Genomic DNA, 87,628 nt, shown 5'->3' on the forward strand with positions numbered 1-87,628 from the left:
TACAGGTTACCAGGTGTCTAAGCCTATTTTTATAGGATATACTTTTGATCAAACAACAAGTGGGTTACAATCTTATAGTAAAGGGAGCCATGAAATATTCTTACGTTACGAGTTTTTCAATAGGTATCGCACAAACAACAAAACTAAATATTTTTAAAAACTTAAGCTTAATTGAAGTTAGGTGTCCCGATTTGAGAAGACATTTGTGTTATTGTTTTTTTAGTTAGAATATAGTGATTCTAGATTCCAACTACGTGTTTATTCTCAAAGGTACGTTGTGGCTACTCAACGTGAAAAAAAGTAGCAAATTTTTCAACCAATGCTTGGTTTTTTTATTCAAAGGTTAATACCAACAAGCCTTTGTTTGAGAGTTGTTGCTGCTCAACTTAAAAAAAGCAGTTTTTATCTATATCAATTTTTGTTACGATTTCTCGCGCATATAAATTTCTAGTAAAACAGGGTAAAATCATATTAAATTTCCATGTCTTTAAATGACCCGGGGTTATTATTAGAAACGGTGTTTTTACTCATCGTTAATTAAAAGTAACAATAAAATAGAAAAGTATTTCAAACAACTATTCTATTATTTAGGCAATGCCTGAAGGTTTTTCTCTCTTAGTTGTTGCTGCTCAACTTTAAAAAAGCAGCTTTTTTTATGGCCTATTAAAAGCAATCTCTACCCATTAATTATGTTTATGTGAATTTAATCTATAAATAGATGTTATTCAGTGTGATTTGTTTTTTTAGAGGTTTTAAATAGTGTTGTAAAACAGGTGTGTTTTGTAAAGAAGACTTATTAAGTATAGGTGTGTATGACTTGTTTTTTTCAAGTTTATTTAAAGTGTAACTACTTAATTGGTTTTGCAAATAAATCGGGGTGATAATTAACCTATGGTGATAAATTACAAACAAAAAAGAATTTTACCACAGTTTACTTAACCAGACTTTTAGTTATTTTTTTTAGATATTTATAAAAAATGACAAAAAGTAATTTATTTAAAATACTGTATTTCTGGTGTTTATTTTTTATAGAATCAGTAAAATTTGGTTGTTTTAATTATTAAAAAATCTTTTGATATACTCATCTCTTAAATCTAAGGCCTCAAGACGGTTTTTTACTTGAAGCTTCAGGTAAATTCTCGTGGTATGTTGTTTAATGGTGGCAGGAGCTATGAAAAGTTTGTTTGCCAGATCTTTATTGCTTAACTCTCTCCAAATCTCTAATAGTATTTGTGTTTCTCTATGTGTGAGGTTAAACTCTAATTTAGCTACTGTAATGCAATCCGAAAGTCTAAAGTCAGTGCTTGGATTTGCAACAAGTGAATAATGTGTTTGACCATTTTTTTTAAGCAGCTTTTTATCTAGTATAGTGGTTTTTTCGTACCGATAATTATTGTGTATCCCTGTAATAAATTCAAAAGTAGAAAAACCAATTTTGTATTTGATATACAGTTGATTTAAATAACTAATAAGAATCACGATTGTGTTTGTTAGTATGGCCCAAATTAAAACGGCGTGTTTGTAATTTATACGATAATCCATAGCAATGTAAATAAGCAAAGTTGTGTTAATAGCCAATAGAGCTACCACGCTGAACATAATGCTTTTATAATAGCTATTTGGGGAGTTCGAATTGTAGACAAGGGAAAAAAGATAAAAAAAGTTTAGAAGATTTAATAAAATTATTCCTTTAAATAGGTAATAAATTGGCAAGAGAATAAAACAATAACATAAAGCGTAAACCAAACATAGGATTGGGATAGATAAGTTAAAGACAAGGGCAAAAGAGCTTGTTTTATCGCCTTTTGTGATATTAAATATATAGCAAGTTGCCATAAGGGAGTAAATTGGAATTACAAGGATTAAAAAATGGGAGCTTAGCCAGGTACTCTTTGTAATTTGATAACTTAAAGTAGGGTTAAAATAAAGTACTAAACATCCCGTTAAACAAAACAAAGCTGTAAATAAAAGATAGTGTGATTTGGCTTTGGAAAAATAGTAAACTCCACTGTTGCATATAAACCCTAAAAAAGGAATTATAAAAAAAGAAAGATGCTTGAATTTATGTTGCATCACAACAGATAAATTGCTTTTTTTATATTGTATTTCTACGGGTATTTTTTGCAGTACCTGTTTTCTTAAATGAATATAGTACTCCTGATGTTCAGGAGTAAAGTTATACTGGGGAAATAAACAATTTTTATAGGCATGGGGATTATTTAAATTATTAGAAAGCTTAATTAATTTAGAGTTATTTATCACATAAAGATCATAATCAAGTAATAATGGATTTGCTATTTGTAAAGAAACAGGTTTGTATAATTCACCTTTAGTAAAATATCCCTTAAGCCAACTATGTCCCTTTTTACCTGTGGCTAAATACAAAGAATTTGTTGCATTAACTTTCTCAAAGTGTAGGTTTTCTATTGTGTTTTTTGGTAATTCTAAAGATGTATTTATAGTTAAACTATGAACATTTACAGGTAAAAAAAACAATAGACACAAAAAGACATTAAAATTAAACAACTTGATCAATGTAAGTAGTGTTAGATTCTGATTAAACATACGCAATAAATGTTATTTATTGAAATAAACTTATGATATTTAGGCAGATAGAGGTTTTTTTATATTAATATGGAAGTTTAAGGAGTAATAGTTGGGTTTTTACCCGTGTATTGTTAATATCTATTTATTTATAGTAATTAGATGTAATATAGATGAATTTATCATTGTTTTTTTAGTTTTAAGTAGTAATAAATCACCAGTGAAATTCATCATAATAACTATTAATAATCTTATTGTGCACACACAAAATTTAATAAAGCAATTGGTTTTTTAGTAAAATACTTTTAATTAGTCGTATATTTAATAACAAGGACAAAACTTAATTTAGTATTGGCTTAAAGTAGCTAGTGATTATAAATAAAATAGTGTTTTGGCAAACCAAGCAAACCGTTTTGTTTTTGTTACCTTTGTAATAAATTAAAAAGTATTATTTTTTATGAACGAACAAACATCTTTTGGATTAGTTACTACCCTTGAAGTGAAGGGCGCTATTTCAGCTAAAGGGAGTTGTTGGAGTAATCAAGGTCTTTTATTGGCAAATTATGTATATAATCAAGCTGATTTAAAGTCAGACTATACCCTTACTTATACGTATTTGGATGAGTTGGGAAATACAACTAACATAGTGGATGATCAAGCTAGTTTACCATGTCTGTTTCTTAGTCCTTGTCAAGAAAATTATGTTTCTGTTGTAAGAAATGATCAAGATAAAGAATATGCTTTATGCAAACCTGTAACGGGTAGTAATCAAATTGGTCTTAAAACAAGTAAAGATTATAAAGGAAGGTTTGTTGGAACTCTGCAAGATGCCTCTTTGTTTTATGAGGTAGATTTATGGAAGCAAACCAAGGCCGATACCCTGCGAGTTATACAGTTTCAAGATAAGGTTATTAGCAAAGAAAATAAAATACCTATTGCACTTCCCAAGGATAATAAGGTTTGGGTTGATAAGGATCAAATTCATTTAATTACCGAGATTGAACAAGGTTGGCTGCATAGAGAAATTGATAAAAATGGAAAAGAATTACGACGAAGAATTTTAGAGTTTGATTTTCCTTTTGTTCACGAGGCACTTCACTTATCCTTTGATAGTAATTCCTATTTGTTGTGTGAGGAAAACGGACAGATTGGTATTGTGGAAATCGATTCACAGGGCAACGGAATGTACGGAGATTTATTTGATATAAAAGATGAGTTTTTCGGTACCTGGCATCCACAAAAGATAGATGAAAAAACAACAGCTGTACAATTTACCACGGAGTATGGTAATGGCTGGTTAGTCATTAGAGAGGACCAACTTGTAGAGATTTTTTATAACAAGAATAAGTCTGGATATAAGAACTTACTTACTAAAGAGACCTTGAGTATTGATAATAATGATTTGGTACTCTCAAGTATTAGTGCAATGGATAAAGGGAGGTTTGCTATTGTATTTTATCCAAGGGTTGCCAGAAAACAGACTTATAATAAAATTTTTGTTTTACAAAGAAGCATTTAGTATTTAGATAAGTAAAAAGTATTTTACTACTTTGATATACGATAATCGTATTTTAAGCGTTATTTGGTAAATAGTTATGTAATTAAAACACCTATTGTCAATGAGAAAAATAGTAGTCTTGAGTATTGCTTGTTTTCTTGGTTTAACAGCTTGCCAAAAGCAAACCAAACAAAGCAATCAAACCAGTCAAGAAAACCATATGATAGCCAATAATCAGCAAAGCACCATAATTCCGTATCAAGAGTTAAAGAATTATTTTGTTTTAAATACGGTAGATAATAAACAAGTAGAAAGTAAAAAGATTACCACACAAAAGGAATTTGATGATTATTTTTCTGTGGCCAGAACCATGTCTGAGGAGTCAATTCCTACCTCGGTTGACTTTAATAAATCTTTTGTATTAGCTATTATAGGTCAGCCTACAAATAGTGAAACAAGAATTAATATAATTAGTTTAAAGCAGAGAAATCAATGTTTAGAATTGATTTTCGATATAGATTCAAGTCAGCAAAACACTAGCTATACAATGCATCCCTTTACAGCAATTCTAGTGGATAAAAAATACGATATGGACGTTAAGTTTATTGCAGAATAAACCAATGTTTTTAAAACAAAGAGCCGCCAAATATTTGGCGGCTCTTTGTTTTAAAGTTGTTTTACTATGAATTAGTCGCAGCGTTTACAACAAAAAAAATGCAATTACCCTAAAGACTTTTAATCAACAATATATTCATGTATTTTGTAATAAAGTAAGTTTGTTTTTAAGTGAACATTTGGGTTGATATATTCTCCTATAAAAGATTTTTTTTTCTTATCACCTTGGAAATATCCTATTTAATACAAGAAAATAAGTTTTTATAGTAAGTGCATCTTATTTTAATAATTTAATCATGATTTGTTAAAGTTAGAGGGAATATCTATGTAGAAATAAGGCTTAAATTAGAGATAATCAATGTGTTATTATTATGGAGGTTAGTTATCTTATTTTTGCTGTAAATCCGCAAAATCCACAAGAATTTATTGAAGAACTACATAACAAGTTCCCGTTTTCGGTTATTAAATTTTTGTCTTTGAATAATAGAAAATTATTAGTACTTTTTAATAATATAAACTTCTTGTTAAAATACCGAATATGTTGCGAGCAAAAAGCTTATCAGATGGAAGATACTGTAATGGAGTTTGCCAGGAAGTATCCCTATTTAAAGCTTATGTATGTCTATTTTCTGGGAAATCAAAGTGTAGGGTATTACGAGGGGTTTGTTTTGAAAAATAAAACAAAATTAGCCGAGGCTGGAGGGTTAAATGACTCTTATAAGGTGTTGTTAAAGCAAATTATTCCTTTTCAAGGAAATTATTTTGAGGCCTTTACCCCGGAATTTATAGAAATGACAATTAAACATATGGATAAAAGAATTAAGGTGGTTCAAGGAGATATTACCAAGTTAGAGGTAGATGTGATTGTGAATGCCGCAAACCCCAAATTAATTCCTGGTGGGGGAGTAGATGGGGCAATTCATCAGGCTGCCGGTAGACAAGTTTATTTAGATGCTTTAAGGTTATTAAAGGATATAAAAAGTCTTCCAACTGGGTATGTAATGCCTACTATAGCTGGAAATTTAAATGCTAAGGCCATTTTTCATGCAGTAGGTCCTTTATGGCAATCTGGAGACTTTAATGAAGTACAACTTTTACAACAGTGTTATTACCGGGCACTGGAATTAGCATGTGCTAAAGGTTATAAAACAATAGCTTTTCCAAATATTTCTACTGGCGTATATGGTTTTCCTAAACAATTGGCTTGTGAAATAGCCATGGATACCGTAAAAAGGTTTTTAGATCAATACCAGTGTATAGAACAAGTAATTTTTGTTTGCTATGATTTTCAGAACTATGCCCTTTACAAGGACTTAATTAACCATTAGATTTAATTGGGATATGGTGTAAAACAAATAAATAAAACGTCATATTATTGCGATTATCATAAAAAACACTAGTGGCACAAAAATCAGCAGCTAGTAGTATTTCTACTTAATTGAAAAACGTGTATTTTTACTGTGATTAAGGTTTTTATAGTTGAAAAGCCATAGAATAAAACCTTTTTATATTATTTAAAATAATAAACAATGGTAAAGTACGATGATTATGTATGGCATTATAAAGGAGAATTTCCAATAGATTTGCATCCACAAAGAGCGGCAACCCATATAGGTGTATATTTTTGTTGGTGTGTGAATAATAATTTAATTTCAGAGGTTGTTTTAAATAAACATGATAAGGAATTACAAGATATTAAAAAAAAGCGTTTAACAGGTGCGCAATTTCTACTGTATCATTATCATGGTAAGCTTACCAATACGCTATTAAATCAAACAGGTAATGCTTTTACGAGAGACTACTATGAAGAGGAAGGAGATTTTTCTAAGCATATCACTGATTATTTTCATGACTATCAACAGAATTATAACTTAGGTCATGGTCAAGATATTTATCACGTACTAGATACCTGGGAAAATTATTACTTGATGGAGGATGTTTTAGATCATCGATACAAGCAATGGAAAAACTTCGTTAAGTTATAAGTCAAATTAGGAATTCTAGTTTAATTTTAAAAAAACTATGAATTTAAAAAGTAAAAGTGCTTTAATTTATAAAAGGGATATTTTGATTCCCTTGTCTTTGGTGGCTCTAATGTGGTTGATTTATTTTTTTCAATCCACCGGACTGATAAAGGGCTGTAATGGGGTGGTATCTTGGAGTCTCTCTGGATTAAAAGGAATTGTGTTTAGCCCGTTTTTACATGGAAACTTTAATCACCTATGGAGTAACACGATAGGGATTTTACCTCTTTTGTTGCTAACTTTTATTTTTTATCGAAAATATGCTCTTAAGATTTTAATCTATGGGGGAGTTTTAAGTGGTTTACTATTATGGCTAATGCCTAGTTTAACTTATCTTAAAACAGGTGTTGTGACCTGTCATATTGGTGCAAGTGGAATTATATATATGCTAATATCCTTTTTGTTTTTTGCTGGTTGGTTTTTTAGAAAGTTTTTACCTCTTGTTTTATCCATAGTAGTGGGCTTGATTTATTATACTGTTTTAATGGGTGTTTTTCCCCATGATGCCCTGGCGGATAATATTTCCTGGCAAGCACATCTAGCTGGAATTATCGCAGGATTTATATTGGCTAAATCACTGAGTAAAGCGCCCTGAAAAGGATAAGGTTTATATAGAAAGAGGTTTTTTTATAAGTGTAATTACCTGTAAAAGAGTGTGTTTTTTAGTTTTATTTAAGTAAAATGCTTATATTTATTTAACCATTCTTAGATTGTCTTTGTTTTTAAACAAAAGAAAAATTAAAAGACAAGGAAGATTGATAAAAATATTGAAATTTTAAAAATTTAAGTCTTAACCAGCGCCCTATTTACCTATGGTGGTATTGCAATAAAAATTACTAAATATGAATTTTGTCTACTTAGCATTTGGTGAGAATCTTATCACTTATAAACAAGTATGCTTCTCGATTTATACTGTTTTAAATATTAAACAAGAACAAGATAAGATAGTAGTGGTTACCGATCACAAAGCTTATTTTGATCACATAAGAGAATTTGTTGAATTTATAGATTTAACGCCAGAGCTAATAAATCAGTGGCAAAAGGGAAATAATGGCTTTTTTAGAATTAAAATTAAGGCAATAGAGGCGGCTTCTATCAAATACCCCTTAGATGATTTACTATATTTAGATGCAGATACTTTTATTTTTAAAGACCTAACCCAAATACGTAGTGAATTGGCCTTAGGGCAGAACTTTATGCATCTAAAAGAATTAAAATTATCTGCCTTTGTAACCCAAAGCCAAAAAGAAATGTGGGAAGCTTTAAAGGATAAAGAATTCGATGGGGTTTATATTGATGATAATTCCTATATGTGGAATGCTGGAGCTGTGGCCTTAAGTAAAGACAGTCTTACTTATTTACAACAAGTAGTTAGGGTTAACGATCAGATGTGTCAACATTTAACTAAACGTTACTTTGTCGAGCAATTTGCCTTTTCGGTGGTTTTAGCCAACATGGGAGTAATTAAACCGTTGGATTCCTATATAGGGCACTATTGGGGCAATAAACCCAAGTGGAATCAAGTTATAAACGATTTTATGATTCGATGTTATTTGGAAAATTATAGTGTTGCTCAAACCCTATTACAAGTTAGTAATATGAACTTGGAAGACTATCCAATCCGTGGTTATAAGGCTAATGTTTAAAAAAAGGGTTGAGATTCTTAAATAATATCGGTTAGGCGAATTATTCTATTTTTCTTAAATTCAAAAATACTTTTTCCATCTAAGTTTATCTCCTGTCCTTTTCGAAGGCCATTGGGTAGGTCTATTTTTAAAATAGCTTTAAAAGCTATATTTACAATGTAATTTTGATTGGAATCCATATCAATGGATTTAATGGTTTGTTGTCTACTTGAGAAATACTCTTGAGACATCTGTGCCTGTTTTTCAAAGGCTGACTTACCAAGTAAATTGATAACAGTACGATTGTCTTGAATGTCTTTAAATTCGATTTGCTCATCTAAGCACGCTAGCATCTGGGCAATGTCAAATTGATTATAGCCCTGAATATATTCTCTAATTATTTGTTCTTTATTTTTCATCGTTTTAGAATTTAGTGGTTGTAAATATTTGAATTGATAAATCGGATAAAATATTTGTTTGTCGATATATAATAATGAACTAGGTTTGTTTCAAATAATTGATGCTAGGTTTTGTCTATGCAATTTAGATAAAAACTTAATTATTAACTAGATAATAATGTTAAATTTCGATGTCTTAAATAAAAAAAGAATGTTAGATATAGTAGTTTTTGCCAGGGGTATAAAATTCTGAATTTACCGTAAAATACAAAAAGGTAAGTATAACATTAAAAAAGGCGTACTCTTTGGTAAAGTGTCAATTTAAAGTGATCCCAGCCCTATTCTTTTAAATTTAAAATCTTTAAAATAGAGCGTTATTTTCTTTTATTGTTATGGTTTGTAAAGATTGATTAGTTCTGTTTTAATCCATTCATGAAAATTTGCAAGTCGTTATTTCTCAACTGTCTTTGTAATTCATTAAATTTTAATTCTGCCGCATTTATTTCATAAATATCCTGTTCTTCTAAAATATTATTTACAAACTTAAACTTAGTTGTGACAATTAGACCTTTTATGTTTTCAACATAATAAAGGGTTTCGACAGTATTGGTTCCATCCATTTTTAATCCTTTATTGATAGGGTCTCCATATAAAGAAATAAAATGCTCTTTCGATTTACCTAGATCATTTGAATTTGTAAAAAAACTATTTTTTTGAATTTTAAGATGATCATTTCTCAAGGAGCAAGAAAGTAATAGTGTGGACATTACTACAAGCAGTAAATATTTCATGTAAATTTATTTTAAGAAATAAACTTACATAAAATTCCTGTCGTTTTTAAATAAAAAGAAAAATAAACAAAAATTTTAATAAGTAATGAAGTCAATCAAAGCTTAGGATATGGTGAAATATGTTGTAATTACCTGGTATTAAAAAAAAGCGTGAAGATTTATAAACGCTATTTAAAGAAAGCTAATATTAATTCATATTTATTTTTTTGTTGATTTAATTAAGATTAAATGATGTTTTTTATTTGTAAACACTTAGTAATTAAGTGATTGTGTTCTTTTTTTGAAATATTTTGAAAAAAATTTGTTTTTAAAATTAAATTCAACGTATATTTGCACTCTCGAAAAAAGAAATTATATCTTTAAATTTTTTGAGGTTTTTATCTTATTTAAAATGGTCCAATAGCTCAGCTGGATAGAGCAACTGCCTTCTAAGCAGTAGGTCTCAGGTTCGAATCCTGATTGGATCACAATAACGTTTTGCAGAACGTTGATTGCTAGTTAATTAGGTAGTTTGTGTATGAAATTTGCACGACATTTGTCCGAATGTTGTTTGTATTATTTAATGTAAATTAATGCAAAATAATACGAAACTAATAAATTAGCTATTTAAACTTATAAAAAAAGACCACTAATTTAGTGGTCTTTTTTTGTTTACTTCCTTTCGATTTTAAAATCACAACGTAATGCTTTCATGAAAATTTTCTAAGGTATCACGAGATAGAGATCTTTTGCCATTTTCATATAGGCTTATTTGGGATCAAGAACAAAACTTGGGGAGAAATCGATAAAATAATACCTTTGCCTTATGATGGATAGCAAAGAAATACTAAAATTAATCCTACCAGAGTACTTAGTAGAGCATTTCAATATTACTAAAGTAGAAGAGTTAAATACCAGGTTAGATATTTATTTCGAAGAGAAAAATGATTACCCTAGTCAGTTTACCGATAGAGTATTGATTTCTAAAGGATTCTATCCTATGGCTACCATCGAAGACTTCCCTTTGCGTGGTAAGTCTGTTAAGTTACATATTCAACGCCGTGGTTGGACAGAAAAACAGTTTAGTAGCCATAGTAAAAGGTACTAAATCTGAAACAGTTATCGAGCACCTTTTAAGGCTGCCAAAGCGTTTAAGAGATAAAGTTACAGAGATAACTTTAGATATGGCAGGTTCTATGAAGCTCATAGCTAGAAAGTGTTTTAAAAAAGCTGTACAGGTGGTTGATCGTTTTCATGTTCAAAAGCTTGTTAGTGAGGCTGTTCAAAATATTAGACTTAAGTACCGTTGGCAGGAGTTGGAGATTCAAAACAATGCTATTATACAAGCTAGGTTAGAGAAGAAAGTCCATGTACCTGAAATACTAAGTAATGGCGATTCGCTAAGACAATTATTAGCTAGATCCCGGCATTTACTTTTTAAAAGTCCTAATAATTGGACTTTAGATCAGCAAGAAATCGCAGAAATTCTCTTTGAGCTATACCCAGAAATAAAACAAGCGTATAACTTAACTAATTTCCTTCGAGCTATTTATAATCAAAAAGTAGCCAAAGAAGTAGCTATGACTAAATTAGCACATTGGTTTAATTTAGTTGAGAAAACGGGTTTGAAGCAATTCCAGGTGGTTGTCAAAACTTTTACCCAGCATTACGCGGATATTTTAAACTAATTTAATAACAGAAGTACGAATGCTTCTGCAGAATCCTTCAACTCTAAAATTAAGTACTTCCGTATGATGTATAGAGGAGTAAGAAATCGCGAGTTTTTTCTATTTAGATTAAGTAAACTTTTTGCTTAGTCCCCAACTTTTGCACTTGATCCGTTTTGAGATTGTCCTATTTTGAGATTGATCTTAAAAAGCATCAAACTTAAAGAGCATAAAAAAACAGTAGTGAGCTAAAGTCTACTACTGTTAAATATTGTAATTTTAAATATCTAATTTGTTAGTACTGTATTCTAACATACAAATAGCATTTAAACTTCACATAAAATGCTTAACTAACTATTAATATTTTTTGAAATATTATTGTGATCCAATCAGGATTCGAACCTGAGACCTACTGCTTAGAAGGCAGTTGCTCTATCCAGCTGAGCTATTGGACCGGTCTTTGTGATAATAGATAAAATGCCTTGTATCTCTTATACAGTGGTGCAAATATATTGTTTTTTTTAAGCACGAAGCAAGAAAAAAGTTTGTTTTTTTATTGATAAAAAACAAGTACTTGATAGGTAATACCTTATCATTTAAATAAGGTTGCAAGGGAAGTAAAGAAGGATAGAATGTGACAATGAATTTGGCTTTGTTAATTGTAGGTATAGATTTTAAATCAGCAATTGAAATGCAGAAAATTGCAGAGATAAATAAAAACTTTGATTTAAAAAATAAAGTACTATATTTGCACTCGCATTGCAAAAGTAATGTACTGGAGAAATGGCAGAGTGGTCGAATGCGGCGGTCTTGAAAACCGTTGACTGTCACAGGTCCGGGGGTTCGAATCCCTCTTTCTCCGCGAAATTATAAATAGTAACTTTTCAAAAGTTAGTAAAAAAGCACAAAACCTATGATTCACAATGAGTTATAGGTTTTTTCTTTTTTAGGGGGTATCGCATTTTATTCAAAAGTGCACCTAAAAAGGTTACAGATTCGGTGCACAAAAAAACATTCAAGTGATGCGCACCTTTCAACTGAGTAAACCTAGACGCCAAAGGGTGCCAGAGAGTTTTAGACTGTGATTTTGGAACGTTTTAATTCGACATTTATTAATATTAAAACAGTTGAATTATGTTAGAAAAACAGTTGTCAATTAATTTCTTTCTCAAACCAAGCAGAGAGAAAAGTGATTTAAGAGGTGTTTACCTAAGAATCACAGTAGATGGTATTCGCAAAGAAACTTCCCTTAGTCACAAATGGGATATCAAAAAATGGAACCAAAAAGCAGGTCGTGCTAATAGTGCTAAAGAAGATGCTAAAACGCTAAACTACCTATTAGATACAATTGTATCAAAGATTACCAAGTACAAATTAGAACTCTTAAGTAATGAAGAGCCTATTACTGCTTCTGTACTTATGGATTATATCCAAGGTAAGGGAACAAGTAAAGCTAAAGTTTTAGAAGAATTCCAAAAGCATAATGATGAAGTTTTTAAGTTAGTACCTAAAGAGTACGCTATAGGAACACATGAAAGATATGTAACAGCAAGATCACATGTAGCCGAGTATATTCGTTATGTCTATGGTAAAGAAGATATCGAGTTCAGAGAACTCAATTATGAGTTTGTACTTGGCTATGAACATTATTTAAAGACCGTTAGAGCGTGTTCAAACAATACTGCTATAAAGTATATCTCAAACTTTAAGAAGATTGTTCTACGAGCAGTTGCTAAGGGAATTATTCCTTCGAATCCATTTGTGCAATACAAACCTAAAAAGACTAAGCTCAATAAAAAACCATTAAGCAAAGAAGAGCTATCAATTTTAGAAAACAAAGAATTTACCAATGAGAGATTAGCTACTGTAAGAGATGTCTTTGTTTTTCAATGTTACACGGGACTTGCCTATATTGATGTATTTCAGCTAAAGAAAAGCGATATTACAAAAGATGAAGAAGGTAATTTGTGGATTAGAATCAATAGACAAAAAACAGATGCAAATATTACAATTCCTCTGCTTCCCAAAGCTATTGAAATAATGGAAAAACATAAAGATCATCCTGCTTGTATTGGTAAAGATATTGTACTACCTGTTCGCTCAAATCAAAAGATGAATGAGTATTTAAAAGAGATTGCTTCACTTTGTGAGATAAGCGAATTAAACACCCATAAAGCAAGGAGAACTTTTGGAAGTACAGTAACACTTGGTAATGGTGTACCTATTCACGTAGTAAAAGAAATGTTAGGTCATCACTCTGTTAAGCAAACTGAGGAATACGCTCTAACAGAAGAAGAGTCTATTAAAACTGAAATGCAGATATTAAAAGATAAGCTTGAAGGAAAAGCAAATAAACAAAGTGATAATTACACAGATTTAATAGAGAGTTTAAAAAAGCTAAATCCTGATAAATTAGCTCAGCTAACTACCTTTATTAATCAGTTAAATGGATAACAAAAACTCCCTTGAATTCTCTACAATTTCTAATAATTCAACTGTCGTATTTGTAGTAAGGAATTCGAGGGAGTTAATTTTTCAACCTTTTTAATGAGTAGAAGTTAACTTCTACTCATTAAAAAGGTTCATAATATCTTTTCTGTTGTAGTAATACGAACCAAGTATTTTGCGACACTGCAATTTACCACTGATGCGTAGTGTTTGTAGTGAAGCTGGAGAGATACTGAGTAATTGTCTTGCTACTTTTGCCTTTACCCATTCAAGAGAGGTTTCCTTGTTTTGTTTAACTAATAATTCTTTTAACTCTCCAATGATTGTTTAAGCAAACAATCTTAAATCTTCTTTTGTGACTTGATTTTCCATAATAGTTGTTTTTTAGATTAAACAACTAAGGTAAAGTAGTTACTAAAAGTTTTATATCCTTTTGAACATTGATGTACTCTTTGGCTATAATAAATAAATTATTCAACTGTACTAAGAGCTTTGATTTAAAAGTAATATTCTATTTTAAATACTATCTTTATAAGATATAGATCACTTATAATAAAGCTATTCATAATGCGTAGAATTATTTTTTTCTCTAAAGACGATTTGGCGTCGTATTCAATGTTAAATCAAATAGATGAATTCTTCAAAAATAAATCTTATCAATCATCAGAAACAACGATTAATGATTTACTCGAAAAACAACATATCATACTTTATATGGACAACGATTTTGTTCATGATACGTGGACTAATGAAGAAATAATTGATTATAAGAAACTAACTAAAACTTTCAAAGAAGAAATTAGTTTGTATTTTCGATCATTAACTACAGAAAAAATATCGGCTTTCTACAATAAAATAAGATTCGATTATTATTCAACATTCTGGCTTCTACTAAATAAAACTGGGGTTTACAAAATGTTTTCAAATGAGGATTTAACTGAGTTATTAAAAAAAAATAGAACATCATTGAGAGATGTCTTATATTGTAAGAATATTGTTACTCATTTTGATTCAGAAATTAGTTCACATATCATACAGAACTCCAAAAATGCAGAAATTTTGTTAGATTACTATGAAGCACATCATGATAGAGTCCCAAAAGAAATGTTTTTTCCTAAGTCATTAACATTAGATAAACGAGAAGCAATTATATGTAATTATCTGGATAATGAAGATGCAAATTTAAACTATGTAAGATTAATCAAGTCAAGTAAAGATTCGGATCATCTTAAATTCTCTGATAAGATTAAATTTAAAGCAAAAAGAATTTCAAAAAAACTTAATGACGATATTCGCGATAGTGATTACTCAATCAATATACGAAAAGGTGTTTCATTATCAGAAGATCAGGAAGAGATAAAGAAAGTAATATTTAAAAATAACGTAAAGATTATTTCTTATAGTAAAAAGAGACTGTTAGAAAATAGTGATAGAATTATTCTTTTTAAGAATTTTAAAACGGTTTTTGAATTGCTAGATAAGCAAGGAGGTATAAATTTATTAGCTAGGAAGCGTGAAATTGATACGTTTGAGTCTGCTATAGGTATCAATTCTAAAAATGATTACTTTTTATCTCATCCATTTTATGAAAAAAGAATGAACTCTTTATTATCATTTGAAGTTTACAAAATAGCACTTGATACAATAAATATTAGTTTTGAAAATTTGATAGAAAATTACGTAAACAACTACTTAAACCAAACATTTAATATCAATTACTTTAAGTTACATCTTCCTAGTTCAACATCAACTTATCTTGAAAAAATTAGGTTAATAGTACCTGAATTTGAATCAGTTCTTGAACAATATAAATTGTATGTAGAAGACGATATTATAGATTATGAACTCTTACAAGTAAGTACTAAAACCTCGAAGTTTAATACAATACCATCAATACTTGAAAATAAGTATATTTATCCAAAAGGAGAAGAATACAATAAACTTATTCATATTTTCTTTAGTACGAATAGTTATTTGTTTAATTATGAAAAGCATAAGGATAAATATCAAAGTTTATTTCATCTATTAGTAGACCCAAATTATGCGTTGACTAGGGATGATTTTAATACTACTCAAAATGAATACTTACAACACTTTATTGATTCAAATTACATTCGAGAATCGAAGAAAGGTAATATAGAAATTATTGATTTAGAGTTTTTTTATATTCTTTTTCTTTTTAGTACTTATGACGTCATAAGTTATTGGCACTTACCTATAAGTATTAGAAAAAAGATAGTCTTATTAGATACAAAAGGAATGGTGAAATTTTCGAATAAGTTGCTGACAACAGCAGAGCAAGAATATTTTGATTTTTATTTAAACAATCGTTTCAGTAATGGTTTGTGGTTAAGGAATAAATATGTTCATGCAACTAATAGCCATGATGAAGAGATTCAAAAGGATGATTATCGCACACTCCTTGTACTTATGGTACTTTTGATTTTAAAAATTGAAGATGATTTAAGTCTTGCATGTAAGATATTAAAAGAAAATACATTAAATATAATGGATAAATAAAAAACAAGAGAGGAGTTAGACCTCTCTTGTGCTTGTAATTAATTTTAATTCAACTTGTAATTGAGTAATTAGTTCTAATAATACTTCTGTTTTTTCTGTATCAAAATTAATAAGTCGTTGATGTAGGACTCTATAGTAATCTAATAAAGAAAAAAACTTGGTACCGAATTTATCAAATAAGTATTGATACTTAATTATGTCATTATTCACATTTACGCAAAGCAACCATAAAGAGTAGCTAGATAAGTAATTAGGTAAGTATGATAAATGAGCTAATATATATGTCCTACAAAATGACATAAAATAAAGTGACAGTAGATAAGGAATACTTTGCTTGCATTCTTGGTTCTTTTTTAGTTTCTGTAGATTCTTAAGTAGTTCTTTAGCTGTATTATTTGTAACTGAATTATAGTAGTATAGATCAGTATATAAGGATTCGTGAGGGACTAACCAATGTAGTGATGCATTATATTGACTAGATGAATAAATCTTATTCTCATTTTTTATGATGTCAGCAAAGAAATCTTGTGAGCTGTATAATTCAGTTTGAATCCATATTTTAGTATGAGCTATAATAACAAAGTTCGTTTGCTTATTAAGCTTATCTTGTAAACTTGATTCCAAATTCTTAATCTGTTCGTTTGCAAACTTATCACCTATGACAAGAAGATAATAAATAGTTTGGTTACCAAGAATTAACGTCTTGTATAGATAAATTTCTTCTATACGCTGATTTTGATTTAAGCATCTTTCAATGATGATATCATTAAAAGTATTTTGCTTATTTAGTTCTAAATTTACCTCTGTAATCGTAGGAATGGCTGTTGGGTGTTTGATTAAATGTTTTAAAGACTTAAAGCGGTCTTGAATAAAACTATGAAGAGTGTTTTCAACATTATTAAAAGCCTCAAAGCACTCATGGTAATAAACTTCTCTATCCTCTTCGATTGCTTCTTTTACTCTGCTTATTAAAGCTATAAGGTAATATTCCTCTTCATTTCTTTTAAGAAATAAACCTTCAATCTCTGGATTAAACTTACTGATTGCTTTTATTCGTTGGTGCAGATTATTGATTGAGCTGATATGTCCTACATATAGTTCTTCTAAATATTGTAAGTGTAATTCTAATATACGCTCGTAAACGAGAAATACACTTAAAATAGCGTCTAAAGACTTGTACTTATTAATCTCTGAACTTAAAAGATCATAAGCTTGGAAATATCTCTCTTTATAAATACTGTACTGATTCTTAAACTCTTTGAAACTTCTTGTAGCGAGTTTAGTAAAATCAATTCCTTCTTGTTGATAAACAAGATGCTTTTCTTGGTAGATAAGCTCTATTAATGGGTAACCACGCTTAAACTTGTATTTCAAAGAGTCATAATCAAATAACAATACTATAATACCGTAGTTCTTAAATAGTTTTTTAATTCCTTTGCGATTGGCAATAATGTCAATATCACTTCTGTTATTTAGATGTATAAGTAAATAGGAAGTCATCTCTATAGTATTACTACAATAGTAAATCTCTAATACAGAAGGAAACTCTGCAATAATCTCTTTAAGTTGATTATTTAAAAAGTCGTTGATAGGTAAAATAGTTGTTTTCATAATTATTGAGTTTTTTTGATTTCATTAAAATTCTATAGAACTCTTAGAGTAAACTATTCTATCAAGAAGTATAATATTCTCATTATGGAATATTTTACAAGATAATTTTATAACTTTACCTTTCAATCTTTTTAAATCATTGGCTTTATCTTTGAGCCTTCTTAACTCAGCTATTAATTATGGAACATAAAATACATCAAGGAAGAAATGTAAAGCGTTTTAGAGAAATGCTTGGAATCAAACAAGAAGTTCTTGCTTTTGATTTAGGGGAAGATTGGAATCAAAAAAAGATATCTGTTTTAGAACAGAAAGAAGTAATTGATAATTCACTACTACAGCAAATATCAAAGGTGCTTAAAATACCTGTTGAAGCGATTGAGAACTTTGATGAACAACAAGCTATTAATATTATTTCAAGTACATTTAATGATACTCAGGGATTGATAAATTATAATCCTGTATTTAATAATAACACAATTGATAAAATAGTTCAGCTTCACGAAGAAAAAATAGCTTTATATGAGCGTATGCTCAAAGAGAAAGAAGAAATGATGACTCGTTTAGAGAAATTGATTCAAACTAAATAGATATAAGTTTCTATATATAACAGAAAAAAGGTAGAATTACTATGGATGGTATTCTACCTTTTTCTGTCTATTAAGATTATTCATCCCTCTGATATAATAACCAACATGCCTCTATTAATCTATTTATACTAATAAAAGAGGTATTAACTTCTATTGATGGTGGTTCTATAAAGTCACCAAGTGCAAACTGTGTTATTTCAAATAAATCAGTTTCCAACTTAATTACAGATTGTTTTCCAAAAACATTTTCAAATACTAAATAGGGGTTTAAGTACTCCTCTTGTGATAATGCCCCTAAGAATGTCATTAATTTGGAAACTTCTGATTTGTCTATTGGATTTATCGAATAGTATTTTTTTGAGTTGCTTAGTATCTTATAACTACTTCGTATTATCGAACGTAGTAAAGAATAGATTAAAAAAACTATATGAGGTGTTTTCTGTAGATAAATTTCACTTTTATGAGAGTGATTCATTAATTCAGATAGATGCAATTTTAACTCAGGAGGGTGAACTACATCAAATAAGCAGTAGAACATATAATAAGGATTCTTGATTGGTTCTCCATACCACATATGGGCTTCTAAAGAAAATTTTACTTTTTTCATAATTCATGTCTTTTATGGTTTGTTTAAAAGTATCATGCTTGATATCAGTAAACTATTCACTTTAAAAGATAAATTATCTTCTATAAAAGTATTGCTACTTTAAAAATATAAGACACATTAAAACATAGAAAATCAGAACTAAAAGAAAAGAATTATTAGGTTTTATTTTTATTAATAATTGTACAAAGTTAGGCAATGCCTAGCGGTTCGCTTACAAGAAATTCCCCCATAAATGCTTGACTAAAGTCTTCGCTTTATTGCGTTGCTTCTTGTGCTCGCTAAGCCATTACCAATTGTGGCTCCATAATTAATTTAAAAATTTAATAGTATGGAAACTACAGTTTTAAACACAGAATGGCTTATCGCCTCAGAAGTAGAATTGATTTACAAATCAAAAATAAAGGCTTCACAGAGACCTCAGATTACATCTTCTTACAGTGCCTATCAAATAGCATTAAAAGCTTGGGATAGTAATAAGATTGAATTATTAGAACAGTTTAAAGTACTTATGCTTTCAAATAACAACAAAGTACTTGGAGTATTAGAAGCTTCCTCAGGAGGAATAACAGGTACAATAGTAGATTTAAGAATCATCTTCTCTGCCTTACTAAAGGCTAATGCTACAGCATTTTTGATTGTACATAACCATCCATCAGGCAAATTAGCTCCAAGTGATGCTGATAGACAAATTACAAGAAAGATTAAAGAAGCAAGCAAAATACTTGATATTACTCTTTTAGATCATTTAATTATAACAGCAGAGAGTTACTATTCTTTTGCAGACGAAGGCATCTTATAAGGTGCTTTTTAAGATAATTCAATATAGATTTATTTGAATTTCTCTTTCACTTTAAATAAGTATGATAACTGATTTCCTTCAGTTTTTAATTCACATTCCATTAAAGAAACTCTGTTTTCTTTAAATCTAAAAAGTAAATCTGATAGTTTCTTTAATCTAAATTTCGCTACATTTTCTACTAACTCTGCCCCAAGTTGTATACTTGTCTCGAATACATTATTGCTGGTTTTTAGTTTATGAATTTTTATAGCTTGCTCGTATTTATATTTTAAATATCTATATTCTTCTTCTATCTCATTAATATTATTATTTGATTTAGAAATATTTGTTATCCAATTTCTCAGACCCCAAATAGAATTATAAATATCAGGATCTTTTTTAAAATCAAATATTTGCTCCCATGCCAAGTTTTCTACATTTATAACTGGGAAATCTTCCAAGATAAGATTATATGTTTCTATTTTTATATTTGTAATATTTTCAACTTCATAAAAGGAAGCACCTGATGGGATGACAGTGTATTTGGATTTATTGCTACAGGTAGAAATAATTCTTGTTTTTAAGTCATGGCATAAATTACATAATTCAATAAATTCATGAACATTTGAATGTCCACTATTATCTAATTTAGATTGAATAATTGGAGTTATTTGTTTATAAATATTGTTCTTTTGCTTCGTATCAATTAACTGTTTGTAGTCGTAAATAATTTTATTATTTTCAATTAAATACTCAAGATTTTGATTTCGAAATTCTAATTCTTTAGTTTTGTTTTTTGTATAATAAATATCCCAATTCCCATAGTTTTCTTTTACATTATCATTAATGAAAATCAAGCCCTGATATATAATGAAATCATTCAGAGATATAAGTCCTTTTTTTTCAAGTAGTGAAGCTTGATTATCAAATAATTGCTGTTCGATTACTTCTTTCCATTCAAGTAATCCAACTATAAAGATTTTATCAAAAAACAGTAGCTCTTGTTTTATATTATTTAAACTATCAATAGAATTTATATTTTTTACTCCAATTAGTTCATTCATATTAAATTAATTAAAATATTACTTGTGATATTCTACTACATATTTAGATTGCTATGATAAAGATTATGAATGATATCAGTAAAACTATTTCTATCACAAATTTCTAATACATATTCTAAATTCTCTGTTGTAACATGTTTGAGTAATAGTTCTTTCTTTAGCTCCTCTGAAAGCTTTGAGAAATGAATTCCCCACACTAGTTTTGTTTTATCTTTGCAACTAAAATTTGTATCAAAGTTAAGTTTTAATCCAATTAGTTCAGATAATCGCTCATTTAAATCTTTTTTCTTTAATCGCTGATTAGCCCATTTAGTTATTGCTTTATTAGGGAATGGATAACGTAATAATCTGTTTTGAATATGTTCTGAGATTTCATAGTTTTCTATTAACCAATTAATATTTTCTTGAGAAATAACTTTATCTTTAATAGTAACACTTAAGCTCCAAGAAATTTTGTCATTAACTGTACTAATTAATGATTTAAATATATAAAACAACTTGTCACCAGTTGTGCTATCAACTTGAATATTTTCACATTGACAGCGTATTAATTTTATAAATGTGATTTTTTGAAAACGTTGTTTATGTTTCATTTTTCCAATCGCGACATCAAGAATATTGTTTAAAATACGCTGATCGGGACTTGCATATCTAAGTAGTTCTTTGTTTTTAATAATACTTTTATAATCTTGAAATATTTCAACAGGGATATCATTAGAAAAATGCTGATAATAAGTTTTTTCAAGTAGTATAAATTGTTCAGACGTTAATTTCATATTTGATATTTTGTTTTAAAGTATTACTAACTAATTTATAAAAATATAAATGAATTATGATTATATAAATGTAGTATAATTAAAAAATAGGTTTGTTCTTTTCATTAAAACTTTTAGTTATCTGCTGTTCAAATTCATTGAAATGATGCTCTAATAAATTATATAAATAAGCATAGATAGTTAGTTTATCATCTGCGATAACCTGAACAATACGAGAAAGTATTTTGTGGTGCTCAGGATCAATGTAAACTGATTTACCATGACGTGCTATACTTTTTACATCTTTAAAAAAGAGCTCTTCATACTCCGTGATATCATATTCTTTAGTAAGTGGGGGGGGCTTTTTTTACACGCTTTTGTTTTTTAGGTTCCTCTTTAGTTTCTTCTTGCTCATCTCTTATACCAGGAGCATTCAGTTCAGCCTCTGTAAATCCCTTAAGTCTTACGCCGTCAACCATTAGTGCCATCATTGCTTCTTCGTCAATTCTAGGTTTCTTTTTAAATCCTTCGTTCATAATTTTTAGCTTTTTTTGCAGTTTATAGTTCTGTCTACTTATGTAGGTAGTTAAATGTTAAGCTGTCCTTTTAGTTGCAATTCCAATGTTTCAGACATTAAACTGTGTAAAGATTTTATCAACAGTCTATTTGTGTGTTTAATCGTTGGGAGCTATATAAAATCATAGCTACGATATTGCGTTTGTCCAACCAAAACATTGATTAGACAAATAACTAGAGATATAGACAAAGAATGAATAAAAGGTATTTAAGTGGCATACTTGGCGTTAACTAATAGGGGTTTAAATAGTATTCACATTATAAAAAACATATTGTAAATATGTTGAAAAAGTTACCGCAAAGGTAACAGCAAGTTATGTTTTGAGGCACTCGAAATTACATTCGTGCCATCAAAACGACTTGCTCTTGCAGAGGGCTGGAAAACTACTCCGAAGTCGTCAGTTTTTTGTTGAAATAATAGATAGACTCAAAATATTGAGGGGTTTACGGATTTCCGTAATAGAATTAGAAAAAGTTTTAATATGTTTGAACATAAAATTAATGTTGTATAATTGTTTAGCTATCCGTAGCTTAGGTGCAATCCAAAAAAGTAAAGTCTTAAAATATGACCGATTTCTCTGCTAAGGAACCCTCATTAGGATATATTTATCAAATTAAATATGCATTACTACTTCTTTTAAAAAATAGTCGAACTTTAGAAAAGCCCATTTTAAAAATTGAATGTTTAGATGACATTGATATAACAGATATAAATACAACTAACCTCTATCAAACAAAACTTCATATTAAAAGTAAAGCAAACTTGACCGATTCTAGTGTTGACTTTTGGAAAACAATTAGAATATGGTCACAGTATATATATGATGGTACAATTGATATTGATCAGACAGTTTTAAATTTAATAACAACTGAAAATATTCCACCAACTAGTATCCTTTATAAATTAAAAGAAAATGTACTTAATGATGCTGAATTAGTGGATATAGTTAAGAAATTGGACTTAATAGCTGTTTCCTCTACTAATGATTCAACAAAAAAAGGTAGAGAAGAATATCAAAAATTATGTATTGAAAGTAAAAAAAAGTTAATCCAACGTATTAGAATTTTCGATAATTCTGTTGATATATCTGATATCGATGCAAAAATAAAGAAAGAGCTTATTCATTCTTGTTATCCTAATCAGTTAGATGCCTTTCTTGAATTACTTGATGGATGGTGGTTAGGTAAAGCAATTAAAAATTTAATGGGAGAAATAGACTCTATAAAATCTGAAGAATTGCAAATTAAAATATCAAGTATAAGAGATTCGTTTCAATCCGATAATTTACCAAATCATTTTCCTGAACAAATGGAAATATCTGATGAAGATGTAAATAATTTTAAAGAAAAAAACCTTTTAAAACAATTGGAACTTATTTCAATTGGATTAAATTCAAGAACTGTTAAACGCGCAATAAGCGATTTTAGAAGAGCGTTTGAACAAAGGTCAAAATGGTTAAGATTACAACTTCTAAACCCAGAAGAGGAAGAAGAATATGATAAAAGACTAAAAGATTATTGGAAAAATATTTTTGATTTAATGAGCGATGAAGCAGATGGCAAAGTAGATGATGAATTAAAAAAACTTGGAAAAGAATTTTATTTAACACAGTTTGCTAGTAGTTGTCCGCAAATTAAAATTAGAGAAAAATTTAATGAAGATTATTTAACTAGAGGTAGCTATCAAATTTTATCAGACGAAAAAAAAATTGGTTGGCATCCAAACTTTGAAAAAGAATTATGAGAACAAATTGGACAGATAGAAATACTATTGTAGCAAATTTATTTAATCCTGCATTCTGTGGAGAGATTATTAGAGTAGTTGCAATGGAATACAATAAACATACTAATACTAAATTTCCATTTGCATTTTCTTTTATCGTTTTACCTATTTTGTTACATAAAGAAACTCGAGACAAATTACCAAGAAGTGTAAGAACATACTTCTTTGTCTGGGTAGAAAATAATGACTATTTATTTTTTGATTTTTCTGATAGATCTAAGAGTATGGTTAAGTATACAAAAGAAGCAATAAGTTTTTTATTAGCCTACAATAGAATATCTATTAACAAAAAAGGTGAGATAGAAACAGATATGAATAAAGTAAAAAAATTTAGAGATGAAGAATATGAAGAATATAATGACATTTTGAAAAAAGCACAATTATTAGGTAAGTGGCTTTCTTTTACTAGTGATGTAAAATCTATCTATTCATTTCTTAGAATAACTCCTTAATTATGCAAATAAATAAAGTAATCCTATATAGTCTAAAAGGTGAAAAAAGAATTTTGCCATTTAATTTAGGTAAAGTAAATATTATTACAGGTGAATCAAAATCTGGAAAATCAGCATTAATTGAAATAATAAATTATTGTTTAGCCTCTTCAGGATGTGACATACCAGAAGGAATTATAAGAGATACTGTATCATATTTTTCTGTAATTATAACTTTTGAAGATGATGAATCGGTTTTCATTGCGAGAGAAAATCCAAATATTAAAGGTATACTTGCATCTACTACTGTTCAATTAATTCGTAATATTGGTGATGTAATTCCAGAGTTTAATGATATAAACTCAAATTTAAATGTTGAGACTCTAAAAGAGTTTTTAACTAGAAAAACTGGTATTTCTGAAAATCTTCATAAACCAGACTCTTTAACAAGAGAGCCATTAAAAGCAAATTTCAAACATTCTCGATTTTATAGCTATCAACCTCAATATTTAGTAGCTGATCCATATCAACTGTTTTATAACCAAAATAAAGAATTTGTTCCTCAATCTATTAAGGATACACTTCCATATTTTTTAGGGGCTGTTAATGAAGATTCTCTTTTAATTGAAAGTGAGATAACTCAGCTAAAAAAACAACTAAATAGGTTAAATAGAGAACAAAGAGAAGCTGAGAAAATAAAATTAGAAGGAATAAGTCAAGCATATTCGTTAATTGATGAAGCAAAAGAGATAGGTATTCTAGAAAAATCTATTTCTCCCAAAAGTCAATCTGAAGCATATCAATATTTGAATCAGGCTTCCAAATGGGAATACCAACCTTTGGAAGCTAAAGGTGAAAATTCAGCTTTAAAAGATTTAATTGATAGAAGAGGTGAATTAAAAATTGAATTAGGAAAAATTTCTGACAATAGAAAAGCAGCGATGGATTATTTAAAAAATTCATTTGGATATTCAAAAGAAGCTAAACAACAAGAAATTCGATTACAATCTATAAAATTGTATTCCGAAAATTCTAAATTCAATCCAGACATTTGTCCATTATGTGATAGTACTTTGGAAATCGCAATTCCTACAATTGTGAATATAAATCAATCCTTAGAAAATATAAGGAATGACTTGAAGTTTACAAAGGCAGAAAATCCTAGGATTCAAGCATACATTGAATCTGTTGAAAGTAGTTATCACAAAATAGAAAGTGAGCTAAAAAAAATAGAAAAAAGTATTACAGCATTATACATTGAAGATGAAAAAGCAAAAACACTAAGAGATTTAAATATAAGAAGAGGCAAGGTAATTGGCCGTATTAGTTTATTTCTTGAGAGTATTGATACGGATATTGAAGATGAAAGCATAACATCTAAAATAAATGACTTGAGATTTAGAATAAATGAACTAGAAAATAAAGTCGATAGTGATAATGAAAAAGATAAATTACTGTCAATTTTAAATAAAATAAATCTACAAATGAGTAAATGGGTTGAAAATCTTGATGTCGAATATCAAGATTCACCAATAAGATTTGATTTATCTAAGTTAACGATGTTTATTGATACCGATAATAAACCAATTGCACTTCCTCAAATTGGAAGTGGAGCTAATTGGGTTGCATATCATTTATTAATAACATTAGCTCTTCATAAACATTTTATACAAAATAATAGACCTGTACCCCGTTTTATTATTTTTGACCAACCGACACAAGTTTATTATCCACCAGAAAAAACTAATGATTTAGTTGATGTTAGTGCTGATGAACTAGCTGTAAATAAAATGTTCGATTTCATTTTTGATGTAGTAGAATCACTATCTCCTAATCTTCAGGTTATTATTACAGATCACGCATATTTACAAAATGACAGATTTAAGAAATCTGTAAACGAAATTTGGAGATATGGATTAAAACTTATACCTGAAGAATGGGAAAAACTGAATTAATAAAACTAGAATAATATCTAACATCATATTGCCGAAAAAGACAGGGAGAATTAAAGTTGAAATTTTGTTTTTCTATCTCTAATAAAGCTAAGTATGCAGATTTTTTAGCAATTATTATCAAACAAATACTTTGGCTTACTTTGCACGACATTAAAACTATTGCTTTTAATTTTAGTCAAGTGTACCAAGTCTCGAAACATTAACTACAAATCAAAACCAATCTGAAGTCAATAATAATGGAAAAAAATTATTTCCTCTTAGAGGACAAAAAAAAAGAAATTGAATCTAAATTTCTAATCAAGAATGGTTGGTTAAAAATATATGAAAACGACTCAAAAGATTTAGATAACACTACTGGAATATATTGCTGTCTAATATCAAACGATAAAGTTGAAAAATATAATGATGACTATAACTGGCCACTTTCTTTGGGAAGTGAAGGAAAACCATCTGTATATGGAGATTACTCATATAAGTCTAATGATGAAGAAGGATTGGAACCTTTTTTATTCTATAAAAGTTTTTCATTGCAAGATTCATCAGTAAATTACATAGACGTTGCAGAAGAATTTGTTCTATACTTTAAACTTTATGAAAAAGGTAATGATAAACAAAACCGCATATTTTATTACGTAAATGAATATGGAGAATTAGATGAAGTCATAATAATTGAACCAAACTTGATTAAGGTTAAAATCAAATATATAAAGGAATATATTACTATAAGAGATATGAATTTTGTCGTTTCATATGACTTTATGAGGTTACTAAAACACATACCTTCAGATTGGAATATTAAACACAAAGACGAATTAATTGAGGAAAATAATCTTATTTACAATCATTTAATTAGAAGCGTTTCTGGTAAAACTCAAAGTTGGATAATGGGAAAAGTTTTCATTAAACCAAATAATACGAAAAAATCACACTTTGACCTTGAAGAATCAAAAAATGAAAGTTTCATAATTGGCATTGATGATGAAGGAGAATTAATTTATGAAGACTGTGGAGAAACGGATGGAAACCATTTTAAAGTTACTTATTTTAAAAAAGAGGTTTTAAATAAATATTATAATGAACCTAATAAATATCAAGTTGATGGTTTTAGCGTTAGTTCGAAATTTTTTAGATTAAAAATAGATAATAATGTAGATGAATATATTCCTGTTTTTCTTACTAATTTAAGAATGCTTCCAGAAATGGAGCAATTTCATTGGAAACAATATAATATTGCTCCAAAAGATGGAATGAATATTAGTCGAACTTATTATAGAACAATGATAGAAGGTCAATGCGTAAAACAGCCTGAAGCGATTGATTTATTTTTCAAATCAAAATACAAAAGTTTTAATGAAAAATGGAAGAAAAAGTTTGGTTGGGAATTGTATAAACCATTATCTAAAACGGACGGCCATCTATTTATAGCATTGCATAAAATTACATCTAACAATGTCAAAGCATTTTGTGAACAAACTTTAACTATTGTAAAATTAACTATTGACAGATTAAATGAAAAAGAATTAGCAAAAGATTTGAATTTAGATTCAAAAATCCGAGGTATTGGAAAATTTGAGTCTTTTTTAAAATCAAAAGGAATGAACGTACCTGATATGTTTGAGTTTTTACGAAATCTTCAAAATTTAAGATCTGGACTAATTGCTCATACATTCAGTGAAACAAATAAAGATTGTAAAAAAGCACTTGATTATTTCGGAATTGAAAGTGATAATTATACCAAAGTTTTAGAGGGGATTTTTGTTAAATCAATATATACATTAAATACATTAGAAAAATATTTTGAATTGAATGAATAAGAATCTAATAATTAGTTGTCGTTTGACAACTAATACCACATTTTTAGTGAATGTATGTTTAGATCTAACAAGAAATTATATCTTTAACCTAAAATAATCAATTCAGAACTTCGTAACCTCCTCAAGTGCTAGCGTAGGGATGATGCTAGTAACCTTATAAATATCTTATAAATTGAATACTGAAGAAAAATTGAACTCAGAAAATAAAATTATTAAAACTCATTGTTATAATTGTAATAATGAAACAAATCAAGATATTTTGTTTAATGATATAGAAATTAGTCCAAGAGAAATTGTTTTAAGAAATGAAGAAGGTGATGATGCAAAATCAATATGGGAAATTGTAGGTAATTTATGGTATTTAACCAAATGTAAAGGTTGTGACAAAATTAATTTTAAACATATTTTGAGAAGCGCTCAGCCATTTGAAAAAACTGATCAAATATTTTATTTTCCAAGGAAGCCAATAAGAAATACTCCTAATTGGATTGTAAATATTCCAATCAAATATATTGATATTTTGAGAGAAGTTTACATTGCTGTAAATGAACATTTATTTACATTAGCTTTAACAGGAATTAGAACTTTATTAGATATTTATATCGTAGAAAAAATTGGAGATATAGGAAATTTTAAACAAAAAATAAATAAACTTGTTGAAAATAGTATTATAACCAAATCTAAAGCTAAAGTATTAGAAACAGCAATTGATGCTGGAAATGCTTCTGCTCACAGGGGTTATAAACCCGACCAAAAAATATTATTTCAAGTCCTAAATATTGTAGAAAATTTACTGGAATCTGAAATTGTTGATAGAAGCCTTAATGAAATAAAAGAAAATACTCCTCAAAGAAAGTAAAAGACTTCTATCTAATAACTCTTACTAAACTTTTTTCTTGCTAGTGAAGATAGAGATTAAAGCCTGTTTAACAGAATATCAGAAATTTTTCTAAGTAATAATATAAAATATTTTAATTATAACTTTAAGTAGGTATGACATAAACTATGTCAGTTCTAATTTAGATTTATGAAATTTAAAATATTTACCCGTTTGAGCGCCTAGAGACGATGAATAAATTTATTGTTTATCTTTACATAAGAATCAAACGATTCTAATCATAGTTTAAAACTTTCCGAATAAGGTGCTCACAACAATTTAAAAAAGTGAACATCCCTATTTATAAAGCATACAGAGTAAAAGAGGGTATCCCTCTTTCTCCGCAATAAATACTGATACTTAATCAGTTAAAGCACAAACACCCAATTTTACACCTAAAAATGTAAAGTTGGGTGTTTTTTATTTTAGGTTACAAAAAATCTAATGGACTTGGTGTCGATTTCTTATCTATATCTGTAATATGAGTGTAAATCATGGTTGTTCTAATATCACTATGTCCTAATAATTCTTGTACAACCCGAATGTCAATTCCGCTTTTTATTAAATGTGTGGCGTACGAATGACGCAAAGTATGCACACTGCCTTTTGTTGCAATATTGGCTTTTTTCATTGACTTTTTCAAAACTAACTGAACACTTCTTTCGCTGTATTGCTCATCATTAGTTCCTTCGAATAAAAATATTTTGGGTTTATATTCAATATAATATTCTCGAAACAAACTTAATACCTTATCAGGTAAAGCTACTAGCCTATCTTTATTCCCTTTGCTTTGTTGTATTAACAGTAAATTACTGTCGGATTTTACATCGGTTAGTTTAAGATTTATTAACTCACTTAAGCGTAATCCACAACTGTAAATAGTGGTAAGAATTGCTTTATGCTTTAAATTTTCTGTAGCATTTAATATTTTTCTTACTTCTTCTTGAGAAAAGAAAGTAGGCAGTTGGGTTGATTTTCGTTTAGGATATAAATAATTCAATTCTATCGTTTGAGTATTGACCAACTTATAAATCTTCTTAATTGCCCCAACTAAAGAGCGTTGATAAGATGCACTAATATTGTCTTGAAATACTTTTTCATTAATAAAACCCTCTATTTCAGCAATAGGTATTTCGTTGAGCGTACAATATTTATTCATATACTCTAAGAATATTTGTGCAAAACCACAATACGATTTTATCGTATTATTGGCATAGCGTTGCACTTGCAATCGGTCATGTAAAGTTTTTAATATTGTTTCGCTATCCATACTTAAATAAATCTAATTGAACCTATTTTGTTTCGCTATCCACAAAAAACAATTTACTAAGTATCTAATTTACAAAAAAATAATTATATTAGTAACAGATTTTACGAAATGCGCATATAGGTGTTATTTCACGAAACACAATATCTTTTATTTCGTGAAACCCGATGTTACCTGTAATATTTAACAGAATATGGCTACAATAACAAATCAGATGGTTGAAAAATCATTTGAAATAGGAAAACAAATATTTGAGAAGAAAATAACTAGACTTGATGGAATTTCAATCTTAGAAAAAATGGGTATGAAAGAAAGTTCTGCTCATGATTATATTTACTTCTATTCTAATCTAATCCAAGGAAAATTATTTACCAGAACAACAAATGTTTACGCTACAGAATATTTTCTAGAAAAAATTTTAGAAGAAAATGGTTTATCAGGTTTAAAAAATGCACTATTATCTTTGTCTCAACATTTTGACTACTATGAAGATTTAACAGGTAGTCCTATAAAAAGTAGACGTGAAATTTACAATAACTTTTATGAGATTATAAAGAATGATTTTGAAGAGATAAAATATGCTGACGAAGTTGAATCAGATATAAAATATTCTGAAGGTAAAACTAAACAAATTTTAGTAAATAGTTTCGAACGCAATGCGGTTGCCAGAAGAAAATGCATTGAATATTACGGATTAAATTGTCAAGTTTGTAATTTCAATTTTGAAAATGTTTTTGGTCCAATTGGTAAAGACTTTATTCATGTTCATCACGTTGTTGATATTTCAACAATCGGAAAAGAATATTCTGTAGACCCAATTAAAGATTTAGTACCTGTTTGTCCCAACTGTCACAATATGTTACACAGAAAAAAACCAGCATACACTATTGATGAACTAAAACAAATACTACAGGTAACATAGGTTTGACGCAATGTCGGGTTAAGGGAGAAATTGAAAGTTTCGGCTTTCTATTCCGCAAAAAGCCAATTATATTGACTTTTTTCTTAAATTTATTCAATTAATTGGCTTTTGCTTACCGTGTCGCTAAATTGAAACTTTTCGCTTCAATTTCCGCCACTGACGCCAAGCCCAGAAACGTCAGGCAGTGAAAAAAGTCTTTTTCTGTAAAGAAAGATCCATTAGGATGGTTAAAAACTTAACTATAAGGTTTTTTAGAAGTACCTGTTTTTATGCGCACAATAATCGACTTGAAAAATAAAGTGTCTTATTGAAGCGTTTATGAAGTCGATTTTCTGGTGATAAAGTACCGTATGGGTACTTTGGTGTCCAACTTTGCAGTTTTTGCATCAGTTGCTCAAAGCCTAAGATATTGCAAGTCCGTTTCATGTTGTAAACTAACATGATCAAAGCCAATTCTCCATTGACTTTCTCTAAACCCCGAAGGTTTGTGTAATACAAGTTCCATTGTCGCTTGATGGTGCCAAAGATGTGCTCGTTGATCTCTTGTCGCTGACGATATAATGCTGGATTAGATTCGTAATTTTCTTTGTTTTTTTCTACATATGCGGCATATTCACTGCGTTCTATCTCCCTTCGACCATCATGACGACCTGTACATAAGTGTTGCACTGAGCAACTTTGACAAGCTCCTGTTCGGTATTTCTTAAACTGATAACTAACATCATTATCACGCTTTTTGCGGTGTAATCTACTTGTAGTATGCAAGGTTTGTCCTGCTGGGCAGGTATAAGTATCTGATGCCTCGTCATATACAAAGTGCTGAACCATATAATTTGGCTGAGTGCCTTTGGTATTGCTGTTGACCAGCTCTTGACGGGCTACAATTGTATCTATAGCGGCTTGTTGGCAAGCTTGTAATTCTTTTCCGGTGTGGTAACCTTTATCTGCTAAGACCGTTAATTCTTTTGCTTCTATATTATCTTTTGCTTCTTTGCTGATAGCATACAAGGCATTTTTATCATTGCGATTAATGGTGTGTGTAGCCACTACCAATTTATGTTCCTGATCTACGGCTGCCTGTACATTATAACCCACTTCTACCACAACTCCTCTTACTAATAAGGCTCTGGCATCAGGATCTGTTGTACTTACTTGTGGTTCTTGGCCTTGAGTCAGCTGATCTTGTAAGGTTTCGTATTTTATCTTGTGTTGCTGTAATCGAGCTAGTTTTTCTTGCACATCACCAAGGCTTATCGCTTCATCTTCACAGGCATCGGTCCGCTCAAACTCTTCTAATAATGCCTTGCTTTTTTGTTCTATGTAATCCAAATGACGTTGGATCTTTTTAGGGTTGTAATTATTCTTCTTGCTGTTGTTGCCTCTAATTTTGGTGCCATCTACAGCAATTACTTTTCCGCCTACTAATCCTGCTTCTTCCATAAAGGAAACAAATAATTTAAATAGATTTTGTAGTGCTGCCGCATTGATTTTACGAAAGTCAGCAATGGAATGATAATTGGGACGAAGCCCTTGCAACAACCATTGTAGTTCTATATTTCGGATGGCTTCACGCTCAAGCTTTCTGCTACTGCGAATGCCATTGAGGTAAGCGTAAAGATAGAGTTTGAGAAATAAAGCATCACTAAAAGATGACCGACCTTCTTTCTTTTTATCCGAGGAAGTTAAAGAGCGAACGCCTAGTTGCTGAAGATCTAATTTATCTACAAAAGCATCTATAAAACGAACTTCATTATCTGTAGCAATTGTAGCTTCTAAACTAGAAGATGTAAGTTGGTGTCTGTCTAAACCATTGATAATTGGCATAAAACATTGCGTTATTAATACCCTATGAATTTAAGAAATAATAACTATATTTGAAATAGTTTGTGTACTTTTTTCACAAACTGACGTTAGCTGCAAGTGAAAAAAAAAAGAAACTGCAACATTGAAACCTAATTATAAAATTTGAAAAAACGGATAGAAAATATTGGCTCATTGATTGAAGGTTGGTGCAAGAAAAAATTAGTTTTTGCCCACGCTCTTCTGCCCTTAGGGACAGTTGGGAAAGCCCACGCACATTGCACACATTTGCAAATCACACAAGCCAGCCCACAGACCAAAATTTGCAAAAGAGTGCAATTTTTACCTGCGCTCAAAAAGAGTCGCATATGAGAGATTTTGAAGTTTGGAAATCATATATAGATGCTTTAGATATATTGACTAATCAGTATTCAGAGCCCTTCGATATTAAGGTATTGGAGGCTAAAAATGATTCGTCTGTTGTTTGTAGATATATTGATACCAATCAGAAGGGTAAAATATTTGAAGGGTTATTAAAGGTTTTTCCAAGTTTAAAGAAAGAGAATGTTAATTATCAGGATAACCACCTTTTATATCCATCATCCGAGGCAATAAATAATTCTGAAATAGAGGATTTGAAATCCTTTGCCGATTCAAATCATTTTGAGTTTTCATCAAAGCCAGCTTTCTCTGGAACTTTCAAATACAATAAGACACCTTTATTAGATTTTTTAAAGGAACATGTCGTAAAGGAAGAGGCTCAACCACAAGAGAAGTCTTTAGCCCATCACCTTAGAAGAGTTTATCCAAGCTCCACATATAAGGAGAAAAACAATGGGAAAATTGTGGTATTGGATGAAACCTATCTTAAAAGGAAAACACTAGAGGAATGGGGCGATAACTATTCTGTTGAATACTTATTTTCTGTTAAAGGAATTTCAACACCAATCCAAATTTCGCTTGCTTCCGATAAGGTTTTAGGTATCACTCATTCCAAGAAAAGAAACAAGATTAATGTCAGGCTACATGAGAAAATTAGTGAAGCTGAAATTGGAGAAATTAGAAAAAAGCTAATTGAAATATTAAATAATGAAATTGGTAGGGTTCCAGAAATAAGTCTCAATACTGTTTTTACCCAAACTAATTTTAGTAATCAGCCTAGAACAAAAAAAGTACCGGTAAAACAAAACTTGGGTAAAACTCAATTTTTAACTCTTGACGAGTTGAAACTTATTGATTCAGAATTGGAAACGAATCAGGAAGTTTTCAGAGAAGATATTCTAGGTGCAATTTCTAAAATTGATGTTAGCGAAAGCTTTATAAATAAGCAATTTGATATTGCAGTAAAGTATCTAAAGGAACATATTGGATTAGATCCTTTCAAGGTAGAAGGTTTCTTTAAGCAAATCCATTTAAAGGATGTATTTCTTAAAAAGGAAGTGTTTGAAGCTTTTCAGGAAAACACCTTCTATTCAAATTCATTTCATCTCGTATCTTATACAATTACTCCGGATGAATTTGACAAATTTGAACGGATTAGAAAACAAAGAAAGATCTATTACAAATCAGAGGACAGACATAATCTTGAAGGTGTAATATTACCAAACCCAGATAACAATGTTTTCATCCAAACATTTTCTGCATCCATTTCATTAAGTGACTTGCAATTTGAAATCTTCTTTTTTCTTAATACCCTCAAACGATATTTTGGAAAAGAACATATACAGATTGTTCATGAGCACATTTTTAGAATTGATAAACAAAGGTTCTTTGAACATATTAAAGAAGTTATTCCTTATGAAGAATTTCAGATAAGTTCAGATGCAGAGACTATTTCATTCGATTTTAAAACGAAGGAGGAACTAGATGAAAAACTACAAAAGTTGGACACCTATGATTCTTTGAACTATTTAGGCTTTAGAGACGATCACAAATACAAAGTAACTTTTGGCAATATAACTCCTTTGTTCCAAGTCAAGGAAAAATTGGATAAGCTGAACTTTACCAAAACATTTCTCAATGAATCAGGTAATCAGCTAAAGGTTTATGGGTTGATGTCGGATATTAGTTTACTACCTATTGTTAGAGCTAATATTGAGAATACTGCCGGTAATTTTACCCAAGACAACATGCAATTGAATTGGGATGCTTTTGATAAAGGATTAATAAAATACTACTTCCAGTTTGATGAAGAAAGCTACAAGGAAGAAGTACATAAAAAGTTGGACAATCTTAAAGGTGAGCCATTAACCCTTGTTGATTCAAGGGAGACTTTGGGCGTTTTAAAATCCATTTCTTATCCCAACTTAACACTTCTAGTGGAAGACAAAAGCCTTCTAGAAGAAGGTACTTATCTAACAGTAAAAAGTGCCTTAAAGGGTGAAAAAGATAAAGTGAAGCGGTTAAGAGATGCCGTTGAGAAAATTTATTCTGATTCTGGTAATTCAATTTGTAATAAGAACCTGAAACAAGCTCTGATTGATTCATCCTCATTAGAATCATTTATTGATGGAGATATTACCCGTACTAGCGAATACCAAGACTTATATCAAAAGGTAAATAATGACCTATTAAGCCCTTATGTCAATGAAAGGCAAAAAGAAGCAATAGTAAAATGCTTATTAAGTGACGATCTATTTATCGTACAGGGACCACCGGGAACAGGCAAGTCAACAGCTATTGCAGAATTGATTTGGCAACATTTAGTAAATAATGATAGCGATAAACGATATAGAATATTAGTTACTTCTGAAACCAATTTAGCAGTAGATAATGCATTGGATAAACTTAGAAGCAAGTCGCACCTGTTAATGAAGCCAATACGATTTGGTAGCGAGGAAAAACTTGATGATGAAGGAAGAAGGTTTTCATTGGAAGCTATTAACTACTGGAAAAAAAATGAATGGGAAGCCAATGATTCTTTGATTTTAGATGAGTGGGTTGATTTAATAAACAGCAGATGTACAAACCAAAGCAATGATACGTTTATTGCACTTTGGAAAGAGCACTTGTCTGAGAAAGGTCAATTACTTAGAGAGAATGTTTATTCTTCTTATGTGAAAAACTGTAATGTAATTGGAGCTACATGTAGTTCAATAGGGAAAATAAACTCAGAAGGAAAGTTTACTCGGTTTTTTCAAGACTACTCCAATGTTTTTTATCCCGATGAATTTGAGAGATTTAAGTCCTCTCCAAGCAAGTCATCTGCTAGTACTCTTAAAAGCAAAGAGATTGAATTTGAATTAGCCATTCAGGATGAGGCTTCTAAGGCTTCTCCGCCCGAACTGGCACTTCCTTTCACTTTCGGGAAAAAAGCTGTGATCATAGGAGATCATAGGCAATTACCTCCAATGGTTGACACTAACGAGTTTATTGAAAGCTTGGTTTATCTAAAAGACAAAAGTAAGGACGATAAGCAAGTCAAGAAAATCACTGAGCTTATTCGCTTTATTAAGCAGCATAGAGAAAGTTTTGAGCATTCACACTTTGAAAAACTCTTTACAAATATTGATGCTAATCTCAAATCAACATTCGATACTCAGTATAGAATGCACCCTGCTATTAATGAGACTATCAAACAATTCTATAAAGGTGATTTCGAGGATGGAAAAGATTTGGAATGTGGACTTCCATTGGATTCTGTAGATGATCCGAATCTCAACAACCCTATGTCCAGATATCATGGTATTACCAAGAAAAAGGATACACATGTAATGTGGTTTGATGTACAAACTCCGGAAATTAAAAAAGGGACAAGTAGAATCAATCCTGGAGAAGTTAAAGCAATTGAATGGATAATTAATATTATAACGTCCAATGAAAATTATTCCACATTCATCAATCATTGGAAAGATAATGAGAAGGATCAAAAGGAATTAGGTGTAATTACTTTTTATGGAGCACAAGCCGGGCTAATAAAGAAAAATGTTCCTGAAGGTATTGACGTTAGAGTGTCTCCTGTTGATAGATTTCAAGGAATGGAGAGAAATATCGTCATAGTATCTCTTGTAAGAAGTAACAATATCGCTGAATCAGAAAATGAAATAGCAGACTTTGAGATGTATCCTGAAAATGGGTACGCACAGAATGAAAGTCTTGGTTTTGCTGAATCTCCTAATAGATTAAATGTTGCCCTTTCGAGAGCTAAACGTTTATTAATCGTGGTTGGAAATTCTAAACATTTCAGTAAAAAAGAAATCTATAAGAATGTTTTTGAAACAATAAAGAATCATCCTCAAGGAGAAGTTTGGGGCTTTGATGGTCAAAAACCTATTAAAATTTAGTATGCAAAGTATATCTATTATAGAGCCAATAAAAATTAGACTAAAGGGGTATAAAACTCTTTTTAGACGTGCTTTGCCTTTGGAAAAACACGAGAAGGCAATACTAGGATTGATTAACCAAAATAATGGTAGTTATGGGTTTATTGAGCTAGGAGCTGTTTTAGGGTTTGCTGTTGAAGATAATACTGATCTTCACATACGAAAAGATGTTGCTGAAATACAACTGTTTGAATCATACCTTGAAGATCTAAAATCCAGTCATTTAATCGAATACAACAGCCAAGGTATTCAATTAACTTTTTGGGGAGAGAAAGCAATAACAGACGACTTAAAATATTCATTTTACTCAGGGAACATTCAAATTCCGGAGTTTTTTGATATTGAGCTCTCGAACGAAGCATCCAACTTCACATTTATAGAAATTGGTGTTGAAGTTAGATTAACAAATGAGCAGAATCTAGATAAAGCTTGGGACTTAACCGAATTAGAAACTCCAGACCATAATCTCGTTAACCAATTTCACCTGAATAGATTAAACAAAAATGATGAGATAATATTTGATAGTATTGAGCCACTTTCAAACTTAGGGTTGATTCAGACAGATTTAGAGTTTACCGAAAGTAACAGTTCTATTGATGTATTGTATGAGTCCAAGCTTCATGAACAGCTATCAAAAGAAATTAATAAAACTCCGAACAATTTAAAAGCGGATTACCTCAAACTAAAAATCTATTGCAAGAGGTTGGTTGAATCCAAAGAGGATTTTTTAATTGAAGATTTAACTGATTTTGTCTCAATTATTGTCTGGAGTGATGTACTTGAAAGACCAAATGTTTTATGGGATAATAGCTCTATTGATTTGCTTGAAAAATTTGAGGTCAATTGGAACTTAATAAGTTCAAAGGCTCCTATCTCCATAATTCAAAATGTAATAAATGACTATATTGATAAGTTTGATTGGCTTGAATTAACCAATCGTCTGAATCTTGAATTTATACTTGCAAATATTGATAAGTATCCTTGGGATGTAGATGTTTTAACAGATAGAGTAACATTAGATGATTTTAAAGACCATGTTTCCAGTATTGTAAAGTTGCCAGGTATTGACCTTTACAAATTCTATAAACAAGTCGACAAGGACTTCATAAAGCAGAATTTTAATCAACTACCAAACATTACAAGTTACATATCAACTAATGATTCAAGTGAACTTCTTGAATACCTTTTAGAATATTCGGATGCTCCATGGAACCATATATTGGTTTCTCAGAAATTAAGCTTGACTGATATTGAAGCGAATTTTTCAGCTCTTAAACAGAATTTGAATTTTGAGATTTTAATTGAACGTTTCATTTCAGATAGCTATGATTGTAATGCTGACACTTTTGAAGAAGCAATCTCTTTAGCATCGTTTTCTGATGATAATAAGATCCTTAATAGATTTTCAAAATGTGATCTTAGCCTAACGAAACTGCAAATACTAGACAACCACGAGCTAATATATTGGGGGAATGATGTTGCTCCCGGTTTCGAGTTAAATCCTTTTCAAAACTGGTCAATAGACACCGTAAGAACATTCGAGGAAAGATGGGGATATAGCGAGGCGATAAGATATTTGAGCGGTAATATATCCGATTCGAAGATAATAGAAGAATTAAAGTTTGAATGGGACTTTGCAGCAATTTCCAAAAATAGTCGATTAGTAAACCAAGAAAACTTCTTCGAGGAGAATAAAAATAGATTAGATGTTAATTCAGCGATTCATGTATTTGATAAGAATACACTTAAATCAAATTTAAGAAGTCTTTTTCCGCTAGATCAGGAAAGCAAGCTTGAAGACCTGTCACTTGTAATTTCAAAGCTATTTAATTTTGATGATATAATAGAAACAAATGTGGTGCTTGAAGATTTATACCTTGGTATTTCAAATGAAATTGATTGGAAACAAATTTGGTCAAAAACACCGAAATCTTTTGTTAAAGAGAATATTGAAGAGATATTTAATCTTGTAGAAAGCATTCCTTCTTTTAGTTCTTTATTGACTGAAATAACTAATTGCTTTGAAGTAGAGGATGTGTTTGAATCACCTGATTTTGCTTGGGACTGGAACAATGTTACTGAAAGAGCAATTGATGAAGATCTTGTAGATAATGAGGCATTAGTAGGTTTTTCAGGGTATTGGGATTGGAAAATATTGATTGAAAAATATTTCGATCCAGAGGATTTACAAATTGATGGAAGGCTATCAGAAATTGCAGCTTTGATTTCACAAGCTCCAGATGAAGTAAGTGAGAAATCTTGGAAGTTTATTACAGACATTTATCCTTCTCACTCTATATGGAGTGCTATCAATACTACTGATAATATTGATTTATTCAAGTGGGACTGGAATAGTATTAGTTCTTCAAATAAAATATCCTTAGACCTTAATACGCTTAAAAGATATAAAGAAAGAATTAACTGGTCATTACTATCTTGTAACTTATTTTTAAATGGTTTTTTCAGGAACGACCGTGAGATATATGGCACTAGAAAACAGTGGGAAAATCATGTATTATCCTATTTGTCAGAATTTGCTGAGCTTTGGGACTTCAAGGAATTGTCGAAGCTTGATAATATTACTCGTAGCGAGAGCATTGTAAATTACTTTAGACAAAAATGGGATTGGGACATTCTATCTTCTGAAAAATCTAAACTTCTTACTACAAAAAATAAAGATGGGGTTTTATTCAATGAACGCTTATTCCAAAAATTCGAGTGGTTTATCAATTTTGAAGTCATCTCTAATCGCAAGGATGCCTTGCTTGATTTTGAAATACTGAATAAGTTCAATGATAAAAATTGGGATTGGAAAGCGCTATCTAGTAACGAAAGTTTAAATATTGAGAAGGAAATCTTACTAAATGAATTGTTGGAGAAACCTTGGGATTGGAAGATTTTATCAAATAATCCTGTTATCAAGTTTACAAATGAGGACTTACTGTTACTAAGAGATAAGGATCTTGATTGGAACCATTTCTCATCGAAAGAGTGGCTTGCTAACTCAACTATTGTAGAGTTAGCAGACAGGGATTGGGATTGGTATGCTATATCAAGTAGTAGTGAATTAATTTTTGATCAGAATTTATTAAGAATATTAAGCAGCAAGGAACTTGTTAATTGGGATAATATTCTTAGCTCGAACAATTTACATTGTAATGAAAAGACGATTGGCATAATTGCTTCTTCTATTAAAGATTCGAAGGAGTTTTGGTCCACTATTTCTAGTAATCAAAACCTGAACTTTGAAAATGAAATTTTGTTAGATAATTATAAAGAGTTTTGGGATTGGAATATTCTTATTAAGTCGAACAAAATTGACGTAAACTCAGAATTAATTTTAAGGAAGTATCAAGACTATCTCAATTGGGCAACTCTTTCCTCAGCTTCAAGCTTCAAAGCAGAGGTTGCTATTCTTAACGAATTCAAATACTTTCTGGATTGGAAGCATGTTACAACTAAAATTGTAATGAGTGATCATATACTTGAAAATTTTAGGTCTTTTATAGACTGGAAAGTTTTGTCTATGTATTCTGATTTTAGTGGTCAATTACCTTTGATTAAAAAACACTCAGATTTTATAGATTTTGAAGGTTTAGAAAACAATCCTACAATAGACTACGAAACAAGCCTTTACATAGAAAACTATCTTAAAGAGAATATTCATAAGAGATTCGTTTATAATCTTAAAAAACAGCGTAGTAATTGGGCGGGATACGTGTATCATTTTACACATCTTAAAAATGCAATTGATATTATTAAAAAATGCCAAATATTAAGTCGTAATAAAGCAACAATTGGTGGCGACTTCAGTGATGCTGCTGGTGATGTAGTGAATCGAAGACATGATGCTCATGATTATGCTCGCTTCTACTTTAGACCACAAACTCCTACTCAGTTTTATAATGAATGTTTGGGTAAAGATCATGAATCAGGAAGATATGGCTGGACAAAAAATCATTATGGTAATTGGGAACAAGTATGGAAATCTGACTTTGATAAGGCACTAAACCTTGGATTGCCGAAATGCCCAATACCTGTATTTTTTAAGTTTTCAATTGATGAGATATTCAATAATCAATTGGAGAAGTGTTACATAAGCAATGGTAATCTTCAAACTAACTGGGCAAGAATTGGCACAGTAAGTGAAATGTACAACCTGTTTGATTTTAATGATGTTTATAGCACAATTCAAAGTACCTCTGATGGAGATTGGAAAACGTACATGAATAAGTCTCAACAGGAATTTTTAGTAAGGGATCAATTTGATTTTTCAGATATACATAATTACGAGATTTTAGTCCGAAACCAATCAGACTTGTTTCAGTTGAAACACCTTCTGAAAGATTATCCTAATGTCATTCAGAAAATAAGAATTGCAGATTATGACGATGACATTTACTTGAATAACAATAAACAGATTGAGTATAATCTTGATGGGAATTCTGTAACTGTTTCAGCAAACTATAATGGTAATGGAAATAGATCAGGTTATTTTGAAATGGAAGTTGAGAAAGGGACTTACAGAATCAACTCTGGTCAAGTATTATCGAAAAATGGTGATACTATTCGCTTTTACCCTGGCATCAATATTGAGTTTGAATCTGAGCCTTGTTTGAAGGTTACTTTTAAAGACCAAGTCACAAATAAGGAACCATGGCAAATAATAAAGTATTGTGGAGAAAGCAAGAGTGCAAATGGCTTTCAGAATATTGAAAAATCAAATCTAAATGGTTTGTCATACTACCCTCAATCAATTGATGAACTGTGTAAATTAAGCCCTTCATTTGTCGAGACTTATAACACTAAAGTAAGGCACTACATCCTAAGGGATCATACAAACCTTGTTCTTAACCAATTTGACAAATATTTTGCAACTCAATTTAATGAGCCTGAAAGAGCTTTTTTCAGATTCTTTTTATTGGTTCATGACATAGGTAAACCAAGAGCATTTCAGCTAGGAAATAAGAATGATCAATATACTCATAGTATCGAAATACTAAACGGCATTTGGGGTAAAGTATCCAACTCCCTTTATGATTTGTCGAAAATTCAATTTTTACTAAATGGGGATATTATGGGAGAATACTTTCAAGGAAAAAAGGATGCTGAATCTACCACTCAATTGATTGTTGAAGCAACAAAAGCTCTTAACACATCTCCATCAAAATTATTCGATGAATTGATCATTTACTATCAATGTGATACAGCAGCTTACACCGCAGATGCAGGTGGCTATAAATTTCTAGAACACTTATTTAGCTATGAAAGTGGACAGAAAGTGTTTGATGAGGAAGCCGGCCTGTTAAAATTCTCGGATAAATACAGAGAAATGTACAATAGAATTAAAGACGAAATTTTAAAATGGCAATAAAATTTATAAAAGGAAATATTTTTAACTCTAAGTCTCAAACGATTGTAAATACAGTCAATTGTGTTGGAGTAATGGGCAAAGGAATCGCTCTTGTTTTTAAACTGAGATATCCTAAAATGTTTGATTTGTATAGGGATCACTGCAAATCAAAGCTGATTGGAATAGGAAAGCTATGGCTTTACAAAGGTGAAGAAAATGCACCTTGGGTTTTGAACTTTCCAACAAAGTTTCACTGGAAATATCCAAGTAAAATTGAATACCTCGAAAAAGGGTTAGAGAAATTTTGTTCAACCTATAAAGATCAAGGTATTACTTCTATTGCTTTTCCACTGCTTGGAACTCATAATGGTGGACTAGATAAAGATACTGTTCTGAATTTAATGGAAGAATATTTAGGCAAGTGCGAAATAGACATAGAAATATATGAATACGTGCCAGAAGCAGTAGATGACTTGTATGAATATTTTGCTTCTAATTGGTCAAAATTAAGTTCCGAAGAAATCAAATTAAAAACGGGTATCAGGAAGGATAAAATTGAGAAGGTAACCGAAGTGGTTGAGTCTGGTACAGTCAAATCAATGATAGGATTAATTAACGAAAAAGGTATAGGTATTAAGACTATGGAAAAGTGTTTTCAATTCGTAATGAATAATAAAAATGAACAACCAACATTATTTGATTAAACGCCTCCACACACAGCCAAGCACAATTGCAATTCACACGAGCCAACGCTTGACCAAAAAATGCAATAGAGCTTGTCTGTTTGCCACCGCTTTTTTGCCGACCCTAAAAACTAATTTCTTCGGGAACAGCAGTGCTTCGATTGAGCGGATTAATGATTATAAAAGACTGATAATGATTGAACACCAGCAGCTAACAAAGTATATAAAACATTTGGCGGATAGTGCTAATTTTAAAGCAGTTACACTTAATGTAAATTGTAGCGGCTTGACAGATTTGTTCTCCGAAATGCCAAACGTTTCATATACGTGGCCGTTGTGTGCAAGGCTAAACGACCTCTTTATCCAAACTTGAGCAAACGATTTTTGAAATATAAATTTAATATATTTACAATGCCAAAATGTTTTTTTAAAACAACACTATTATGGACATTACAAATCTTCCCGAACATTTATTTGAAAGTAACTACACGGGCACATCAGACCTGTAAATTGCTAATTACGAGGTTTATAAACATGTTTCCAAAAATAAGATTAACCTAAACAAAAATGTATTCAGTTTTTTGTTGGACGGACAAAAGGACATTCACTTTTCTAATGACATCGTTTCAATAGATCATACACGATCCTTGCTCCTTGCGTCGGGGAATTTTTTAACAACAGAAATTGTTGGGGCAAATAGTTATAGTTGCCTACTCTTTTTCTTTTCTCAAAAAAACATTAATGATTTTTTATTGAAATATGGGCATTTATTTAATCCAAATGACTTTAATAAAGCAGCTACCAGTAGTCCTTATTTCCTTATGCAAAAAGACAATTTTATTATCCATTTTATTAATTCTATTCAACAAATTTATGGCTTGAATCAAACAATCTCTCAAAAGATTCTGGAATTGAAATTTGAAGAAATTATGCTGTATCTGGTTGATAAGTATGGGCAAAGTTTTTTTGTTTATCTACATTCTTTGTTAATCAACGAAAGAGAATTATCTTTTAAAATGGTTATTGAAAAAAATCTGTACACGAGTTTGAATATTGATGAGGTCGCTTTTCTATGCAATATGAGCCTGTCTACTTTTAAGCGAAAATTTACACAATTATATCAAGAGTCTCCAGGAAAATGGTTTCAACTAAAACGGCTCAACAAAGCCAAAAAGTTATTGCTTAATAATGAAGCGACACCATCAGAAATCTATATGGACTTTGGTTATGATAGCTTATCAAATTTTAGCACAGCCTTTAAAAATGAATTTGGTTACAGTCCAAAAAACATTATGAAAACTTGACCTTTTTTCATAAGTTTTGAACTAAATACAAAAGACTCACAAGCTTAAATGAGCTAAATTTGTTAAAACCAAATTGGTTTAATTAAAAAATAAAAAGACATGAAAAAATTAGGATTATTAGTTCGACTAGAAGCAAAAGCTGGAAAAGAAAAAAATGTTGAAGAGTTTATTACAAGTGCATTGCCACTTACTAATGAAGAAGCGGGTACTATTACATGGTATGCGTTCTGTATTGACGCTTCTACATTTGGCATTTTTGACACTTTTTCAGATGAAGAAGGCAGAGAAGCACATCTTGGTGGTAAGATTGCAAAGGCGTTAATGGAAAATGCACCTGAATTGTAGACTGCCCCCTAAAAGTTAGACACTTTTAAAACCGAAATATGGAAAGAGAATTGTCCGATATTTTGATTTAATATTAGTTGGAGTACACCACAAAAAGGTAAAAAGAAGAAAAGAGGGTGACCTTTTGGTAACCCCTCTTAACGTAAGATAAAAGATATGGATAGTATTATGCGCGAATCTAGCACTGATTGAAACAGGTTTACTTTTATAATGAAATAATACTGTCTTTAAATTGTAAGTCTTATGTGCTTTTTTGACTGAGTCTAGTTTAATGTGTTATTTTCCAACCGCCAGATTTTTGTTGAATATGACACATATTAAAATACTTGCCTTTTTTATCTAGTAGTGAACTATGAGTTCCTTGTTCTAATATTTGTCCTTTTTCTAAAACGATAATTTGATCTGCATTTTGAATAGTTGCTAATTTATGAGCAATTACAATAACTGTCTTCGATTTTACTAGTTGCTGTATAGCTTGTTGAATGTAGATTTCATTTTCAGGATCTAAACTAGCAGTAGCTTCATCTAACAGTACTATAGGTGCTTTTCTTAGTAGTGCCCTAGCGATACTAATACGTTGTTTTTGTCCTCCAGATAACTTATTACCACCTTCACCTACTACAGTGTCAAGACCAAGGGGTAGGTCTTGGACAAATTCCATAACCATGGCTTTAGTAGCGGCATCAAGTACATCCTTTTCAGATACATTATCATTATTCATTTTAATGTTGTTGTATATAGTGTCATCAAATAAGTACACATCCTGAAACACTTCACTAATAAGAGAATAGAAGTAATCTGTGTTGATATGTCTTATATCTATGCCTCCTATTTTTATCGCTCCTTGATTAACATCCCAGAAACGAGCTATAAGTGAGGCTATGGTAGTTTTTCCTGACCCTGAATGCCCAACTAATGCAAGCATTGAATGCTGAGGAACTTTAAAGCTTAAATCATCAATTGTTTTTTGTCCCTTTAAGTATCCAAAGCTTACTCTATCAAATGTAATATCATAGTTAGTAGGTTTTAGTTCTTTAGCAGTTTCCATAATAGGATTCTGTAAAACCTCAACAACTCTATTAAGGCTTTCATTCATAGAACTTAGGGATAAATAATCTACCATAATCACTTTTAAAGGGGTATATAATGCATAACCTAATATTAAAAATGTTATAAGTATAGGAACGGTTATACTGTTATTCATAAGGTAATACAATCCTAAAGCTGCCATTAAAATAAAACCTACCTCAAAAAGAATAGTTACTGTGATAACAAGTGGTCCAGGTAAAGACTCCATCTTAATGCTCAGTCTTTTAAGGTGTTTAAAAGAATCTTCTAACCCTTTATGCTTATCACCTGTTTGACCATAAGATTTTAAATGACGAATACCTTGTACATACTCTAAAAATTTAGCGCCCACACCATTTCGAGCAGAGACTAATTTTTTTCCTGTTTTTGCTATAATGTAATTTGCTATTCTTAAAAAGGGTACAACTAAAGGAATTACAGCCAATAAACACAGAGTTAACCTCCAGTCATAATAAAACAATACGCCCGAGAGAATTAGTGTTCCAAATACCCCTGAGGCAATATTACCTATACTGTGTCCAAAAATAATCTCAAAATTAGCCACGTCTTGTAAGACAACAGAAGTTATTTCTCCTGGATCCTTTTGTTTGAAGAATCCTAGAGAAAATTTCTGCATGCGATTACCCATGTTTATTCTTAATTTATTGGAGAGATTATACACCCATATATTCGTACTTACCATGACTTTAGAAGATACAATATACTGTAGAATCATCATCAGTAACATTATACCAAGAACGGTCCATATCAATGTTTTGTTGGGCTTAGCTTCAAATAATTCCCATACAATAATCAGTAATATAACTGTGGGAGCAGAGGTAAAGATACTTTGAACTAATTGCCAGAAGATAGTTTTTTTTGTATCTTTTTTGTTTAAAGAGGTTACGTATTTTATATTTTTAATCATTTTTTCTACATTTTCGTTATAATACAATATCTTTAGCTCTTGTGTGAGCATTCCACAATCTTTGATATAAGAGGTTATGTTCTAAAAGGTTGGGGTGGGTGTCCTTGCCAACTAAATTACCTTTGTCAAAAACTAGTATTTGATCAACATCGGTAATTGTACTTAATCTATGAGCTATAATTAATACTGTTTTGTTTTTAATTAATGAGCTAAAAGCTTGTTGGGTTTTTAATTCGTTTTCAGGATCTGCATAAGCTGTGGCTTCATCTAATATTAAAATAGGGGCATCTTTTAAAATAGCTCTAGCTAGTTGTATTCTTTGTTGTTCACCTCCACTTAAATGTACACCTGATTGACCATATAAGGTATCATATTGATCTGGTAAAGACATAATCATATCATGTATTTGTGCTGCTTTTGCTGCCGCTTGTACCTGCTCTGTAGTCTTATTCATTCCCATTCTAATATTTTCAAATAAAGATTGTTGAAACATAAAACTATCTTGAAATACAAAGGAGATAATTTCCATAAGTTGAGAAGTAGGATAGTCTTTTACATCAATACCCCCAATTTTAATACTTCCTTTATTTGTGTCCCAGAACCTTGCTAGTAATTGTCCTATAGTACTTTTCCCTGCTCCAGAGGGGCCTACTAAGGCAGCTATAGAGTTTTGTTTTACTGTAAATGATACATTGTGTAAAACTTCTTTATCCTCGTAGGCGAAAGATACATTTTCAAAGCTTACTTGATAATTTAATGGAGCTTGTAGGGTATTGCTCTCTGGTAGAGTTTCTTGATCAAGTAAGTTGTCTATTCCAGCCATACTATTACTTATAAGTGCAAGTTGTGGAGCCATGTTGCTCAGGGCAAATATAGGTTTGATATATCCTGTACCTAAGATTAAAAATAGCAGTAGGGTAGAGGTCGATAGACCATTGTTAAAGTATAAATACAATCCTAGTGCCAATAGGGGGAGCATCGCATTGTTCATCACACTAGTGAAAAGGGCAAAACCAGGGACACTCTTTTTTGTCCATGCATGTACTGCCTGGCGATACTCAATTATCGTATTTCCAAATTTATTAAAGCTATCTGCACTTTGTCCAAATATTTTCATAACAGGAATTGCTCTGACGTATTCTACAATACCTGCATTCATATTTTCTAAAGTAGTAGTTTGTCGATCTAAGAGTTCTTTACCATCGTCAGTGGCAAAAATCTTAGGTATAATAATTCCAATAAGTACAATAGGTAAAAAGCTAATTAATGCTAGTCTATAATCTTGAGAGAATAAATATCCTAAGGTAAGAAGGGGTAGGGATATTCCTTTTACAAAGTCTGGAATTTGGTGTGAGATAAAGTGTTCTATACGTTCTACGTCATCAGATAGAATCTTTTTAAGTGCACCCGAATTTTTGGTAGTAAGATACCCCATGGGAAGTACTCCTACTTTATTGGCAATGTATGTTCTTAATTGGTGTAGAACATTGTATGCAGCAATATGCGCCATTACACCCGATAGGAAGAATAAGAGCATACTTATTACACTTGCGATAATGGCATAGATTAAATAGGTTTTGATTAATTGATAGTCTGTGCTTGAGTTTAAAAGTTCTTTAATAATATAATAAACTAAAATGTAAGGAACCAAGCTAAGTACTGCGTGTATAACAGATAGGATAGCAGCAACAATCAGTGTTACTTTTTTACTTCCTGTTATTTCAAGCAATCTCATTATTCCTGTTTTCTTTTTGTTGTTCTTCATAATTATAAAAATTCAATTGCATTTACTATTTAGAATAATTCTAATGTTTGATGTTGCAAATGTATCTAGAGTAAACAGGAATGTTCTCCGCGAAAAGGAATATAATCTCCGCAAAAGGGAATAAGTAATCCTTATAACAATAGGTATCTATCCTACAGACCTCTGACAGGCATTATACCAAAAAGCAATAGGGATGTATTTAAAGATGCAAGTAATTACACTAAGGAATTAGTTACTTATATAGATTATTTAGAAACTAAAGGTTATTATAAGCAGATACACAAAGGTCAGATTCATATTGGTTATGGTGATTTGTATTGAAAACAGTGTAAAACACTTTTGTATCAAAGTACACTTGGGCTTGTACAAAAGCACTCTACCTTACAGGTGGGTTCTTAATCTGTGACTAATTGTTTTAAATAATTATAAATTTTTAGTTTCTCTAATAATCAGCACAATATACGCTATGCTAAAGAGGCTGACTCAATTTATATACATAATTCAAGTAAGATCTCTTTTTTTGAGATTAAAATGGCTTTATCTTATTTTATACAAATTTTAGATGATAGAATACCTCTATTAAATGGGTTTATTAAGAACAAGCTTAGGTGGAGAATTTGCTTTTTTTATCAAAGATAGCCAATTGACAAGTTTAGATATGTATAAACTTTTTCAAGAGCTTTAGATATCCATCCGCTTCCTTACAACCTAGTTGTCTTTGATGTAGATTTTCCACAATACAGTTTTGTGAAAATAAAATAACGAGATTTACCTATTGTAAAGGAAAACGGCGCACTAAAGAAACTCGCCTCCAAAGGGTTTACAACGCTTAATAAAAAAAACACCAAGTATCTAAATTACACAAAACTAGTTATATTAGTAGTAAATTTAAGAAACTACTTGTTGCTTTGTTTCATAAGAAAACAAGGTTATATGGCATTTTATCTAAACACTAACACCCATGAATAAACTTTTTCTTTCTTTGTTTTTATTATTTTCAGTTAATTGTTTTTCTCAACAATATGATAAGGTCTATATTGAGAAATCTAAAATAGATAAAAACAATATTATTTACTCTATTGGGGGTAATTTCATTTATGAGGTTAAAATAATTATTGATGGTAATTTAAATTATATAAATAAAGAACATAAAGATTCCCTTACACTTCAGACCGAAAAAGCTTTAGGAAATATTCAATTATATGTTGATAAAGCTAAACTTTTTGGAAGAACTAATAAAAATCAAACTGAAATAAAGTATAGTGATTATCCTATCTTAACTTTTAGAGCTTCAACTGGTCTTGTAGAGAATGAAAAAAATATTTGGTTTCATCCACCGAGATTTGGATTTTTAAAGGCCTTAGAAACTTGTCCTTTCCCATATATAAAATTGAATAAACAAATTGGATATACATGGAGTGATCAAATGCTTATAAGTGAATATTGGTCTGATAAAAGATGGGGAGTTTGGAAAGGAAAATTGTTACTTAAATACAAGTATGAAATTATTGGACAACAAGAAATGGAAACAAAACTAGGAAAGTTAAATGTTACAAAAGTTTATGCAACAGCTTGTTCTAAGATAGGGAAAAGCTCATTAGTTTCATATTTCAATGAAAAATATGGTTTTATAAAATTAGAGTATACTTTGTTTAATGGCAATAAAATTATCTTAGAGCTCAATGAAGTCAATTAAAAGCGTTATATTGGACATTGTAGTATTACCCTAAAGTACTTTGGCGCAATACTACAATGTCCAGATACAAACACTTTAAAAAAAGGACAATGAAATATCAGTTATACAGGGAGCAGCAATTAAATTGTAGTTTACAAACCGCGTGGGAGTTTTTTAGTACACCCAACAATTTATCTAAGATTACCCCAAGTGACTTAAGGTTAACGGTTTTAAATGATTTTAAGGACGAACCTATTTTTCAAGGGATGCTTATTAGTTATACCGTTTCTCCAATATGTAATATTCCTTTAACATGGGTAACTAAAATAACGCAAGTAGATAAGCTTAAAAGCTTTACTGACTTTCAAGCAAAAGGACCTTATAAGTATTGGAATCACTTTCATGAATTTGTTGAAAACCAGCATGGAGTTTTAGTAAAAGATACAGTGGATTATCAGCTTCCTTTTGGATTTGTAGGCACTCTTGCACATGATGTTTTAGTAAAAAAGAAGTTAGAATCTATTTTTGATTTTCGTCAAGTAGTACTAGATCAATTTTTCAACAAATAATTTTGAGTTGTTAGAAACAATATTAACAAAAGAGATAAGAAGGGTTAATTTAAGTTTAGATGCTTTTGTTTTTACTATAGTATGTAGAGGATATATAAGTTATTTCTAAGAAAGTATATTGTCCTTGAAATCACTATTGCCTTTGGTCTCTTATTTAGTTAAATGGATCTGATATTCCTATATTTAGCTGGTCTTAAGTTAGGGTCTGACTTTTTATAAAGCATTGAGTTGAATAGTTAAAAAGTATTACTTTGAGCTTTAAAGGAAACTAAAATTGAGCTTTAAAAGAAAGCTCGTTGCTTATTTCTGTCCTATTTTTGTGTTGAAAATGAAAGCAAATAGAAATTATAAATTCCAAAAGAAAGTTTTTAAACTAATAGCAGTGATTCTCGCTGTTTTGCTTTTAGTAATAGTACCTATTATGATGCATCCCCAATTTGGAAAGCGACCTTCTGGTGAAAGGCTTAAGCGTATAAAAGAATCACCTCAATTTAAAAACGGTAAATTTCAAAATACAAATCACACTCCCCAAATCACACAAAATCTTTATGTGGCTTTGTATGATTATATTTTTGGAGGATCCAAGGAAAGTAGACCCAAAGATATAATTCCTTCAAAAAGTATTTCGTGGAAAGATCTGTTAAATAATCAACATTCTTTAATTTGGTTAGGACACTCATCTTATTTTCTAAAAATAGATGGTAAGAACATACTGGTAGATCCCGTATTAAGTGGTAGGGCATCTCCTGTTGTGGGCAGTGGAAAGGCTTTTAAAGGTTCCGAGGTTGCTACAGTAGAAGACTTACCTGATATTGATTACCTTTTTATATCTCATGATCATTACGATCACATGGATTATCAAACCTTGGTAAAGCTCAAAGATAAGGTTTCAAAAGTAATCGTTGGATTGGGAGTAGGGTCTCATCTTGAGTATTGGGGATACGATTCACAGCAAATTATTGAAAAGGATTGGTGGGAAACCATAGATTTGGGACAGGGATTTAATGTTAGAATAACACCTGCTCGCCATTTTTCAGGTAGAAGCATTTGGTCTGGTAACACACTTTGGGTGTCGTTTGTTTTACAAACACCTTCAAAAACAATATATTTAGGCGGAGATAGTGGTTATGACTCACATTTTAAGCAAATCGGTGATCTTTTTGGTCCTTTTGATCTAGCCATTTTAGAAAATGGACAATATGATTTGAGTTGGAAATATATACATATGATGCCCGAACAAGTCATTCAAGCTGCACAAGATTTGGGTTCAAAGGTGGTGTTTCCCGTACACTCTTCTAAGTTTGTATTGGCTAATCACCCCTGGTATGAACCCTTGCAAAGGGTAAGTAAGCAAGCCCTTGAACAAGGACAAGGTATTATAACACCATTGATTGGCCAGGTTGTAGACTTGGATAATCTATATGAAAAACCAACTTATTGGTGGCAAAAATAAAGTACGATGAAACAAACTCAAGATTTATATGGTATTAAACTTCATTGCTATACAAAAAGTAATAAAGCAGGTGAGCAATTAATCACCGAGCATGGGGTATCTTTTATTGTTTCTGGTGAGATGCAAGCCTATCATGGCAATACCAAACATGTATACCGAGAAGCAGATGTTGTGTTTTATAAAAAGAATGCTTTGATTCGCTTTGTAAAATACCCCAATAAAAACCAAGAATTTAAGGCTATTTCAATCACTTTAGATGAACCTGTTTTAAGATCATTTTCTCAACAATATAATTTGTGTGGTCAGAAGAGTTCAAAACAAAGCTTGTTTGCCCTTGAAAAGGATAAACTTATTGACACCTATTTTGGCGCTCTTGAAAGTTGGTTTGGTAATGAGATTAGTGAGGAATTAATAAAATTAAAAAAAATAGAATTAATTCACTTGCTATTGCGAGGTAAAAAAGAGCTTAAAAATATATTATTTGATTTTGATCTACCAGGTAAAATTAATCTTGAGGCGTTTATGAGTACGCATTTTCGTTTCAATGTTTCTTTATCACAATTGGCTTTTTTAACCGGACGAAGCCTATCTACTTTTAAACGTGATTTTGAAAAAATTTATAGAATGCCTCCTCAAAGATGGATGTTACAAAGAAGGTTAGAGGAGGCTTATTACCTAATTGAAAATAAAAAAATGAAAGTTAAAGATGTCTATTTACAGGTTGGATTTGAAACCCTTGCGCATTTCTCTTATGCTTTCAAAAATCATTTTGGAATAAGTCCTTCTAAAGTATAATTTATTACCTTAAAGGATAAATAGTGATTTTTAATATGACGGTTTTTATAGTGATACTAGTAATTCAGTAGGTTGTAAATAATACAATAATATAGAGGTAGCCCTTATTGCCCAACACAAATGGTTTAAAAAACTAAATCTTCTCTACTAAAATTTATTAAGCGTATTTTACCTGTACTGAGTTATTTTAAGTAATAATAGCTTAGATGCTTTCCTTGGACTAATCCCCTAAAAACAAAAGCTAGAGATAGTAGAGCTACTTTAGGAAGTGAAAAAAGTTACTTAAGGGTTGTTTGGCCTAAAGTAAAAAAAGTAAACCTAGTTTGTTATTGCCGCATAATTAAAAAGTGGGGGTGTTGTTCTACGGTTTTAAAAAAGGGCAATACTACCTGGGGGATGCAATGAATATAAATGTTCCCAAACAAAGTATAAGAGGTGCTTTGGTAGGTGTTTTTGCTTTTTGTAAGAAAACTTTTCTTTGTACTTTATCAACTAAATTTTTATGGATACTTACTTTATTTAAGGTAAATAAAAGCGGGTATAATATCTAAATGCTCGTCGATTTTTATATGATTTATAAAAAGCTGTATCTACAGAATCCTAATATGAGTAATTTACTTAACTCCCTACATTTATTATTTACTTAACTCCCTACATTTATTATTTACTTAACTCCCTACATTTATTATTTACTTAACTCCCTGTGAGGTTTTTATTACCTGAATGATTTTGCTTTTATTTAAAAAATATCTAAAAGCTTATTTATTTCAAATATTCAAATTTACTTAGCTAGGCAAACCCTTAGTAAAACAGGCTATGGGATCTACTTTTGATTAACCTGTAGCTAATATGTTTTTTCTAACAGCAAATAGCATGATTTAGCAAATAGCCGAACTAGTTTTTTGGTAGCAATACAGAACTTGAAAAAGTAGAACAAAACCACAGGTGATATACATAGATAAAACCAAATATTATAAATAAAACCCCAGCTTTATTTTTTATTTATTGTACTTGTAAATTAACTTTATTTACTCTATTTTTAATAAAATTAATTTAAACTGTAACTTTATTAAACTTTACCGGTAAATAACTATAATCAATCTGTTATTTAGAGTTGCTTTTTAGAGTTTATTAAATAGGATTTTTATCATGTTTTTTAAAACGTTAAAAATGAACTTGTTTTTTTATAATAGTAAGGTTACCCACCCAATATTTTGTCCTGCTATCATTACACGATTTGCATGCAAAACTACATAAGGTGAAAGATAATGAAAACCTAAAATATTAGAGTATGAAAAAAATGATCTTATTGTTTTGTTTATTGTTGAGCTTTACGAGCTTTTCTCAAGTGGAAGGAACCTGGAGTGGGGCGATCCAATTACCTGTAGCAGAGTTACCTTTTGTTGTGCATATTAATCAAGAAAATAACACTATTAAAGCGTCTTTTGATAGTCCTGATCAAGGTGCTTTTGGTATTGAAATACCTCAGGTGAGTTTTCAAAATGAAACACTTTACTTACATCATCCTCAAATGAAAATGGTCTATCAAGGTAAAGTTATTGCCCCAAATACAATACAGGGAACATTCACACAAAATGGGCAGTCTTTTACGTTGAATTTATCCAGGTCAGAGTTTACCAGAAATCGTCCACAAGAACCAAAGCCTCCCTATAATTACAAATCGCAAGACATTACATTTGAAAATAAGCAAGATGGCATTACATTATCGGGTAGCTTAACTTTGCCCAATGGTAAAGGGAAGTTTCCCGGTGTTATTTTAGTTTCCGGGAGTGGGCCAAATGATAGAAATCAAGAAATCTTTGGACATAAGCCTTTTTTAGTGCTTGCCGATTATTTAACTAATAATGGTTATGCCGTTTTAAGATACGACAAACGCGGTGTAGCTAGTTCACAAGGAGACTATGAAAAGGCGACTACTTACGATTTTGCAAATGATGCTAAGGCTGGTCTAGCGTATCTAAAAAGCAGACAGGAGATTGATGATACGAAGATTGGTATCTTAGGACATAGTGAAGGGGCTATGATAGCTCAAATTATAGCTAGTGAAGATCCTACGGTAGATTTTATTATTCTAATGGCTGGACCTGGTATTGCCAATGATCAACTAATGATTTTTCAAAAAACGGCAATAGAACAGAAAATGGGGGTTCCACAAAACGTATTGACTATCAATCAAGAAGTTTTTGGAACTATTTATTCCATTATGAAAAAAAATACTAGTAATCAGGTCGCCAAGCAGCAGATAATCGAATATTTGAAAACAGTACCTTATTATCAGAATCTTTCCCAGAGTGATATAAAAACATTTACCAGTTTGGTTGATTCAAACTGGTTTCGAACATTTATAAGTTATGATCCAAAGAATTATCTTTCCCGAATTAATTGTAATGTGCTTGCATTAAATGGGACAAAAGATCTACAAGTAACAAGTATTGAGAATTTACAAGGAATTCATGATGCTTTGTCAAGTAAAGGGAAACTGGAAATTCGCTCTTATCAAGGTTTAAATCATCTATTTCAAAAATCCGAAACTGGTATGCCACAAGAGTATGGTAAAATTCAAACTACAATAGAACCTGAGGTATTGGAAGATATTGGAGTTTGGTTAAATAAAAAAGTAAAGTAAGATGAAACCTATATTTCAAGAAAATCAACGTTTTAATCAGTGGTGGCTCTGGCTAATTATTCTTGGGGTTTGTAGCATAAGTTTAATAGGCTTTTTTAACCAAGTTTATTTAACCAACCCCCTAGAGAGTAAAAGTCAAAAAAATTTTGAGTTAATTATTCCATTGGTAATTTCCATTTGTGTGCTGATTTTGTTTTATTGTATGCGATTAAAAACACAGATTACTTTAAAATCAATTTCTTTTTGTTTTTTCCCGTTTATCAAACGCAGTTATTGCTTTAATGACATAGAGTCTTATCAAGTTATTAAATACGGCTTTGTTGGCGGATGGGGAATTCGTTTTAGTACCATATATGGCACAGTATATAATATTAGAGGAAATAAGGGACTTTTTGTAAAGCTTAAAAATGGAAATACATTTGTTATAGGAACGCAAAGAGCTCAAAAATTGCAAGATGCACTAAAAATGATTTCAAAGTGATTTATCATTCTGTTATTGCTTCGAAAAGTAATGTGGAATAAATAAAAAAAACAAGCCTTTTTTTGTAATATATTAAAAATAAGAATTTATAATTAAAAACGTGATTTTAAACAGGTAAGGCTGATCTGTAAAGATTAAGCTTTTAAAAGTCTAAGCTACTTTGTAGAATTCTTTGAAGCTAAAGTAAGATAAATAATCTACTTATTTTAAGCTGATCTTACAAATAGGACGGTTTAAAAAGTATAATTGGGATAGGTTATTTTTTTACTTTAATATGTTTATTATCCGTTTGTTATAAAATGAATTGAATGTAAAAAGGAAGTAGGAAAGCTGAAGATTATTTTCACTTATCACAAGTCCCTATGTAAATTATGGGCTAAAAAAAGTGTGTTTATTCCCTGTATATCTGTTTTAAATAGCGACCTTTGCACCTTATTTCAAATAGACTAAAAACAAATGTTTTTTAAAGATAATATCTTATGAAAAATTAGCTTATATAGCTTAAACAAACTCATAGTTAAGCTTTGTATAAGTCATGTTTTTTAGTCTTTTAATTATTATTATATGAAAAAATTAGTTGCTTATTTTACGTTATGCACCTGCTTTTTGTATGTTTCTTGTATAAAAAGTGAGCTTCCAAATTCAGAAGCGGATATTTTATCGTGCATGGTAGATAGTGAAATTATTAAAAAGGATCCCATTATTCAAAACGATCGAATTCAGATTTTTGTCAAATCTTTTGTGGACCTAACCAACCAAGCTCCCATTTTTACCCTGACCCCAGGAGCTACTATTTCTCCAAAGAGTGGAACTAATTTAGATTTTACAAGGCCTCAATTCTATACCGTAACCTCAGAGGATGGCAAGAGTCAAAAGAAATATCAAGTTAGCTATATAACCTCTGCCTTAGGAGCTAAATATAATTTTGACAATGTGCGCTTACAAGACAATCGATATGATGTTTTTTACCAGGTGGATCCACAGGGACAAAATATTATGGATTGGGCCAGTGGTAATGCTGGGTTTAGTTTAACCGGAGCAGCTTCTTCACCGCAGGATTATCCAACCTCTAGGCTAATGGAATCAGGTCAACTCCAAGGGGTGAAATTAGTTACCAGGTCCACCGGGGCTTTAGGAGCGCTTATGAGAAAACCTTTGGCTGCTGGAAACATTTTTATGGGAGAGTTTGACGTATCAAGCTCGATTAATTCTCCTCTTAAGAGTTTGCGATTGGGAATGCCGGTTGACTTTATGCCTTTTGCCTTTAAAGGCGTGTTTAAATACACTCCTGGACCGGTTTATAAACAAGGGAGTCAGGTTGTACCAGATAAGATAGACTCTTGGGATGGTTATGCTATATTTTTTCAAACCGATAGTGATTTAAAGTATTTGGATGGTACTAATAAATTTACACATTCAAATGTAATTGCAATTGCTCAAATTAGTGCAGATCAGAGAATCCAAACCCAACAATGGACAAGGTTTCACGCTCCTTTTATTTACAAGGATGACTTTGAGTTTGATCCCGATAAGTTAGCTCAAGGACTATACAGTTTAACTATTGTATTGACCTCAAGTAAGGATGGAGATTATTTTTTTGGAGCTGAAAACAGTACTCTTTTAATTGATGAAATAGAAATCTTATATGAATAATATATTTAATATGACCTCAATAAAACGTATTGTTTTATTTTTAGTTATCGTTTTACCAGGGGTAGGCCTTTATGCAAAGGGTAACGGTGAGAAAGAATTTAATCAAAATAAAGATAGTGTCGCCTACCAAATCCGCGCAGGTTTTAACCTAGGAGGATTCTCCCCGGTACCTTTGCCTGCAGAAATTAGACAAATCAAGGGCTTTAACCCTAAGTTAAATTTAACCATCGAAGGTAAGGCTACCTACTGGTTTTCAAAGGGTAATTCAAAACATCTTTGGGGTGTAACAGGGGGGATACGATTGGAGAACAAAGCAATGAGAACCGATGCAAGGGTGAAGAATTATGGTATGGAAATAATCGGAGATGCAGGAGAGAAAGTAGCAGGTAACTGGAGTGGAGGAGTTAAAACTACCGTGGTAAATTCCTATGTAACTATTCCAATTGCCGTAAGTTATGCTTTAAATCATAAGTGGGAGTTTTCCTTAGGTGGTTTTTATTCCTTAGCCATAGAGAGGGACTTTTCGGGATATGTTTACGATGGATATCTACGAGAAGGGGGACCAACGGGTAATAAAGTTGATTTTATGGGTAATAATGTTGCTAATTATGATTTTTCAGATCAGTTAAGAAAGTCCATTTATGGAATAGAAATTGGTAGTAGCTGGAAGGCTACTAGGAATTTTAATGTTTTTGCAAATTTGAATATGGGCTTAAATAATATTTTTAGATCTGATTTTAAAACAATAACCTTTGATATGTATCCAATTTATTTGAATGTAGGTTTTGGATATACCTTTTAAACAACAGGGCAAGGTAAAGAGAAATCTATAGATAACTTACTAGTCTTTAAAAAGGATTAATTAGTAAAATAGTAATTATAATCTACTAAAAAACAGATAGTAAAACCGGTTTTACAAGTAATTGTAAAACCGGTTTTTTTATATGCCTTGACAAAATTACTACCGTTTGGTAGTTTATCTATTGCTAGTTTACAATATAGCACTACTGGCAAATCAACCATCGTAAAGTCTTGTTATATGAATCAAATACGCCAAAGAGTCTCTTTTTATTGAAAGGGTGATAAAAAGCTTTTAAAGATCTATATCTTCTTTGTTTTTGTAAACAATAAAAAGGCGATAGTTTCATATAGAGAAAAAACAGCGTTTTGTTGTTAATTATACCATGTTGTACTATTAAATCTAATCTAACTATCATATGGCAAGTCTGATTTATTGGCTTTTTTTAAAATTTTTATTAACTCTACTTTTATTGATTCTAAAAATCAGTAAAAAGACTATAAAGACAAATCAGCCGTATTGGGTCGTATAATAAATTTATCTTATTTTTTTTGTATTTAAACACTTGATTGTTAATTGGTTATTTGTTTTTTGGATGTATCCCTGTTTTCCGGTATTTTAACCAATTGCGTTGTGATACTTATAAGCTTTAGGTAGATTTGTGAAAAAATATAACGCAAAGCTATGGATTTTAACCAACTTCAACAGGCTGTAGAGACAGCTAGTTTAGAGAATTCCTTACAGATGATTAAGGAATTTACATTACATAATATCGGGCATTTACCTTCTCGTTTATTACATGCGCAAGTGCTCCAAGATCAGATTAGTGATTTAATTCAATACAACCAAAATCCATTAGCTTTTCAAATAGAACTCTTAAGCCTGGTGGAGCAGATTTTGGATCTAGATCCTGAGAATAAAGATATAATTGTTAATTGGCTATCTTTACAAGTGGCCTTTAACTTTGAACAAACCGATTTAGATCGATACCATAACTACTTAGATTTTTTAAAGCAAGATAGGAGCTTTTACCAAAAAGGTATATTATACCAAATTGATTTTCTTTTATTTCAAGATAACAAACAACAAGCAATTGAGTTGTATTTAGATTTAATAGATTTTAGTCAAACTATTGAGGATCGTTTACAACGCGATTTTTATGTGAGTTTGTATTTATATTATGCCGTTTATTATCTTACCGATCAACAGGTTAATCAAATTACCCAAGGTATTGATTTAATACAAAAACACGTAGGGCAATTAACCTATCAAGATGTGTATCCAATTTATTATATGCTAAGTGTTGCCCTTGATCACAATGAAATGGATTTAATCGACCAATTAGCATTACAACTTATTGGAACCATACAAAATAATAGCCAAGTTCAAAGCTATGATAGTAATTTAGAAGAACTACTTGTTTACCTATTAGACAACCATACCAATACAGAGGCAATTATTCACGCATATTTGTCATTGCAATATCGTATGTATGGAGAAAGAAAATGGGAGTTGGAGCTTGAAAGGCTCTATCAAAATAATCCCAATAGTAATTACTTAAAAGGAGCTTTGGCTACTTTGTTGATGCAAGAGAAAAAGTATGGCAGGGCGCTTGATTTACTAAAAGTCAGTTTATTTCAACCTGTTGTTGGGGCTACTTTTTATGCAGATTATTTGGTGTGTTATTACCGTGTACATGGTGAGTTCCCTGTAATTGATCTATCCAAAATTACAGCAAACCCAATTAAACTAATTGATAACTCTTATGTATTGGAACAACTCGCTCAAGAGTTAAAGGGGAATCAATTACAAGAGTTAAGAGATATTCAATTGGCTCTGTATTTTTTAGTTGAACAACTCTTTGATAATTATCTTAATCAAAATCAGTATGTCTCTTCGGCTTTAATGTATAACCACGGTATAGCTCAAATATATCATAATATGGCTTGTTTTATTTTAGATAATAAATTAGAATATTTATATCCCAAAGCAATTCAGTATAGTGATAAAAGTAGAGAGTTTTCATTTTTCTATTACCAATTAAGCTTGCGATGTAATTTATACAAGGCATTAGGGGAGAATGAATTATTTCTACAAGCCATACAAGAGTACTTATCTTACCCCATTTTTGAGTGTGATCCTAGTGATTATTTTCGATTTAAATTACAATTGGCAACTGTTTTGATAAATATGGACCAAAAACAGCAAGCCATCACAACGTATAAACAAGTTAAACAAGAATTAATAGATTACTTTAGAGAAAGCGGCATTTCAGAATTTAATGAAGATTATTTGGTTCATGCCTTTGAGGCAGATGATACCCTTATGCCTTATTTACCCCAAGACCAGCAAGAACTAATTTATACCAGGTTTGAATATTTTCAGTTCTTCCCTAAAAATATAGATGTATTGTACCGTTTAGCTTTGGCTTATTATCAAGAAGATGAACTGGGGAAATTCGAAATTTATAGTGATCATTATTTTAATGCATATTCTGAATTAGATTATATGTGGAACCAGAATTTTTACCATATTATGGAATTATATATTCCAGTATGCTATAAGACAAGCCCAGAGCATGTTGCTGATTGGCTGGAAATGCTAGAGAAATACAATGCAGATGTTCCTTGGCTTGATTCTTATATTAAAACTTATAAATCTGCACCACAAAAGGGAGGGTTTTTTAAAAATCTATTCAAATAGAAAAGTTTTTCACAGGAAAAATAGGTGTGAATTAATGTTAAAAATTATACAATAAGAAATACGATAGTTGTTTAATTAAGTTAATACACCTATTTTAGCCTGCGAAATGAGTAAGAAACTAGAAAATATTATGTTGAATTTTAAGCGTTACTTTTGGGTATACGCCTCTGTTTTCTTGATATTGATCTCTTCTTGCTCGATTAAAGGAAGTATTAAGAACTTTATTAATACACCCGTTAAATCCTCGGTGGGTATAAACAAAGCAATGCATACTATTTCTACCCTTAATAAGGATAATTGTGCATCTTATACCGATTCGGATTCTCAAATTCTACAGAAAAGCTCTTTAGACCTGGGGGATCTTCTACCTACAATATTCTTAGCAATAGGATTATTGGCTTTGTATTATGTGCTTTTTGGTTATCCCAAGCAAAAGCATCCGAATTATCCAAGTGCTAGAAAGATTCGATTCTCTGTACCCTTGTTTTTAGAATATCAAAAAATAATTACTTACTGCTAAGAAAAAATACACCTTTTTTTCACGATGGAAAATAGGTGATTTTGTGATTTTTTACATTTTGTAAAATTATAGATTCTTCAATCTATTTAAAATTAATGCAGTAATATGATTAAACATACCACAATAGCCACAGTTTTGTGGTTAGCTTTGCTGTGGCCTTCTTTTTCAAAGGCGCAAGAGCAAACACCTTATTATTTAAATAGTTTATGGTTAGAAGTGCAGCAGAATTATCCTGGGTTAAAGGCTCAAAATGCGCAACTTTCTGCTAAAGAACTTGACCAAAAATATACTAAAGGCGCGGCTTTACCTCAATTAAAAATTCAAGGACAAAATACCTATAGTTCCTTAGAACCAGCAATAGGTGGTTTTTTTGCACAACCAGGTATATTTACCGTAAATCCAGCCCAGATTAATCCCGGGGAAAAATCTACAACATTTAATACCTACGCCTCGAGTACTTTACAATGGGAGGTGTTTTCTTTTGGTAAAATTAAAAAGCAAAATCAAAGTGCTCAGGCCCTTTATGACAAGGCAGTTGGAGAGAATCAGAGTTATTTGTTGGAATTAAAGAAAATATTATCTCAGCGCTATATTTCGTTTTTATACCATAGAGCAAAACAAGATTGGTCGCAAAATAATATGCAACGACTAGATGATATTCGCAAAATAACCAGTAGTCTATCTTTAGCCGGGCTAAAACCTCAGGCCGATAGTCTTTTGGCAAGTTCTACCTTTATGAATGCTAAAGGAGATTATAGTAAAATGCAAGGATTGGCTCAAGGAGCATGGATAAAAGTATTAGAGTTAACCCAGAATCAAGCCCTAGGGGTAGAACCAGAGTTAGATGTGTTTTTTAATCCCAAAATAAAACAAGAATCATCCCAAGAAACCATTGATCTTTCGCACCCTGTTTTAAAGACAATCCATGCAGAATCTGATTTTTATGCTTTAAATGCACAAGTGCAAAAAACAAGTTACCTACCTTCTGTAAATTTATTGGGAGGATATGCTTTTAGAACAACCGGAGTGGATGCCGATAATAAGGTATCAAGAGCATGGGAAGATGGTTTTTCCAATTCAACACGAAATTTTGCTGTAGGAGTTGGTATTACTTGGAATATAACAAACTTGCATACAAACAGGTTAAAGTCTAAATCTTATTTAGAAAAAGCAAAAAGTAGTCAATTACGCTTACAAGAGTATCACAATGCCATGCAAGCAGATCTACAAGCCTTACAGGTTAATCTACACTATCAATATATGCAACTTCAGGATAACAAATCAGCAGTGGAACAATCTAAAAAGGCATATAATATGTATTTGGCTAGATATAAAAGCGGATTGATTTCTTTAACCGAACTCCTGCAAATTCGCCTTGTTTTGGAACAATCAGAAAACAGTTTTATACTAGCTTCCAAAGATTATTGGGACCTATTGGCCTATGAAGCAGAATTAACCGCTGACTTTAGTTTCTTATTCTCTAATCTTTAATATTAGCATAATGAATATTATAAAATTTGCACTTCGACGACCAATTACTATTATGGTTTTGGTCATTTCTCTTGTGTTTTTCTCCTACCATAGTATTAAAAGTATCAACGTGGATATTTTTCCAGAAGTGGAACTCCCTGCCATTTATATAGCCATGCCTTATGGCGGGTTATCCCCGGCTTATATGGATGGTTTTATGGCCAATGAATTTCAAAAAGTACTCCTGTTTGTAAGTGGGGTAAAGGGGCTTGATTTTAAAAGTGTACAAGGGCTTACTTTAATGAAGCTGACTTTTTATCCAGGAACCGATATGGCTCAAGCAGCCGGTGAGGTCTCTACCTTTACTAACCGAGCAATGGGATTCTTACCCCCTGGGGCAGTACCACCAATGGTGGTTAGATTCGATGGAAGCTCTTTACCGGTTGGACAGCTAGTTTTTGAGAGTGATCAAAGGTCGGTAAATGAAATAAAAACGTTGGTTTTAACAAAAGTAAGACCCATGTTTGCTGAGATTCCGGGTATTACTGCACCTGCACCATTTGGAGGAAGTAATCGTTCTATTGTAGTTAATATTGATCCAGTAGCTATGCAAGCCAATGGTTTAACACCGGAACAGATTACATTGGCAATCACCAAAAATAGTATTCCCTCAGCGGCAGGAAATATTCGTATCGCAGATCAAAATTTAATGACTCCTTTGAATTCCATAGCCAAAGGGCCTGAAGAGTTTTTAAATACCCCAATTAAAACCCTTAACAATAGAACAGTTTATATATCGGATGTGGCCACGGTACAAGATGATGGAGATATTACCATGGGGCACGCTTTAATTAATGGCAAAAGGTCTGTTTATTTACCAATTATAAAAAAAGCAGATGCATCAACATTACAAGCCGTGGAGAACTTAAAGGCATCTATGCCTGTGTTAAAAGATCAACTACCACAAGATGTAAAGATTAGTTATGAATTTGATCAATCGACTTATATTCAAAGATCGCTTTCTAATTTAATTACCGAAGGAGCTTTAGGAGCAATTTTTACAGGATTAGTTATTTTACTATTCTTAGGAGATACCAGAGGTGCGATAATTGTAGTTTTAACCATTCCTATTGCAATACTAGCAGCTGTTAGTGTGTTATATCTTTTGGGGGAAACAATCAATATAATGACCCTAAGTGGGCTTGCTTTATCTATCGGAATTTTAGTGGATGAGGCCACGGTAACCATTGAGAATATCCACCAACATATGGACTTAGGCAAACCCAAGGCATTGGCCATAGTAGATGCCTTATATGAGATATCTACGGCCAAGATGCTGATATTACTTTGTATTTTGGCAGTATTGACCCCTGCCTTTATTATGACAGGGATTTCCAAAGACATGTTTATGCCTTTATCAATGGCGGTAGCCTTTGCAATGATTGCCTCGTTTTTAGCCTCTCAGACCTTTGTGCCTATTTTAGCCAATTGGATGATGAAAACAAAAAATAACGTGCAACATCTATCTAAGCGCAAAAGAGCATTTTTTGAAAAATTTCGTGTTAGGTATACCTATAAGATGCGAAGTTGGTCTAATAAAGGACTCTTGTTATTTACCGCATATGCCCTTTTTTGTGTTAGTATTGTTTTTGTATTGGTAAATGTAGTGGGGACCGATGTTATGCCAGTTTCAAACAATGGTGCTTTTCAATTGCGTTTACAAGCCCCGCAGGGTAGTCGTTTAGAGGTTAGTGAGGATTTAGTAAATCAAGTTAGTCAAGATATAAAACAAATCGTGGGTGATTCGGGAGTGAATTTAACCTCTGCTTATGTGGGGATGCAACCTCCAGGTTCACCAATCAACCCTATATTTTTATTTACAAGCGCCTCTCATGAGTCTGTTCTACAGGTTTCCATAGATCAAAATATCTATACGGGATCGATGGAGGTTTTAAAAGAGGAAATACGAAAACATATACACAAAAAGTATCCTCAAGTGGCTTTTAATTTTGAGCCTATGGAATTGACCGAAAAAATTATGGGTCAAGGAGCCATGACTCCCATTGAGGTGAAAATAGGCGCAAATCAAATTCAAGCGGCTTATAATCATGCTTTAAAAATTGAAGAGAATTTAAAGAAGGTGCCCTATTTACGAGATGTACGCATTGCCGAATCAATTCACTATCCTACTTTAGAGATTAATGTGGATCGAAACCTAGCAGGTCAATTTGGACTTACAATCTCAGATATTAATAAAAGCCTTGTTACGGCTACTTCCTCAACCCAGTTTTCCGATAAAAACCTATGGTTAGATCCTAAAAGCGGCTTGGTATTCCAAACCCAAGTTCAAATACCTCAAGGTATTATGCAAAGTGAAGAGCAATTACGAGCTCTTCCAATAAAAAAAGGAAGTGCTAGACCTGTTTTAGAGGACGTAGCTACTATAAATAAAGTAACTACTCCTGGACAAATCAATCGTAAAGGGCCTAATAGATATGTTACTATTGTAGCAAATCTTTATCAGAAGGATCTTGGTAGTGCCTCTGCAGCGGTTAAACAAGCCATAAAAGATGCGGGAGAGCCCCCACTGGGTTCAAGTATTTGGACCGAGGGAATGTTGGAGCTCTTAGATCAAACTTTAAACGGCTTAATAGCTGGATTAGCAGTAGCGGTTATAGCTATCTTTTTGATGCTTTCGGCCTATTATCAGTCCTTTAAAGTGCCATTAGTTATTTTGTCGGTTTTACCAGCTGTGGTGGCCGGGAGTCTAATTATTTTATTTTTAACCGGTAGTAGCTTGAATCTACAATCATATATGGGAATTATTATGTCTTTAGGTGTATCTGTTTCCAATGCTGTTTTATTAGTTAATCAAGCCGAATTCTACCGTAAAAATATGTGCTTGAAGCCTGTTAATGCAGCGCGTTTAGCTGCTTCTTCACGTTTAAGACCTGTTTTAATGACCGCTGCGGCAATGTTTGCTGGAATGTTGCCTATGGCTCTTGGAATTGGTGATGGGGCAGAGCAAGTGGCGCCATTAGGCAGAGCTGTAATAGGAGGGTTAATTGCCTCTACAATTACTATTTTATTATTAATTCCACACTTTTTCTCTTGGATCATGAAAAAATCTGTGGTTGGTGATCCATCCTTGGACCCTTATGATAAACACAGTAAGTATTATATAAAGGCTAACTCTTAAGTAATTAATCAGTAATTTAAATAAAATAGAAATATGTATCAGGTTATTTCAAATTATATAAAAACAACTAATAAAGCAGTTCTTATAACTGCCTTGACTATTTTTTGTGCAGCTTGTTCAAAAAAACAAGAGCAAATTATAAACCAGAGTGAAAATACAAAACCAATCATTTCTTATCCCACTGCAAAGATTCAAAGTATCAATCCGACTTTCCAATTGTCTATTCCTGGGCAAATATTACCTTATGAACAGGTTAACATCTACGCAAAGGTTTCTGGGTTTGTCAAGCAAATATTGGTCGAAAGTGGTGATTATGTAAAAAAAGGTCAGTTATTAGCAGTTTTGCAAGCCCCGGAGATGCAACAAATGTATCTATCGGATAAATCCAAGCAAGAAAAAGCATATAGTGACTATTTGTATGCAAAGCAATCTTATCAAAGATTAGTTGAAGCCTCTAAAACAAGTGGAGCTGTTGCAGGTATTGAACTAGAAAGGTCTAAAGCAAGTCTAGATAGTAGTCTGGCGGCTTACAATGCAGCAAAAGCAAGTGCTTTACATGCGGGGGAATTGCAAGAGTATTTGATGATAAAAGCACCTTTTGATGGGGTGATAACCCAGCGTGGGGTTTCCGTTGGAGCTTTAACAAATGCCTCTGGAGAAAGTTTTTTATTTACTATTGCTCAAAACAACAAACTCAGACTTGTGGTTTATTTACCCGAGAAATATGCGGCGTCTGTAAAAAAAGGAGCTATTGCAAGTTTTACAGTAGCTGCTCTACCAGGTAAAGTATTTAAGGCTGAGGTTTCCAGATCTTCAACCATACTGGATCATAAAGACAGGTCGCTTCGTTTAGAATTAGATATTGATAATTCTACCAAGGAGCTAACAGGTGGAGACTATGCGCAAGTGAAAATTGACTTAAAAAGAGCCCATCCTTCTTATTGGACTAACTCAAAGAGTATATTACACACCCAATCAGGGAATTTTGTATATACTTTAAATGGAAATACCATTAATCGCGTTGCAGTAGAATTAGGAGTACGTCTAGATACTTTAACGGAAGTATTTGGTGATTTAAACCCCCAGGATAATATTATAGTAAAACCTTCTGAACAGATAAAAATTGGTCTGATTGAACAATAATAATTAAAACTATAGTTATTTAAAGGGATTGCCTATTAGATGCAAAGATTTAAAAATGATACTAGGTTTAATAAAAAAGGGGATTTGGCCTTTTACAAAGGTAGCTACAAAGGTAGCTACAAAAGTAGCTACTTTTAGGTAACTACTTTTAGGTAACTACTTTTAGGTAACTACTTTTAGGTAACTACTTTTTTGTCACAAAGAATAACGCTTATAAAAGAAATGGAAAATCTTTTTATAAGCGTTATTTAATTTTAAAATCTTTTTTAAATGGTATTGGCTTATGCAAATAATGCGTTTATTTAAAATAAGAACATGATTTTAGAGGGAATCAATACTAAGGTAACCACAAAAATAATACGCCAATCTTAGATAAGATAGGTTACCATAAAAAATGGGGGGTGCTTTTAAAGGTGTAGTTTTGTGAGGCAGTTTTTTTACAGCCATTTAACCTGGTTTAAATAAAGCGGTAATGTTTTTACAAACAATCCTTTGTTAGGTATTTGCGCATCTAAGAAAAAGTTACGCGCAAGGATTAAAAAAAATGGATTCGATTATTTTTTTTACATCTACATTGCCCAATCAAATATGCGGCTCAGACCCTGAAGATATGTGGGGCTTTATTGGTTCGAAGATTTTTAAAAACAGAAAATGCAAAACCGACAAACACTTGGTATACAACAATAAAAAAGTAGTATAACACACTATTTAAAAATAAAATCATCTAGTTTAAAAGGGATAAAGCAATAAGTTCTAAGTGAGAAAAGTGTTAAAGATGCAAAAAAATTGTACTTTTATTAAAGTTCTCTTTAGGGCAAAATTTGAAAAATAACGAAAATATTAAAGCAAAGATATGCGGGGTAAATGGAAATTTTTAGTGATACTATTTAGTGCTTGCTCTACATGGGGCCTTATAGCTCAGCAGAATGATTCTATTATGCGATATAGTTTTATAGCTAATTTTCCAGTTTCTAAGGATTCCTCTGGAATTCAACAGGTTCAGGAAATAGTTTATTTAGATATTTTTAAAAACAAATCTAGGTTTGCAAGTGAGGTTGAGGTTTTTAGAACACAGATTTTCAACCAAGTAAATCTCTGTTTTGAATCAGCGCAAAGTGAACTTGACAAAGCCCAAGCCCTAGCAAATAGTCGTACTACAAGAATTCCGTATTCTGTGTACAAAAACGATAAGATTTTAACTACCTATCAGCAATTGGTTTTTAGCGATTATAAAATCAAAGAAGACTGGGATTTGATTGTGTGGGATATTGATCCAAGGGTAATAATACTTAATCAAATGCAAGTGCAACAAGCCAGGGGTAGAGTAGGTAAAAGAGATTGGATTGTATGGTTTACCAAAGATATTGCTTTACAAGAGGGTCCCTATAAATTTAAGAATTTACCAGGTTTTGTTATTAAGGCACAAACTAAAGATGGACTTTTTAGTTTCGAGCTTTTAAAAAGTGAGAAAGTCTTTAATGATTATTGGTTGCCAATCAATGATCGCTATGCTTTAGAGGTAGATAGGGCTAAATGGACAAAGATAAAGCGTATTACTAGCAAAAAAACCTATGGTCAGTTAATTGATGAGAGTGGCTTAACTAATATTATCGTTGGAAAAGATGGTCAACCTTTAAGTACACAAGAAAGGAATCAAAAGTTACCAAGTGATGATATTCCCATAGAGTTGGACTAAAATAAGCTTAAGATGTGGGTAGTTGATTAGTGAATCAATGGTAAGGCTTAGTTTTGTATATGTAATGGATTTTATGTAACAAGTGGTTATAGTAGTGAACTTTAGATTGCATTGCACTAGAGATTTAGGTTTATTTTTAAAGTAATTAAATATTTTCATTGAAATCCTGGGGTCCCTTACAATTTATTTTGCTATTGATTTTACTCTAAAGACTTAACAAAAGTTGATTAGTAATTTTTAGATGGTTTTAAACGGTGCTTGTTAACCGTTTTTTCATCTCTATACGATACACCTTTTTAGTAAGTTTTTTATGTAACCAGGTCATTTTTAAGTAAGCTTACTTAGATGAAAAAAAATTGGAAATAAAGCAATAAAATATTTTTTTTAGAAGTTTAGTTGTAGAAAAAATATTAAATTTAGAATATGCAATGTTGTAGGTATGGTAAGTTAGTGTCTATTTCACAACCCATTCCATGGAAAATGAATTTATTGTAAAAAGTGTAAACAAATTTAAAAAATATTGTATGAAAAAAATTTTTAGTTTATTGACAGTTGCACTACTAAGTTTTTCTATTTTTAGTTGTAGTAGTGATGATAATTACATTGATTTATCCGATCATGCAGGTGGATTTACTATGGTAAATGCCTATGAGGGGGATCAAGCGATATTTTATGTAGCGGATGGCAGACCGATACAAAACCCTTATTATCCGATTCCGTATCGAGGTGTTAATTATGTGAATTTATGGCAAGGTAATCGATTTATAAAGGCATATGGAATTGGTGAATCAGAGCCAATATTCTCAAGTGAACAAGACATAGTAAGCGGGCAATATTATACTTCTTTTGTAGCAGGAACAAAACAAAAACCTATTTATTTTATTACACAAGATTTAGCAAAAAAAGCAACTCCATTAGATCAAACAAAACAATCTGGTGTGCGTTTATTTAATTTAAGTTCGGATGATTTGATTATTACCGTTGAGTTTAATAATGACTTATTGGTAAAGGACTTTGAAAATAGACCACAAGATAATTTAGCAACAGTACAAACCTCTGAGCAATTTGTAGCTATAGACTCAAATACCTATACTATTTCCATTAAAGATAAAGCTGGAAATGTATTAGCTAGTAGAGAAGGAGTTGATTTTAGTCCATCTTACTTTTATTCTATAATTTTAATTGGAAATAAAAGCAATAGCCAAACACCCTATTATATAGGTATAATAAATCAGGCGGTGAATTAAGAGCTGGAAAACCAAAGCAAAAAAAGGTCTGAAATTTATTTTCAGACCTTTTTTTTATCTCTTTTACAAGGTGGTATGTTTAACTATACAGAGTTAAAAGTTAAAAGACCTTGTATCTAAAGACAAGTAATAAGTATAAAAGCAGAGAAGCTCTTGGATCTTATCCATGCAAAAAAGTAGTAAGTTTATAAACCAAAGTTGTTGCTTTAAATAAAATGCCTGTTATAAAAAATTAGGAGTTTGAAAGCAATTAAAGCAAAAAGTACACAGTGGTGTTATTTTCAAGGTAATGCTACTAAATCTCTGTTATTGAGTAAAGGGAGATAGCCATAGAATACTAGGCAAGTTTTATTTTGGCTTTACCATACAGGCAGTAATGATCAAAAAGATATAAAACATGAAAATTTCGCATTCTTTTTGAATTATTCTAAGGATACTGTTTTTAGTTTTTTACAATATTTTTTTTGTCTATTTCTGTTAATTGTTGTTTTAAATTTTGCAATAATGCCCTTTAATGGCTATTTTTTCATAGGTATTGTTATTTATATAATTTGACTATCTTTCGATTTTACATAATTTTAAATTAATGGATAAAACGTCGAAAAAAAGTATAGTTGATAGATTCCTATCAGGAGTTGAAAAAACAGGCAATATGTTGCCTCATCCGGCAACTTTATTTGCTGGTTTTGCAGTATTAGTAATTATCATGTCTTGGATTGTTAGTTTCTTTGATTTGTCTGTATCGCATCCTGGTACACAGCAAGAAATTAGAGTATTTAACTTAGTAAGCACACAAGGGTTACATAAGATTCTGACAGAAATGGTAACTAATTTTACCAATTTTGCACCTCTTGGAACCGTACTGGTGTCTTTACTGGGGATTGGTATTGCCGAAGGATCTGGATTAATAGGAACGTTACTTAAAAGAATCGTTTTGGCTGCTCCAAAAAAGCTACTGACCTTTGTGATTGTTTTTGCAGGGATTTTATCCAATACAGCCAGTGAGGTTGGTTATGTGTTATTGGTCCCTCTTGCTGCAATTATATTTTTGGCTGCAGGTAGGAATCCAATAGCAGGATTAGCAGCTGCCTTTGCCGGTGTTTCCGGGGGATATAGTGCGAATTTATTATTAGGAACTATTGACCCTTTGTTAGCAGGCTTGTCCGAGGAGGCCGCAAGGATTATTAACCCAACTTATGTGGTTAACCCAGCGGCAAACTATTACTTTTTATTTGTATCTACCTTTGTTATAGCAGCTTTAGGAACTTGGGTTACCGAAAAAATTGTAATTCCAAGATTAGGAGTGTATACAGGAGATGAAAAGGCAATGCCTATCGAACCTTTAACAAGACTAGAGAAAAGAGGATTAATCTATGCGGGAATCGGAGCTTTGTTATTCACCGGTTTTGTTCTTGGGGGATTAATCCCACAGGATGGTTACTTGCGAAGTAGTGATGGAGGAATCCTTAAATCTCCGTTTATGTCAAGTATTGTATCTCTTTTGTTTATCGGTTCTGCCATTGGTGGTATTGCCTATGGTATTGGCGCCAAGACTATAAAGAGTGATTCGGATGTGATGAGAGGAATGTCCAAGGCAATGGAAACCCTAGGCTCTTATATTGTGTTAGTTTTTTTTGCTGCTCAATTTGTGGCTTATTTTAATTGGACAAACCTCGGGTTGATTTTCGCCATTGAAGGGGCTGGGACACTTCAAAAATCAGGATTAGGTCCAATTCCCTTAATGTTGATGTTTATCATGGTATCAGCCATTATTAATCTAGTTATGGGAAGTGCATCGGCAAAATGGGCTATTATGGCACCGGTTTTTATTCCGATGTTTATGCTTTTAGGTTACTCCCCTGAACTGGTACAGGTTGCTTACCGAATAGGAGATAGTGTGACTAATATTATTTCTCCCATGATGAGTTATTTTGCCCTTATTGTTGCCTTTATGCAACGTTATAATAAAAATGCTGGTATTGGAACAATTGTATCAACAATGTTGCCTTATTCTGTTACATTCTTTCTGGGGTGGTCACTTTTACTAGTAATATGGATTTTACTTGGATTGCCTCTTGGGCCTGGTGCTCAGTTGTATTATAATCCGGCTTAAAATATTTGGATAATCTTATAAGAAATAATGCTCTGGAATTTCGAATTTCAGGGCATTATCTTTTTATATGAAAAAATAAATCCGATAAGGGAACAATCCCCAGAAAACATGATGTAGGTTCCAAAGAGTTATAACTTGTGAAGATTTTACTCCACTAAGACTGTGGGGTAAAAAAGTAGATGATATTTTAAACTATTATTTTATTTGTTTTCAAGGAAATAAAACTATTACTATTAGTTCAGGAAAAACCAATGATACCTTAAATTATAAAAAATTAGTAGTACCAGTTGCCTGTAGAATTATTAAAAAACATTGCAAGAAACCTAGTTAATAAATTAAAGTAAGTTGTCAAAAGACCATCTAATGCAACTATTATGACTGCAAAAATGATTTATAAGGCCAATTTTTTCCGATTTTAACCTCCAGTGGTAAAGCTTTTATTTATTAATTACCTCTTGAGAAAGAAATAATTTCAACAAAGTAGGCTCTATGGTATTTTATAATTCTAAAGCTACTTTTGTAACTATTGAACATCGTATTTGAGCTATTAGTTTGTAAATAGATTTTTATGCCAAGTTATATGTAGTTAAAAACAAGCATAGGTGTAGAAATAAAAAATTAGGATTCTTTTCAGGGTTTTTAAAAACAATAGATTAAGTTTGATTATTGATATATAGCTTAAAAAACAACATTTTAAAAAACTGTAAACCTATGCGACAACCAATATTAACAGAACGCTTTATTCTTCGCGAGATTCAGGCCTGTGACTTGCAAGGTATGTTTGACTTAGATAATGACCCTTTGGTGCATAAATATCTGCAAGAACCCATTGTAAGTACTTTAGACCAAGCAAAGCAAGTCATAGATTTTATTACCAAGCAATATAGTGATAATAAAATAGGAAGGTGAGCTATAATAGATAAGCAAACAAATGATTTTATTGGGTGGGCAGGTCTAAAATTGGTAAAAGAACCTACCAATGGGCATGTGGATTATTACGACTTAGGTTATAGGTTGATTCAAAAATATTGGAATAAAGCAATTGCAAGTGAAGTGGCAAAAGCCTGGTGTGTGTATGCTTTTAATCAAATGTCCATACAAACGCTCTACGCCACGGCGGATCTTGAGAATATAGGTTCAAATAAGGTACTTACAAAAATTGGTTTTAAATGTATCGAGCAATTTAGCTACCATGGAGTTTTACACAATTGGTATAAACTTGAAAAGCATGATTTTAAAAACATGATTTAAGGTAATACAAAAAGTTTTAAATTTCATAAGCTTATAATTTTTGAATGATTGATTTTTAAGCTGTGGTACTACCAAGGTAACCGGGAAAATAATTCTTTAGAATTAACAATCTTTAATCAAAGAATAATCAGCTTTACAGGTAGTTTATTTCTATAAGAGAAAGGTTTTTGTTGGGCGGTGATATACTTGGTAGTTATTAATTAAATCTTCAAAACACAAAAGCTTTTTTAAGTTATGCGATCCCTGGTAGACTAACATTAGTTTTGATATATGAGATTATTGGTTATATTTGTTACCTCGACCTAGAATTAGAGCGAGTAAATAAAGGTCAGTGCGCGTAAGAATTTTTCATAATAATTACATGGTTATGTCCTATTTACAGTTTCAAGATATTGGATAAACATCTATAAGTGCATTTAGATAAGTTTGAAATACCTTTTACTTGATTAGAAATTATTGTTGTTATTAATGTCTAAATATATATAGGTAAAAGTATTTTATAATCTTGATTTTTAGATAATTATTATCTTTATGAAGAATCAGGTATTATCTAAATATTAAAAAATCTGCTTAGTTTTCTAAGCAGATTTTTATCTTATCTATTCTACATAATGTAGAATGGGCGTAAAAGCGACTTTATCAGTTAAAAGATAAGTTAATAAAATTATCTAGTACAGTTTGCTGTCCAGATACGACCATCTTTTGTAAAGGCGATTACAAGAGTACTTTGGTCTATTCTAATGTAATGGGCCTGATCGGAGCCAATATTAATTAAAATATTTTCACCATCTTTTTCAAATTCAACCCCGGTTAAGTCAGGTATTTTATTCGAGAAAATAAAGTTATAATTTTTCCCAACCTTTACAACCTCTACGTTTCCATCGGTAGCATCAATGTTTTTGTCTTCAAATTTATAGGTTACATGGCCTTTATAATTACCAACAAAAATATCATTATCTACAGGATCGTCATCTTTACTACATGCCGTAATACTTAAAAGTACTATTAGAATTAAACTAAGGGGCATTAGTAATTTTTTAATTGCATTTTTCATAATAAAAAGTTTTGTGATTTACTTAAATAGTGCAATAATCATGCTAAAGTTATTATAATTCATAAAATATAAAGGTTTTATGTAGTGATTTAAGCAATTAATCAAGTGTATATCTAGTTGTTTTAACAAGATCAAATTAACGGTTTTCTACAATTATACATCTTAGATAAATAAAACAAATTGTATATTGACAAGGATTTAAAAGTTGTTTAATTTAAAAAAATTTAAAAAAGTGCAAGTTGCAATTATTGGAGGGGGAATAGCTGGATTAACCATGGGTATAGCCTTGGAAAGGGCTAATATACCCTACACTGTATATGAGGCAACAAGCCAAATAAAACCAGTGGGAGCAGGTATTGCTTTAGCAAGTAATGCTATGCAGGTTTATCGTTATTTAGGATTGGAGGATCTTATCGCGCAAAAAGGCATGGCTATTTCCAAGGTATTGTTAACCGATATGAGATTAAAGGAATTAACAAGTTCTGATTTAGCCTATTTTAAAGATAAATATAAATTAGAAAATATAGCTATTCACCGCCACGAGCTACATCAAGTTTTATTAGAGGCAATTCCAAAAAATAGAGTCGTTTTAAATAAAAGGCTTCAAAATATCACCAAACAAGAAAATGGTGATTATCTACTTACTTTTAGCGATACAACTACTTGTGTGGCCCAATATATTATTGGAGCCGATGGGTTAAGAAGTAAAGTAAGAGAACATTTATTTGGGCAAGCTATTTTGCGAGACGCTCACCAGGTTTGTTGGCGAGGTACTTTACAATATGATATGGGGAGTCTTTATGATAATACGGCAATTGAGGCTTGGGGAAAAGCAAAGCGATTTGGCTTTGTGAAGCTAGATTCCAAAACACTCTACTGGTATTTTTTAATTAATCAGGATTTATATAATAACAATATGTCTTTAAATTCTTATCTGCATCAGATAGATCCGCAGGTGGCTGATTTTATTAGGAAAACGCCCGATGAGGCTATTTTTAAGGATAAAATTTTTGATTTAAAGCCATTGGAATCTTGGCATAAGCACCGAGTTTGTTTAATAGGGGATGCTGCTCATGCTACAACACCTAATTTAGGACAAGGAGCCTGTCAAGGTATTGAGGATGTTTATGTGATTAGTAAGTTACTTCAGCGCTTTCCTTTGGAATTAGCCTTAATGAAATTTTCTGCTATTAGAAGACCAAAAGCTTTAAAAGTTGTAAAGCATAGTTGGCTTCTTGGAAAAGTAGCGCAGATTAAAAACCCTGTCTTTGTTCAAATTCGCAATATGTGTTTTAAATATATGCCTGAATTTTTAAAACAAAAGCAAATGCAAATGCTATTTGATTTACAGAAAGTAGAGTGATTTAATTTTCTATAAAATGTGATTTTTAAACATAAATAGTTATAACGGTAAAAAAGATATTCAAAAAACAAAAAGCCAAACAAATAGTTGTTTTAAAAAAGCAGAGAAATTATGCATTATTGGTTTGTTGTATTTTGTATTTCATCCTTGCAAACATGGTATTATTTAGGAAAATATAAAAATACTATGTTTGTTTTTTTAGAAGTTAATCTACTTAGAATTTACCACTTAGGTTTTTAAAAAAGTTATAAAAAGCTGTTTATTCTCCTATAAGAAAAACTAATTAATCACAAAGTCATGTCCATTAGGTGTTGTACAATTACAGATATAGAGTCAAAGGTTTTATTTGCCCATATAACCAGCCATATTCCACGGAATTATTCTTTGGGTGAAATATGGCTAAATTGTTTTTACTGAAATAATCTTTACAGGGCATAGATCTTGGGCTAATTCACAATTTTCTAAAATTTGATAATTAGTTGATTTCAGGGTATAAAAGTTTTTTTTCTGGATGGAATTCAAAAGTACAGTTTTACCATCTTTTTTAGACATTTGAAATTGTTGCGGGGCTACCTCCACACAATAGTTACAGCCAATGCATTTGTCTTTTTGAAGGGTTATTACAATCATATGGCTTGTACGATTTTATATACTTTATCAGATAATCTTACTCTAAAGGGTACCTTTATGGTACATGTATCACCTTTGGTGGCTTTTAATGTGCTTTTTTCATTAGCAAAGAGTTCTTTAATAGTTAGTTGTTCTACCCCTGTGGTAGGACCGGTGATTAGAATCTGATCCTCAGGTTTTAAATCATAGGTTTCTATTTTAAATTCAGCGATGCCTGCATTTTGATAAAAATGGGTAACTTTTCCTATATATATTTTTTTTTGGGTAGCACTACTTCCAGGATTATCACTCCATTGACCTAGCTTTTGACCTAAGTAGTATCCTGACCAAAAACCGCGGTTATATACTTTTTCTAATTCACCAATCCAGCGTTGTACTTTTTTAGAATCATAGGTTTTCTCTTCTATGCTATCTAAAGCCTCTTTGTAGGCTTTAACCACCGTAGCTACATATTCAGGCGATCGTCCTCTTCCTTCTATTTTGAGTACCTTAATTCCTGAATCAACAACTTGGTCTAACAAATCAATGGTGCATAAATCCTTTGGCGACATCATGTATTGATTGTCAATCTCTATTTCGAATCCACTTTCTTGGTCTATGACAGTATATTTTTTACGGCAATTTTGTTTGCATGCACCTCTGTTGGCAGAAGAATTATGCGAATGTAAACTTAAGTAACATTTGCCAGATACGGCCATGCATAAAGCGCCGTGCCCAAAAACTTCAATTTCAACAAGTTTTCCATTAGGACCCTTTATTTGCTCTTTTTCTATTGCTTGTGTGATATTTTTTATTTGACGAAGACTTAATTCTCTAGATAAAACGATCGTTTGGGCAAATAAACTATAGAATTTAACACTTTGTAGATTTGTTACGTTTACTTGGGTGGAAATATGAACTTGTAAATCAATAGAGCGAGCCATTGCAATAACGGCTTGATCCGATGCAATAACAGCTGTAATTTTAGCTTGCTTTGCTTTGTTTAGTAAGTTTTTTACAACAAGTAAATCATGGTCATACACAATGGTATTTAGTGTAAGGTAAGAACGAACTTGTTTTTCTTGACAGCGTTTTACAATTTCAGGTAAATCCTCCGTGGTAAAGTTTACGCTCGATCGAGCTCTCATATTTAATTGATCTATGCCAAAGTATACCGAGTCAGCTCCATTGTCTAAAGCAGCTTGTAAGGACTCAAAATTACCAGCCGGGGCCATTAATTCTATATTTGAATTAGTTTTCATAACCTAGAAGTATTACTATTTAAATTTGTTTTATTAACCTTTAAAAATAGGGTGGAACGCCAAAGACAGTCCAAATTATCTAAATAGTCAGGCAATTATATCATCATCTACAATATATCACTACAAGGTGGGTATTGAATTTAGAAAGAAAAAAGAATAAATCTTGTTTGTCTTTGTTCTTTAGAATAAGATATAGTTGCATGCTATAAATTTCTATTCATATTGGTAAAGCCTCTAATTGGAAGAGACTTTATTTGGCTGCAAAGTTAAATGGTTTAAATGCTTTAAAGAAGCAGAAAACTAGCTATTTTATTTCTATACTTTAAACTACTAATTTGATTTGTAATTAGTTGAATAGATTTTAAGGTTTGTAAGTTAAGCTGAGCTAAAGCTTTTTAAAAATACAAATATCTCTTAAGTAAACTATATTGCTCCTACAAATAAGGAACAATAAATTAATTATGGAAATAATAAAAAAGAAGTAAGACAAGTTTAATTGATTAAGGATTTTTGAAAAATTCCAATTTATTTACTATAAGGTTGATAAAAAAGTAATCAAGATTCTATTATAATCCTTATAGGGGTATAAAACCAGTCTTGTAATTTATAACAAGACTGGTTGATTTTTTTTTGTCCCTTTATATAGTTAATATTAAAAAAATAAAAGGATTACTGAATCCCTTTTAAAAAAGTAATAGGAATATTAAAAAAGGTAGAAACTCGAGTTTAAAACTAATTAATCAGACCTGTTTTAAAGCCCTGCACATAGCAAAGGCAAAAGCTAGTATCTTTAAAGATAGATAACAAAAGGTAAGGATTAGTTTTTAAAGTCTAGTATGTATGTAAAACTGTATTAAATCAGTGAATAATCTACTTTATTGGGGTTTTTAGTCTATGACTTTGTCTATGTATTTGGAGTTCATTATCCTAACAATACCCATATAATCTAGGTGTAGTTTAACACTACTTCCAACTTTATAATTATTTAAGTTTTCCCCTAGATCCAAAACAGTAATATCCGATGTAGCTGCCTCTATAATCACACTGGGATCTGCCGAGGTTAAATGTTTAATATCTACATCTAAAAGCCCGATATCAATTAGGGCTCTAATTGTTTTTTTTCCAACGTCGTTTTGATCAAAGCTTGTGGTTTGTCCATCTACATTGACACCTAATTCCCCCGATGGAACAATTGGTTTTTCATAAAGCTCGATAATTTCGGCTCTTAATTCAAATACATTCTGCTCTAAATTTTCAAAAGCAGTATGATCAAATGCATTTGTACCCATAAACAGTGTCTCACCAACTCTAAAATGATTTATTTGCTTGGGTAAAACTTGGTTTTGAATCAGTGGAATAGTTACAGAGGATCCCCCTGAGAGATAGTCAAGCTTTATATTATGTTTGATTTCCACTAATTGCTTGTATAGGTTTAATTGGTTTAATTTATCTGCATTAGGCAATACACCATAAAGGCAAGATAGGTTACTTCCAATTCCAACAACTTGAATGTTTTTAAATTTTTGGGTAGCAGCAAATAGATCTAAAAAATCATCTCGCATAACTCCCTCACGTAGCTCTCCAAGATCTATCATTAGGATTATCTTGTGGATCATGTTTTTTTTTAGGGCATGTTGATTTAGCAGATCAATTGTGTATAGATCGGAATTCAAACTTATATCTGCATATTGTATTATATCTGCAATAACAGCCTTGGAAGGAGGTTTAATGTATATTGTTTGACAAAGTGGGTCAATTTGTTTTACTGTCTTTAAATTCGAGATTCTAGAATCAGAAATACTCTGAGGTTTTAAATCAAGTAATAATTGGAGATATTTTCTATGGCCACAGAGTATTTTACTCACCGCGGACCACTGTATGGCATTATCTTTGAAAAAAGAATTTAAATAATAGTAATTGTGTTCTAGTTTTTTCTTATTTAATATAATATAAGCCATGTTAATTGTTTAATCTCATTTCAAGATATTTATTAGTAAAGCCTAGTTTCTCATATAAATACTTAGCAGGATTGTCTTTTTCAACATGTAATGCTATGTCTCCCTTGCAATTAGAAATTACTTCATTCATTAGGGCTTTTCCCAAACCTTTTGCTCTATAATCTTTGTGTACTGCAATGTAAACAAGAATGTTTTCGGGGATGTACCCCTGCATACCAGTTTCATTTATAATACTAAGGCCAATTAAGGTGTCGTCTTGATATAGACTGATTATAAAACCACCAGTTTGCTTTTGATTTAATTCATTAAAAGTATATTTTATACACTTTTCAATGGCGTTTTTTTCATCTGTAAACTCATCCAAATGTTGGTGCAAAAAGCAAGCGAATTGATCTCTTTGAACCTGATCTGGCTTATTGTTTAAATCCCATTTTATGGTCTTCATAAATCGTTGTTTTTATTAATTAATTCACAAAATACAGTTTTTTGGTTGTTTTTCATATTATTATCCCATTTATTAACAATCTTTTAAGAGGTGGACGCCTGGAAAAAACAATCATTTTTAACTGCTTTTTTTCAAAAAAGTTGGATCTAAAAAAATAGATAAATTTAGCTTTTTGATCTACTGTGATTTCTTAACAATCTACTTGAATAAAAGCGGGCAAGGCCATAGTAGAAAGGTTGATAGGTATTAAAAGGTCATTAATCCAGAGCATTGAATTTCTTGTTAATTTATCTGGATAATCATGGAATTAAGGTAAGTCAAGCCTGTTGATAATCAATAAGAAATAGTTAGTGAATCTGTAGGGTTAGAGCAAGATGATAATAACTGAAAATCCAGGTAGCTTTTTAAGATTTAAAAAACACTTTTACCTGTTTTTGGTATTTGATTAATTTTAAAGTATTTACCTGTTTTTTTTAATATTAAGATGAAAAAAGGTAAAAGAAAATTTTGTGGCTTTAATATTTCATCGTAATATTGCGATATGAAAATTATTTACTAATAATGGGAGTAACAAAATCGGAGTTGTTTAGTGATAAAAAAAATAAGTTATCACTTATGTTTAAGGTTCTAGCTCATCCAGCAAGACTTGCTATCCTTCAGTATATTATAAATCAACAAGCTTGTATTTGTAATGATTTGGTGGAGGAACTTGGTTTGGCTCAAGCTACTATTTCACAACATCTAAAAGAGCTTAAAAATAGTGGGCTAATAAAAGGAACAATAGAAGGAAAGTCAGTTTGTTACTGTATAGATGACAAGATTTGGAATGAGTTTCAGCAGGAATTTCAATTATTCTTTGGTCAAAGAATATCCTCAGATGGGTGTTGTTAGCGTTTTTTTAATTCACATCATCGTAATATTACGATTATATATGTAATAAAATTTTAAAATATGAAATTATCAGAAGTAAAAGCAGTTTTAGCAAATTTAGATCGCGTAGATTTTCAATTTGAAGATGGAACCTTTGTAGCGGAACACTTCCATGTAACAGAAGTAGGTCAAGTAACCAAAAAGTTTATTGACTGTGGGGGTACAATAAGAGAAGAGGTTAATGTAAGTTTTCAATTATGGAATGCAGAAGATTATCAGCATCGTTTAAAAGCAGGTAAGTTGCTTCATATTATTGAATTGTCAGAAACAAAATTAGGTATTGTTGATGCAGAGATTCAAGTAGAAGTTCAAGGGAAACAGACAATAGAAAAGTATTTCTTAGCATTTAATGGAACTCACTTTCTATTAAAAAACACATTGACTGCTTGTTTAGCAGAAGATGCTTGTGGGATTACACCAAGTAAGTTGGTAGCTCCAAGTAGTTGTTGCGATCCTAACTCTGGCTGTTGTTAATCTTATATAAGTAAAAGATGTATAAAACATTATCAGCTACAATTAGCACTATACTTGAATCACAAATGATAAGTGATAGTAGAAAAGAAGCTTTGGCTCCCTTGCGAGCCTATATTCAATCTAAGGTTGATTCAAAATCTCCAATTCGAATCAATTTTATCTGTACACATAATTCAAGAAGAAGTCATTTGACTCAAATTTGGATGCAAGTAGCGGCTAGTTACTACGGTATTCCAAATGTTATTTGTTATTCAGGAGGGACCGAGCAAACAGCTATGTATCCAATGGTTGCTACAGTTCTGAAAGAACAAGGCCTTGATGTATTTAAAATTGCGGATGCAGAGAATCCTATTTATGCTATAAAGTATGATGATAATGAAGTCCCTATTATTGGTTTTTCTAAGAAGTACGATGCTGCTTTTAATCCAAGTGGTGATTTTGTAGCTGTAATGACTTGTTCACAGGCTAATGGAGATTGTCCTTTTATAGCAGGCGCTGAGCAAAGAATCCCGATTACATTTGAGGATCCTAAGGCATTTGATGGGACAGCACATCAACAAACAGGATATTTTAATCGAAGTATTGAAATTGCAAGTGAAATGTTTTACATCTTATCGCAAATTAAAAAATAAGTTATGCAAGTTAGAATGAAATTTTTAGATAGATACTTAACCCTTTGGATTTTCTTAGCTATGGGAATTGGTGTTTTTATAGGAAATGTATTTCCAAGTGTTTCTAATCTAATGGATAAACTCTCTATTGGAGCTACCAATATTCCATTGGCTATAGGGCTAATTATCATGATGTATCCTCCACTGGCTAAGGTTGATTATAGTCTATTACCACTGGCCTTTAAGGATAAGAAGGTACTAAGCTTATCTCTTTTCTTAAACTGGATTGTAGGACCTGTTTTAATGTTTGTGTTAGCTATTATTTTCATGCGTGATGAACCAGATTATATGGTAGGTTTGATCCTTATTGGTTTAGCAAGATGTATTGCCATGGTGATTGTATGGAATGATTTAGCCAAGGGCAATAGGGAATATGCTGCCTTACTGATTACATTAAATAGTGTGTTCCAAGTATTGTTTTATAGCTTTTTTGTTTGGCTTTTTATTAACGTATTGCCTTCTTATTTTGGATTTGCTGATTATGCTATTTCAATTAAGATGAGTGATGTTGTACAAAGTGTACTTATTTATTTAGGTATTCCATTTTTAGCTGGATTTTTAAGTCATAAATACCTTAATAAAATAAAAGGAGAAGATTGGTTTAAGCGTAAGTTTATCCCTTTTATATCACCCTTTACCTTATATGCTTTACTGTTTACCATTGTGCTGATGTTTAGCTTAAAAGGAGAGCAAATTGTTCAGTTACCTATGCAGGTAGTTAAGGTCGCTATTCCACTTGTTATCTATTTTGTATTGATGTTCTTTGTTAGTTTCTTGGTAAACAAGTCAATGAATGTGGACTACGATAAAAATGCTGCTATTTCTTTTACTGCATCAGGCAATAATTTTGAATTAGCCATTGCGGTGGCGATTGCTGTATTTGGGATACATTCTCCTCAAGCTTTTGTTGGGGTTATCGGACCTTTAGTAGAAGTTCCAGTATTGATTCTACTTGTACGAGTGAGTTTATGGATGAAGAAGAAATATTATAATCGGTAAATGATTTTTTTGGATTTTTTACATAAAATTGTTCCGCGTAGTATAGATTTTGACAATCATATCCTAATTTGTGTATTGTTTTTAACCTTGGTAGCGTATTTCTATATCATGTAGTACTTAATTTTAAAGTAAACAGGAATCTAGTATGATACATGGGTAGTTTTTTACCTATACATACATTGTTTGATTAATCTTTTGATATATTTTTATTTATTTGGTGGGTAAGTAATTTCAATGACTTACTCCTATGGGGCTTTTTTCTAAGCTTTAGGATATTGCTTTTTTTAAACTCTAATATTTTTTCTTGTTCGAGAATTACTTTTAAATCTGTAAATTTTTCGCAAAAAAGTGGATAGTTTAGACCTGTAATTTAAGATAGTGTTTCCTTTAAAAATGTAACTTTATATTATGGAAATACCAAAGAAACATTTGTAAAAGACATTTGCAAGAATACGCGTGGTATTTTCATCCTGAGATAAAATATTTTACTATTTTTCGAAGCTTTTCCAGCAGAGACTTCCATTGCTGATTCATGTGGAAAACACAGTATTAACCAATCTCAATTTTACAAGAGGAATAAAGAGTTTTTACAAGAAGGAAAAAAACCTTATCTGACCATGTAACGCGTGAAGCTACCAGTAGTGAGGTAACGGAATTAAAGAAAGGTAATGGCCGTTTAAAAGAGATGGTTAATGATTTGGTTTTACGTTATGACATTGAAAAAAAAGTTTAGATTAAAAGATTAATTTAAAGGCTACATGAGATTAACTGCAAGTGAAAAACACCAGATAATTCCAGAGATTACATGCAGTGAGTTAGGTATAAAACGAACCTTGCAAGAATATAGAATCGTTCGTAGTAGGTTTTACAAATGGTATTAAAGTTATCTTGAAAATGGATTAGAAGGATTAAAGCCCTAACAACGAATCTCTAACCTACAATGCAACATTATTTCGGATGTGTAAAAAGACCTTTTAATTGAATTAGCTTTAGAATATTCTGAGTTATCCTCTAGAGAATTGGCTTTTAAACTCACCGATCAACAAGGAGGTTATTTATCAGAATCAACTGTTTATCGCATCTTAAAGCAACGCAAATTGCTTGCCGCTTTAAATCCTATCTTAGTTGCTGTACTCACCGAGTTTAAAGACAAAGCATAATTTACTTGTCAAATGTGGCAGCTTGATTTTACTTATTTTTAAGATTATTGGATCGAGTGGTATTATTCAAGGACTGTTTTAGAAGATTACAGCAGGCATATTATTCACTGGAAATTATGTAGTTCGATCAAGGCTGAGGATGTAAAAAGAACTGAGAACACAGCTATTACAAAGGCTCGATTAAAAATAAAAAACAAAAACCACTATTTGACAATGGTCCTTGTTATGTTTTTAAAAGAACTAAAATCGTATTTAAAAGATCACTTAAAAATCAAGCAACTTCACGGTAAGTCAATGCATTGATAGACTCAAGGTAAAATTGAACGCTATGATAGAACCATGAAAAACGTGATTAAATTAAATTATTTAATCATCCATAAAAATTAATGCAAGCCTTAAATGAATTTGTTGAAAATTATACAAAGAAAAGGTATCATGAAGCTTTAAACAACCTAACTCCAGCAGATTTATTTTTTGGAAGATCGGATAAAACACTAAAGCATCGAGCAATTGTTAAATAAAAAACAATTGCTAAAACAAGGCAATTGTATAATCAGAGATATTGTGTAGTGTTACAAGTATTTACTTATTTTTTCAAATTAGTTGCTTTTTTTTCTAAACTGCGTGGGGCTCATACCTACTTTATTCTTAAAGTATTTGCTAAAATGACTTTCGTCTATAAAGCCAAATTGATTGGCTATTTGTGTAAAAGATTCATTTGTTTTAGCTACATTGTTTTTTAATGCCTCTACTTTGGTAGCGTGTATATATTGCTTGGTCGTCATTTTTATTTCTTTTTTAAAATGATTAGATAGCGTATTTACACTCATACTAAATTTGTTAGCTATAAAATCTAAGCTAAGCATATCGGGTTCTTGTATATTTTTATGAATATGTCTTAGTATAAAGGCAAAGTGTTTTTTGTCTTTTCTGCTCGTATTTTCTTCAGGATGATAGTTTAGATTTCTTTCGATAATAGCAATAAGACTCATTATTTGGAAATAGCAAATGTTCTCGTTTCTATTACTAAATTGCACTAATTGTAGTACAATCTCAAATATAGAAAGCACTAAGTCAAACTCTTTGCCCGCAAAGCTCACTTTAGGGTTGTTTGGTGATTGAGCTTTAGATAATGCTACAGTATAACCAGAGGCATTTGCAGTTAACTCTTTCAAGTTTCGTTTGGCTTGTTCTGAAAACTGCAGAATATAAAAAAGAGTAGTCGTAGTGGTTTTAAAGGTATGTAATTCGTTTTTTCTAATCAAAAATAAGTCGCCATGGGTATAGTTGTAGTCAATAGCGTTTTTGGTATGCGTACCCGTACCCGATTGTATAAAAACAAACTGATACACAGAATGCTTGTGGGTTTCTGTATAATTGGGTTCAAGTGTTAATTTGCGTACAGAGATTGGTTCGAATTGTTTTTCATTCATTGTAGTGAAATGTTGTGGGAATATACCAATTGTTTGTGTAAATATACTGAAAATTAAGCTTGTTATTGTAGAAATTTGCTCATGTAAATTTTTATAAAATATAGTTTAGCAGATTTTAAAACTAAAATATGATGAAAGAAATATTAAAAGTAAAACAAAAGAGTTATCTAACTCCAAATTATATCCGAGTAGTATTAGAAGGAAATGTACAAGCATATGAAAATGCTAAAGTAGGCGACAATAATAAAATTATTGTGCCCAATGCAGCGGGAGAGATTCGCATACCCGTTACACCAGAAGATAGAAAAGAGATAACTATTCGTACCTATACTACACGTGCTATTGACTTTGAAAACAATACGCTTACTATTGATTTTGTAGCGCATGGCGAAGACGGACCAGCCTCTGCTTGGGCTATTCATGCGAAAGTAGGCGATGAGTTGGGGGTATTAATGAAGGTAAAAGAGAAGAGCTTATTTGCTCCTGCAGATTGGTATTTGTTGGTAGCAGATCATACTGCACTGCCAGTAGTTGCAGTTATTTTAGAAACGCTACCTAAAGATGCCAAGGGGAAAGTTATAATTGAAGTATATAGCCAGGCAGATGTGTTGTCATTAGATAAGCCTGTTAACGTTGAAATAGAGTGGGTTTTTAATACCTACCCAGGAGAAGATATGCCTTTAATGGACGCCATACGTGCTATTGAGTTTCCTGCTGAGCAGAAGTTTATTTTTGCAGCAGCCGAATATCATTTTATAAAGGAGTTTAAACATTTTTTTAAAGAGGAAAAGGAATTAGAATCAGCCCAATGGAATGTTTTTTCGTATTGGAAATACGGACAATCAGAAAACGTATCTGCTGAAGATAGAAGCAAAATTAGAAACGCTTAATATACTTTTTTGTAAAAATACTCTTGACTGTTGTGTGTCTATAAAAAAGGTTTGGGTAAATCTAGACTGACCCCAAAAAATTGGACGAAGTTTTGTAATCTTTTTAATATAATGAGCTCGGTATTCTCCAATGTTTTTATTGTACTCAAAATAGATGACACTGTTTATAAAACCAATTTAATACCCTATATGAAGCTTGAGTTAGGTTTTAATAGAAACCTAACCCAGGCTTATTTTTTGAACTTACACACTAATACATACA

At 31.2% G+C, this 87,628-nt stretch carries 69 protein-coding genes, 3 tRNA genes and 1 pseudogene (1 of these 73 running past the window's edge); 52 read left to right on the top strand and 21 right to left on the bottom strand.

The window, feature by feature from the left end:
* A protein-coding gene (locus tag ACYSNV_RS09575; protein WP_461762352.1) for a PorP/SprF family type IX secretion system membrane protein crosses the window boundary here: on the top strand, positions 1-157 show its final stretch. Its footprint begins 779 nt before the window's first position; only the last 157 of its 936 coding nucleotides appear in the window; its start codon lies beyond the left edge, outside the window; the stop codon is at positions 155-157.
* An 896-nt stretch (positions 158-1,053) separates the two neighbouring features.
* Here the strand turns inward: ACYSNV_RS09575 and ACYSNV_RS09580 are convergent.
* On the bottom strand, positions 1,054-2,565 hold the full coding sequence (locus tag ACYSNV_RS09580; RefSeq protein WP_461762353.1) for a response regulator transcription factor: 1,512 nt from the start codon (positions 2,563-2,565) through the stop codon (positions 1,054-1,056).
* Between the two features lie 436 nt (positions 2,566-3,001).
* On the opposite strand from ACYSNV_RS09580, the gene ACYSNV_RS09585 reads away from it, so the two are divergent.
* From ACYSNV_RS09585 to ACYSNV_RS09610, 6 genes are all read left to right on the top strand, one after another.
* Complete coding sequence (locus ACYSNV_RS09585; RefSeq protein WP_461762354.1) at positions 3,002-4,063, top strand: hypothetical protein; 1,062 nt, start codon at positions 3,002-3,004, stop codon at positions 4,061-4,063.
* 100 nt (positions 4,064-4,163) lie between these two features.
* Complete coding sequence (locus ACYSNV_RS09590; RefSeq protein WP_461762355.1) at positions 4,164-4,658, top strand: hypothetical protein; 495 nt, start codon at positions 4,164-4,166, stop codon at positions 4,656-4,658.
* Between the two features lie 370 nt (positions 4,659-5,028).
* Positions 5,029-5,985, top strand: coding sequence for a macro domain-containing protein (locus ACYSNV_RS09595; RefSeq protein ID WP_461762356.1), 957 nt, complete (start codon positions 5,029-5,031; stop codon positions 5,983-5,985).
* Positions 5,986-6,186: 201 nt separating this feature from the next.
* Positions 6,187-6,642, top strand: a complete 456-nt coding sequence (locus ACYSNV_RS09600) for a DUF7832 domain-containing protein (protein ID WP_461762357.1) — start codon at positions 6,187-6,189, stop codon at positions 6,640-6,642.
* Between the two features lie 37 nt (positions 6,643-6,679).
* On the top strand, positions 6,680-7,276 hold the full coding sequence (locus tag ACYSNV_RS09605) for a rhomboid family intramembrane serine protease (protein ID WP_461762358.1): 597 nt from the start codon (positions 6,680-6,682) through the stop codon (positions 7,274-7,276).
* Between the two features lie 247 nt (positions 7,277-7,523).
* Complete coding sequence (locus ACYSNV_RS09610; RefSeq protein WP_461762359.1) at positions 7,524-8,327, top strand: hypothetical protein; 804 nt, start codon at positions 7,524-7,526, stop codon at positions 8,325-8,327.
* Between the two features lie 17 nt (positions 8,328-8,344).
* Here the strand turns inward: ACYSNV_RS09610 and ACYSNV_RS09615 are convergent, their stop codons facing one another.
* Positions 8,345-8,725 carry a nuclear transport factor 2-like protein gene (locus ACYSNV_RS09615; RefSeq protein ID WP_461762360.1) on the bottom strand — a complete coding sequence of 127 codons (381 nt, stop codon included), beginning with the start codon at positions 8,723-8,725 and terminating at the stop codon, positions 8,345-8,347.
* 389 nt (positions 8,726-9,114) lie between these two features.
* Entirely contained in the window at positions 9,115-9,471 is a 357-nt protein-coding gene (locus ACYSNV_RS09620; RefSeq protein WP_461762361.1) for a hypothetical protein, read from the bottom strand.
* A 417-nt stretch (positions 9,472-9,888) separates the two neighbouring features.
* On the opposite strand from ACYSNV_RS09620, the gene ACYSNV_RS09625 reads away from it, so the two are divergent.
* The 3 genes and pseudogenes from ACYSNV_RS09625 to ACYSNV_RS09635 all read left to right on the top strand — a co-directional run bounded on the left by ACYSNV_RS09625 (position 9,889) and on the right by ACYSNV_RS09635 (position 11,291).
* A tRNA-Arg gene (locus ACYSNV_RS09625) sits at positions 9,889-9,962 on the top strand.
* A 338-nt stretch (positions 9,963-10,300) separates the two neighbouring features.
* Positions 10,301-10,582, top strand: coding sequence for an ISAon1 family transposase N-terminal region protein (locus ACYSNV_RS09630; RefSeq protein WP_461762362.1), 282 nt, complete (start codon positions 10,301-10,303; stop codon positions 10,580-10,582).
* Positions 10,536-11,291 (top strand): annotated as a pseudogene (locus ACYSNV_RS09635) (ISAon1 family transposase). The gene ACYSNV_RS09630 and the pseudogene ACYSNV_RS09635 overlap by 47 nt, the downstream one beginning before the upstream one ends.
* 231 nt (positions 11,292-11,522) lie before the next feature.
* Here the strand turns inward: ACYSNV_RS09635 and ACYSNV_RS09640 are convergent.
* Positions 11,523-11,596: transfer RNA gene (locus ACYSNV_RS09640), tRNA-Arg, on the bottom strand.
* A 322-nt stretch (positions 11,597-11,918) separates the two neighbouring features.
* Between ACYSNV_RS09640 and ACYSNV_RS09645 the strand changes: the two genes are divergently transcribed.
* Positions 11,919-12,003 (top strand) — tRNA-Ser (locus ACYSNV_RS09645).
* A 272-nt stretch (positions 12,004-12,275) separates the two neighbouring features.
* Positions 12,276-13,595 carry a site-specific integrase gene (locus ACYSNV_RS09650; protein WP_461762363.1) on the top strand — a complete coding sequence of 440 codons (1,320 nt, stop codon included), beginning with the start codon at positions 12,276-12,278 and terminating at the stop codon, positions 13,593-13,595.
* Between the two features lie 111 nt (positions 13,596-13,706).
* On the opposite strand, the gene ACYSNV_RS09655 is transcribed toward ACYSNV_RS09650, so the two are convergent.
* Positions 13,707-13,913: a DNA-binding protein gene (locus tag ACYSNV_RS09655; RefSeq protein ID WP_461762414.1), complete on the bottom strand. Its 207-nt coding sequence runs from the start codon at positions 13,911-13,913 to the stop codon at positions 13,707-13,709.
* Between the two features lie 243 nt (positions 13,914-14,156).
* Between ACYSNV_RS09655 and ACYSNV_RS09660 the strand changes: the two genes are divergently transcribed.
* On the top strand, positions 14,157-16,109 hold the full coding sequence (locus tag ACYSNV_RS09660) for a hypothetical protein (protein WP_461762364.1): 1,953 nt from the start codon (positions 14,157-14,159) through the stop codon (positions 16,107-16,109).
* A 15-nt stretch (positions 16,110-16,124) separates the two neighbouring features.
* Here ACYSNV_RS09660 and ACYSNV_RS09665 read toward each other — a convergent pair whose 3' ends face one another.
* Positions 16,125-17,720 carry a hypothetical protein gene (locus tag ACYSNV_RS09665; RefSeq protein WP_461762365.1) on the bottom strand — a complete coding sequence of 532 codons (1,596 nt, stop codon included), beginning with the start codon at positions 17,718-17,720 and terminating at the stop codon, positions 16,125-16,127.
* A gap of 179 nt (positions 17,721-17,899) precedes the next feature.
* Between ACYSNV_RS09665 and ACYSNV_RS09670 the strand changes: the two genes are divergently transcribed.
* Positions 17,900-18,307: an XRE family transcriptional regulator gene (locus tag ACYSNV_RS09670; protein ID WP_326381571.1), complete on the top strand. Its 408-nt coding sequence runs from the start codon at positions 17,900-17,902 to the stop codon at positions 18,305-18,307.
* A gap of 76 nt (positions 18,308-18,383) precedes the next feature.
* Here the strand turns inward: ACYSNV_RS09670 and ACYSNV_RS09675 are convergent, their stop codons facing one another.
* Positions 18,384-18,914 carry a hypothetical protein gene (locus ACYSNV_RS09675; RefSeq protein WP_461762366.1) on the bottom strand — a complete coding sequence of 177 codons (531 nt, stop codon included), beginning with the start codon at positions 18,912-18,914 and terminating at the stop codon, positions 18,384-18,386.
* Between the two features lie 328 nt (positions 18,915-19,242).
* Here ACYSNV_RS09675 and ACYSNV_RS09680 point away from each other — a divergent pair, with 328 nt between their 5' ends.
* Positions 19,243-19,713 carry a JAB domain-containing protein gene (locus tag ACYSNV_RS09680; protein WP_326381600.1) on the top strand — a complete coding sequence of 157 codons (471 nt, stop codon included), beginning with the start codon at positions 19,243-19,245 and terminating at the stop codon, positions 19,711-19,713.
* A gap of 29 nt (positions 19,714-19,742) precedes the next feature.
* On the opposite strand, the gene ACYSNV_RS09685 is transcribed toward ACYSNV_RS09680, so the two are convergent.
* The 4 genes from ACYSNV_RS09685 to ACYSNV_RS09700 all read right to left on the bottom strand — a co-directional run bounded on the left by ACYSNV_RS09685 (position 19,743) and on the right by ACYSNV_RS09700 (position 22,047).
* The gene (locus ACYSNV_RS09685; RefSeq protein ID WP_326381601.1) at positions 19,743-20,756 is read right to left on the bottom strand and encodes a hypothetical protein; all 1,014 of its coding nucleotides are present in this window, start codon (positions 20,754-20,756) and stop codon (positions 19,743-19,745) included.
* A gap of 35 nt (positions 20,757-20,791) precedes the next feature.
* On the bottom strand, positions 20,792-21,532 hold the full coding sequence (locus tag ACYSNV_RS09690) for a hypothetical protein (protein WP_326381602.1): 741 nt from the start codon (positions 21,530-21,532) through the stop codon (positions 20,792-20,794).
* Between the two features lie 79 nt (positions 21,533-21,611).
* Positions 21,612-21,845 carry a DUF3408 domain-containing protein gene (locus tag ACYSNV_RS09695; protein ID WP_461762415.1) on the bottom strand — a complete coding sequence of 78 codons (234 nt, stop codon included), beginning with the start codon at positions 21,843-21,845 and terminating at the stop codon, positions 21,612-21,614.
* Positions 21,846-21,855: 10 nt separating this feature from the next.
* On the bottom strand, positions 21,856-22,047 hold the full coding sequence (locus ACYSNV_RS09700; protein ID WP_461762367.1) for a hypothetical protein: 192 nt from the start codon (positions 22,045-22,047) through the stop codon (positions 21,856-21,858).
* Positions 22,048-22,652: 605 nt separating this feature from the next.
* Between ACYSNV_RS09700 and ACYSNV_RS09705 the strand changes: the two genes are divergently transcribed.
* The 5 genes from ACYSNV_RS09705 to ACYSNV_RS09725 all read left to right on the top strand — a co-directional run bounded on the left by ACYSNV_RS09705 (position 22,653) and on the right by ACYSNV_RS09725 (position 28,929).
* Complete coding sequence (locus tag ACYSNV_RS09705) at positions 22,653-23,831, top strand: ABC-three component system protein (RefSeq protein ID WP_461762368.1); 1,179 nt, start codon at positions 22,653-22,655, stop codon at positions 23,829-23,831.
* Positions 23,828-24,322, top strand: a complete 495-nt coding sequence (locus tag ACYSNV_RS09710; RefSeq protein WP_461762369.1) for a three component ABC system middle component — start codon at positions 23,828-23,830, stop codon at positions 24,320-24,322. The genes ACYSNV_RS09705 and ACYSNV_RS09710 overlap by 4 nt, the downstream gene beginning before the upstream one ends.
* Positions 24,323-24,324: 2 nt before the next feature.
* On the top strand, positions 24,325-26,256 hold the full coding sequence (locus ACYSNV_RS09715; protein ID WP_461762370.1) for a DUF3732 domain-containing protein: 1,932 nt from the start codon (positions 24,325-24,327) through the stop codon (positions 26,254-26,256).
* A gap of 236 nt (positions 26,257-26,492) precedes the next feature.
* A complete protein-coding gene (locus ACYSNV_RS09720) occupies positions 26,493-28,070 on the top strand; it encodes a hypothetical protein (protein WP_461762371.1) in 1,578 nt (525 codons plus the stop codon).
* 172 nt (positions 28,071-28,242) lie between these two features.
* Entirely contained in the window at positions 28,243-28,929 is a 687-nt protein-coding gene (locus tag ACYSNV_RS09725; protein ID WP_461762372.1) for a DUF4145 domain-containing protein, read from the top strand.
* 448 nt (positions 28,930-29,377) lie between these two features.
* Here ACYSNV_RS09725 and ACYSNV_RS09730 read toward each other — a convergent pair whose 3' ends face one another.
* On the bottom strand, positions 29,378-30,217 hold the full coding sequence (locus tag ACYSNV_RS09730) for a tyrosine-type recombinase/integrase (RefSeq protein WP_461762373.1): 840 nt from the start codon (positions 30,215-30,217) through the stop codon (positions 29,378-29,380).
* Between the two features lie 190 nt (positions 30,218-30,407).
* On the opposite strand from ACYSNV_RS09730, the gene ACYSNV_RS09735 reads away from it, so the two are divergent.
* A complete protein-coding gene (locus tag ACYSNV_RS09735) occupies positions 30,408-31,136 on the top strand; it encodes an HNH endonuclease (RefSeq protein ID WP_430527729.1) in 729 nt (242 codons plus the stop codon).
* Between the two features lie 267 nt (positions 31,137-31,403).
* Here ACYSNV_RS09735 and ACYSNV_RS09740 read toward each other — a convergent pair whose 3' ends face one another.
* Positions 31,404-32,960 (bottom strand): IS1182 family transposase, encoded by a 1,557-nt coding sequence (locus tag ACYSNV_RS09740; protein ID WP_461762374.1) that lies wholly within the window; start codon positions 32,958-32,960, stop codon positions 31,404-31,406.
* A 185-nt stretch (positions 32,961-33,145) separates the two neighbouring features.
* Between ACYSNV_RS09740 and ACYSNV_RS09745 the strand changes: the two genes are divergently transcribed.
* The 5 genes from ACYSNV_RS09745 (at position 33,146) to ACYSNV_RS09765 (ending at position 44,943) form a co-directional block, all read left to right on the top strand.
* Positions 33,146-37,219: an AAA domain-containing protein gene (locus tag ACYSNV_RS09745; RefSeq protein WP_461762375.1), complete on the top strand. Its 4,074-nt coding sequence runs from the start codon at positions 33,146-33,148 to the stop codon at positions 37,217-37,219.
* A gap of 1 nt (position 37,220) precedes the next feature.
* The gene (locus tag ACYSNV_RS09750) at positions 37,221-42,632 is read left to right on the top strand and encodes a DarT ssDNA thymidine ADP-ribosyltransferase family protein (protein WP_461762376.1); all 5,412 of its coding nucleotides are present in this window, start codon (positions 37,221-37,223) and stop codon (positions 42,630-42,632) included.
* Positions 42,623-43,315: a macro domain-containing protein gene (locus ACYSNV_RS09755; protein WP_461762377.1), complete on the top strand. Its 693-nt coding sequence runs from the start codon at positions 42,623-42,625 to the stop codon at positions 43,313-43,315. The genes ACYSNV_RS09750 and ACYSNV_RS09755 overlap by 10 nt, the downstream gene beginning before the upstream one ends.
* Positions 43,316-43,845: 530 nt before the next feature.
* Positions 43,846-44,598, top strand: a complete 753-nt coding sequence (locus ACYSNV_RS09760) for a helix-turn-helix domain-containing protein (RefSeq protein WP_461762416.1) — start codon at positions 43,846-43,848, stop codon at positions 44,596-44,598.
* A gap of 99 nt (positions 44,599-44,697) precedes the next feature.
* Positions 44,698-44,943, top strand: coding sequence for a putative quinol monooxygenase (locus ACYSNV_RS09765; RefSeq protein WP_461762378.1), 246 nt, complete (start codon positions 44,698-44,700; stop codon positions 44,941-44,943).
* Positions 44,944-45,211: 268 nt separating this feature from the next.
* Here the strand turns inward: ACYSNV_RS09765 and ACYSNV_RS09770 are convergent, their stop codons facing one another.
* Positions 45,212-46,939: an ABC transporter ATP-binding protein gene (locus ACYSNV_RS09770; protein WP_461762379.1), complete on the bottom strand. Its 1,728-nt coding sequence runs from the start codon at positions 46,937-46,939 to the stop codon at positions 45,212-45,214.
* A gap of 16 nt (positions 46,940-46,955) precedes the next feature.
* Complete coding sequence (locus ACYSNV_RS09775; RefSeq protein WP_461762380.1) at positions 46,956-48,704, bottom strand: ABC transporter ATP-binding protein; 1,749 nt, start codon at positions 48,702-48,704, stop codon at positions 46,956-46,958.
* 961 nt (positions 48,705-49,665) lie between these two features.
* Here ACYSNV_RS09775 and ACYSNV_RS09780 point away from each other — a divergent pair.
* From ACYSNV_RS09780 to ACYSNV_RS09865, 18 genes are all read left to right on the top strand, one after another.
* A complete protein-coding gene (locus tag ACYSNV_RS09780; protein ID WP_461762381.1) occupies positions 49,666-50,400 on the top strand; it encodes a hypothetical protein in 735 nt (244 codons plus the stop codon).
* 89 nt (positions 50,401-50,489) lie between these two features.
* Positions 50,490-50,948 carry an SRPBCC family protein gene (locus tag ACYSNV_RS09785; protein ID WP_461762382.1) on the top strand — a complete coding sequence of 153 codons (459 nt, stop codon included), beginning with the start codon at positions 50,490-50,492 and terminating at the stop codon, positions 50,946-50,948.
* A 328-nt stretch (positions 50,949-51,276) separates the two neighbouring features.
* On the top strand, positions 51,277-52,401 hold the full coding sequence (locus ACYSNV_RS09790; protein WP_461762383.1) for an MBL fold metallo-hydrolase: 1,125 nt from the start codon (positions 51,277-51,279) through the stop codon (positions 52,399-52,401).
* A gap of 6 nt (positions 52,402-52,407) precedes the next feature.
* Positions 52,408-53,196 (top strand): helix-turn-helix domain-containing protein, encoded by a 789-nt coding sequence (locus ACYSNV_RS09795; protein ID WP_461762384.1) that lies wholly within the window; start codon positions 52,408-52,410, stop codon positions 53,194-53,196.
* Positions 53,197-54,487: 1,291 nt separating this feature from the next.
* Complete coding sequence (locus ACYSNV_RS09800; RefSeq protein WP_461762385.1) at positions 54,488-55,843, top strand: alpha/beta hydrolase family protein; 1,356 nt, start codon at positions 54,488-54,490, stop codon at positions 55,841-55,843.
* Position 55,844: 1 nt separating this feature from the next.
* Positions 55,845-56,324 carry a hypothetical protein gene (locus ACYSNV_RS09805; protein ID WP_461762386.1) on the top strand — a complete coding sequence of 160 codons (480 nt, stop codon included), beginning with the start codon at positions 55,845-55,847 and terminating at the stop codon, positions 56,322-56,324.
* A gap of 564 nt (positions 56,325-56,888) precedes the next feature.
* Positions 56,889-57,977 (top strand): PCMD domain-containing protein, encoded by a 1,089-nt coding sequence (locus tag ACYSNV_RS09810; RefSeq protein ID WP_461762387.1) that lies wholly within the window; start codon positions 56,889-56,891, stop codon positions 57,975-57,977.
* Positions 57,970-58,779, top strand: coding sequence for a porin family protein (locus tag ACYSNV_RS09815; protein ID WP_461762388.1), 810 nt, complete (start codon positions 57,970-57,972; stop codon positions 58,777-58,779). Before ACYSNV_RS09810 ends, ACYSNV_RS09815 begins: the two co-directional genes overlap by 8 nt.
* 681 nt (positions 58,780-59,460) lie before the next feature.
* The gene (locus ACYSNV_RS09820; RefSeq protein ID WP_461762389.1) at positions 59,461-61,479 is read left to right on the top strand and encodes a hypothetical protein; all 2,019 of its coding nucleotides are present in this window, start codon (positions 59,461-59,463) and stop codon (positions 61,477-61,479) included.
* 106 nt (positions 61,480-61,585) lie between these two features.
* Complete coding sequence (locus ACYSNV_RS09825) at positions 61,586-61,999, top strand: hypothetical protein (RefSeq protein WP_461762390.1); 414 nt, start codon at positions 61,586-61,588, stop codon at positions 61,997-61,999.
* A gap of 105 nt (positions 62,000-62,104) precedes the next feature.
* Positions 62,105-63,490 (top strand): TolC family protein, encoded by a 1,386-nt coding sequence (locus ACYSNV_RS09830; RefSeq protein ID WP_461762391.1) that lies wholly within the window; start codon positions 62,105-62,107, stop codon positions 63,488-63,490.
* A 10-nt stretch (positions 63,491-63,500) separates the two neighbouring features.
* Positions 63,501-66,668: an efflux RND transporter permease subunit gene (locus ACYSNV_RS09835; RefSeq protein WP_461762392.1), complete on the top strand. Its 3,168-nt coding sequence runs from the start codon at positions 63,501-63,503 to the stop codon at positions 66,666-66,668.
* Between the two features lie 33 nt (positions 66,669-66,701).
* The gene (locus ACYSNV_RS09840; protein ID WP_461762393.1) at positions 66,702-67,811 is read left to right on the top strand and encodes an efflux RND transporter periplasmic adaptor subunit; all 1,110 of its coding nucleotides are present in this window, start codon (positions 66,702-66,704) and stop codon (positions 67,809-67,811) included.
* Positions 67,812-68,664: 853 nt separating this feature from the next.
* Positions 68,665-69,507 carry a GLPGLI family protein gene (locus tag ACYSNV_RS09845; RefSeq protein ID WP_461762394.1) on the top strand — a complete coding sequence of 281 codons (843 nt, stop codon included), beginning with the start codon at positions 68,665-68,667 and terminating at the stop codon, positions 69,505-69,507.
* Positions 69,508-70,031: 524 nt separating this feature from the next.
* Positions 70,032-70,754, top strand: coding sequence for a hypothetical protein (locus ACYSNV_RS09850; RefSeq protein WP_461762395.1), 723 nt, complete (start codon positions 70,032-70,034; stop codon positions 70,752-70,754).
* 586 nt (positions 70,755-71,340) lie between these two features.
* Positions 71,341-72,867 (top strand): AbgT family transporter, encoded by a 1,527-nt coding sequence (locus tag ACYSNV_RS09855; RefSeq protein ID WP_461762396.1) that lies wholly within the window; start codon positions 71,341-71,343, stop codon positions 72,865-72,867.
* Between the two features lie 711 nt (positions 72,868-73,578).
* Positions 73,579-73,776 (top strand): GNAT family N-acetyltransferase, encoded by a 198-nt coding sequence (locus ACYSNV_RS09860; protein WP_461762397.1) that lies wholly within the window; start codon positions 73,579-73,581, stop codon positions 73,774-73,776.
* 6 nt (positions 73,777-73,782) lie between these two features.
* The gene (locus tag ACYSNV_RS09865) at positions 73,783-74,118 is read left to right on the top strand and encodes a GNAT family N-acetyltransferase (protein ID WP_461762417.1); all 336 of its coding nucleotides are present in this window, start codon (positions 73,783-73,785) and stop codon (positions 74,116-74,118) included.
* A gap of 664 nt (positions 74,119-74,782) precedes the next feature.
* On the opposite strand, the gene ACYSNV_RS09870 is transcribed toward ACYSNV_RS09865, so the two are convergent.
* The gene (locus tag ACYSNV_RS09870; protein WP_461762398.1) at positions 74,783-75,172 is read right to left on the bottom strand and encodes a hypothetical protein; all 390 of its coding nucleotides are present in this window, start codon (positions 75,170-75,172) and stop codon (positions 74,783-74,785) included.
* A 232-nt stretch (positions 75,173-75,404) separates the two neighbouring features.
* Between ACYSNV_RS09870 and ACYSNV_RS09875 the strand changes: the two genes are divergently transcribed.
* Positions 75,405-76,535 carry an FAD-dependent monooxygenase gene (locus ACYSNV_RS09875; protein WP_461762399.1) on the top strand — a complete coding sequence of 377 codons (1,131 nt, stop codon included), beginning with the start codon at positions 75,405-75,407 and terminating at the stop codon, positions 76,533-76,535.
* A 399-nt stretch (positions 76,536-76,934) separates the two neighbouring features.
* Here the strand turns inward: ACYSNV_RS09875 and ACYSNV_RS09880 are convergent, their stop codons facing one another.
* The 4 genes from ACYSNV_RS09880 to ACYSNV_RS09895 form a co-directional block, all read right to left on the bottom strand.
* Positions 76,935-77,165: a ferredoxin gene (locus tag ACYSNV_RS09880; RefSeq protein ID WP_461762400.1), complete on the bottom strand. Its 231-nt coding sequence runs from the start codon at positions 77,163-77,165 to the stop codon at positions 76,935-76,937.
* On the bottom strand, positions 77,162-78,406 hold the full coding sequence (locus tag ACYSNV_RS09885; protein ID WP_461762401.1) for a peptidase U32 family protein: 1,245 nt from the start codon (positions 78,404-78,406) through the stop codon (positions 77,162-77,164). The genes ACYSNV_RS09880 and ACYSNV_RS09885 overlap by 4 nt, the downstream gene beginning before the upstream one ends.
* 887 nt (positions 78,407-79,293) lie before the next feature.
* The gene (locus ACYSNV_RS09890) at positions 79,294-80,364 is read right to left on the bottom strand and encodes an alanine racemase (RefSeq protein ID WP_461762402.1); all 1,071 of its coding nucleotides are present in this window, start codon (positions 80,362-80,364) and stop codon (positions 79,294-79,296) included.
* Between the two features lies 1 nt (position 80,365).
* Positions 80,366-80,809: a GNAT family N-acetyltransferase gene (locus tag ACYSNV_RS09895; RefSeq protein WP_461762403.1), complete on the bottom strand. Its 444-nt coding sequence runs from the start codon at positions 80,807-80,809 to the stop codon at positions 80,366-80,368.
* A 561-nt stretch (positions 80,810-81,370) separates the two neighbouring features.
* Between ACYSNV_RS09895 and ACYSNV_RS09900 the strand changes: the two genes are divergently transcribed.
* From ACYSNV_RS09900 to ACYSNV_RS09925, 6 genes are all read left to right on the top strand, one after another.
* The gene (locus tag ACYSNV_RS09900) at positions 81,371-81,700 is read left to right on the top strand and encodes an ArsR/SmtB family transcription factor (RefSeq protein WP_461762404.1); all 330 of its coding nucleotides are present in this window, start codon (positions 81,371-81,373) and stop codon (positions 81,698-81,700) included.
* Between the two features lie 60 nt (positions 81,701-81,760).
* Entirely contained in the window at positions 81,761-82,213 is a 453-nt protein-coding gene (locus ACYSNV_RS09905) for a DUF6428 family protein (protein ID WP_461762405.1), read from the top strand.
* A 17-nt stretch (positions 82,214-82,230) separates the two neighbouring features.
* Positions 82,231-82,845 carry an arsenate-mycothiol transferase ArsC gene (locus ACYSNV_RS09910; RefSeq protein WP_461762406.1) on the top strand — a complete coding sequence of 205 codons (615 nt, stop codon included), beginning with the start codon at positions 82,231-82,233 and terminating at the stop codon, positions 82,843-82,845.
* A gap of 3 nt (positions 82,846-82,848) precedes the next feature.
* The gene (gene arsB / locus ACYSNV_RS09915) at positions 82,849-83,883 is read left to right on the top strand and encodes an ACR3 family arsenite efflux transporter (RefSeq protein ID WP_461762407.1); all 1,035 of its coding nucleotides are present in this window, start codon (positions 82,849-82,851) and stop codon (positions 83,881-83,883) included.
* A 758-nt stretch (positions 83,884-84,641) separates the two neighbouring features.
* The gene (locus tag ACYSNV_RS09920) at positions 84,642-84,764 is read left to right on the top strand and encodes a hypothetical protein (RefSeq protein WP_461762408.1); all 123 of its coding nucleotides are present in this window, start codon (positions 84,642-84,644) and stop codon (positions 84,762-84,764) included.
* A gap of 138 nt (positions 84,765-84,902) precedes the next feature.
* Complete coding sequence (locus ACYSNV_RS09925; RefSeq protein WP_461762409.1) at positions 84,903-85,043, top strand: hypothetical protein; 141 nt, start codon at positions 84,903-84,905, stop codon at positions 85,041-85,043.
* Positions 85,044-85,642: 599 nt separating this feature from the next.
* Here the strand turns inward: ACYSNV_RS09925 and ACYSNV_RS09930 are convergent.
* Positions 85,643-86,476, bottom strand: coding sequence for an AraC family transcriptional regulator (locus ACYSNV_RS09930; RefSeq protein ID WP_461762410.1), 834 nt, complete (start codon positions 86,474-86,476; stop codon positions 85,643-85,645).
* A gap of 128 nt (positions 86,477-86,604) precedes the next feature.
* Between ACYSNV_RS09930 and ACYSNV_RS09935 the strand changes: the two genes are divergently transcribed.
* Positions 86,605-87,366, top strand: a complete 762-nt coding sequence (locus ACYSNV_RS09935) for a siderophore-interacting protein (RefSeq protein WP_461762411.1) — start codon at positions 86,605-86,607, stop codon at positions 87,364-87,366.
* Positions 87,367-87,628: the final 262 nt, after the last annotated feature.

It is taken from the genome of Myroides sp. LJL119 (genome assembly GCF_054871605.1).

Coding starts and splice junctions, on each gene's coding strand:
- ACYSNV_RS09580 (WP_461762353.1), bottom strand. CDS start 2,565: ATGTTTAATCAGAATCTAACACTACTTACATTGATCAAGTTGTTTAAT.
- ACYSNV_RS09585 (WP_461762354.1), top strand. CDS start 3,002: ATGAACGAACAAACATCTTTTGGATTAGTTACTACCCTTGAAGTGAAG.
- ACYSNV_RS09590 (WP_461762355.1), top strand. CDS start 4,164: ATGAGAAAAATAGTAGTCTTGAGTATTGCTTGTTTTCTTGGTTTAACA.
- ACYSNV_RS09595 (WP_461762356.1), top strand. CDS start 5,029: ATGGAGGTTAGTTATCTTATTTTTGCTGTAAATCCGCAAAATCCACAA.
- ACYSNV_RS09600 (WP_461762357.1), top strand. CDS start 6,187: ATGGTAAAGTACGATGATTATGTATGGCATTATAAAGGAGAATTTCCA.
- ACYSNV_RS09605 (WP_461762358.1), top strand. CDS start 6,680: ATGAATTTAAAAAGTAAAAGTGCTTTAATTTATAAAAGGGATATTTTG.
- ACYSNV_RS09610 (WP_461762359.1), top strand. CDS start 7,524: ATGAATTTTGTCTACTTAGCATTTGGTGAGAATCTTATCACTTATAAA.
- ACYSNV_RS09615 (WP_461762360.1), bottom strand. CDS start 8,725: ATGAAAAATAAAGAACAAATAATTAGAGAATATATTCAGGGCTATAAT.
- ACYSNV_RS09620 (WP_461762361.1), bottom strand. CDS start 9,471: ATGTCCACACTATTACTTTCTTGCTCCTTGAGAAATGATCATCTTAAA.
- ACYSNV_RS09630 (WP_461762362.1), top strand. CDS start 10,301: ATGATGGATAGCAAAGAAATACTAAAATTAATCCTACCAGAGTACTTA.
- ACYSNV_RS09650 (WP_461762363.1), top strand. CDS start 12,276: ATGTTAGAAAAACAGTTGTCAATTAATTTCTTTCTCAAACCAAGCAGA.
- ACYSNV_RS09660 (WP_461762364.1), top strand. CDS start 14,157: ATGCGTAGAATTATTTTTTTCTCTAAAGACGATTTGGCGTCGTATTCA.
- ACYSNV_RS09665 (WP_461762365.1), bottom strand. CDS start 17,720: ATGAAAACAACTATTTTACCTATCAACGACTTTTTAAATAATCAACTT.
- ACYSNV_RS09670 (WP_326381571.1), top strand. CDS start 17,900: ATGGAACATAAAATACATCAAGGAAGAAATGTAAAGCGTTTTAGAGAA.
- ACYSNV_RS09675 (WP_461762366.1), bottom strand. CDS start 18,914: ATGAAAAAAGTAAAATTTTCTTTAGAAGCCCATATGTGGTATGGAGAA.
- ACYSNV_RS09680 (WP_326381600.1), top strand. CDS start 19,243: ATGGAAACTACAGTTTTAAACACAGAATGGCTTATCGCCTCAGAAGTA.
- ACYSNV_RS09685 (WP_326381601.1), bottom strand. CDS start 20,756: ATGAATGAACTAATTGGAGTAAAAAATATAAATTCTATTGATAGTTTA.
- ACYSNV_RS09690 (WP_326381602.1), bottom strand. CDS start 21,532: ATGAAATTAACGTCTGAACAATTTATACTACTTGAAAAAACTTATTAT.
- ACYSNV_RS09700 (WP_461762367.1), bottom strand. CDS start 22,047: ATGAACGAAGGATTTAAAAAGAAACCTAGAATTGACGAAGAAGCAATG.
- ACYSNV_RS09705 (WP_461762368.1), top strand. CDS start 22,653: ATGACCGATTTCTCTGCTAAGGAACCCTCATTAGGATATATTTATCAA.
- ACYSNV_RS09710 (WP_461762369.1), top strand. CDS start 23,828: ATGAGAACAAATTGGACAGATAGAAATACTATTGTAGCAAATTTATTT.
- ACYSNV_RS09715 (WP_461762370.1), top strand. CDS start 24,325: ATGCAAATAAATAAAGTAATCCTATATAGTCTAAAAGGTGAAAAAAGA.
- ACYSNV_RS09720 (WP_461762371.1), top strand. CDS start 26,493: ATGGAAAAAAATTATTTCCTCTTAGAGGACAAAAAAAAAGAAATTGAA.
- ACYSNV_RS09730 (WP_461762373.1), bottom strand. CDS start 30,217: ATGGATAGCGAAACAATATTAAAAACTTTACATGACCGATTGCAAGTG.
- ACYSNV_RS09735 (WP_430527729.1), top strand. CDS start 30,408: ATGGCTACAATAACAAATCAGATGGTTGAAAAATCATTTGAAATAGGA.
- ACYSNV_RS09740 (WP_461762374.1), bottom strand. CDS start 32,960: ATGCCAATTATCAATGGTTTAGACAGACACCAACTTACATCTTCTAGT.
- ACYSNV_RS09750 (WP_461762376.1), top strand. CDS start 37,221: ATGCAAAGTATATCTATTATAGAGCCAATAAAAATTAGACTAAAGGGG.
- ACYSNV_RS09755 (WP_461762377.1), top strand. CDS start 42,623: ATGGCAATAAAATTTATAAAAGGAAATATTTTTAACTCTAAGTCTCAA.
- ACYSNV_RS09765 (WP_461762378.1), top strand. CDS start 44,698: ATGAAAAAATTAGGATTATTAGTTCGACTAGAAGCAAAAGCTGGAAAA.
- ACYSNV_RS09770 (WP_461762379.1), bottom strand. CDS start 46,939: ATGATTAAAAATATAAAATACGTAACCTCTTTAAACAAAAAAGATACA.
- ACYSNV_RS09775 (WP_461762380.1), bottom strand. CDS start 48,704: ATGAAGAACAACAAAAAGAAAACAGGAATAATGAGATTGCTTGAAATA.
- ACYSNV_RS09780 (WP_461762381.1), top strand. CDS start 49,666: ATGAATAAACTTTTTCTTTCTTTGTTTTTATTATTTTCAGTTAATTGT.
- ACYSNV_RS09785 (WP_461762382.1), top strand. CDS start 50,490: ATGAAATATCAGTTATACAGGGAGCAGCAATTAAATTGTAGTTTACAA.
- ACYSNV_RS09790 (WP_461762383.1), top strand. CDS start 51,277: ATGAAAGCAAATAGAAATTATAAATTCCAAAAGAAAGTTTTTAAACTA.
- ACYSNV_RS09795 (WP_461762384.1), top strand. CDS start 52,408: ATGAAACAAACTCAAGATTTATATGGTATTAAACTTCATTGCTATACA.
- ACYSNV_RS09800 (WP_461762385.1), top strand. CDS start 54,488: ATGAAAAAAATGATCTTATTGTTTTGTTTATTGTTGAGCTTTACGAGC.
- ACYSNV_RS09805 (WP_461762386.1), top strand. CDS start 55,845: ATGAAACCTATATTTCAAGAAAATCAACGTTTTAATCAGTGGTGGCTC.
- ACYSNV_RS09810 (WP_461762387.1), top strand. CDS start 56,889: ATGAAAAAATTAGTTGCTTATTTTACGTTATGCACCTGCTTTTTGTAT.
- ACYSNV_RS09815 (WP_461762388.1), top strand. CDS start 57,970: ATGAATAATATATTTAATATGACCTCAATAAAACGTATTGTTTTATTT.
- ACYSNV_RS09820 (WP_461762389.1), top strand. CDS start 59,461: ATGGATTTTAACCAACTTCAACAGGCTGTAGAGACAGCTAGTTTAGAG.
- ACYSNV_RS09825 (WP_461762390.1), top strand. CDS start 61,586: ATGAGTAAGAAACTAGAAAATATTATGTTGAATTTTAAGCGTTACTTT.
- ACYSNV_RS09830 (WP_461762391.1), top strand. CDS start 62,105: ATGATTAAACATACCACAATAGCCACAGTTTTGTGGTTAGCTTTGCTG.
- ACYSNV_RS09835 (WP_461762392.1), top strand. CDS start 63,501: ATGAATATTATAAAATTTGCACTTCGACGACCAATTACTATTATGGTT.
- ACYSNV_RS09840 (WP_461762393.1), top strand. CDS start 66,702: ATGTATCAGGTTATTTCAAATTATATAAAAACAACTAATAAAGCAGTT.
- ACYSNV_RS09845 (WP_461762394.1), top strand. CDS start 68,665: ATGCGGGGTAAATGGAAATTTTTAGTGATACTATTTAGTGCTTGCTCT.
- ACYSNV_RS09850 (WP_461762395.1), top strand. CDS start 70,032: ATGAAAAAAATTTTTAGTTTATTGACAGTTGCACTACTAAGTTTTTCT.
- ACYSNV_RS09855 (WP_461762396.1), top strand. CDS start 71,341: ATGGATAAAACGTCGAAAAAAAGTATAGTTGATAGATTCCTATCAGGA.
- ACYSNV_RS09860 (WP_461762397.1), top strand. CDS start 73,579: ATGCGACAACCAATATTAACAGAACGCTTTATTCTTCGCGAGATTCAG.
- ACYSNV_RS09870 (WP_461762398.1), bottom strand. CDS start 75,172: ATGAAAAATGCAATTAAAAAATTACTAATGCCCCTTAGTTTAATTCTA.
- ACYSNV_RS09880 (WP_461762400.1), bottom strand. CDS start 77,165: ATGATTGTAATAACCCTTCAAAAAGACAAATGCATTGGCTGTAACTAT.
- ACYSNV_RS09885 (WP_461762401.1), bottom strand. CDS start 78,406: ATGAAAACTAATTCAAATATAGAATTAATGGCCCCGGCTGGTAATTTT.
- ACYSNV_RS09890 (WP_461762402.1), bottom strand. CDS start 80,364: ATGGCTTATATTATATTAAATAAGAAAAAACTAGAACACAATTACTAT.
- ACYSNV_RS09895 (WP_461762403.1), bottom strand. CDS start 80,809: ATGAAGACCATAAAATGGGATTTAAACAATAAGCCAGATCAGGTTCAA.
- ACYSNV_RS09900 (WP_461762404.1), top strand. CDS start 81,371: ATGGGAGTAACAAAATCGGAGTTGTTTAGTGATAAAAAAAATAAGTTA.
- ACYSNV_RS09905 (WP_461762405.1), top strand. CDS start 81,761: ATGAAATTATCAGAAGTAAAAGCAGTTTTAGCAAATTTAGATCGCGTA.
- ACYSNV_RS09910 (WP_461762406.1), top strand. CDS start 82,231: ATGTATAAAACATTATCAGCTACAATTAGCACTATACTTGAATCACAA.
- arsB (WP_461762407.1), top strand. CDS start 82,849: ATGCAAGTTAGAATGAAATTTTTAGATAGATACTTAACCCTTTGGATT.
- ACYSNV_RS09920 (WP_461762408.1), top strand. CDS start 84,642: ATGAGATTAACTGCAAGTGAAAAACACCAGATAATTCCAGAGATTACA.
- ACYSNV_RS09930 (WP_461762410.1), bottom strand. CDS start 86,476: ATGAATGAAAAACAATTCGAACCAATCTCTGTACGCAAATTAACACTT.
- ACYSNV_RS09935 (WP_461762411.1), top strand. CDS start 86,605: ATGATGAAAGAAATATTAAAAGTAAAACAAAAGAGTTATCTAACTCCA.